This window comes from Diaminobutyricibacter sp. McL0608 (genome assembly GCF_039613825.1).
In the GTDB taxonomy this organism is placed as follows: Bacteria; Actinomycetota; Actinomycetes; order Actinomycetales; family Microbacteriaceae; genus Diaminobutyricibacter.
Genome location: NZ_CP154826.1, coordinates 1369889 through 1480434 on the forward strand (window position 1 = coordinate 1369889; position 110546 = coordinate 1480434).

General features: G+C 66.2%; 118 protein-coding genes, 3 tRNA genes, 1 other RNA gene and 1 pseudogene (2 of these 123 running past the window's edge). 75 read left to right on the top strand and 48 right to left on the bottom strand.

The features are described from left to right. Positions 1 to 62 carry the end of a tyrosine-protein phosphatase gene (locus AAYO93_RS06345; RefSeq protein ID WP_345764155.1) on the top strand. 676 nt of this gene lie to the left of the window's left edge, so 62 of the gene's 738 nt are visible here — the last part of the coding sequence; its start codon lies off the left edge, out of view; its stop codon occupies positions 60 to 62. Between the two features lie 18 nt (positions 63 to 80). Here the strand turns inward: AAYO93_RS06345 and AAYO93_RS06350 are convergent, their stop codons facing one another. Next, on the bottom strand, positions 81 to 746 hold the full coding sequence (locus AAYO93_RS06350) for an SIMPL domain-containing protein (protein ID WP_345764156.1): 666 nt from the start codon (positions 744 to 746) through the stop codon (positions 81 to 83). 124 nt (positions 747 to 870) lie between these two features. Between AAYO93_RS06350 and ssrA the strand changes: the two genes are divergently transcribed. Both ssrA and AAYO93_RS06360 read left to right on the top strand, forming a co-directional pair. Continuing rightward, positions 871 to 1266, top strand: a transfer-messenger RNA (tmRNA) gene (ssrA, locus tag AAYO93_RS06355). Positions 1267 to 1518: 252 nt separating this feature from the next. Next, a complete protein-coding gene (locus tag AAYO93_RS06360) occupies positions 1519 to 2130 on the top strand; it encodes a GDSL-type esterase/lipase family protein (RefSeq protein ID WP_345764830.1) in 612 nt (203 codons plus the stop codon). A 52-nt stretch (positions 2131 to 2182) separates the two neighbouring features. On the opposite strand, the gene AAYO93_RS06365 is transcribed toward AAYO93_RS06360, so the two are convergent. Next, entirely contained in the window at positions 2183 to 3052 is an 870-nt protein-coding gene (locus AAYO93_RS06365) for an alpha/beta fold hydrolase (protein WP_345764157.1), read from the bottom strand. A gap of 105 nt (positions 3053 to 3157) precedes the next feature. Between AAYO93_RS06365 and AAYO93_RS06370 the strand changes: the two genes are divergently transcribed. Then, positions 3158 to 3601 carry a MarR family winged helix-turn-helix transcriptional regulator gene (locus tag AAYO93_RS06370; protein WP_345764158.1) on the top strand — a complete coding sequence of 148 codons (444 nt, stop codon included), beginning with the start codon at positions 3158 to 3160 and terminating at the stop codon, positions 3599 to 3601. Between the two features lie 57 nt (positions 3602 to 3658). Further along, a complete protein-coding gene (locus AAYO93_RS06375) occupies positions 3659 to 4456 on the top strand; it encodes an MBL fold metallo-hydrolase (RefSeq protein ID WP_345764159.1) in 798 nt (265 codons plus the stop codon). 95 nt (positions 4457 to 4551) lie between these two features. Here AAYO93_RS06375 and AAYO93_RS06380 read toward each other — a convergent pair whose 3' ends face one another. Beyond that, positions 4552 to 5112, bottom strand: coding sequence for a TetR/AcrR family transcriptional regulator (locus AAYO93_RS06380; protein WP_345764160.1), 561 nt, complete (start codon positions 5110 to 5112; stop codon positions 4552 to 4554). Positions 5113 to 5198: 86 nt separating this feature from the next. Here AAYO93_RS06380 and AAYO93_RS06385 point away from each other — a divergent pair, with 86 nt between their 5' ends. Next, complete coding sequence (locus tag AAYO93_RS06385; protein WP_345764161.1) at positions 5199 to 6086, top strand: SDR family oxidoreductase; 888 nt, start codon at positions 5199 to 5201, stop codon at positions 6084 to 6086. Positions 6087 to 6092: 6 nt separating this feature from the next. Here the strand turns inward: AAYO93_RS06385 and rimK are convergent, their stop codons facing one another. Next, complete coding sequence (gene rimK / locus AAYO93_RS06390; protein WP_345764162.1) at positions 6093 to 7292, bottom strand: 30S ribosomal protein S6--L-glutamate ligase; 1200 nt, start codon at positions 7290 to 7292, stop codon at positions 6093 to 6095. A gap of 25 nt (positions 7293 to 7317) precedes the next feature. Between rimK and AAYO93_RS06395 the strand changes: the two genes are divergently transcribed. After that, a complete protein-coding gene (locus tag AAYO93_RS06395; RefSeq protein ID WP_345764163.1) occupies positions 7318 to 7797 on the top strand; it encodes an ATP-dependent zinc protease family protein in 480 nt (159 codons plus the stop codon). 24 nt (positions 7798 to 7821) lie between these two features. Here the strand turns inward: AAYO93_RS06395 and AAYO93_RS06400 are convergent, their stop codons facing one another. Further along, positions 7822 to 8412 carry a hypothetical protein gene (locus AAYO93_RS06400; protein ID WP_345764164.1) on the bottom strand — a complete coding sequence of 197 codons (591 nt, stop codon included), beginning with the start codon at positions 8410 to 8412 and terminating at the stop codon, positions 7822 to 7824. Here AAYO93_RS06400 and AAYO93_RS06405 point away from each other — a divergent pair. Next, the gene (locus tag AAYO93_RS06405; protein ID WP_345764165.1) at positions 8405 to 8797 is read left to right on the top strand and encodes a MarR family winged helix-turn-helix transcriptional regulator; all 393 of its coding nucleotides are present in this window, start codon (positions 8405 to 8407) and stop codon (positions 8795 to 8797) included. The genes AAYO93_RS06400 and AAYO93_RS06405 overlap by 8 nt on opposite strands. 24 nt (positions 8798 to 8821) lie before the next feature. On the opposite strand, the gene AAYO93_RS06410 is transcribed toward AAYO93_RS06405, so the two are convergent. From AAYO93_RS06410 to hisN, 5 genes are all read right to left on the bottom strand, one after another. After that, positions 8822 to 9799 (bottom strand): NAD(P)H-quinone oxidoreductase, encoded by a 978-nt coding sequence (locus AAYO93_RS06410; RefSeq protein WP_345764166.1) that lies wholly within the window; start codon positions 9797 to 9799, stop codon positions 8822 to 8824. A 4-nt stretch (positions 9800 to 9803) separates the two neighbouring features. Next, the gene (locus tag AAYO93_RS06415) at positions 9804 to 11048 is read right to left on the bottom strand and encodes an ABC transporter permease (protein ID WP_345764167.1); all 1245 of its coding nucleotides are present in this window, start codon (positions 11046 to 11048) and stop codon (positions 9804 to 9806) included. Then, positions 11048 to 11926 (bottom strand): ABC transporter ATP-binding protein, encoded by an 879-nt coding sequence (locus AAYO93_RS06420; RefSeq protein WP_345764168.1) that lies wholly within the window; start codon positions 11924 to 11926, stop codon positions 11048 to 11050. The genes AAYO93_RS06415 and AAYO93_RS06420 overlap by 1 nt, the downstream gene beginning before the upstream one ends. A gap of 92 nt (positions 11927 to 12018) precedes the next feature. Further along, positions 12019 to 12597 carry a septum formation family protein gene (locus AAYO93_RS06425; protein WP_345764169.1) on the bottom strand — a complete coding sequence of 193 codons (579 nt, stop codon included), beginning with the start codon at positions 12595 to 12597 and terminating at the stop codon, positions 12019 to 12021. After that, positions 12594 to 13388: a histidinol-phosphatase gene (hisN, locus tag AAYO93_RS06430; RefSeq protein ID WP_345764170.1), complete on the bottom strand. Its 795-nt coding sequence runs from the start codon at positions 13386 to 13388 to the stop codon at positions 12594 to 12596. The genes AAYO93_RS06425 and hisN overlap by 4 nt, the downstream gene beginning before the upstream one ends. A gap of 159 nt (positions 13389 to 13547) precedes the next feature. On the opposite strand from hisN, the gene AAYO93_RS06435 reads away from it, so the two are divergent. After that, positions 13548 to 13623: transfer RNA gene (locus AAYO93_RS06435), tRNA-Lys, on the top strand. Between the two features lie 87 nt (positions 13624 to 13710). Here the strand turns inward: AAYO93_RS06435 and AAYO93_RS06440 are convergent. After that, complete coding sequence (locus AAYO93_RS06440) at positions 13711 to 14160, bottom strand: hypothetical protein (protein WP_345764171.1); 450 nt, start codon at positions 14158 to 14160, stop codon at positions 13711 to 13713. A gap of 82 nt (positions 14161 to 14242) precedes the next feature. Further along, positions 14243 to 14581 carry a metalloregulator ArsR/SmtB family transcription factor gene (locus AAYO93_RS06445; protein WP_345764172.1) on the bottom strand — a complete coding sequence of 113 codons (339 nt, stop codon included), beginning with the start codon at positions 14579 to 14581 and terminating at the stop codon, positions 14243 to 14245. A gap of 67 nt (positions 14582 to 14648) precedes the next feature. On the opposite strand from AAYO93_RS06445, the gene AAYO93_RS06450 reads away from it, so the two are divergent. The 3 genes from AAYO93_RS06450 (at position 14649) to AAYO93_RS06460 (ending at position 16813) form a co-directional block, all read left to right on the top strand. Continuing rightward, positions 14649 to 15563: an NAD(P)H-binding protein gene (locus AAYO93_RS06450; protein WP_345764173.1), complete on the top strand. Its 915-nt coding sequence runs from the start codon at positions 14649 to 14651 to the stop codon at positions 15561 to 15563. A 102-nt stretch (positions 15564 to 15665) separates the two neighbouring features. Beyond that, positions 15666 to 16133, top strand: a complete 468-nt coding sequence (locus tag AAYO93_RS06455; protein ID WP_345764174.1) for an SRPBCC family protein — start codon at positions 15666 to 15668, stop codon at positions 16131 to 16133. Then, entirely contained in the window at positions 16130 to 16813 is a 684-nt protein-coding gene (locus AAYO93_RS06460; protein WP_345764175.1) for a class I SAM-dependent methyltransferase, read from the top strand. Before AAYO93_RS06455 ends, AAYO93_RS06460 begins: the two co-directional genes overlap by 4 nt. 18 nt (positions 16814 to 16831) lie before the next feature. On the opposite strand, the gene AAYO93_RS06465 is transcribed toward AAYO93_RS06460, so the two are convergent. The 4 genes from AAYO93_RS06465 to AAYO93_RS06480 all read right to left on the bottom strand — a co-directional run bounded on the left by AAYO93_RS06465 (position 16832) and on the right by AAYO93_RS06480 (position 20106). Next, on the bottom strand, positions 16832 to 17521 hold the full coding sequence (locus AAYO93_RS06465) for a YoaK family protein (protein WP_345764176.1): 690 nt from the start codon (positions 17519 to 17521) through the stop codon (positions 16832 to 16834). A gap of 51 nt (positions 17522 to 17572) precedes the next feature. After that, entirely contained in the window at positions 17573 to 18829 is a 1257-nt protein-coding gene (locus AAYO93_RS06470; protein WP_345764177.1) for an RNA polymerase sigma factor, read from the bottom strand. A 26-nt stretch (positions 18830 to 18855) separates the two neighbouring features. Next, on the bottom strand, positions 18856 to 19203 hold the full coding sequence (locus AAYO93_RS06475) for a YciI family protein (RefSeq protein WP_345764178.1): 348 nt from the start codon (positions 19201 to 19203) through the stop codon (positions 18856 to 18858). Between the two features lie 108 nt (positions 19204 to 19311). Next, positions 19312 to 20106: an oxidoreductase gene (locus AAYO93_RS06480; RefSeq protein ID WP_345764179.1), complete on the bottom strand. Its 795-nt coding sequence runs from the start codon at positions 20104 to 20106 to the stop codon at positions 19312 to 19314. 215 nt (positions 20107 to 20321) lie between these two features. On the opposite strand from AAYO93_RS06480, the gene AAYO93_RS06485 reads away from it, so the two are divergent. Together AAYO93_RS06485 and AAYO93_RS06490 are read left to right on the top strand one after the other, a co-directional pair. Beyond that, positions 20322 to 22226 carry a DUF222 domain-containing protein gene (locus tag AAYO93_RS06485; protein ID WP_345764180.1) on the top strand — a complete coding sequence of 635 codons (1905 nt, stop codon included), beginning with the start codon at positions 20322 to 20324 and terminating at the stop codon, positions 22224 to 22226. Between the two features lie 212 nt (positions 22227 to 22438). Then, positions 22439 to 23566 carry a hypothetical protein gene (locus AAYO93_RS06490; RefSeq protein ID WP_345764181.1) on the top strand — a complete coding sequence of 376 codons (1128 nt, stop codon included), beginning with the start codon at positions 22439 to 22441 and terminating at the stop codon, positions 23564 to 23566. Positions 23567 to 23659: 93 nt separating this feature from the next. On the opposite strand, the gene AAYO93_RS06495 is transcribed toward AAYO93_RS06490, so the two are convergent. From AAYO93_RS06495 to AAYO93_RS06510, 4 genes are read right to left on the bottom strand one after another with little or no spacing between them, the layout of a single operon-like run. Continuing rightward, positions 23660 to 24820 (bottom strand): cation:proton antiporter, encoded by a 1161-nt coding sequence (locus AAYO93_RS06495; RefSeq protein ID WP_345764182.1) that lies wholly within the window; start codon positions 24818 to 24820, stop codon positions 23660 to 23662. Next, on the bottom strand, positions 24817 to 25329 hold the full coding sequence (locus AAYO93_RS06500; RefSeq protein WP_345764183.1) for a DUF2017 domain-containing protein: 513 nt from the start codon (positions 25327 to 25329) through the stop codon (positions 24817 to 24819). The genes AAYO93_RS06495 and AAYO93_RS06500 overlap by 4 nt, the downstream gene beginning before the upstream one ends. Beyond that, entirely contained in the window at positions 25326 to 25637 is a 312-nt protein-coding gene (gene clpS, locus AAYO93_RS06505) for an ATP-dependent Clp protease adapter ClpS (protein WP_345764184.1), read from the bottom strand. Before clpS ends, AAYO93_RS06500 begins: the two co-directional genes overlap by 4 nt. A 17-nt stretch (positions 25638 to 25654) precedes the next feature. Beyond that, entirely contained in the window at positions 25655 to 27433 is a 1779-nt protein-coding gene (locus AAYO93_RS06510) for a glycoside hydrolase family 15 protein (RefSeq protein ID WP_345764185.1), read from the bottom strand. Between the two features lie 29 nt (positions 27434 to 27462). On the opposite strand from AAYO93_RS06510, the gene AAYO93_RS06515 reads away from it, so the two are divergent. Then, the gene (locus AAYO93_RS06515) at positions 27463 to 28839 is read left to right on the top strand and encodes a glucose-6-phosphate dehydrogenase (RefSeq protein WP_345764186.1); all 1377 of its coding nucleotides are present in this window, start codon (positions 27463 to 27465) and stop codon (positions 28837 to 28839) included. Between the two features lie 45 nt (positions 28840 to 28884). On the opposite strand, the gene AAYO93_RS06520 is transcribed toward AAYO93_RS06515, so the two are convergent. Both AAYO93_RS06520 and AAYO93_RS06525 read right to left on the bottom strand, forming a co-directional pair. Beyond that, the gene (locus AAYO93_RS06520) at positions 28885 to 29307 is read right to left on the bottom strand and encodes a hypothetical protein (protein WP_345764187.1); all 423 of its coding nucleotides are present in this window, start codon (positions 29305 to 29307) and stop codon (positions 28885 to 28887) included. Positions 29308 to 29450: 143 nt separating this feature from the next. Further along, the gene (locus tag AAYO93_RS06525; protein WP_345764188.1) at positions 29451 to 29642 is read right to left on the bottom strand and encodes a hypothetical protein; all 192 of its coding nucleotides are present in this window, start codon (positions 29640 to 29642) and stop codon (positions 29451 to 29453) included. 100 nt (positions 29643 to 29742) lie between these two features. Here AAYO93_RS06525 and AAYO93_RS06530 point away from each other — a divergent pair, with 100 nt between their 5' ends. Next, on the top strand, positions 29743 to 30897 hold the full coding sequence (locus AAYO93_RS06530) for an SLC13 family permease (protein ID WP_345764189.1): 1155 nt from the start codon (positions 29743 to 29745) through the stop codon (positions 30895 to 30897). Between the two features lie 28 nt (positions 30898 to 30925). Here AAYO93_RS06530 and AAYO93_RS06535 read toward each other — a convergent pair whose 3' ends face one another. Beyond that, entirely contained in the window at positions 30926 to 32791 is a 1866-nt protein-coding gene (locus AAYO93_RS06535) for a YhgE/Pip domain-containing protein (RefSeq protein WP_345764190.1), read from the bottom strand. A 2-nt stretch (positions 32792 to 32793) separates the two neighbouring features. Continuing rightward, positions 32794 to 35718 carry an efflux RND transporter permease subunit gene (locus AAYO93_RS06540; protein ID WP_345764191.1) on the bottom strand — a complete coding sequence of 975 codons (2925 nt, stop codon included), beginning with the start codon at positions 35716 to 35718 and terminating at the stop codon, positions 32794 to 32796. 109 nt (positions 35719 to 35827) lie between these two features. Between AAYO93_RS06540 and AAYO93_RS06545 the strand changes: the two genes are divergently transcribed. Continuing rightward, entirely contained in the window at positions 35828 to 36496 is a 669-nt protein-coding gene (locus AAYO93_RS06545; RefSeq protein WP_345764192.1) for a TetR/AcrR family transcriptional regulator, read from the top strand. Positions 36497 to 36542: 46 nt separating this feature from the next. Next, positions 36543 to 37436 carry an SGNH/GDSL hydrolase family protein gene (locus tag AAYO93_RS06550; protein ID WP_345764193.1) on the top strand — a complete coding sequence of 298 codons (894 nt, stop codon included), beginning with the start codon at positions 36543 to 36545 and terminating at the stop codon, positions 37434 to 37436. A 57-nt stretch (positions 37437 to 37493) separates the two neighbouring features. On the opposite strand, the gene AAYO93_RS06555 is transcribed toward AAYO93_RS06550, so the two are convergent. Further along, complete coding sequence (locus tag AAYO93_RS06555) at positions 37494 to 38348, bottom strand: sugar phosphate isomerase/epimerase family protein (protein WP_345764194.1); 855 nt, start codon at positions 38346 to 38348, stop codon at positions 37494 to 37496. A 197-nt stretch (positions 38349 to 38545) separates the two neighbouring features. On the opposite strand from AAYO93_RS06555, the gene otsA reads away from it, so the two are divergent. Both otsA and otsB read left to right on the top strand, forming a co-directional pair. Further along, positions 38546 to 40027 carry an alpha,alpha-trehalose-phosphate synthase (UDP-forming) gene (gene otsA / locus AAYO93_RS06560; RefSeq protein WP_345764831.1) on the top strand — a complete coding sequence of 494 codons (1482 nt, stop codon included), beginning with the start codon at positions 38546 to 38548 and terminating at the stop codon, positions 40025 to 40027. Between the two features lie 10 nt (positions 40028 to 40037). Continuing rightward, the gene (otsB, locus tag AAYO93_RS06565) at positions 40038 to 40850 is read left to right on the top strand and encodes a trehalose-phosphatase (protein ID WP_345764195.1); all 813 of its coding nucleotides are present in this window, start codon (positions 40038 to 40040) and stop codon (positions 40848 to 40850) included. A gap of 18 nt (positions 40851 to 40868) precedes the next feature. Here the strand turns inward: otsB and AAYO93_RS06570 are convergent, their stop codons facing one another. Further along, positions 40869 to 41837 carry a magnesium transporter CorA family protein gene (locus AAYO93_RS06570; protein WP_345764196.1) on the bottom strand — a complete coding sequence of 323 codons (969 nt, stop codon included), beginning with the start codon at positions 41835 to 41837 and terminating at the stop codon, positions 40869 to 40871. A gap of 74 nt (positions 41838 to 41911) precedes the next feature. On the opposite strand from AAYO93_RS06570, the gene AAYO93_RS06575 reads away from it, so the two are divergent. From AAYO93_RS06575 to AAYO93_RS06620, 10 genes are all read left to right on the top strand, one after another. Further along, the gene (locus tag AAYO93_RS06575; RefSeq protein WP_345764197.1) at positions 41912 to 42880 is read left to right on the top strand and encodes an ABC transporter ATP-binding protein; all 969 of its coding nucleotides are present in this window, start codon (positions 41912 to 41914) and stop codon (positions 42878 to 42880) included. Continuing rightward, on the top strand, positions 42877 to 43965 hold the full coding sequence (locus AAYO93_RS06580; protein WP_345764198.1) for an ABC transporter permease: 1089 nt from the start codon (positions 42877 to 42879) through the stop codon (positions 43963 to 43965). The genes AAYO93_RS06575 and AAYO93_RS06580 overlap by 4 nt, the downstream gene beginning before the upstream one ends. Before the next feature lie 45 nt (positions 43966 to 44010). After that, positions 44011 to 45705 (top strand): dihydroxy-acid dehydratase, encoded by a 1695-nt coding sequence (gene ilvD, locus AAYO93_RS06585; RefSeq protein ID WP_345764199.1) that lies wholly within the window; start codon positions 44011 to 44013, stop codon positions 45703 to 45705. A gap of 45 nt (positions 45706 to 45750) precedes the next feature. Next, positions 45751 to 47553: an acetolactate synthase large subunit gene (locus tag AAYO93_RS06590; RefSeq protein WP_345764200.1), complete on the top strand. Its 1803-nt coding sequence runs from the start codon at positions 45751 to 45753 to the stop codon at positions 47551 to 47553. A gap of 3 nt (positions 47554 to 47556) precedes the next feature. Continuing rightward, a complete protein-coding gene (ilvN, locus tag AAYO93_RS06595) occupies positions 47557 to 48066 on the top strand; it encodes an acetolactate synthase small subunit (protein ID WP_163290139.1) in 510 nt (169 codons plus the stop codon). A 26-nt stretch (positions 48067 to 48092) separates the two neighbouring features. Then, positions 48093 to 49121, top strand: a complete 1029-nt coding sequence (gene ilvC, locus AAYO93_RS06600) for a ketol-acid reductoisomerase (RefSeq protein WP_345764201.1) — start codon at positions 48093 to 48095, stop codon at positions 49119 to 49121. Positions 49122 to 49217: 96 nt separating this feature from the next. Next, positions 49218 to 49967, top strand: coding sequence for a copper homeostasis protein CutC (locus tag AAYO93_RS06605; protein ID WP_345764202.1), 750 nt, complete (start codon positions 49218 to 49220; stop codon positions 49965 to 49967). 105 nt (positions 49968 to 50072) lie between these two features. Further along, the gene (serA, locus tag AAYO93_RS06610) at positions 50073 to 51665 is read left to right on the top strand and encodes a phosphoglycerate dehydrogenase (protein WP_345764203.1); all 1593 of its coding nucleotides are present in this window, start codon (positions 50073 to 50075) and stop codon (positions 51663 to 51665) included. Between the two features lie 163 nt (positions 51666 to 51828). Then, complete coding sequence (locus AAYO93_RS06615) at positions 51829 to 52194, top strand: YciI family protein (protein WP_345764204.1); 366 nt, start codon at positions 51829 to 51831, stop codon at positions 52192 to 52194. A 60-nt stretch (positions 52195 to 52254) separates the two neighbouring features. Then, positions 52255 to 53490: an RNA polymerase sigma factor gene (locus AAYO93_RS06620; protein ID WP_345764205.1), complete on the top strand. Its 1236-nt coding sequence runs from the start codon at positions 52255 to 52257 to the stop codon at positions 53488 to 53490. 1 nt (position 53491) lies between these two features. Here the strand turns inward: AAYO93_RS06620 and AAYO93_RS06625 are convergent, their stop codons facing one another. After that, positions 53492 to 54040, bottom strand: coding sequence for a TetR/AcrR family transcriptional regulator (locus AAYO93_RS06625; RefSeq protein ID WP_345764206.1), 549 nt, complete (start codon positions 54038 to 54040; stop codon positions 53492 to 53494). Positions 54041 to 54132: 92 nt separating this feature from the next. Here AAYO93_RS06625 and AAYO93_RS06630 point away from each other — a divergent pair, with 92 nt between their 5' ends. Then, positions 54133 to 55695 (top strand): MFS transporter, encoded by a 1563-nt coding sequence (locus AAYO93_RS06630; protein WP_345764207.1) that lies wholly within the window; start codon positions 54133 to 54135, stop codon positions 55693 to 55695. On the opposite strand, the gene AAYO93_RS06635 is transcribed toward AAYO93_RS06630, so the two are convergent. After that, on the bottom strand, positions 55692 to 55946 hold the full coding sequence (locus AAYO93_RS06635) for a DUF6458 family protein (RefSeq protein WP_345764208.1): 255 nt from the start codon (positions 55944 to 55946) through the stop codon (positions 55692 to 55694). The genes AAYO93_RS06630 and AAYO93_RS06635 overlap by 4 nt on opposite strands. Before the next feature lie 96 nt (positions 55947 to 56042). Here AAYO93_RS06635 and AAYO93_RS06640 point away from each other — a divergent pair, with 96 nt between their 5' ends. Further along, complete coding sequence (locus AAYO93_RS06640; protein WP_345764209.1) at positions 56043 to 57098, top strand: 3-isopropylmalate dehydrogenase; 1056 nt, start codon at positions 56043 to 56045, stop codon at positions 57096 to 57098. A gap of 24 nt (positions 57099 to 57122) precedes the next feature. Further along, a complete protein-coding gene (locus tag AAYO93_RS06645) occupies positions 57123 to 58241 on the top strand; it encodes a branched-chain amino acid aminotransferase (RefSeq protein ID WP_345764210.1) in 1119 nt (372 codons plus the stop codon). Positions 58242 to 58311: 70 nt separating this feature from the next. Here the strand turns inward: AAYO93_RS06645 and AAYO93_RS06650 are convergent, their stop codons facing one another. Beyond that, positions 58312 to 59379 (bottom strand): aminotransferase class V-fold PLP-dependent enzyme, encoded by a 1068-nt coding sequence (locus tag AAYO93_RS06650; RefSeq protein WP_345764211.1) that lies wholly within the window; start codon positions 59377 to 59379, stop codon positions 58312 to 58314. An 81-nt stretch (positions 59380 to 59460) separates the two neighbouring features. Here AAYO93_RS06650 and AAYO93_RS06655 point away from each other — a divergent pair, with 81 nt between their 5' ends. The 5 genes from AAYO93_RS06655 to AAYO93_RS06675 all read left to right on the top strand — a co-directional run bounded on the left by AAYO93_RS06655 (position 59461) and on the right by AAYO93_RS06675 (position 63865). Further along, positions 59461 to 60426 (top strand): LysR family transcriptional regulator, encoded by a 966-nt coding sequence (locus AAYO93_RS06655; RefSeq protein WP_345764212.1) that lies wholly within the window; start codon positions 59461 to 59463, stop codon positions 60424 to 60426. Between the two features lie 9 nt (positions 60427 to 60435). Next, positions 60436 to 61209: a fumarylacetoacetate hydrolase family protein gene (locus AAYO93_RS06660; RefSeq protein ID WP_345764213.1), complete on the top strand. Its 774-nt coding sequence runs from the start codon at positions 60436 to 60438 to the stop codon at positions 61207 to 61209. 42 nt (positions 61210 to 61251) lie between these two features. Next, positions 61252 to 62772, top strand: a complete 1521-nt coding sequence (gltX, locus tag AAYO93_RS06665) for a glutamate--tRNA ligase (protein WP_345764214.1) — start codon at positions 61252 to 61254, stop codon at positions 62770 to 62772. Between the two features lie 12 nt (positions 62773 to 62784). Beyond that, positions 62785 to 63753 (top strand): NAD(P)/FAD-dependent oxidoreductase, encoded by a 969-nt coding sequence (locus AAYO93_RS06670; RefSeq protein ID WP_345764215.1) that lies wholly within the window; start codon positions 62785 to 62787, stop codon positions 63751 to 63753. Between the two features lie 40 nt (positions 63754 to 63793). Continuing rightward, positions 63794 to 63865 (top strand) — tRNA-Gln (locus tag AAYO93_RS06675). Here the strand turns inward: AAYO93_RS06675 and AAYO93_RS06680 are convergent. Together AAYO93_RS06680 and AAYO93_RS06685 are read right to left on the bottom strand one after the other, a co-directional pair. Next, positions 63832 to 64140: a hypothetical protein gene (locus tag AAYO93_RS06680; RefSeq protein ID WP_345764216.1), complete on the bottom strand. Its 309-nt coding sequence runs from the start codon at positions 64138 to 64140 to the stop codon at positions 63832 to 63834. The genes AAYO93_RS06675 and AAYO93_RS06680 overlap by 34 nt on opposite strands. A gap of 162 nt (positions 64141 to 64302) precedes the next feature. Further along, entirely contained in the window at positions 64303 to 64437 is a 135-nt protein-coding gene (locus tag AAYO93_RS06685) for a hypothetical protein (RefSeq protein WP_345764217.1), read from the bottom strand. A 273-nt stretch (positions 64438 to 64710) separates the two neighbouring features. On the opposite strand from AAYO93_RS06685, the gene AAYO93_RS06690 reads away from it, so the two are divergent. Both AAYO93_RS06690 and AAYO93_RS06695 read left to right on the top strand, forming a co-directional pair. Next, positions 64711 to 65208: a hypothetical protein gene (locus AAYO93_RS06690; protein ID WP_345764218.1), complete on the top strand. Its 498-nt coding sequence runs from the start codon at positions 64711 to 64713 to the stop codon at positions 65206 to 65208. Positions 65209 to 65733: 525 nt separating this feature from the next. Further along, entirely contained in the window at positions 65734 to 67335 is a 1602-nt protein-coding gene (locus tag AAYO93_RS06695) for a hypothetical protein (protein ID WP_345764219.1), read from the top strand. 65 nt (positions 67336 to 67400) lie between these two features. Here the strand turns inward: AAYO93_RS06695 and AAYO93_RS06700 are convergent, their stop codons facing one another. The 4 genes from AAYO93_RS06700 to AAYO93_RS06715 form a co-directional block, all read right to left on the bottom strand. Continuing rightward, entirely contained in the window at positions 67401 to 67646 is a 246-nt protein-coding gene (locus AAYO93_RS06700; RefSeq protein ID WP_345764220.1) for a hypothetical protein, read from the bottom strand. 74 nt (positions 67647 to 67720) lie between these two features. After that, complete coding sequence (locus AAYO93_RS06705; protein WP_345764221.1) at positions 67721 to 67876, bottom strand: hypothetical protein; 156 nt, start codon at positions 67874 to 67876, stop codon at positions 67721 to 67723. 83 nt (positions 67877 to 67959) lie between these two features. After that, a complete protein-coding gene (locus AAYO93_RS06710; RefSeq protein ID WP_345764222.1) occupies positions 67960 to 68124 on the bottom strand; it encodes a hypothetical protein in 165 nt (54 codons plus the stop codon). Positions 68125 to 68190: 66 nt separating this feature from the next. Next, entirely contained in the window at positions 68191 to 68625 is a 435-nt protein-coding gene (locus AAYO93_RS06715) for a DUF5956 family protein (RefSeq protein WP_345764223.1), read from the bottom strand. Positions 68626 to 68788: 163 nt separating this feature from the next. Here AAYO93_RS06715 and AAYO93_RS06720 point away from each other — a divergent pair, with 163 nt between their 5' ends. Continuing rightward, the gene (locus AAYO93_RS06720) at positions 68789 to 69193 is read left to right on the top strand and encodes a hypothetical protein (protein WP_345764224.1); all 405 of its coding nucleotides are present in this window, start codon (positions 68789 to 68791) and stop codon (positions 69191 to 69193) included. Between the two features lie 21 nt (positions 69194 to 69214). After that, a complete protein-coding gene (locus AAYO93_RS06725; protein ID WP_345764225.1) occupies positions 69215 to 69445 on the top strand; it encodes a hypothetical protein in 231 nt (76 codons plus the stop codon). Here the strand turns inward: AAYO93_RS06725 and AAYO93_RS06730 are convergent. Continuing rightward, entirely contained in the window at positions 69426 to 70490 is a 1065-nt protein-coding gene (locus AAYO93_RS06730) for a DUF5684 domain-containing protein (RefSeq protein ID WP_345764226.1), read from the bottom strand. The genes AAYO93_RS06725 and AAYO93_RS06730 overlap by 20 nt on opposite strands. A 69-nt stretch (positions 70491 to 70559) precedes the next feature. On the opposite strand from AAYO93_RS06730, the gene AAYO93_RS06735 reads away from it, so the two are divergent. Then, entirely contained in the window at positions 70560 to 71162 is a 603-nt protein-coding gene (locus AAYO93_RS06735; protein ID WP_345764227.1) for a DUF1992 domain-containing protein, read from the top strand. Positions 71163 to 71169: 7 nt separating this feature from the next. On the opposite strand, the gene AAYO93_RS06740 is transcribed toward AAYO93_RS06735, so the two are convergent. Further along, a complete protein-coding gene (locus AAYO93_RS06740; protein WP_345764228.1) occupies positions 71170 to 71313 on the bottom strand; it encodes a hypothetical protein in 144 nt (47 codons plus the stop codon). 145 nt (positions 71314 to 71458) lie between these two features. On the opposite strand from AAYO93_RS06740, the gene AAYO93_RS06745 reads away from it, so the two are divergent. After that, positions 71459 to 71959: a DUF1269 domain-containing protein gene (locus tag AAYO93_RS06745; RefSeq protein ID WP_345764229.1), complete on the top strand. Its 501-nt coding sequence runs from the start codon at positions 71459 to 71461 to the stop codon at positions 71957 to 71959. 34 nt (positions 71960 to 71993) lie between these two features. Beyond that, positions 71994 to 72257, top strand: coding sequence for a hypothetical protein (locus AAYO93_RS06750; protein WP_345764230.1), 264 nt, complete (start codon positions 71994 to 71996; stop codon positions 72255 to 72257). A gap of 4 nt (positions 72258 to 72261) precedes the next feature. On the opposite strand, the gene AAYO93_RS06755 is transcribed toward AAYO93_RS06750, so the two are convergent. Next, the gene (locus tag AAYO93_RS06755) at positions 72262 to 72900 is read right to left on the bottom strand and encodes an MBL fold metallo-hydrolase (RefSeq protein WP_345764231.1); all 639 of its coding nucleotides are present in this window, start codon (positions 72898 to 72900) and stop codon (positions 72262 to 72264) included. 79 nt (positions 72901 to 72979) lie between these two features. Here AAYO93_RS06755 and AAYO93_RS06760 point away from each other — a divergent pair, with 79 nt between their 5' ends. The 3 genes from AAYO93_RS06760 (at position 72980) to AAYO93_RS06770 (ending at position 76217) form a co-directional block, all read left to right on the top strand. Continuing rightward, positions 72980 to 75091: a heavy metal translocating P-type ATPase gene (locus AAYO93_RS06760; RefSeq protein WP_345764832.1), complete on the top strand. Its 2112-nt coding sequence runs from the start codon at positions 72980 to 72982 to the stop codon at positions 75089 to 75091. A 73-nt stretch (positions 75092 to 75164) separates the two neighbouring features. Then, a complete protein-coding gene (locus AAYO93_RS06765) occupies positions 75165 to 76067 on the top strand; it encodes a diacylglycerol/lipid kinase family protein (RefSeq protein WP_345764232.1) in 903 nt (300 codons plus the stop codon). 77 nt (positions 76068 to 76144) lie between these two features. Then, positions 76145 to 76217: transfer RNA gene (locus AAYO93_RS06770), tRNA-Glu, on the top strand. A gap of 448 nt (positions 76218 to 76665) precedes the next feature. On the opposite strand, the gene AAYO93_RS06775 is transcribed toward AAYO93_RS06770, so the two are convergent. From AAYO93_RS06775 to AAYO93_RS20180, 3 genes are all read right to left on the bottom strand, one after another. Continuing rightward, positions 76666 to 77307, bottom strand: coding sequence for a class I SAM-dependent methyltransferase (locus tag AAYO93_RS06775; RefSeq protein ID WP_345764233.1), 642 nt, complete (start codon positions 77305 to 77307; stop codon positions 76666 to 76668). Positions 77308 to 77466: 159 nt separating this feature from the next. Continuing rightward, positions 77467 to 77811 (bottom strand): YybH family protein, encoded by a 345-nt coding sequence (locus AAYO93_RS06780; RefSeq protein WP_345764234.1) that lies wholly within the window; start codon positions 77809 to 77811, stop codon positions 77467 to 77469. A gap of 95 nt (positions 77812 to 77906) precedes the next feature. Further along, the gene (locus tag AAYO93_RS20180; RefSeq protein ID WP_434056673.1) at positions 77907 to 78422 is read right to left on the bottom strand and encodes a nitroreductase/quinone reductase family protein; all 516 of its coding nucleotides are present in this window, start codon (positions 78420 to 78422) and stop codon (positions 77907 to 77909) included. Positions 78423 to 78571: 149 nt separating this feature from the next. On the opposite strand from AAYO93_RS20180, the pseudogene AAYO93_RS06785 reads away from it, so the two are divergent. Then, positions 78572 to 78985 (top strand): annotated as a pseudogene (locus AAYO93_RS06785) (recombinase family protein); the annotation flags it as partial. A gap of 59 nt (positions 78986 to 79044) precedes the next feature. On the opposite strand, the gene AAYO93_RS06790 reads toward AAYO93_RS06785, so the two are convergent. Then, positions 79045 to 79365, bottom strand: coding sequence for a CPCC family cysteine-rich protein (locus AAYO93_RS06790; protein ID WP_345764235.1), 321 nt, complete (start codon positions 79363 to 79365; stop codon positions 79045 to 79047). Here AAYO93_RS06790 and AAYO93_RS06795 point away from each other — a divergent pair. Continuing rightward, the gene (locus AAYO93_RS06795; RefSeq protein WP_345764963.1) at positions 79314 to 79931 is read left to right on the top strand and encodes a WapI family immunity protein; all 618 of its coding nucleotides are present in this window, start codon (positions 79314 to 79316) and stop codon (positions 79929 to 79931) included. The two genes, AAYO93_RS06790 and AAYO93_RS06795, sit on opposite strands and share 52 nt — an antisense overlap. Positions 79932 to 80060: 129 nt before the next feature. Here the strand turns inward: AAYO93_RS06795 and AAYO93_RS06800 are convergent, their stop codons facing one another. Further along, positions 80061 to 80348 (bottom strand): hypothetical protein, encoded by a 288-nt coding sequence (locus AAYO93_RS06800; RefSeq protein ID WP_345764236.1) that lies wholly within the window; start codon positions 80346 to 80348, stop codon positions 80061 to 80063. A gap of 226 nt (positions 80349 to 80574) precedes the next feature. Between AAYO93_RS06800 and AAYO93_RS06805 the strand changes: the two genes are divergently transcribed. Further along, positions 80575 to 81165 carry a recombinase family protein gene (locus AAYO93_RS06805; RefSeq protein WP_345764833.1) on the top strand — a complete coding sequence of 197 codons (591 nt, stop codon included), beginning with the start codon at positions 80575 to 80577 and terminating at the stop codon, positions 81163 to 81165. Between the two features lie 29 nt (positions 81166 to 81194). Here AAYO93_RS06805 and AAYO93_RS06810 read toward each other — a convergent pair whose 3' ends face one another. Then, positions 81195 to 81572 (bottom strand): DUF4440 domain-containing protein, encoded by a 378-nt coding sequence (locus AAYO93_RS06810; RefSeq protein ID WP_345764237.1) that lies wholly within the window; start codon positions 81570 to 81572, stop codon positions 81195 to 81197. 198 nt (positions 81573 to 81770) lie between these two features. Between AAYO93_RS06810 and AAYO93_RS06815 the strand changes: the two genes are divergently transcribed. Continuing rightward, positions 81771 to 83594, top strand: a complete 1824-nt coding sequence (locus AAYO93_RS06815; RefSeq protein ID WP_345764238.1) for an ATP-dependent nuclease — start codon at positions 81771 to 81773, stop codon at positions 83592 to 83594. A 646-nt stretch (positions 83595 to 84240) separates the two neighbouring features. Here AAYO93_RS06815 and AAYO93_RS06820 read toward each other — a convergent pair. Then, positions 84241 to 84558, bottom strand: coding sequence for a hypothetical protein (locus tag AAYO93_RS06820; protein WP_345764239.1), 318 nt, complete (start codon positions 84556 to 84558; stop codon positions 84241 to 84243). A 324-nt stretch (positions 84559 to 84882) separates the two neighbouring features. Here AAYO93_RS06820 and AAYO93_RS06825 point away from each other — a divergent pair, with 324 nt between their 5' ends. The 9 genes from AAYO93_RS06825 (at position 84883) to AAYO93_RS06865 (ending at position 93710) form a co-directional block, all read left to right on the top strand. Then, positions 84883 to 85128, top strand: coding sequence for a hypothetical protein (locus AAYO93_RS06825; RefSeq protein WP_345764240.1), 246 nt, complete (start codon positions 84883 to 84885; stop codon positions 85126 to 85128). A 162-nt stretch (positions 85129 to 85290) separates the two neighbouring features. After that, complete coding sequence (locus AAYO93_RS06830) at positions 85291 to 86337, top strand: TerC family protein (protein WP_345764241.1); 1047 nt, start codon at positions 85291 to 85293, stop codon at positions 86335 to 86337. Beyond that, positions 86334 to 87071 (top strand): PP2C family protein-serine/threonine phosphatase, encoded by a 738-nt coding sequence (locus AAYO93_RS06835; protein ID WP_345764242.1) that lies wholly within the window; start codon positions 86334 to 86336, stop codon positions 87069 to 87071. Before AAYO93_RS06830 ends, AAYO93_RS06835 begins: the two co-directional genes overlap by 4 nt. Positions 87072 to 87211: 140 nt before the next feature. Next, positions 87212 to 88783 (top strand): 3-isopropylmalate dehydratase large subunit, encoded by a 1572-nt coding sequence (gene leuC / locus AAYO93_RS06840; protein WP_345764243.1) that lies wholly within the window; start codon positions 87212 to 87214, stop codon positions 88781 to 88783. Further along, the gene (gene leuD / locus AAYO93_RS06845) at positions 88783 to 89385 is read left to right on the top strand and encodes a 3-isopropylmalate dehydratase small subunit (protein ID WP_345764244.1); all 603 of its coding nucleotides are present in this window, start codon (positions 88783 to 88785) and stop codon (positions 89383 to 89385) included. The genes leuC and leuD overlap by 1 nt, the downstream gene beginning before the upstream one ends. Then, positions 89382 to 90752 carry a UDP-N-acetylglucosamine 1-carboxyvinyltransferase gene (gene murA / locus AAYO93_RS06850; protein ID WP_345764245.1) on the top strand — a complete coding sequence of 457 codons (1371 nt, stop codon included), beginning with the start codon at positions 89382 to 89384 and terminating at the stop codon, positions 90750 to 90752. The genes leuD and murA overlap by 4 nt, the downstream gene beginning before the upstream one ends. Before the next feature lie 82 nt (positions 90753 to 90834). Further along, the gene (locus tag AAYO93_RS06855) at positions 90835 to 91581 is read left to right on the top strand and encodes a lysophospholipid acyltransferase family protein (RefSeq protein ID WP_345764246.1); all 747 of its coding nucleotides are present in this window, start codon (positions 90835 to 90837) and stop codon (positions 91579 to 91581) included. Further along, positions 91571 to 92710 (top strand): NAD(P)H-dependent glycerol-3-phosphate dehydrogenase, encoded by a 1140-nt coding sequence (locus AAYO93_RS06860; protein WP_434056674.1) that lies wholly within the window; start codon positions 91571 to 91573, stop codon positions 92708 to 92710. The genes AAYO93_RS06855 and AAYO93_RS06860 overlap by 11 nt, the downstream gene beginning before the upstream one ends. Beyond that, entirely contained in the window at positions 92613 to 93710 is a 1098-nt protein-coding gene (locus AAYO93_RS06865; protein WP_345764247.1) for a D-alanine--D-alanine ligase family protein, read from the top strand. The genes AAYO93_RS06860 and AAYO93_RS06865 overlap by 98 nt, the downstream gene beginning before the upstream one ends. A gap of 4 nt (positions 93711 to 93714) precedes the next feature. On the opposite strand, the gene AAYO93_RS06870 is transcribed toward AAYO93_RS06865, so the two are convergent. After that, positions 93715 to 94263 (bottom strand): DUF3515 family protein, encoded by a 549-nt coding sequence (locus AAYO93_RS06870; RefSeq protein WP_345764248.1) that lies wholly within the window; start codon positions 94261 to 94263, stop codon positions 93715 to 93717. 24 nt (positions 94264 to 94287) lie between these two features. On the opposite strand from AAYO93_RS06870, the gene thiL reads away from it, so the two are divergent. Further along, on the top strand, positions 94288 to 95292 hold the full coding sequence (gene thiL, locus AAYO93_RS06875; RefSeq protein WP_345764249.1) for a thiamine-phosphate kinase: 1005 nt from the start codon (positions 94288 to 94290) through the stop codon (positions 95290 to 95292). Between the two features lie 18 nt (positions 95293 to 95310). Here thiL and rsmD read toward each other — a convergent pair whose 3' ends face one another. Continuing rightward, a complete protein-coding gene (gene rsmD / locus AAYO93_RS06880; RefSeq protein WP_345764250.1) occupies positions 95311 to 95877 on the bottom strand; it encodes a 16S rRNA (guanine(966)-N(2))-methyltransferase RsmD in 567 nt (188 codons plus the stop codon). A 48-nt stretch (positions 95878 to 95925) separates the two neighbouring features. Here rsmD and AAYO93_RS06885 point away from each other — a divergent pair, with 48 nt between their 5' ends. The 10 genes from AAYO93_RS06885 to mutM all read left to right on the top strand — a co-directional run bounded on the left by AAYO93_RS06885 (position 95926) and on the right by mutM (position 106505). After that, on the top strand, positions 95926 to 96669 hold the full coding sequence (locus AAYO93_RS06885; RefSeq protein WP_345764251.1) for a hypothetical protein: 744 nt from the start codon (positions 95926 to 95928) through the stop codon (positions 96667 to 96669). Next, positions 96666 to 98867, top strand: a complete 2202-nt coding sequence (locus AAYO93_RS06890) for an ATP-dependent DNA helicase RecG (RefSeq protein ID WP_345764252.1) — start codon at positions 96666 to 96668, stop codon at positions 98865 to 98867. Before AAYO93_RS06885 ends, AAYO93_RS06890 begins: the two co-directional genes overlap by 4 nt. Positions 98868 to 98939: 72 nt before the next feature. Next, positions 98940 to 99422: a pantetheine-phosphate adenylyltransferase gene (gene coaD / locus AAYO93_RS06895; protein ID WP_345764253.1), complete on the top strand. Its 483-nt coding sequence runs from the start codon at positions 98940 to 98942 to the stop codon at positions 99420 to 99422. Further along, positions 99419 to 100471 carry an AAA family ATPase gene (locus tag AAYO93_RS06900; protein WP_345764254.1) on the top strand — a complete coding sequence of 351 codons (1053 nt, stop codon included), beginning with the start codon at positions 99419 to 99421 and terminating at the stop codon, positions 100469 to 100471. Before coaD ends, AAYO93_RS06900 begins: the two co-directional genes overlap by 4 nt. Before the next feature lie 81 nt (positions 100472 to 100552). Beyond that, positions 100553 to 101821: a DUF58 domain-containing protein gene (locus AAYO93_RS06905; RefSeq protein ID WP_345764255.1), complete on the top strand. Its 1269-nt coding sequence runs from the start codon at positions 100553 to 100555 to the stop codon at positions 101819 to 101821. Continuing rightward, positions 101814 to 104075: a transglutaminase TgpA family protein gene (locus tag AAYO93_RS06910; RefSeq protein WP_345764256.1), complete on the top strand. Its 2262-nt coding sequence runs from the start codon at positions 101814 to 101816 to the stop codon at positions 104073 to 104075. Before AAYO93_RS06905 ends, AAYO93_RS06910 begins: the two co-directional genes overlap by 8 nt. Positions 104076 to 104134: 59 nt before the next feature. Then, positions 104135 to 104653 (top strand): YceD family protein, encoded by a 519-nt coding sequence (locus AAYO93_RS06915; RefSeq protein ID WP_345764835.1) that lies wholly within the window; start codon positions 104135 to 104137, stop codon positions 104651 to 104653. 2 nt (positions 104654 to 104655) lie between these two features. After that, complete coding sequence (rpmF, locus tag AAYO93_RS06920) at positions 104656 to 104859, top strand: 50S ribosomal protein L32 (RefSeq protein WP_077053432.1); 204 nt, start codon at positions 104656 to 104658, stop codon at positions 104857 to 104859. 40 nt (positions 104860 to 104899) lie between these two features. Beyond that, entirely contained in the window at positions 104900 to 105613 is a 714-nt protein-coding gene (rnc, locus tag AAYO93_RS06925) for a ribonuclease III (RefSeq protein WP_345764836.1), read from the top strand. Further along, a complete protein-coding gene (gene mutM / locus AAYO93_RS06930; RefSeq protein ID WP_345764257.1) occupies positions 105591 to 106505 on the top strand; it encodes a bifunctional DNA-formamidopyrimidine glycosylase/DNA-(apurinic or apyrimidinic site) lyase in 915 nt (304 codons plus the stop codon). The genes rnc and mutM overlap by 23 nt, the downstream gene beginning before the upstream one ends. On the opposite strand, the gene AAYO93_RS06935 is transcribed toward mutM, so the two are convergent. Beyond that, on the bottom strand, positions 106506 to 107600 hold the full coding sequence (locus tag AAYO93_RS06935; protein WP_345764258.1) for a GNAT family N-acetyltransferase: 1095 nt from the start codon (positions 107598 to 107600) through the stop codon (positions 106506 to 106508). A 222-nt stretch (positions 107601 to 107822) separates the two neighbouring features. On the opposite strand from AAYO93_RS06935, the gene AAYO93_RS06940 reads away from it, so the two are divergent. The 3 genes from AAYO93_RS06940 to AAYO93_RS06950 all read left to right on the top strand — a co-directional run. Continuing rightward, positions 107823 to 109043 carry a branched-chain amino acid ABC transporter substrate-binding protein gene (locus AAYO93_RS06940; RefSeq protein WP_345764259.1) on the top strand — a complete coding sequence of 407 codons (1221 nt, stop codon included), beginning with the start codon at positions 107823 to 107825 and terminating at the stop codon, positions 109041 to 109043. Positions 109044 to 109162: 119 nt separating this feature from the next. Further along, positions 109163 to 110170 carry a branched-chain amino acid ABC transporter permease gene (locus AAYO93_RS06945; protein ID WP_345764260.1) on the top strand — a complete coding sequence of 336 codons (1008 nt, stop codon included), beginning with the start codon at positions 109163 to 109165 and terminating at the stop codon, positions 110168 to 110170. Beyond that, positions 110167 to 110546 carry the start of a branched-chain amino acid ABC transporter permease gene (locus AAYO93_RS06950; protein WP_345764261.1) on the top strand. 820 nt of this gene lie beyond the right edge of the window, so the window shows 380 of its 1200 coding nt (coding positions 1-380); its start codon is at positions 110167 to 110169; its stop codon lies off the right edge, out of view. Before AAYO93_RS06945 ends, AAYO93_RS06950 begins: the two co-directional genes overlap by 4 nt.

The window sequence follows — 110546 nt, forward strand, 5'->3', positions numbered from 1 at the left end:
ACGCGGGGCTCGGTGAACTCGACATGGCGTCCCTGCGTTCGGTCCTCGTCGAACCGAGCTGACACAGCGCTTCGTCCGGCTCAGGATGCGGCGAAGCGCGCGTGCACCTGCACGGTGATGACGATCTCCTCAGGCTTGAGAGTGAGGGATTCGCCTGCCGAATCCAATGCGGCGCGTGCGAACATGGGCTGCGCCGGCTGGACTGGTGCCGACCCGTCTCCGAGCATCCCGGGGTCGGCCAGCGCGACCGGACGAACGGTGCTCAGGCCGAGGCTGGTCGCGTACACCGTCGCCTTGGCCACCGCGTTCTCGACCGCGCGCCGCCGCGCCTCCTGCACCAGGCTCTGGCGACGCGCATCCGTGAGGCTCCATGTGATGCCCGCCACAGTCACTCCGCTCAGGAGGGACACGGCGCCGACCCAGTCAGAAAGGGCGGCAAGGTCGCTGAACGTCACCCCGAGGCCGAGCTCGGCGTGATAGACGATCGGGAGTTGCTCACCGGTCTGGCTCCACGGCCGGTCGCCCGCGACGCGGAGGTTGTCAGAGGTCCACGAAGTCACCGGTCCCGTCTGGGCGTTGTGCATGTCGCGGAGTTCGCTCGTCAGGGAGGCCTGCCGCTCGGTGGTGCGGGCGAGCACGTCGTTCCTGTCCGGCCCGTCGAACCCGACCGTCAGGACCACGGAGCCGCGCTCGGCCGCATGCCGCAGCTCGTACTCGCCCTGCACCGTGATGATCGTCTCAGTCATGAAGTGATCGTGGCATAGAACGGGCCCGCGGATTGTTGTAAGCTGATGTGCTCGCCTTCAGGCGATCGTAGATGGACAACTCAACAGCGCGTGACAGTGACCCGGCTTGGACAAGCCGTCGCATGGGGATGATCGGTTTCGACATTGCCTGCGCAATTGTGAGAAGCGGGTCGAGGATGCAGGGTTATCTCGTTAACGACCTCTGCAAAAAACAAGTGCCAATTCAAACAGCACTGTCTCTGCCAAGGCAGACTTCGCCCTCGCGGCGTAAGTTTCCTTCCGGCAACTTATAGAGACCGTCAGACCGGGAATGCTCTCTACCCGGATCCTGGCGTCAATTAGAGAGATTGCTTCTGTGATTCGTCTGAGGGCACAGAGGGACTTCAACTGAGACTGGGCTCGTTGGTTTGGCTGCCAATGGCAAATTCCAGAGCCGAGTAGAACGCCTCCATTGGATACGCCCGTAGAAGGCACATGACCACAGCAGTGGACGGGGGTTCAATTCCCCCCATCTCCACCATCAGGTCGCTGTCACGCGTTGTTGAAACATGAGGCATTGTCGGCATTGTCACGTCGTGATGCGGGGCGTAGGCTCCGGCCATGCGCATCAGCAGAGGTCGCTCACCTTTAATCACGGTTGCTCTCGCCACCCTCGCTGCGGTGGGGCTGACTATGGGGGGCGGCCCCCGCGTCCGCCAGTACATGGTTTGATCCGCATGGCCGGCAGCTGCAATACGTCGCGCTCGGTGACTCCTACGCCGCGGGGCAGGCCATCGACTGCACGCACACCGCCTCCAGCTACCCCCTCCTGCTTGACCGGCTGCCGAGCGTACACCTGGTCAGTGACGTCAGTTGCTCCGGAGCGACGACGACCGACGTCGTCACCAGCCAAATCGGCGCGCTCAACCGGAGCATCAGCCTCGTCACTGTCACCGCTGGCGCCAACGACCTGGATGTCGCCGGACTGCAGGCCGTCTGCGCCGCCAACCCGGCGTCCGCGACCTGTGCAGCGGCAATCCAGGCGCGCCAGGCCCAGCTGCCCGCCCTGTTCGCGAACCTCGTCTCGACGTACTCCCTCATAGCGGCTGCGTCGCCCAATGCGCTCATCCTCGTCATCGGCTACGCGCCGCTGGTCTCCACTGGGCCGCTCAATACCGCGGAGCAGGCTCTCAACTCGACCATCCAGGGCGCCGCGAGCACTGCCGCTGCACAAGGCGCTCACATCCGCTACGTCGCTGTGAGCTTTACCGGCCACACGGTGGACAGCCCGCATCCGTGGTTCGTTCTCGCGGGCCCGAACATCTTCCACCCCACCTGGCAGGGGAACCTGGCATACGCGGCCTCGATCGCCGGTTCGCTTCTGGCCGTCATCAACCACCGCTGACTGTCGGCCCCGCGGCCCCAGTGGCCATCACTCGTTGTTGAGCTCCGTTGAATCACACGGCGAATGCGTCGATGAGTGCGTCCGCCAGTGATTCTGGAGCCTCTTGCGCGACGTAGTGGCCCACGCCCTCCAACTGGATGGCTGTGGGATCCTGCGCAGTCACGCTGCCGAATGCTGCGTGGGTGAATCCTCCGCCGCGCGAGCCGATGGTTGTCACCGGGACCCGCAGCGGCGCATCCTGAACGAGGGTGCGGAGCTCCTGGCCTTCGGTGAGCATGCCGCGGTAGAGGCCCGCGGCACCGGCGAATCCGCCGGGCCTGCTGTAGGTGCGGGCGAACTCGGCGACGTCCTCGGGGCCGACCGCCGAGGAGGAGACGCCATAGAAGGGGTACAGGTAGTCCCCGATGAATGCGCGGGCTTCCTTCTCGAACAGGAGGCCGGCGACGCCGGAGGACGCCAGGGCGCCGAGGTACCAGACGCCGCCGTGCGTGACATCCGCAAGCCGTTCGGCGCCGAAGCCCGCCAGGCCTGACTCGATCGCCGTGAGGCTGATGACGTCCTCAGGATGGGTGGCGGCGAGCCGGTAGACCACAGCGCCGCTGATGTCCTGCCCCACCACGTGCGTCGGTCCCAGCGACAGGTGTTCGATCAGCAAGTGGAGATCCTCTGCGGCAACGGCGCTCGAGAACGTCTCCTCGGCGACGTCTGAGTCACCGAAACCGCGGAGGTCCACGGCGTACACCTGGTGGTGGACGGCGAGCAGCGGGATGAGTTTGCGGAAGGCCCACCAGGTCTCTGGGAATCCGTGGACGAGGAGCACAGGCGTGCCTCGGTCTCCGGCGGTGACGTAATGCAGTCGGGTGCCGTTCACTTCTTCGATTTCGTGCCGGACGCCGGCGATGGTTGCGTGGTCGATCTTCATCTGCGCCTCCTTGGGGGCTCGAGGACTAAGACAACTAGGTTGTCAGAGATTGATAGAATAAACAACTTGGTTGTCGATAGCATTCCGGGTCGCTACGATTGACCCATGTCTCGAGGGGGTGCCGACCTGGCGTTGCTGCTGCTGGGAGGGTTCCGGTTCATGGCGGACGAGGCGACGCTCCGGCTCGATGCTCGCGGCTACCCCGGGGTCCGCCCCGCGCATGATTTCGCTTTGCGTGCTGTCGCGGCCGGAGCGACCTCCCTCTCTGAGGTGGGGCGGCGCACGTCCGTCTCCAAGCAAGCGGCGGCGAAGACGGTCACGTTTCTGGAGGAGAGCGGCTACGTTCTTCGCACTGCTGATTCGGGCGACCGGCGAAGCGCGCACCTGACGGTGACCGATCGCGGGCACTCGCTGATGCGTGAGGGCGAAGCCGTGTTCGATGAGCTCCGGGCTGAGTGGGAATCCCTCGTAGGTGCTGAGCGCATCGCTGAAGTGCAGGATGCTCTGCTGGGCCTTGTCGGCACGGATCACACGGTCTTCGGCGGCTAAGTGCAGGATCCCTGCTGATCGTTGTCGGGCGGGGACGGGCGGGATACTGTGTGAGCTGTGCTGAGGCAGGTAGCGGATGGTGTGCTGGTACACGAGAGTGAGTTCTGCCAGAGCAACGCGGTGGTCGTGCAGGGGCCGACCGGCGTGCTGCTCATCGATGCAGGTGTGCTCGAGGCCGAGATGGCGTGCCTCGCACAGGACCTGTCCGATTCGGGTCTGACGGTTGAGGCGGGATTCTCGACGCATCCGCATTGGGATCATCTGCTCTGGCATCCCGCTCTCGGCACTGCCGCGCGTTGGGGCACCGCGCTCTGCGCGGCGACGGCTGGTGAGCGACTGTCGCACGGTATCGACCGACAGCGGTTCGGCATCCCCGACGAAGTACCGTTCGATCTGATCGGACTCATCACCGGGCTGCCTGCCGGAACCGAGCTGATTCCCTGGGACGGCCCTCCCGTGCGGATCGTCGAGCATCGGGCACATGCCCCAGGACACGCAGCGCTGGTGATCCAGGAACGCGGGGTTCTCGTCGCCGGGGACATGCTCTCCGACGTTCTGATTCCCATGCTCGACCTGAACAACACTGCTGACCCGATCGGGGACTACCTCGCCGCTCTGGAGCTGCTCGAGAGGGCGGCCGGCGACGTCGATGTCGTCATCCCGGGGCACGGGTCCGTCGGTGGCGCCGGCCAGGTCCGTGCGCGAATCGAGCAGGACCGCGTCTACGTGAACGCCTTGCAGAACGGCGTTGAATCGAGCGACCCGCGCGTCGGCCCTTCGGCCGAAGAAGGCTGGGAATGGGTCAGCGACGTGCACGCGGGGCAGCTCGCGCGTCTTGCCGCTCTTCGCGGGTGAGCGGCCGATTTCGGAGGGGCGCATTTGGAACACGCGAAGGTCTTGGCGTCGTAGCGTGACGGTGGCACGCGAGACGCGATCGTCGACGACGCCGGTCAGGAAGCGACGGCCTTCAGCGCCGCGAGGGCGGTCGTTATGATCTCGGCGAATGTGCGCGTGTTGTCCTCATCGATCCACTCCGCGAAGCCGACGTGGAACACAGAGATTCCTGACTGTGCGGCGAGGCTCGCTGACGGCTCACTCACTCCGCGTTCGCGCAGCGAGGTCGCGATAGCGGTCGACATCCGGGCGAGTTTGATGAGCTCGCGCTCCTGAAGGGCTGGATTCGCCTGGATGACGTGTCCGCGACGCTGCGCGAATTCGCGCCGCGGTTGGAAGTCGGCGGCGACCACCTTGAGCGCTGCGGCCACGGCTTCGAGGGGGGAGGCATTGGCCGGAGCGTTCGTCACCGACGAGACGAAGAGGTCGACAAGCTCCTCCTGGCCGAGGAAGAGAACCTCTCGCTTGTCTGCGAAGTGCCGGAAGAACGTGCGTTCGGTGAGTCCTGCGTGTTCCGCGATGTCTGCGACGGTCGTCTGCTCGAAGCCGCGCTCGAGGAAGAGGTCCATGGCGGCGAGCACGAGTCGTCCGCGGGCGTCGGGCTGCCATCTGCTCATGCGACGATCGTACCGGATGACAGTGACTGACATTAGGTGTACCCTTTGATGACAGCAACTGACATCACTGACTCTCGGAGGTCTTCATGCGTGTTTTCGTCACCGGTGCATCCGGCTGGATCGGCTCAGCGGTCACGGCCGAGCTCATCGCCGCAGGCCATCAGGTCGTCGGCCTGGCACGTTCGGAGGCGTCCGCAGAGAAGGTCGCGGCTGCCGGTGCGGAGGTGCAGCGAGGCGACATCACCGACCTCGACAGTCTGCGCGCGGGTGCGGACGGCGCCGACGGCATCATCCACACCGCGTTCATTCACGACTTCACCGCAATGGCGAATTCCGCTGCTGTCGACTTCGCGGCTGTCCAGCTCTTCGGTGACCTGTTCGACGGCAGCGGCCGTCCCCTCGTCATCGCTTCGGGCATCCTCGGCGCCGTGTCGGTCGAAACCGACCGCCCCGACCCGGCGACCGCCGTATCTCCGCGGATCCTTACCGAACACACGCTGTTCCGATTCGCCGACAGGGGCATCCGTTCCTCGGCGGTCAGGCTTCCTCCAACGGTGCACGGCGACGGCGATCACGGCTTCATGGCAGCTCTGATCGGCGCCGACCGGCAGAAGCAGAGCTCCGGGTACGTCGGCGACGGCAGTAACCGCTGGCCGGCGGTCCACCGCCTCGACGCGGCGCACCTGTTCTGTCTCGCGCTCGAGAAAGCGCCGGCGGGCTCAGCGCTCCACGCCGTCGACGACGAGGGCGTGCGCCTGCGCGACATCGCCGAGGTGATCGGGCGACACCTCGACGTTCCCCTCGTCAGCGTGGCGCCGGAAGAAGCGATGGACCACTTCGGCTGGCTCGGTCCGCTGCTGGCGATCGACAGCCCCGCCTCCAGCGCGATCACCCGCGAACTACTCGGCTGGGCCCCGACGCACCCGAACCTGCTCGAAGACCTCGAGCAGGGGCACTACTTCGGGACGGCCTGATCCGAGTTACGGAGCCACAACCTCCGGGATCGGCTCCTTCGGAAGCTTCCGCACCTTCGCCCGGCGACGACGGCGCTCCGGAATCATCGAACGCATCTCTTCGAGCTTGCCGAAACAGAGCAGACGGTCGCCGGACTCGAGCTCGACACCACCCCGCGGATTCGGGATGACCGCGGCACCGCGGTGCAGGGTCAGAACGGTGATGTCGCGGTCGCCGAGACCCGAGTCCCGGATCGTCTTGCCGACCAGGTCGGCGTTGCCGTGCACGAGCAATTCCGCGACTCCGTAGCCGGTGGAGACGCTGAGCCTCTGGCGGACATCGATCTCGGGGAACGCGACCTGGTTGGCGATGAAATCGATGATGGCACCGGCCACATCGAGGCTGGTCGCCCGCTCGATGCCTTCGAGACCCGGAGACGAGTTCACCTCCATGACGAGTGGACCGTCGTTGCCTTCGAGCATGTCGACGCCGGCCACGCGCAGTCCCATGATCTGTGCTGAACGCACGGCCGCCTGCTCGTACGCCGGAGTCAGTTCAACGGGTTCGACCGTGCCACCCCGGTGCACATTGGACCGGAACTCGTCGCCGCTCGCCACGCGTCGCATCGCGGCGACGACGCGGTCTCCGACGACGAGTGCACGGATGTCGCGGCCGCGGCTCTCCGAGATGAAGCTCTGGATCAGCACGTTCTGCTTCGTCGAATGCAGCGTCTCGATGATCGCCTCAGCGATCTTCACCTCGGGGGCGAGGATGACGCCGATGCCCTGGGTTCCCTCGAGAAGCTTGATGACCACAGGGGCGCCGCCGACGCGCTCGATGGCGAGCCGCACATCCGCCCGGCTGTGCACGAACGCCGTGGCCGGCATCCCGATGTTGTGCCGCGACAGGATCTGCGTTGCCCGCAACTTGTCCCGGGAGTTCGTGATGCCGTTCGCCGTGTTGGGCGTGTAGACGTCCATCTGCTCGAACTGGCGCACGACAGCCGTGCCGAAGTAGGTGATCGAGTTGCCGATGCGGGGGAGCACCGCGTCATAGTCGGAGAGCAGTCGACCGCGGTACTGAAGGTCGGGCTCGTTGCCGGACAGGTCGATCGCGAAGCGCAACGTGTCGAGTACTTTGACCTGATGGCCGCGTTGCTGCGCGGCCGCGCGGAGTCGCTGAGTGGAATACGCCTGCGGGGCGCGCGAGAGGATCGCCAGTTTCATCGTGTGCCCCTGCAAAGATGGTGGAGTGCAAACAGACTTCCATTCAAGCACCATCGCAGGCTGGCGCGAATGGGTGAGCCTCCCCGGCATCGGAGTTCCATGGATCAAGGCGAAACTCGACACCGGTGCGCGCAGCTCAGCCCTGCACGCGTTCGACGTCGAGGAGCTTGCGGGCGAAGACGGTGATCGTGTGCGTTTTCATGTTCGGCCGTGGCAGAAGTCGGACCGCGACTTCGTCGAGGTCGAGTGCCCGGTGTACGACCGCCGACTGGTGCGGAGCTCGTCCGGTCACAGCGAGGAACGCATCGTTGTGCTTCTGGAGGTCGAACTCTTCGGACGCACCGTGATGGCCGAGACGACGCTGAGCAACCGGGACCAGATGGGATTCCGCATGCTCATCGGTCGTGAGGCCCTGCGGCAGGGCTTCATCGTCGACCCGGGCGAGTCGTTCCTCGGCGGTCGTGCCCCCCGGCTCATCCGCCGCCGCAACCGCGGAAGGGAGTAGCCGGGAGGCGCCCGTGGGGTCCGGTCAGGCCGCGATGACCTCGTCTTCCTCGGTGACGCTGATCGTGTCGTCGGCGAGCCGGCGCTTGCGCACGCTCCACAGGTGGGTCACCACGACGAGGACGATTCCCGTTGCGGCCCACAGAGCCAGGCGCAACCCGTCGAAGCCGAATGCGCGGCCAGGAAAGTAGAGGAGTGACTGCACGGCGTCGAGCCAGGCCGCGCCGTTCCAGAACGTGTTGAGCCCCGCGAACAGCGGCGGGAGCAGGGATGCGGGGAAGACGCCACCGGAACTCGTCACGTTGAGCATGACGAACAGCGCGGTCAGGGTGGGTGTCGTCCACTTGCCGAGAACGGAGTGGAGTCCGACGCCGATCGAGACGATGCCGAACGAGTACAGCCAGGCCAGCAGCCAGACACCCCACTGGTTTCCATCGACGACCTGGTAGATCGGACCCGCCACGACGACCCCGATCGCCGCGATCACAGCGGCCACTGCGGCGCCGATGCCGAGGCGCCACCCGACGGCGATCCTGGCCGTGACAGCTGCGACGGCTATCGCGCTGGCGTATGAGCCGACGGTCAGTGCGACGAGCAGGCAGGACGGGTTGACCACGATCAGCCGGCGCGGCGCAGCCCGGGCCCGACGCGGCTATGCGTCGCTGTCGCTCGTCGACCAGTCGCTCGTCACGTACATCGGAGCACACCCGGGCTGTCGTAACGTCGAAATCGCGGCGCACTTCCAGCTCAACAAGTCCACCGTCTCCCGCCAGGTCGCGAACCTCGTCGATCTCGGCCTCGTCGAAGTGCGCGACTCCGGTTCCGATGTGCGCGGGCAAGGGCTCGCGCTGACGGATGCGGGGGATCAGTCGCGACGTCGGCTCGCCGACGAAGTGCTCACGGCCCTCAACGAGCGGCTCGCCTCCTGGTCGGAAAGCGATCTGCAGACGTTCGCCGACCTGATGGAGCGTTTCAACGCGGGCGACTGGCCGGAACCCTGACGGTCAGGTGGTCACGCAAGCCGCTCAGCGCACCTGGAGCAGGATCTTGCCGATGTGCCTGGACGACTCCATGCGGATGTGGGCCTGTGCCGCATCCTCGATCGGGAAAACAGAATCGATGATCGGGCGAACGCGACCTGATTCGAGGAGCGGCCACACGTGTTCCCGCACTTCCGCGATGATTGCGACCTTCTCAGCGAGCGGTCTGGCTCGCAAGGTCGTCGCCCAGATCAGCCCGCGCTTCATCATCAGGTGATTGATGTCGAAGGTGGACGGACCTCGGCGGCTCGCGATCTCCATGATCCGGCCCTCGCGGGCGAGCGCGCGGATGTTGCGTTCGAGGTAGTCGCCACCCACGATGTCGAGTACGACATCCGCTCCGGTTCCGTGAGTTGCGTCGGCGACCACCTCGACGAAGTCCTGTTGCGTGTAGTCAATGGCGACGTCAGCGCCGAGGTTGCGGCAGAAGGCGGCCTTCTCGGCTGAACCCGCAGTCGTGATCACGTGCGCACCGGTTGCCACGCCGAGCTGGATCGCCATCGATCCGATTCCGCTCGACCCGCCGTGGACCAGCAGGGTCTCGCCGGGGCGGAGCTGAGCGTGCCCGTAGACGTTCGACCATACGGTGGCCGCGACCTCGGGGAGGCCGGCGGCTTCGACCAGGTCGACACCGGGCGGCACCGGGAGCACGAGGCCGGCGTCGACGGCGACGAACTCGGCGTATCCGCCGCCCGCGAGAAGTGCGCAGACCTGATCGCCCGGTGCCCACTCGAACACGGCAGAGCCGACGGCGGCGATCTCGCCGGAGACCTCCAGTCCCAGCCATTCCGGCGCGCCTGGTGGCGGGTTGTAATGGCCCCGACGCTGGGACAGGTCAGCACCGTTCACGCCTGCCGCCGTGATCCTGATCAGGACATCGCGGTCACCGACTGTCGGCTCGGCCACGTCGGCTAGGAGCATGGCCTCAGGGCCGCCGGGGGTCGGAACCGTTATCGCCCGCATCTGCTCACCGGCTCGGTTCTGCCTCGGTGACGGGCCGTCGGGCGAGCACATCGCGGATCGACACCTTGCGTGTGTATTCGATCGATCCGTAACGGAACAGCCGAACGGCGAGTCGCAGGACGATGGCCGAAAGCACGAACAGTTCGACGATCACGAAGATCGCTTGCCACAGCGGGAGAGTGCCGAATGCGTTGCGCAGCAGGGCCGTCACTGGCGCCGAGTACGGGAAGAACGTGAAGACCTGGACGATGAATGCGTTCGGGTCGCTCACGACCAGGGTCACTGTATAGAAGGGGATGAAGATCAGGATCATCAGGGCGCCGAAGATCGGTCCCGCATCCTTCGCCGTGGGCATCACCGCACCGAGCGCCACGAGGGTGCCCGTGAAGAGAGAGAATCCGCCGAGCAGGATCAACACGCCGATGATCATCGTCTGGGGGTCGAACACGAACTGCGAGAGATCGAGCTCGGGGATGCTGAGCTGTTGTCGGAAGAACAGATACGCCAACACAGTCGGCACGGCGAAGACAAGCATCTGCACGAGACCGATCATGAACAGCGAGACCACCTTGCCGATGATCAGACTGGTCGGGTTGATGGTCGTCAGGATCATCTCGGTGACTCTGTTCTCCTTCTCTTCGAGTGTGGAGTTCAGCATCTGGTTGCCGAGCAGCAGGATGACGATGTAGAAGATCACAAGGAAGAACAGCGCCGGCACCACTGCATTGAACCCGCCCGACACCGACCCGTTCTTGAACGTCGTCGTATTCGTGTTCACAGACCCTTGGAGGATCGCTGTCGTCTGGGGCGAATTCACTTTCTGTTCGACGCTGGCCTGCAGGATCGACTCCGCCACGGACGAGTACTTGCCGTTCGCGAACAGCCCGTTGTCCTGCCCGAACACCTGGATCGTCTCCTTGGCGGGATCGGCGGGATACGCGAAGTAGGCGTCGACGTCGCCTGCCTTCACGGCTTCGACCCCGGCTTCGTGGCTCGACGCGAGCGTTCCGCCGAGGCTGTCGACGATCGCCGGGCTCACCAGGCCCGACGCATCCGTGTACTGGAACGAGAAGTGCGCGTTCTTCTGCGCCTCGGCCGAGGTCTGTGTCGAACTGTTCGACACGAAGACGAGCACGAACACGATGATGAGGAGGACCGGCACGAACAGTGTCGCCACCCAGAATCGGCGTTTGGCGATCGTGCGGATGAATTCGAACCGCACGACAGTGCCGAGATTGTGTCTGGCCATCAGTCGATCTCTCCCGCGTTCTCGGCGCCGTAGACCTCGACGAAGATGTCGTCGAGGGATTTCCTCGTCGGTGCGAAACGTCGCACGGTGAGGCCGGAATCGACGATCGTCCGAAGGATCTCACCCGGGTCCGCATCGCCGGTCACCTCGAGTTCAGCGTGGCCGTCCGCATCCGAGATGACGGTGTAGGCAGCCGACCGGGGGATCACGCCGTCGTGATCGACATGGACCACTGTTCCGCCGAACTGCTCCTGCACCTCCTCGACCGTGCCGTACGCGCGCGAGACCCCGTCTTTCAGCAGGATGACGCGGTCGCAGAGACGCTCGACCTCCTCCATCTGGTGGGTCACCATCATCACCGTGGAGCCCGCCTTCTTCTGGTCGTCGATGATGTCCATCAGAAGGCGCCGGTTGACCGGGTCGAACCCTTTCGTGGGTTCGTCGAGGATCAGAAGGTCGGGATCGTTCATGATGGTCACCCCCAGCTGCACTTTCTGCTGCTGGCCACCGGACAGTTTGTCGAGCCGCACCTTCTCTTTGTCGGGGATGCCGACCCGTTCGAGATAGTTCTGCGACCACCGGCGGGCCTCGTCACGGGCCAGCCCCTTGAGCTTGCCGAAATAGACCATCACGTCGATGACGGACTCTTTCTTGTAGAGCCCTCGCTCCTCGGGAAGGTAGCCCAGACGTTCGCCGGTCTCGGGGCTGAACGGACGACCGTCGATGTGGAGTACGCCGGCCGTCGGCTGGTAGATGCCGAGAAGGGCGCGGATCGTCGTCGTCTTGCCCGAGCCGTTGCTGCCGAGGAACCCGAACGTCTCGCCGCGCTGGATGTCGAACGACAGGTCGCGGATGACCGTCGTCTTGCCGAAATCCATCCGGAAATGATCGATGTGTACGAGCGGCGGCCCTGAAGTTGTACTCACTGAACCTAACTTATCGGCGTCCTGCGACATCCGCTCGGTATTCGTTATGACGAAGTGACGCTCGTCTCAGCTGTACCCTTCACGCTGCCCGTCGTCTGGGCATCGTCGTGGAACACGACGCAGGTCGCGGTGCGGTCGCCGTCGCTCGTCCAGCCGGACTCGGTGGGCGTGTAGTAGTCGTAGTCGAGATCAGAACTCTCGACCCCGATGCCGACGTAGGGCGCGAACGCCCCATGGCAGGCATCGTCGGCCAGCGCCTGGACGGCGTCGTCGCCAGGGTAGGCCGACGAACCGGACAGCTTTGGAAGCGCGTAGATCTCGCTGTCGTGCGCGGAGGCGCAATCCACCACGTTGAGTCCGAGGATGACCGTGTAATCGAGCGCCACGAGGTCGTTGACACAGTCGCCGACCCTCAGATCGGCGAAATCCGTGTTGCCGCGGTAGACCCGGTCCGTCGGAGTGGGTGTCGGTGTGGACTGGTCTTTGCTCAGAAAGTGCTGCGCGACCCGACGGAACTCGTCGACCACCGGAGGCGGCACGCAGGCAGTGAGTGCCGGCGTTGCGACCGCCAGGATCAGTGCGAAGACCATCGGCCTGAGGCGTCGGCGGGTTGCCGTCTTCACGCCAGCGCCTCGAGAAGCGCGTCGTGCAGGTGGCCGTTGCTCGCGAGCGAACTGCCCTCGTCGAGGTCGTGGCCGCCGGGGACCGTGGTGAACCGTCCGCCGGCTTCCTCGACGATCGGGATCAGCGCTGCCACATCGTACGATTTCACTCCGAACTCGCCGACCGCGTCGATGAGACCCTCGGCGAGGAGCATGTACGACCACATGTCGCCGTACGCCCGGTCACGCCAGACACGGCGCGTGAGCGCGATCAGGCGGTCGAGGTAACCGGCGCCATCCCATTGCGCGATGCTCTGGAAACTGATGGATGCGTCCGCCAGGTCACTCACACCCGACACCCGGATGCGTCGGGACGCGCCGCCGTCTTCGGCCAGCCATGCACCGGAGCCCCTGGCCGCCCACCAGCGTTTGCCGAGGGCGGGAGAGCTCACAACGCCGACCTGCGGAACATCGTCTACGACAAGCGCGATCAGGGTTCCCCAGACCGGGACGCCGCGAAGGAAGTTCGCTGTGCCGTCGATCGGGTCGATGATCCATCGCCGTGTCGAATCGCCTTCAGTCCCGTATTCCTCTCCGAGGATGCCGTCCGCTGGTCGCTCCGCGGCCACCAACCCGCGGATGGCGCGTTCGACGCTCTGGTCCGCATCCGTCACCGGTGTGCGGTCGGGCTTCGTCGTGACCTTCAGGTCGAGCGAACGGAAGCGATCGCTCGAAATGCGGTCCGCCGCGTCAGCGAGGCGGAGGGCGAGTGCGAGGTCGTCGTCGAGCGATGCATCCGGGGTGGTCGTCACGCTTTCAGAATAGTGATGGGATAGCCGGATGCGGTGCCCACGCTGCCATTTTCGGCTCGCGCATCCGCCCGCCAGAGGCCGAGTGATGCTCAACTGGCATCCGGCCCGCGACGGATGCTAGTGTTATCCCTCGGTTCGGGTTCTGATTCGACACCGACTGCACCTCTAGCTCAATCGGCAGAGCAACTGACTCTTAATCAGTGGGTTCAGGGTTCAAGTCCCTGGGGGTGCACCATAGAGACAGCCCTTGACCGGCAATTTACTGGTCAAGGGCTGTTGTCGTAATGTGCTGGGTGCGTCTCCCGCGGAAAACCCACTGCTTTCAGCCCTGACCCTGGTCCCAGAGCCGCCAGCCGGCCTTCGTCTGCCGGAAGCACAACGACCAGGGCTCGGTGCCTGCATCCATGGAACCGTCGCTGCTCGCGGTGATCGTGATCATGTAGGCCATGCATTCTCCGTCATCGCCAGTCCGGGACAGGAGTTTGTACGAGATCAGTCGCGGGTCGTCGCACCACGCCCAGGTGTTGGACGTCGTCAGCGCCCGGGTCATACCGCAGTCGTGATGCTTCGCGGCCTCGACGTACGTGCGGGCGACTGTCGACATTGGGGCGAACGAGGCGGGGACAGGACCCCGGGGCGTCACGGGCTGCGGGTTGAGCAGCACAAAGGCTAACGCGAGGCAGCCTGCGAAACCGACGACGATGGCCAGAGCCACTACCAGGATCCTGGGGCGGAACCGGCCTGTGGCCGCAGGCTTCGGCGCGGATGGCATGATGCGAACCTAGCGCCGCCACCCGGCGGCGGGTCGGACGCTGATGGTTCGTTTCTCGTGTCTCGGGGGTCCTAGCACCTGCTCATGCCTCGGCCGGGCGGCTGCTGGGACGGTCCGAGCCTCGCTTCCGAACCTCGCGGAGCACGATCTGTTCCGGGCACACGGTCGAGAGGAAGTCGCCGACGGACAGGGCGAGCCTGTCGCTCACGAGCGAGTAGAGGATGCGGTTGGCGTCACGGCGCTCCGAGACGAGGCCGGCCTGGCGCAGCACGCTGAGGTGCCGGGAGATGGTCGGACCGGTGGCCTTGAATCGCGCGGCGATCTCGCCGGCGGCGAGTTCACCATCCTTGAGGTCCTGCAAGATCTGTCGCCGGGTCGGATGCGCGAGAGCGGCGAAGACCTCACTCGCTGTATCTGCCATGTTTGCAATATAGCACCATTGCTATATAGAGTTTAGCTATATTGCTAATAAGCGAAGGAGCAAGGTCATGCGGGTTGCGATCACCGGTGGTACTGGATTCGTCGGGCGCCACCTCGCCGAGCGGCTGAACCCCGCAGACACTGTGATCGTCTCGCGCCGTACCGGCGTCTCGATCGACGATGTGGATGCACTGGCTGCGGCATTCGCAGGCTGCGACGTCGTCGCACATTGTGCCGGCATCAATCGCGAGCTTGGCGACCAGACGTTCGAACGCGTACACGTTGCGGGCACTCACGCGGTCGTTGAGGCCGCCCGTCGAGCGGGAATGAAGCGGATCGTCATGGTCAGCTTCCTGCGTGCGAGACCCGATTGCGGGTCGGCCTACCACGAGACGAAGTGGGCCGCCGAGGAGCTCGTGCGGCACTCCGGGATCGATCACACGATCCTCAAGGCTGGAATGATCTACGGTCCGGGTGACCACATGGTGAACCACGTGACCCGTGCAGTACGAACGGTGCCCATCTTCGCGACCGTCGGCTTTCGTGAGCGGACGGTCCGACCGATTCCTGTCGAGGACGCGATCGATGTGCTGGTCGCAGCCCTTGAGGGCCGCATCCCTGAACCCACGGTCGCGGTGATGGGAGCGGAGGAGTTCACGCTCGGAGAGGCCGTGCGCCGGATCGCCCGCGTGGCGGGGCGTCGGCCCGTCTTCTTCCCGGCCCCCGTCTGGACGATACGAGCGCTCGCACAATTGACCGAGTGGACGATGGTCGTACCACTCGTCGCCAAAGCCCAAGCCCGGATGCTCGATGAGGGTGTGAGCGAGCCGGCGCCATCTGCACCTGAGCTGCCTGAGGACATCCGCCCCTCACGCCCGTTCAGTGACGAGCGGATACGCGCCGCGCTTCCTGTCGGCCGATTTGGCCTCGACGATCTACGAATCATGCACTGGCGGTCCAAGCAGCGTCGGCGCGCTGTGTGAGGGCGATGTGAACCTTGTGGGCTTCCGGCTCGTGTAATTCACTGAGGAGGACGTGGGCAGCGAGGCCCAGCAACCGAAACTCGTCTGCCCAGAGCCGACACCATGACATTCAGAACCGAGAGCCGAATCTCAGTCGCCGGGAGCATCGATGACGTGTGGGCATATCTGTGCGATGTCGGACGCTGGTCGGAGTGGGCGCCGACAGTGCTGGAGTGCCGGATTCGCGACGGCGGTGCGCTGCGCCCGGACGCGTGGGTGGACCAGCGAGCGAAGGATCTGGGGTTCAACCACAAGCGGAGTGAGCAGGTGACAGCCGTCGACCCGCCCCACTCCATGTCATTCGTCGGCACGATGGGCACGTCCGTCGCGCGATGGGGAATGGAATTCGAGCCCGAGGGCGACCTGCACACCAACGCAATGATGTGGGTGGAGGTCGATCTCGCCAATGTCATGCGCGCCATCCCCGGCCCCTCGCTCCAAGGTCAAGTGCAGCGCGTGAGCGACATCGAGATGGCGGCGATCAAAGCCGCAGTCGAGGCCGATGTGCAGGCGGGCGCGGGGTCACCGTGAGCCGGGCCGACAGCACCCGAGAGCGGCTGATCGAGATCTACCGCAAAAAGGCCAGGCATTACGATTTCACCTCCCGGCTCTACCCGGCGCCCGGATACCCGCAGCGCGGGCAACGTCTGCGCGCTGTTGAGGCGCTCGGCCTTCGTGAAGGTGACTCGGTCGTCGACATCGCCTGCGGCACTGGCCTGAACTTCCCGCTGATCCAGGAGGCCATCGGACCCGGTGGCCGGATCGTCGGCGTCGATCTGACGGACGCGATGCTCGCCCGCGCCCGGGACCGGGTCGAGGCGAATGGCTGGAGCAATGTCAGCCTTGTTCAGTCCGACGCGGCCGAGTACGGTTTCCCGGCCGAGGTCGACGCGATCCTGTCCACGTACGCGATGACGCAGGTGCCCGAGTCCGGAAAGGTGATCGCGCACGGCGCAGCGGCGCTCTCCGGCGGTGGTCGCTGGGTCGTGCTGGATCTCAAGATCCCCGACAGCACACCTGAGTGGCTCTCTCGGCTCGGAATCGCGACGGTGCGGACGTCCGCATCGCTCGACGAGTGGATCGCGCGCCGCCCGTGGGAGACGATCCGCGCGGCGATGCAGGAACGGCTGGTTGAGCCCTCGTGGACTGAGCTGTGCTTCGGGACGGCGTTCCTCGCCGCCGGGTCAGGCCCCGGATCCTTCACCGACTGAAGTCGGTCTCGGGTCAGGTCAGGTCAGGTCGAGCGACGGCTTTCTCACGTGGCCGATCGTTGCGACCGTGATGACGATGAGCGCGGCGATGGCGAGGCCGAGGGCGATCTGGACGTGGAGTGCTGCTGCGCCGACGAGGGCTCCGAGGCCGATCAGCACGACCGCGCCGGCCCGGCGCTTCCAGGCTTGACCCGTTTTTGCGCCGAGGACGGAATCGGCCGCCAGGCCTGTGAGGGTCGAGGTGACGACGACCGTGGTGACGTCTTTGACGGCGATGTGGCGGGCTGCAGCGGCCTGCATTCCCATCGCGAGGCCGAGCGCTCCTGTGGCGACGTATTGAAGTGAGAGCGGAACTGCACCGCCGAACGGGGCGAGCACGATCGCCGCGGCGGCGAGAATGCCGCCCACGACGGCGAATAGGGTGGTGGACCTGTGTGTCCAGCCTGAGGGGATGGGTCGCAGAACGCGTCCGGCGATTGCGGCACCGCCCATGAAGAGGACGAGTGCGACAACGGGGCCGAGCACCGGAAGGTGGTCGGCCCCGAGGAGGCCCATGCCCAGGATCACGACGTTTCCGGTCATGTTCCCCGTGAAGACGCGGTCGAGTCCGAGATAGCCGACGGCGTCGATCATTCCTGTCGAGAACGTGAGCGCCAGCATGAGAGCCAGGTGAAGTCGCTCGTGGTCTGTGGGATTGGCGGCCGTCATGGTTCTCCTCGCTGTGCGGGTGTGCGATGTGCTGAACCCGACCGCGAAATCCTATCGGCTCGGTACGTCCGTACCGTTCTCGGAAGGCCCGGGCAGAGCGTCGCGGGCGCGCTCGAGATGGGCTCGCTCGCTGGTGTTTCCTGCGAGGCCGATCGCAACGGTGTAAGCCTCGGCGGCCTCACTGAAGCGGCCGGTTCTGCGGAGCAGGTCCGCCCTGACCGTGTGAAGGGCGACGACGTCGACGAGATCGAGGGACTCCACGAGACGCAGTGCAGCATCCGGACCCTCCACCTCCGACACGGCGACCGCCCTATTCAGAGCGACGAGGGGCGTCGGTGCGATCGCGAGGAGTTGGTCGTACAGCGCCAGTATCTGCCGCCAGTCTGTGTCAGCGGATGTGCGCGCATCCGTGTGCACCGCGTTGATGGCGGCCTGCACTTGGTAAGGTCCGGGGCGGTCGCGACGCAGGCACTGCCGGACGAGGTCGTGGCCCTCCTCGATGAGGGCTGCATCCCAGCGCGAGCGGTCCTGCTCTGCGAGGAGGACGAGGTCGCCGCCGGCCGTCACGCGCGCCGGTCGCCGTGCCTGAATGAGCAGCATGAGCGCGAGAAGGCCGAGGACTTCTGGCTCGTCTGGCATCAGTTGGGCGAGGAGACGACCGAGCCGGGTGGCTTCGTCGCACAGGTCGTCGCGGATCAGGTCGCCTCCTGCGTGGGCAGAGTACCCCTCGTTGAAGATCAGGTAGATCACCGCCAGGACAGACGTGAGCCGATCGGGGAGGTCTGCGTCGCGGGGGATGCGGAAAGGGATGCGCGCGTCGCGGATCTTGCCCTTCGCCCGCACGATGCGCTGTGCCATGGTCGTTTCGGAGACGAAGAAAGCCTGGGCGATCTCCGGGGTCGTCAATCCGCCGAGAAGGCGAAGGGTCAACGCGACCTGTGCCTGCCTCCCGAGCGCCGGGTGGCAGCAGGTGAAAATCAGGCGAAGTCGTTCGTCTTGCACCGGACCCTCCTCGAGCGGCGTGGACTGCGCGTGGATCAGGGCTGCTTCCGCATGGCGGTCGTGTCGTGTCGCGTCGCGTCTCAGCCGATCGATCGCGCGATTGCGGGCTGTGGTGATGATCCAGCCTGCTGGGCTCGGCGGTGTTCCCTCCGCGGGCCAGCGTTTCACCGCGATTTCGAATGCATCCTGTACAGCGTCTTCAGCGATGTCGATATCCCCGAAGACGCGGTACAGGATGGCGACGGCTCTTCCGTATTCGGCGCGGAAGACCGACGTGATGGCGGTTTCTGTCGTGGTCGTCGGCATCCGTGTCCTACTCGCTGGAGTGCGTTTCACTCGCTTTGGATGGGCCGGACCTCGATCGGCACGCCGATTGCTTCGGCCATGCGGCGGCCCCAGTCGAGTGCTGCATCCAACTCCGGAGCTTCGATGATCGAGAAGCCGCCGAGCACTTCCTTGCTCTCGACATACGGTCCGTCGGTCACGAGCACCTCCCCGGGCGCTGGGGTGAGAACCGTGGCGGTACTGGGTGGGTACAGGCCGCCCGCGAACACCCAGGCTCCGGCCTTGCGGAGATCGGCGTTCAGCGACTCGAGATTGGCGGTGATCTGTGCGAGCGTCTCCGGGTCGGGCATGCTCCCGCCTTCCGGGTAGTAGACGCTGAGCAGGTACTGGGTCATGATTCCTCCAGGTTCATGGTCGGCACGGTGCCGACTCTCACCCTCTACACGAATGGGGTGCGGCGAATTCGACAGTCTGATCGCGTCCGATCTGACTGCATCCGATCGCTACAGTCCTTTGACGAGACCTCCGTCGATCATGAAGTCCGATCCGTTGACGTTTCCCGCACGGTTGCTCGCCAGCAGAACCACCAGGTCGGCGACCTCTTCAGGCCTCGTGAAGCGGCCAGTGGTGAAGCCTCCCTGGGCCGCGACAGTGTTCGCTTTCGCGGTCTCGAAATCTGTGCCTGTTGCAGCAGCGATGGTTGCGGCCACTCCATGGTCGCCCAGCCAGAGCGGAGTCTCCACCGGACCCGGACTGACCGTGTTGAAGCGGAGTCCCTGCGGGCCATACTCCTTCGAGAGTGATTTGGACACGTTCCACAGAGCCGCCTTTGCTGCCGAGTAGTCGAGGACTCCGGGGTCGGGGAGGTAAGCATTGACGGATGCGATGGTCACCACGTTTCCGCCGCCGCGTTCCAGAAGCAGCGGGATCGCGGCGCGTGTGGTGCGGATTGCGGCGAGCAGGCTCAGGTTGAGGGTCGAGAGCCAGTCCTCGTCGCTGATCGACAGGAATCCATCGATTCGAGGGCTGAGGGCTCCGACGTTGTTGACCACGATGTCAAGACCACCGAAGTGAGCGCTGCGCGCGATGAGCTCGGACGGCCCGTTCGGCGTGGAGAGGTCGACGGGAACTGCTAAGACCTTCGAGGTCGCCTCCAAGTCGGCGAGTTCGCCTCCGATGTCGCGCGCTCCGGCGACCACCGAAGCGCCCTCGTCGACGAGCGCGCGTGTGATCGCCAGGCCGATACCCTTGCTCGCCCCCGTGACGACCGCGACTTTTCCTGTCAGGTTGAGATCCATGGGGCCGACGGTATGTGGCGGGCCGTAGCAGTGTCAAGGACCCGCGAGCCGGTTGAGGCAAGCAGTCTGTGTTGGTTGCCGAAAGCCCCGATCAGAGCGGGATCGTCCTCTCCTCCACAATTGCGGTCATGGTTCAGTTATCCACAGGTAAAAGCCAGGTCAGGGCCTGTTTATTAACAACTTCGAATGTCGGTGGCTGCTGGTTGGGTTGAGTCATGACCTTCCCACCGCACGCTGACCTCGACCGGCTCGCCGCTGCCGTCGAGGCGCTGCGCGCCCTCGAGGCCGGTATCGGCGCGGGCGCGGGTGGCGGCGTTGACGCGGGTGCCAGCGCGGTTGCCGGTGTAGGGCCGGATGCGGGTGCGGTCGCCGGCGCCAGGGCGGATGCGAGTGCGGTTGATTCGGCTTCCCTTGCTGGTCCGGTGCTGACCGGTGCACAGGAGATGGTGCGGTCGTTGGCTGTCCTGGGTGCGGTGCGGGCGGCGGTGGACGCTGTGGCCGTGCACAGGATCGCGGTCCTCGAACGGGAGCGTTCCCTGGATTGGGATGCCGATCCGGTGCAGGCGGCCGGGCACCCGAGTGTCGAGTCGTTGCTGGCCGAACTGTGGAAGACACCCCTGCCCGCTGCCCGGCAGTTATGTGGAGTAGCCCGGGCGACAGCACCCCGGCACACCCTGCAGGGTGAGGAACTGCCGGCGGAGTTCCCCGATCTCGCCCAGGCGCTGCTCGGCAATGGTGCTGGCTCGGAGCACGGAGACGACCCGGTCAGCGGTGACGCCGCGAACCTTGGCGATGACGCCAGGGACGTTGCCGATGGACTGCGTCCGCGGGTGTCGGTGGAGCAAGCGGGAGCGATCATCCGGGAACTGGTCAAGACCGGGCCCGGCTGCGGCCTGGACGATCGGGCGATGGGCGAACGGGTGCTGATCGAGCATGCGCCCGGGTTGACGGTGGAGCAGCTGGCCAAGCTGGCGGTGCAGGTGCGGGAGCGGCTCGATCAGGACGGCACCGAACCGCGCGAACAGATGCAGCGCCGCCGCCGGTCGTTGACGATCAGCGTCACTCGGGACGGGATGACCCACATCAACTGGTACCTCGACGCCGAGTCCGCCGGGCATGTGCTTCCACAGCTCACCGCATACGTCAGCCAGGACTACCGGGCCAGTCGCGATAAACCCGGGTCCGGTGTCAGCCGACCACCGTCAAACGCCGGTTCGGCCGGCGGGGTCCGGTTCCAGCTCGCGAGCCGGACCGAAGCAGCCGAAGGCCGATCAGCCGCGGGCGGAGCCGACGCTGGCGGACCAGCCGCGGGCGGACCAGCCGCGGGCGGAGCCGACGCTGGCGGACCAGCCGCGGGCGGAGCCGACGCGGGCGGATCTTCTGCGAGCAGAGCGGCCGAGGGCGGATCTGCCGGGTGCGGATCTGCTGCAGGCGGAGCAGCCGAGGGCGGAGCCCACGCGGACGGAGCCAACGCGGGCGGAGCAGACGCGGGCGGACCAGCCACCGACGGATCGGCCGACCCGTCGCCGATCATGCCCGAGTCGCGCACCCTGGCACAGCTCCGGTCGGATGGGGCGGTCGACGCCTTCCGGCACCTGGCCGGCTGCAGCAGCCCGGCGACCCGGCCGCCGGTGACGATGATCGTCCGGGTCGGGTTGGATGACCTGCGCAGCGGGGACGGCACCGCCCATATCGACGAAACCCTCACCCCGGTCAGCGCCGGCACCGCCCGTCGCCTCGCCGCCGACGCCCAACTGATCCCGATGGTCCTCGGCGGAAACAGTGAAGTCCTCGACCTGGGCCGCAGCAAACGGCTGTTCACCCCGGCACAGAAACTTGCTCTCGCCGAACGCGACGACGGCTGCGCCTGGACCGGCTGCCCCCACCCACCCTCCTACGCGCAAGCGCACCACATCCGCTGGTGGGACCGCGATACCGGCCCGACCGACCTGGACAACGGGATCCTGTTGTGTTCGCAGCATCATCATCGGGTGCACGACGACGGCTGGGACATTCACATCCGGGACAACACCCCCTGGTTCACCCCACCCGCCCACCACGACCCAACCCGGACACCGCGCCGAGGCGGACGACTCCGCCTCCCGGGCTCAGCACCATAGTGAGCCCACTCACGACCGGACCGGAGAACCCAGCAGCAGCAGCAGCATGCGTCGCACCTGACAGAAACGATAATGAACGGACCCGAAATCCCACCGCGCCCTTTCGCCCACGGGTGCCCGCTTCTAGACTGGCGACCAGTGCAGGCCCGACGTCGCGGTTGTCCGCGACTACCCGGCTCGAACCGGCGCTCGACCTAGAGGGGGACGCTCGCATGGAGTACAAAGACATCCCGACCAGAGCCGACATCGAAAGAATTGCGGCGATCCGAGAACCCGGAAGCGTGTCGATCTACCTTCGCTCGGGGCCCCTTCCTGCCGACGCGGACGTCGCCCGAATCGAACTGAAAAACCATCTTGCACAAGCGATCCGCGACCTGGAAGCCCTCAAGATACCCAAGGCGCAGATCGGCGCGATCGCCGCTGAAGGTGAGGTGATCGTCGAGAACCGGGATTTCTGGCGCTACCAGTCCCGCAGCCTGGCGGTGTTCCTTAACGGAGACTTGAGCGAGACCTTCCGCCTTCCCAACCGGCTCTCGTCGTCGTGCGATGTCTCCGACCGGTTCTACATCAAACCGCTCCTTCGAACGGTGACGTTCCCGCAATCGGCATACATCCTCGCACTCGCACAGAACTCGGTCCGCCTTGTGAAGATCTCGCCGGAAGCACCCGCGGAGGTCGTCGAGGTTGCCGGGCTGCCGCACGACCTGACGAGCTTCGTGGGACGGACCACGATCGACGACCGCAGCTCTGCAGGCCGTGTACGTGGGTCCGAGGGGCAGAAAGTGCGGATGCTCGAATACTCCCAGGCGATCGATCGCGCTCTGCGCCCGATGTTCGCGAACTCGACCGAACCGCTCATCGTTGCAGCGGCAGAACCGCTCCTCGGCATCTATCGCGGAGTCTGCGACTACCCGCGCCTGGTCGAGACGGCGATCACGGGAAACCCGGAAGAGCGAAGTGAAGAAGAACTGGCTGCCTCCGCGAGGGGAATCCTCGACGAGGTGTACGCGGCGAAGACGGCAGAGCTCAAAGACGACTTCGAGGCGCGAATGGCCGCAGGCACGGCGACCGGCGACCTGAGCGACATCGCGCGAGCAGCCACCTACGGTGCAATCGAGACTCTGGTCTTCGACATCGACCGCCGTGTCCCTGGAACGATCGACGACGAGACGGGTGTGATCACGTTCGCTGATGACGACGAAGACGAGACGTCGAACTACGGCGTGATCGACGAGATCCTGCGACGGTCACTGACGTCGAAGGCGAAAGTGTTCGCGGTGCGCGCAGAAGATGTGCCAGGCGGGGGTGCATCGGCGGCTGCGGTCAGGTTCCCGATCTGACGCCGGCTGCGCAACCCCGACCCGCGTGCGCAACCCTGACCCGGCTGCACAACCCGACCGGCTTCGCGTGCCCGACACGGGCAGCGCATCCGCTCACGCCTTCTCGACGCGGTCCGCACTCTTCGTGGTGAATCCGCGCCGTGAAGCCGACCCACCACTGACCGTCGCAACCACGACAGTGACCAGCGCACCCACGATCACAGCGCCCGCCTCCGCAGAAGACAGCATTCCTGTTTGCGTACCGACCGTCACGGCCGCGACCGGCACCCCCAGCTGCGCTCCGGACAGAAGCCCGAGCGATACGGGCTGACCCACCAGCCGCGTCGCCAGGTGAGCGATCAGTGCGCCGCCACCGAGCACGAAACCGAGCAGCATGAAACGCGGCTCCGCCCACAGCCCCGTCAGATCGAGCGAGGCACCGAGCCAGACGAAGAAGAGCGGCCCGAGGAACCCTTCGGTGATGGCGAAGACCTGACGCGCGAGCCTGCGCGGCACTCCGACCCCGGCAATGACCAGACCGAGGGCGAAACCGGCGAGCATCACCGAGATGCCGGCAAACACGGCAAGAGCGGCGAGGGCGAACAGGATGATCAGGTCGATCCGCAGCTCGAGCGCGAACTCGCGCTGCTCGGAGACCTTGTGCATGCGGTGACGCAGTCCGGACTGTTCCGCAGCGTTCAAGACGAAGAAGAGCGCGACGGAACACACGATCACAACCAGCGAACCGACAGCGGCCCGTCCGGCATGTGCGGGATCCACCACGAGCGGAACGGCGACGATACAGGCGACATCTGCGATGGCGACCTGCGCGGTCATCTGAAGCACGCGACGTCCGCCGAGACCGAGTCCTCCGATGATCGGCAGGATCAGAGCCGCCGACGACGAAGCCATGAGGACGGCATAGAGCGGCGCATGAGAGTTCCCGAATGCTGTCGCGACGAGAACGCCGATAGCTGTCGAGATTCCGGCCACGACGACGAGACGGATGAGACCTGCGCCGACGGCGGAGCGCACAGCAGCATCCCGCACCGGAACCCGAGAACCGGCCACGAACATGACCAGCGCGAAACCGAGTTCGGCAAGGAACGAGAGGATCGGGTCGTGTGCATCCACGATATGCAGACCGGTGGCACCGAGAAGGATGCCCACGAACAGTTCGCCGACGACGATGGGAATGTGCCAGCTCTTCTTCAGCGCCAGAAGGGGTCCGGCGAGCGCGGCGACCGAGACGATCGCGAGCGTGACGAAGGTCATCGCTCGAGCGACGCGTCGAGCACGTCGATCAGTGTTTCCTGCAGGAACGCCAACCAGTCGAAGAGAGCCCGCAGCAGCGCGGTCTCGTCATCGTGGATATCGCCCTCGTCGCCATCCTGGACGATGCCGAGTCTGGCTCCGAGCACGAGACGGATGTCGGTGATGGTGCGCAGCCAGGCCAGAGATGCGGCCTCGTCGAGACGGACGACGATCGGATCGCTCCCGTCAGAACCGGCGAGCATCTCGACGACGATGCGAGCGTTCAGGATTTTGCGCTGAGCGAGTCCGTCGGTGGTGAACCGGCGGAATTCGGCGGATGCGGCAGGGTCGTCCGGATACGCGTCAGGCAGCAACCGGATGACCGCGGGATCGGTGGGCGCAACGTCGCTGTGGCGTGCACGGTCGACCAGTTCGGCACTCTCCCCGGCCAGCTGAACCAGGAGGGCGGCTTCTTCCGGCGCGAAGGATGCGACCGCGCATCCGCCGGCGTCCGCATGGAATCCGTTCATAGATCCGCCTTCGTCAACGTCGCCCACAGTCCGTAATCGTGCATGGCTTCGACGTGGCGTTCCATCTCCTCGCGGGGGCCGGTCGAGACGACAGCCCGACCTTCGTTGTGCACGAGAAGCATGAGCCTTTCGGCTTCCGCACGCGCGAACCCGAAATAGGTCTGGAAGACGTAGGTGACATACGACATCAGGTTGACGGGGTCGTTCCAGACGATGGTGACCCAGGGGGAACCGAGTTCGGTCACGCTGTCCGTGACGATGTCCTCCCGGGTTCCCGGGGCGATCGTCGCGGCCGAAGCAGAGGTCATCCCTGCATCATCCCATTTCAGGACCGTTCGGCGGTCGATATCGCATCCGCGGCGCGCACGAGTGCGAGGTGGGTCAGCGCCTGCGGCGTGTTGCCCGCCTGGGATCGGCCTTCGACGTCGTATTCCTCGCTGAGCATGCCCACGTCGTTCGCGAACCCGAGCAGCCGGTCCATCAGCGCACGCGCGTCGACGACCCGACCCGAGTTCGCGTACTGCTCGACCAGCCAGAAGGAGCATGCGAGGAACGGATGCTCACCCGGGGTGAGCCCGTCGACACCGCTCTCGGTGCGGTAGCGAAGGGGGAGACCGCTGCGCAGGAGATCCCTTTCGATCGCGGCGACTGTGCCGAGCATCCGCGGGTCGTCGTAGTCGCAGTAGCCCACCTGGGCGAGTTGCAGAAGCGATGCGTCGACGTCGCGCGAACCGAAGAACTGGACGTAGGTGTGACGCAGCCTGTCGTATCCGTTCGCTTCGATATCGGCTCTCACCTCGTCCCGTAGTTTGCGCCACCGCTTGACCGGACCGTCGAGTCCGTATTCGTCGACGGCTGAGATTGCGCGATCGAACGCTGCCCAGACCATGACGCGCGAATGCGTGAAGTGACGCGGTTCCCCACGGATCTCCCAGATCCCGTGATCCGGCCGCCGCCAGTGCTCTTCGAGGTAGCCGAGCAGAGCTCGCTGCAACGCCCAGGAGAACCGGGTCTCCTCGACGCCGCTGCGGCGTCCTTTGTCGAGGGCGAGCATGACTTCGCCGATCACGTCCGCCTGGAACTGGGAGGAGGCGGCGTTCCCGATCCGAACGGGAGACGCGCCCTGGTAGCCGGGCAGGGAGGTCAGGATGCGTTCGTCGAGGTTGCGTTCGCCGGAGAGCCCGTACATGATCTGCACGTCGGCCGGGTCTCCCGCGACGGCGCGCAGGAGCCAGTCCCGCCAGTGATCGATGAAGTCGCTGTAACCGTGCGCGAGCAGTACGGAGATGGTGAGGGACGCATCCCTCAGCCAGACGTAGCGGTAGTCCCAGTTGCGGTCGCCGCCGAAGCTCTCCGGCAGCGAGGTGGTCACCGCAGCGACGATGCCGCCGGTGCGCAGGTGGGTGAGCGCACGAAGAATGAGAAGTGAGCGCACGACTTCTTTGCGGTACGGACCGTCGTGACTGCATCCCGCAGCCCAGTCCATCCACCAGGTGCGAGCCTGCTCGAGTGCGCCTTCGACGTCCGGGGGAGGCGGGGTCGATTTGTACGACTTGAACCAGGTCAGGCTGAGGTCGACGACGTGCCCGGCTTTGACATCGAACTGGCCGATGTGGCTGCGACCGGATGCTTTGAGTGTGGCGCCGCGGACGACGAGTGCGTCCGGACCGGAAACGGCGATCAGGGCACTCGGATGCTCGGAGGTCTCCTGGCGGACCCAGGGCACGGCTGTGGCGTAGCCGAGCCGGATTCGGAGATCCTGGCGCATCCTGACGGTTCCGCTGACGCCACGCACACGCCGCAGCAGATCGGCCCGATGGTCGCCGTACGGCATGAAGTCCGTGACCTCGACTTCGCCATCAGCGGTGCGCCAGCGGGTGATCAGGATCATCGTGTCGCCCTCGTAATGCCGGGTCGATCGGGCGGTCGCGTCGACAGGCGCGACAAGCCAGCGCCCGTGCTCCTCCGAGCCGAGAAGTGCCCCGAACATCGAGGGCGAGTCGAAGCGTGGGAGGCACAGCCAGTCGATGCTGCCGTCGCGCCCGACCAGTGCTCCGGTATAGCAATCGCTGATCAGGGCGTAATCCTCGATGGGGAGGGACATATCTTCAGTATGGCCGTACTGTGAAAGGCATGACCCAGTCTGTGACGACTCTTCTGATTCTGGGGGCGAGCGGAGACCTTACGTCCAGACTCCTCCTTCCGGCACTGGGGCAGCTGCTCACGAACGAGCCCGACCGGCGCCTGAAGCTGGTGGGCGCGGGGAGCGAGGACTGGACGGATGTGCATTGGCGGCACGTGGTGCGCATGTCGTTCTCGACGATGAAGGCGAAGGGTGCCGCAGTCGACGACCTGCTCGAGAACACGCGATACCTGAGCGCGGATGTGACGGAGGCGGACGATCTGGCTCGCCTTCTCGACGCTTGCGAGGGGACCCCGGCGATCTATTTCGCCCTGCCCCCGGCGATCGCAGCTGCCGCCTGCCGTGCGCTCGAGAAGGTCGAGCTGCCTCCGAAGACGGCACTTGCGCTGGAGAAGCCGTTCGGCACAGATCGTCGTTCAGCGATCGCTCTGAACACTGAACTCGCAAAACTCGTTCCCGAGGACCAGGTGCATCGGGTCGACCACTTCCTGGGCAATTCGACGGTCTACAACCTGCTCGGGCTGCGCTTCGCGAACCGGATCTTCGAACCGTTGTGGAACTCGGATCACATCGCGCGAGTGGATGTGATCTACGACGAGACGCTGGCACTCGAGGGCCGCGCCCGCTACTACGACAAGGCGGGCGCACTGACCGACATGATCCAGAGCCACCTGTTGCAGGTGCTCGCCGTTCTCGCGATGGAACCGCCGTCGACGCTCGAGCCACTGGATCTGAGGGATGCGAAGGGCGCTGTACTCCGGGCGACCCGCGTTTGGAACGACAGCCCGCTCGAGTCGAGCCGGCGAGCCAGGTACATGGCGGGGACGGTCGGGTCTGAGAAGGTTCCGGCCTACGTCGACGAGCAGGGGGTGGATCCCACCCGAAACATCGAGACACTCGCGGAGGCGACGTTCCAGATCGACACGTGGCGCTGGGCCGGCGTGCCTTTCACCTTGCGATCAGGAAAAGCCCTGGGGGAACGCAGACGCGAGATCGTGGTGACGTTCCGTCCGGCGCCGCACGTGCCGAAGGGTCTCCGCGGAACGCACGAGCCGACGAAGCTGCGCATCATGCTCGCACCGGACGGAATGACCCTCGAGCTGAACGTCAACGGCCCGGGGGATCCGCACGAGATCGACCGCGCTTCGCTGACCGCTGAGTTCGGTCCGGGCCAGCTTCTGGCGTACGGAGAGGTGCTCGCGGGTGTGCTCGACGGCGATCCGTCGCTGTCGGTCCGCGGCGACACTGCGGTCGAGTGCTGGCGGATCGTCGCACCCGTGCTGAAGGAATGGGCCGAGGACAAGGTTCCGCTGGACGGTTACCGCGCAGGTTCGAAGGGCCCGTCGGGCTGGCCGCCGATCGGGTGAGCGCGCCGGCCCGCTGCGAGCGGCGGGCGACTGTATGCGCCGGGGTTAAGCCGCAGTGCGCTCGATGATGGCCGGGATCTCCCCGGTCACAGGCCTGCGCAGGTCTGTCCACACCGTGATCGGTGCGGGCTCCCAGCCGAACGCTGCGGGCTCGTCATGCTGAAGGTCTGAGACGGGCTCCTCGGCGACGTGAAGTCCGGGCTCGACAGCCTCGACCGTTTCACCGGTCTCGAGCTTGCGCTTCGCATCCATGATCGCCGCGGTGATGCCGACGGCGACGGAGCGCGCGAGGATGTTGTGGAAGATGGCATCGGTGTCGGCGTCGGCGCGACGGCTCACCGTCCATTCGCCGTGCTCGCCGACGAAGTCCGCCAGTTTCTGGTGCACGAGCTCGAGGATCTGCTCCTCACTCAACTGCGGAATCGGGGCAGCCGAGACTGCAGCGACATGACGTCTGCGACCGAACATCGCGGAACCCCTTCCAGGAGAGCAAACCAACTGGTATAAGTGTCCCCGAATCCCCTCGCGACCTCCGGCGGACACGCCGCGTGTCTCGTCACGGATTCTGGTTGATCTGCGCTACTTTGCAGACCCCGCGGATGCGTGCGCGTCTACTCGGCTTCGTCGTCGAGTTCGCGCGATTCCTCGATGACCGTTCCGATTGCGATCGCGAGCGAGATCGCGGAACTGATCCAGAGGAGGATGACCTTCCAGTCGCGCGCTCCCTCTTTCGTGCGGCGCACGGTCGTCCAGATGCCGAGCGCCGCGCTGAGCACGGCCCCGTTGAAGATGTACTTGCGCATTCGGCCCTCTCCGTTCGCACCAACGCTAGTCGCAGTGGACCGCGGGGTACAGTGTCCGACATCCGCTCCTTTCTGCTGGAGCGCGCGTGCGGGAGGCCCGGTGGCAACAGCGATCGTCGGTGGAGTCCTGCTCTTCCTCGGGATCGACGCGATCGTGTTCGGTATCGTCCCCGTGAGCGAGGTCGCGGTGCTCTGGGCTCGGGTGTGGCCCATCCTGCTGTTCGTCATCGCGATCACCGTCGTCACCGAGCTGGCAGCGCGTGCCGGCCTCTTTCGTGCTCTCGCGGAGCAGGCTGCGCGATGGGGGCGCGGGCGGGCCTGGCTCCTCTGGCTTCTAGCCGTCGCCTTCGCGACCGCGAGCACGATCTTTCTGTCGCTGGACACGACGGCTGTGCTGCTCACCCCGGTCGTGGTGGTTCTTGCGCGCCACGTCGGCCTGAGTCCGCTCCCGTTCGCGCTGACGACGGTGTGGCTGGCGAACACCGCGTCGCTTCTGCTGCCCGTGTCGAACCTGACGAATCTGCTTGCGCAGCACGCGATGGGCAACCCGTCACCGATCGAGTTCGCTGCCCTGACCGCCGCGCCCGCGATCGTCGCGATACTGGTGCCGACCGTCGTCGTGTTCGTGGTGACCCGTCGCTTCCTGTTCCAGACCTATCAACCGGATGCGCGGGAACCGATCGAGGACGCGGTGTTGTTCTGGGTCTCCGCGGCGGTGGTCGCCGCGCTCATCCCCGCGCTGGTGTCGGGTATCCCCGTCTGGATTCCGGCGTCGGCGGGGGCGGTGATCCTGCTGGCGGTCTTCCTGGTCCGTCGACGGTCGGCGATCCGGTTCTCGATCCTGCCGTGGCAGCTGGTCACGCTCGCGTCAGGATTGTTCCTGTTCATCGGAGTGCTGCAGTCCGTCGGCCTGAGCGCTGCACTGACCACGGTGTCCGGCAGCGGTGAGTCCCCCCTCGAGCTGCTCCGGGTCTCGGTCACGGGGATGCTCGCGGCGAACGTCCTCGACAATCTTCCCGCGTACCTCGTACTCGAGCCGGTGGCCGGGTCGCCGGTCCGTCTGGTCGCGTTACTGATCGGCGTCAACGCCGGGCCGCTGATCACGCCGTGGGCGTCGCTGGCCACCCTGCTGTGGCATCAGCGGCTCTCCACACTCGATGTTCAGATCCGCTGGGGTCGTTACATTGTGCTCGGCCTGGTGGTGGCGCCGCTGACGGTCGTGCTGGCGACCCTCGCCCTCGCCCTGACCGTCTAGGTCGACCGCGGGCTCGGGCCGGCCGCGTCTAGACCTGGTCGAGTGCGGCGAGCTGGGTCACCCGCACGGTCCGTCTGCGCGCGACCGCGGCCACGGCCATCCCGAGACCGAGCACCCCCCAGAGGACGAGCGCTCCGACACCGCGCCAGGCTCCCGAGGTGCCGTCGATGACGCCCTGCATGGCAGTGATCGCGGCGGACGTGGGAAGCCACGTGACCGAGGCGTCGAAGAAGCCGGGCACGGTCGAGATGATCCCGGAGGCGAGCGTGATGACGACGACGAGCATCGAGATGAAACGGCCGATCCCGCCGAGCAGGGCGGTGAGGCCCTGGTTGATCGCGGCGAAGGCGATCCCGGTGAGGGCGGCGACACCAGCGAAGGCGAACCACTGACCGACATCGAGCTGGAGCGCGATCTGCATGATCCCGGCGACCAGGAGTCCCTGGACGATTCCGATCCCGGCAGCCGGCAGAAAACCGCCCAGCGCGATCCGCGTGGAGGACCGCGTCGTCAGCAGGGCGCGAGCCGACACCGCCTGGAGGACGAGGAAGGTCGCAAGGGCTCCCAGCCACAGGGCGACGACTGCGAAGAGGGGGATGCTCGAGGTGCCGAACAGGTCACCGGTCCCGGACTTCGACGCCACGGGTTGCGCGACGACGGTCGCGAGATTGGTCCGGTCGCTCGACGAGTAGGTCGGCATCTTCGACGCCGCGGTGGTGAGACCGGTGGCGAGGGATGCGGCCCCCGCACTGGTCTTGTCGGCACCGCCCGCGAGCGCTGTGACGCCGTCGCTGAGCTTGACGGCGCCGCTCGCGAGCGAGTCGGCTCCGGATGCCGTCTGCGAGACACCACTGGCGAGCTGCGACGCACCGGATGCGCTCTGCGCGATTCCGGAGCTGAGCGCGGGCATCCCGCCGGCGAACGCGTGAGCGCCGTCAGCGACCTTCTGGGCCGACGGAGCCAGGCCGGGTGTGCCGGCCGATCCCGTGTTGACCGAAGCGGCTACGCTGTCGAGGCTGCCGCACAAGAGAGCGTCTCCGCCGTGCGCGGCGCACATCTGCGCAAGGTCGGTGAGCGAGGCCCCGAGCTTCTTCGTGCCGTCGGCGATGCCCTGCGTACTGGTGGCGAGCTGCGACGCCTGCGCAGGGAGCCGGGAGGTGTTCGCCTGGAGTTGCACCAGCCCGCCGGCGAGCCCGGAAGTCGCACCGGACAGGTTCTGGAGGCCCGCGCTCATGGTCGAGACACCGCCGGCGAGCGAGGCGGATGCGGATGCGAGCGAATGTGTACCGCTCGCGAGGGTCGAGACACCGGATGCGAGCGAGCCCGCACCATCCGCCGCCTTGGACAGCTGGTCGTGGACCGTGTTGAACCCGACGTACACGTTCTCGAGATAGGTCGCGGTGAGCTGCTTGTTGAGCACGGACGTGGCGGTGGTGGTCACGGCCTGGCTGATCGCGGAGTCCACCAGTTTCGATTTCGTGCTGGTCTGCACGTCGATCGTCGCCTGGCGGGCGTCGCCTGCCGCGCGCGCGTACGAGGTCGCGGCCTTCGAGAAGCCTTTCGGGATGGTGACGACGGTGACGTAACTTCCGTTCGCGAGCCCTGCCGCCGCATCCTTCTGGTCGGTGAGGACCCAGCTGTAGTTCTCCGTGTTCGTGCTGTCGACGAGTCCTGCGGAGAGCTCGCGGCCGAGCGGAACGAGCTGGCCGCTCATCTTCACCGGCTGGTCGAGGTTGACGACAGCCGCCTTCACGTCGCCGAGACGCTCGGTGGGGTTCCACAGCGCCCAGACGAGCAGACCGCCGATCGCCAGGGGGACGAGCAGGATGCCGACCACGGTGAGCCAGGTGACCCGCTTGCTGCTGCGGGCGCGTTCGATGGTGAAGAACGACATGGTCAGGCGTTCGCTTTCTGTGGGATGCGGTCGGCGGTATGGCGGGGCGCATCGGTCCGGCCTGCACCGTGGCCCGCGCTGTGCGCCCCGTCCAGGTCGCCGCTGGAACGATCGAGCGTGATGGACTCGGTGTCCGAGTCGGTCGGCAGGACGTCGTCGACGGCGCTGAGATCGGCTGCGCTGACGACGAGGGCGAACGGCCGGCCCTCGATGCGGGCGCGCGAGAATGCATCGCTCAGCTCGAAGCGGAGGCCTCGACGGTCGGCCGGGTCGTCCACGCGGTCGATGTCATCGATGGCGAGGAGTTGCGGGGCGCCCTGGAGTGCCTGGCGGACATCGTCAACCGGGGTCGTGCTGACGGCGAGCCGTGCGACCGCGACGCGCGAACGCACTGCGGAGCGTCTCGTCGGAAGGGCGAAACCGGCGACTTTGAGCTTGCCGCTGTCGGAGGCCATGCGACCCGCGATGGTGAGGAGCAGAGCCGACTTGCCGGAGTGGTGACCTCCGCCTACGACCAGGACGTCGCCGTCGTCCACGCGGAACGAGACACCCGAATAGACGGGCTCGTCGCGGCGGGAGAGACGGAGCCCTTCGGCTGCGGCGAGTGCGGTCGAACCGGGTTCGGGCCAGTCGGCGAGTTCGATCTCTTTCTGCAGGCCGTCTCCCTCGATGTCGAACGAGGGGAGCACTCTGTCGAGCCAGCGCGGCATCCACCACGCTTTGTCTCCGAGGAGCTTGAGCACGGCGGGCACCAGCGTCATCCGAACGATGAAGGCGTCGACGAAGACACCGACCGCCAGGCCCAGCGCGATGGGTTTGATCGAGGTGTCGCCTTCGGGTACGAACGCGGCGAAGACCGAGATCATGATGATCGCGGCGGCCGTGACGACCTTCGCGGACCCGACGAAGCCGCTCTCGACCGCGCGGCGCGCGTCGCCGCCGTGGACGTAGTCTTCGCGGATCCTGCTGACCAGGAAGACCTCGTAGTCCATCGCGAGGCCGAACAGGACACCCATCAGGATGATCGGCATGAAGCTGATGACAGGGCCTTCTTTGGCGACGTTGAGTACGTTGCCGAACCATCCCCATCCGAACACGGCGGCGACCGCGCCGAAGGCCGCGCCCACGGAGAGCAGGTAGCCGAGCGCAGCCTTGATCGGTACCGCGATCGACCGGAACACCATCGTCAGGAGCACGAGCGACAGGCCGACGACGAGGATTCCGAACGGGAGGAGCGCACCGCCGAGGCGGTCGGACACGTCGATCTGCACGGCCGTCGCACCGGTCACGGCGAGGTCGACGTGATAAGTGTCGAGGAAATGCTGGTGTTTCGCCCGGATATCCGCGACAAGCTGGGCAGTCGCCGGCGAGTCGGGTGCGGTCGTCGGGATGACCTGGATGATGCCGGTGTCCGCCGTTTGGTTCGGGGTGGCGACAGGCACGGCCGCGACACCGGGCATGGCGGCGATCTCGTCGCCGATCTTCGTCATCAGGCCCACCGGGTCGGTGCTCGACACGATCGAGCCGGTGACGATGAGGGGGCCGTTGTAGCCGGGTCCGAAGTGCTCGGAGACGAGATCGTAGGTCACGCGGGCGGGGTCGCCTGCGGCGTGCGAGCCTGCGTCGGGCAGGGCGAGTCGCAGCTGGGCCGCAGGGATGGCGGCGATTCCGAGTGCGACGACGACGGCCACTATCGTCACGATCGGGTACCGCGTGACCGCTCGAACCCAGCCGCGGAAGAATCCGGGTGGGATGTCGGCCTTGGCGGCGTGCGCGAGCGAGGTGCCCTGCGCGGATGCTGCGGGTGCCGCGGGTGCCGCATCCACCGTCGCGGGCGCTGCAGTGTCGGGCGAAGCCGTGGCAGCGCGAGCAGCTGCACGCTCGCGTCGCCGGGTGGCCCGGTATCCGGGCGTGATCCGTTTGCCGGCGAAGCCGACGAGCGCCGGCGTGAGGGTGAGCGAGATCAGCACGGCGATCGCCACGGCGACCGAAGCGGCGATACCCATTGTCGTCAGGAAGGGGATGCCCGCGACAGACAGTCCGACCAGCGCGATGATGACGGTGATGCCGGCGAAGAGCACCGCCGATCCTGCCGTCGCAACGGCCCTGGCGGTCGATTCCTCGGGGTCGACGCCCATCTTCAGCTGGCTCTGATGTCGCGAAATGATGAACAGCGAATAGTCGATCCCGACCGCAAGGCCCAGCATCAGGGCGAGCAGGGGAGTCGTCGACGAGATCGGCCCGAAGAGGGTCGCGATGAAGATCAGCGAGACGGACAGCAGGACGCCGAGGAGAGCGGTGAGCAGGGGCATTCCGGCGGCGATGAACGAGCCGAAGGTGAGGATCAGCACCACGAGTGCGACACCGACGCCGATGAGTTCCGTCGCGCTGATGGTGGGCAGGCTCTGGGAGAAGACCTGCCCGCCGACGGCGACCTGGGCGCCCGCGGGAAGCGCCGACTGGAGGTCGGCTCCGGCGGCTTTGACCGCGCTCTTCGTGTCGGCGCTGACGGTGCTCTGCTGGCCGGTGAGCTGAACGGTGATGACGGCCGCGGAGCCGTCGGAGGAGATCGTGTTCTTCACCTGTTCGCTGTACGGCGAGGTGACGCCGGCGACACCGTCGATCTCGCCGATCGACTTCACGGCGTCGGTGACGGGAGCCGTGATGTCGTCGGCTCGGACTGTGCTGCCCTCGGGTGCGACGACGACCACCTGGGCCGACGTGCCGCTGACCTGCGGGAAGTTGTGGCTGAGCGTGTCGAGCGCCCGCTGCGATTCTGTGCCGGGAATGCTGAACGAGTTGTCGGTGCCCTGGTTGAGCAGTATCGCGCCGCCGCCGAGGGCGACGAGAAGGACGAGCCAGAGGGAGACCACGAGCTTTCGGCTGCGGAACGCCCAGCGGCCGATCGAATAAAGCAGAGAGGACACGCGTTCTCCTACGCAGGAAGTAGTGTGAATTTCGATACAGCGACGTATCCGATACTCGAATGTATCGAATACACTGATGTATTCAAAACCGATTCAGGAAGGTTTCAGCTTGGACTCCTCAGCACTGATCGACGATGCACCGACCGAGTCGGCCCGACGCCAGAAGACGCGTGCGAGGCTGCTCGACGCCGCTTTCGAGATCTTCGCCGAGAACGGCGTGCACGCGTCGTCCGTCGAGATGATCACCGAGGCGGCGGGCTTCACGCGCGGCGCGTTCTACTCCAACTTCTCGACCAAGGAGGAGCTGTTCTTCGCGCTGATGGAACGTGAGAACGCACTCAGGATCGAGCAGCTCCAGGTGGGCGTGAGCGAATACCTCGGTCCGTTCGCGGAGCAGGGAGACGGCATTCGGGATGAGCTGGTCGGGAGCGTCATCGCGAAAGTGCTCGAACTTCAGTCCGACGATCGACGCTGGTGCCTGGTCCAGGGGGAGTTCATGCTGCTGGCGTTGCGCGATCCGGAGGTCGCGCGCTCGTACCTCGACTTCCAGAACCGCTTCTTCGTCGAACTGACGGCCATCGTGGTCGGTGCGCTCGGCTCGGTCTCGCGACGTTTCGTGATCGACCCCCTCGAAGCAGTCCGGATCATCGCAGAGCTCTGCGCGAGCGCTGAGCAGAACGCCATTCTCGCCGGTGACCAGCGGCCGTTGTCTGAGCGGGTGTCGGAGAGCATGCCCGCCGTCGTGCTGGCACTGACCGAGAAGATTCCCGCGAAATAGCTGAGGAGTTTTGCCGACGCTCTCTCCGGCGGGTAGCGTCGATCGGATGCGTCGACGTACTCTCCTGATCACCACGGCAGCCGTGGTGGGCGTGCTCGCGCTCGCCGCAGGCGCGTGGGCGGTAGGGGCTTCGACAGCACCGGTGACCCCACCCGGCGACGGACGCGCGATCGCAGTGAAGAGCCCGGTTGCGACGCCGATTCCGAAGGCGGAGAACATGCCGCCCCTGCAACTGACAGGCGACACGCGGTATGTCGCGCTCGGAGACTCGTTCGCCGCAGGCATGGGAGCCGGGGATGAGCACGGCGGCTGCGCGCGAAGTGTGTTGTCGAGCTATCCCGCGGTCTTCGCGGGCGACACAGGGGTTCGCCTGCTGCACAATGCTTCGTGCAGCGGAGCCACCACGGACGACCTGGTGAACAAGCAGTTGTGGGCGTTGAACGGCGATGTGGACCTGGTCAGCGTCAGCATCGGGGGAAACGATCTCGGAGTCGCTGCGCTGGCGACGGCGTGCGATTCGGGTGCGACCGCCGACTGCAAGAGCGACTTCGCCGCAGCGGTCGACGCGATCGGGCAGCTGACCGACCGGCTCGCGACGACCTACCAGGCGATCGCCGAGGCCGCACCGAACGCCCGCATCGTCGTGACCGGCTATCCGCTGCTGTTCGAGCTGCCGGCGACCAGCAATCCGGAGTTCGCGACGACGGCCGCCGTGAACACGGCGACGGCGGCACTCAACGCCGACGCCGAGTCCGCCGTCACCCGCCAGCAGGAGCGGGGCGTGAAGATCTGGTACGTGCCGGTGAGCTTCACGGGTCACGGCGTGGGTAGTGCGAAGCCGTGGGTCAACACGAAGGGTTTCGCGGCTTACCACCCGACGGCGGCCGGTTACCGTGAGTACGCGCGCACCTTCGAGACAGCCCTGACCGGACGGCATTGACCAGCCGTCACCGACCAGCCTCACTGACGCGCCGACTGCCCCTCCGACTGACGCGGTTCAGCGCGAACCGGGCATGCGTGCCGCAAGTGCGCGTCGCGACGGAGAGAAACGGGGCCGTCGGGGCACTGTCGCATGCAGACGGGCGAAATCGAGGGTCTCGACGAGCATCTCGAGGCGCTCCTGCTCGGTCCGTGCCTTGCGCGTGTTGACCTCCGCGACGACGTTGCCCGTCCAGCCCTCGGTCCCGAGGAGTTCGAGGACCTCCGCGACCGGCTGGCTCCCGTAGCCGGGCAGCAGGTGCTCGTCGAAGACGCGTCCATCGTCGAGCGACCCCGAGCCGTCGCACAAGTGGACATGACGCAGGCGCTCACCGAAGTCGCGTGCGAGCTCGAACCCGTCCTGTCCGCTGAGTGCCGCATGCGAGAAGTCGAGCGTCACCGCGTCGCAGTCCATCTTGCGCGGATCCCAGCCCGGCGAGTACGCCTTGAGGCTCCGGCCCGCGACCTTCCACGGGAACATGTTCTCGACCGCGATCTCGACCCCGTAGTGCTGCTGCGTCTCGCGCACGATCTGGAGGAAGTTGTCCGCGTATCCAGCCTGCCAGCGGAAGGGCGGATGCACTACCACGGTGGAGGCGCCGACGGATCGCGCCAGGTCGGCCGAGCGTTCGAGCTTCACCATGGGGTCGCGACCCCAGACGAAGTGGGTGAGAAGCAGCACCGGTGCGTGGATCGACATGATGGGCATGTCGTATTTGGCGGACAGTGCGAGGAGGGAACTGGGATACTGCGTGGTCTCGTCGTTCGTGACCATCACTTCGACACCGTCGTAACCGGCGAGACGCGCGAAGCGGAATCCGTGCTCCGTCGATAACGGATACACGCAGGACGTGCTCATGCCGATTCGTAGCATCACGGCGAGTGTAGCCAGCGCACCTGAACGGCGGATGACCGTCGCCGGAACCGCAGGGGAACCGCGGAGGGCCGTCATCCCGGCCACGCTGGTAGCCTGAAAGGAGTGCGTAACCCGGCGGACGACGACGGACAGGACTCACCATCTCAGCTCACAACGGCCACGACGACGACAGCCGCGCAGACCCGACGTACGACCTGGTCATCGTCTCGAACCGACTTCCCGTCGACCGTGTGACCGGTGACGACGGGTCGGCCTCGTGGCGGCCTTCGCCCGGCGGGCTCGTCGCAGCCCTCGAGCCGGTGATGCGGCAGGAGGACGGTGTCTGGATCGGCTGGGCCGGTGTCGCCGACGAGCAGATCGACCCGTTCGAGGCCGACGGGATCAGCATCCTGCCCGTTCCGCTGAGCGAGCAGGAGATCGAGGAGTATTACGAGGGCTTCTCCAACGACACCCTGTGGCCGCTCTACCACGACGTCATCGCGCCCCCGAGCTTCCATCGTGAGTGGTGGGATGCGTACCTGCGCGTGAACCGGCGGTTCGCGGATGCGGCGGCCCGCGCATCCGCACCCGGTGCTGTCGTGTGGGTCCACGACTACCAGCTCCAGCTGGTGCCCGCGATGCTGCGCGAGGCACGACCCGACCTGGTGATCGGATTCTTCAACCACATCCCCTTTCCTCCGTACGGCATCTATTCGCAGCTGCCGTGGCGCCGCCAGATCATCGACGGACTGCTCGGCGCGGACGTGATCGGGTTCCAGCGCCTGGCGGATGCGGGCAACTTCTCTCGCGCGGTGCGCCGGCTCAAGGGTTTCGAGACGCGCGGACCGATCATCGAGGTGCCGATCGTGTCGGACGATCCGTCCTCCGGGTCGCACCGCCACGTGACCACGAACCGGCACGGTGGGCTCGTGCGAACGGTGCTCGCCCGGCAGTTCCCGATCTCGATCGACACCCAGAAGTACCAGGACCTGGCGAATCGTCCCGAGATCCAGGAGCGCGCCCGCCAGATCCGCGAAGACCTCGGCAACCCGACCACGATCATGCTCGGTGTCGACCGTCTCGACTACACGAAGGGCATCGGTCACCGCCTGAAGGCGTTCGGCGAATTGCTGGCCGAAGGCCAGATCGCGGTCGACGACGTCACGCTGGTGCAGGTGGCGAGCCCCAGCCGCGAACGGGTGGAGACGTACCGGTTGCTGCGCGACGAGATCGAGCTCACGGTCGGCCGCATCAACGGCGACTACAGCAGCATCAGCCACACGGCGATCTCCTACCTGCACCACGGGTATCCCCGCGAAGAGATGGTGGCGCTGTACCTCGCGGCCGACGTGATGCTCGTCACCGCGCTCCGCGACGGCATGAACCTGGTCGCCAAGGAGTACGTCGCCAGCCGTGTCGACGAAGACGGCGTGCTCGTGCTCAGCGAGTTCGCCGGCGCAAGTGATGAGCTTCGCCAGGCGCTGCTGATCAATCCGCACGACATCGAAGGCCTCAAAGAGACGATGATGTCGGCGATCGCGATGCCGAGGCGCGAGCGTGCCCGTCGCATGCGCGCGCTGCGCAAACGAGTGATCACGAATGATGTCGCGCGCTGGTCCGCGTCGTTCCTCGATGCACTGACCCGCAGCGCGCACGGAGACCACCCGCTGCAGAATCCGCCGACCAACCGAGGATGAACTGAAGACGATGACGAACACCGCTCCACCCAGCCGCGCAGAGTCGGCACTGGCGCTCGCCGAAGCGCTGAAGCTGGCTGCCGGCGCAGACCGGCTCCTCCTCGCCCTCGATTTCGACGGAACACTCGCGCCATTCGTCGACAAGCCGCGAAGCGCCAGGGCGCTCCCGCAGGCGAAGGCCGCTCTCGACCGGCTCGAACGCCTGCCTGCGACGTGGGTCGCCTTCGTCTCCGGCCGACCCCTCGCAAGCCTCGAAGAGGTCACCGAGGCGGATGCGGATGCACTGCTCATCGGCTCGCACGGCGTCGAGTTGCGGTTCGGTCGCGACGGCGCCTCGCTGGATCTCACCGACGACGAGAATGCGACGCTCGCGCGGCTCGGCGAGCTGCTCGGCGCCATTGTCGACGCGACTCCCGGTACGCGTCTCGAGGTGAAGCCTGTCGGGTTCGGCGTCCACACACGCAACCTCGACGAGGAGGTCGCCGCCCGCACCAACGCCGCGGCCTACGACGCCGCCGCACGGGTCGGCGGTGACCTGACCGTCCGCGACGGCAAGGACATCCTCGAGTTCTCCGTCCGCGGTGCGAACAAGGGAGACGGCATCGCGCGGCTTCGTGACCACGTGGATGCGACAGCGGTGCTCTTCGCCGGCGACGACGTGACAGATGAAGACGGGTTCGCCGTTCTGAAGCCGGGCGACGTCGGCATCAAGGTCGGCGAGGGCGACACCGCCGCGCGGTTCCGCGTCGCCGACCCGGAGACGATCGCAACCCTCCTGGGGATGCTCGCGGACGCTCGTGAGGCCTGGGCGGCACGCCGCTAGCTTCCCGGGTCGGAACGGTCAGAGCCAGTCGTTGCGCTTGAAGGCGAAGTAGAGAGCGACCGAGCCGACGACGATCAGCGCGCTCGAGAAGATGAAACCCCACTGGGTTGCGAACCCGGGATATGGCAGGTTCTGGCCGTAGAAGCCGGTGATGGCCGTCGGCACGGCGATGATCGCAGCCCAGCTCGTCACCTTCTTCATGATGAGGTTCATCCGGTTGCCCTGCAGGCTGATGTTGGTCTCGAGCACGGTGTTCACCAGGTCGCGCAGGGACTCCGTCCACTCCGTCGCCCGCAGGACGTGGTCGTAGACGTCCTGGAAGTACGGCCCCATGCTCGTGTCGATCGCTTCGAGGTCCCGGCGCATCAGGGTGTTGACCACCTCGCGCATCGGCAGGATGACGCGCCGGAGCAGCACGAGGCTCTTGCGGAGCTCGAACGAGCGGCGCTGCAGTTCCGTCGACTTCGGTTTCGGGTCGAACAACGAATCCTCGAGCCCTTCGATCTGCGCGTCGAGTTCCTGCACGGTGTCGAAGTGCCCGTCGACGACGGTGTCGAGCAGGCCCCACAGCAGGAAGGTGACGCCGTGCACTGCGAGGTCGGGCTCTTTGTCCCAGCGTTCGACGACCGCGGCGATGTCGAACGACTTCTTGTGCACGGTCACCAGCGCACGTGGCGTGATGAACGCCTTGATCGACTGGTTCGTGAGGATCCCGGTCTTCTCGTCGAGATGGACGGCATAGGCGGCGAGGAAGAGGTGCGTGTCGTAACGGTCGAGTTTCGGGCGCTCGAAGTCGTTGATGGCGTCCTCTACGGCGAGCCGGTGCAGGCCGAGCTCCTCCTCGAGCGCTGCCAGGTCCTTCCTGGTCGGGTTCGTGAAATCGACCCAGACGGTCGCTGTCTCGTCCTCGATGTGGTCGGAGACATCGGCGAGCGGGAAGTCCTCGAGCTCGACGACGCCGTTGCGATACAGGCGCGTGTGAATCATGCGCTCATGTTAGGCCTGAGCGTTGCAGCCGACTGCTACAGTCGCTCGTGTCGACTTCGGGAGGGGGAGCGCACGTGAGCGAACACGCGTCCACAGCGGGGGATACGCCGCATCGGGGCATCATCGTGAACGGTCTGTCGAGAGCGTTCGACGGGGTACCGGTGGTGCGGGATGCGACCTTCGAGGTGCCCCCGGGGTCCGTCACCGCGCTGGTCGGGCCGAACGGTGCGGGCAAGACGACGGTCATGCTCATCCTGGCCAGCCTGCTGCAGCCGACCACCGGTTTCGTGCGCGTGGGCGGGTTCGATCCGGTGACCGACCCGGCCGCCGTGCGCGCGGTCATGGGTTGGATGCCGGACACCCTCGGTTCGTGGCCGACCCTCACCGTGCTGTCGACCATCCGCACCACCGCACGTATGTACGGGATCGACGCGGAAACGGCGACCCGTCGCGCCAACGACCTGGTCGAACTCGTGGGCCTGGGTGCGCTCGCCGATTCGCCGACCCGCGTCCTCTCCCGTGGCCAGAAGCAGCGGCTCAGCCTCGCACGCTCTCTGGTGCACTGGCCGTCGGTGCTCATCCTCGACGAACCGGCGTCGGGTCTGGACCCGGCGGCGCGGGCCGACCTCAGGGAGCTGATCCGGAGGCTCGCGGGCGACGGTGTGGCGATCCTCGTCTCGAGTCATGTGCTCGCCGAGCTGGAGGAGATGGCCGACAGCGCGGTGTACCTGACGGCAGGGCAGACGGCGTCGGCCGAGACGGTGGCACGCGCGACCGCGGCCCAGCGCCAGTGGCGCATCCGTGGACTCGACCGGGATTCCGTGCCCACCGCGCTCGCAGCACTCGGCGTCACGGGCGATCGCGTTCAGGTCGACAACCTCGGCACGCTCGTGACCGTCGCGGGCGAAGCGGATGCTGCCGCTCTGCTCCGCGCGCTCGTCTCGTCGGGAGTCGAGGTCAGCAGCTTCTCGCCTGCGGTCGGCGAGCTGGAGCACACGTTCCTCGATCTCAACCGCCCGAATCTCGAAGGGGAGCTGCGATGAGAAGGTTCCTTCCCGGACTGTGGCTGATCGTCGGCCTCGAACTCCGCCAGCGCGTGCGAGGGGCCGCCTGGTATGTGCTCATCGGCATCTTCGCGGTCGTGCTTCTCGCCGTGACCGGGCTCTTCACGTGGTTCACGGTGAGCACCCCCGGCGCGGATTCTGGTGGCCCGCTCTACTCCGTGATCATGTACATCGTCCTGCTGCTCAGCACACTGATGACGCCCGCACTGAGCGGGAGCGCGATCAACGGCGACCGCGACACCGGCACGCTGGCGACGACACAGGTCACGCTCATCACGACGGGTCAGCTGGTGGTGGGCAAGTTCCTCGCCGCCTGGGTGAGCGCGCTGGCGTTCCTGGTGGTGAGCCTGCCGTTCATCATCGTGGCCGTGACCCTTGGCGGGCTGAGCCCGGTCACCATCGTCACGTCGGCGCTGATCCTGGTCGCCGAACTCGGCGTCTTCGCGGCGATCGGCGTCGGCCTGTCCGGGCTGCTTTCCCGGCCGCTGTTCTCGGTCGTGGTCAGCTACCTCACGATCGCGGCGCTCTGCGCGGGGTCGCTGATCTCCTTCGGACTCCTGACGTTGGTCACGCGCAGCGACGTCACCGTCACGCAGACCAACGTCTCGGCCTCGTCCGGCGATCCGTCGACCACGGACCCGTCGCAGATCCAATGCGATCCGCCGACGACCTACACGTACCCGGTGCCGCGCTACGACTACTACTGGTGGATGCTCGCCTCGAACCCGTATGTCGTGGTCGCCGACGCGACACCCGGGTCGTTCACGAGCGCCGGCTCCCCGGCCGACCTCTTCAGCATCATCGCCACGGGGGTGCGCTCCGCACAGCACGCTCCGCCGCTCACCGTGGTCGATGACTACTGTGCGCAGGTGAAGGCCGAGGCCAACGGCAACCACGACACCACCAGCGGACCGACGTCGAAGGAGGTCTACGACTCTTCTGTTCCGTCGTGGTTCGTCGGTCTCGGCATCCACATCCTGCTCGCTGCGGGTCTGCTGGCCGGCGCCTGGGCTCGCACCCGCACCCCCGCGCGGCGGCTCTCGAAAGGCAGCCGCATCGCCTGACGCCGCGTGAAAAATCCGGGGCCGTGGTCGTTCTAGACTCGTCACATGCCTGAAATCGACTGGAAACCGCGTTCGCGGGTTGTCACTGACGGGATCGAAGCCACCACCAGCCGCGGAATGCTCCGCGCGGTCGGTATGGGCGACGCCGACTGGGAGAAGCCCCAGATCGGTATTGCGAGCTCATGGAACGAGATCACGCCGTGCAACCTCTCCCTCGACAGGCTCGCCCAGGGTGCGAAAGAGGGCGTGCACTCGGGCGGCGGCTACCCCCTTCAATTCGGCACGATCTCCGTCTCCGACGGCATCTCGATGGGCCACGAGGGGATGCACTTCTCGCTCGTCTCCCGTGAGGTGATCGCCGACTCCGTCGAAACGGTCATGATGGCCGAGCGTCTCGACGGCACCATCCTTCTCGCCGGGTGCGACAAGTCGCTCCCCGGCATGCTGATGGCCGCCGCGCGACTCGACCTCGCCGCCGTGTTCCTCTACGCGGGCTCCATCGCACCCGGCTGGGTCAAGCTCTCCGACGGCACGGAGAAGGACGTCACGATCATCGACTCGTTCGAGGCGGTCGGCGCGTGCAAGGCCGGCAAGATGAGCGAAGAGGACCTCAAGCGTATCGAGTGCGCCATCGCTCCCGGCGAGGGTGCCTGCGGCGGAATGTACACAGCGAACACGATGGCGTCCGTCGCGGAGGCGCTCGGGATGAGCCTTCCCGGCTCGGCCGCGCCGCCCTCGGCGGACCGTCGCCGTGACTACTTCGCGCACCGTAGCGGTGAGGCCGTCGTCAACCTGCTCAAGCTCGGCATCACCGCACGGGACATCCTCACGAAGAAGGCTTTCGAGAACGCGATCGCCGTCGCGATGGCCTTCGGCGGCTCGACCAACGTCGTGCTCCACCTCCTGGCCATCGCCCGCGAGGCGGAGGTCGATCTCACCATCGACGATTTCAACCGCATCGGCGACACGATCCCGCACATCGGCGACCTGAAGCCGTTCGGCAAGTACGTGATGAACGACGTCGACCGCCACGGCGGAGTGCCTGTCGTGATGAAGGCTCTCCTCGACGCCGGCCTGCTGCACGGCGACTGCCTGACCGTCACCGGCAAGACGGTCGCCGAGAACCTGGCCGAGATCAACCCTCCCGCCCCGGACGGCGAGGTGATGCGCACGCTCGACAACCCGATCCACAAGACGGGTGGCATCACCATCCTCAAGGGTTCCTTTGCACCCGAGGGCGCCGTCGTCAAGACGGCCGGCTTCGACGCCGACGTGTTCGAGGGGCCGGCTCGCGTTTTCGAGCGCGAGCGGGCGGCGATGGATGCGCTCACGGAGGGCTCGATCAGCGCGGGCGACGTCGTCATCATCCGCTACGAGGGCCCGAAGGGCGGTCCGGGGATGCGCGAGATGCTCGCGATCACCGCGGCCATCAAGGGCGCCGGCCTCGGCAAGGATGTACTACTATTGACAGACGGTCGATTCTCAGGCGGCACAACCGGACTGTGTATCGGCCACATAGCACCCGAAGCGGTGGACGCAGGTCCGATCGCATTCGTGCGCGATGGTGATCTGATACGGGTCGATATCGCAGCTCGCTCCCTCGACCTACTTGTCGACGATTCCGAGCTTGCCGCCCGCCGTGAAGGCTGGGCACCGCTTCCACCGCGCTATACCCGTGGCGTTCTCGCAAAGTATTCGAAGCTCGTGCATTCCGCCGCGGAAGGCGCGATAACCGGGTAGCTTGCGCTCTCATCATCCGTTTCGTACGTAGGGATTCGCTCACTCATGTCCACGGAACCACCAACGACAGTGTTACCAACTCCGCAGCCCGGCAGGGCCGCGCCCGAGCAGCTCACCGGAGCCGAATCGGTCGTACGCACGCTCGAGCTGCTCGGAATCGACGTCGTCTTCGGGCTGCCCGGAGGCGCGATCCTTCCCATCTATGACCCGCTCATGGATTCGAAGAAGATCCGCCACATCCTGGTCCGCCACGAACAGGGCGGGGGACACGCAGCGGAAGGCTATGCGGCGGCCACCGGCAAGGTCGGCGTCGCCATGGCGACGAGCGGCCCGGGCGCGACGAACCTGGTCACGGCCATCATGGACGCGCACATGGACTCGGTTCCGACGCTGTTCATCACCGGCCAGGTGTTCTCGACCCTGATGGGCACCGACGCATTCCAGGAGGCCGACATCGTCGGCATCACCATGCCGATCACGAAGCACTCGTTCCTCGTGAAGAGTGCTGCAGAGATCCCGGCCACGATCGCGGCCGCCTATCACATCGCAGGTACGGGCCGTCCCGGTCCCGTGCTCGTCGACATCACGAAGGACGCCCAGCAGGAGACGGTTCCGTTCGTCTGGCCGCCGAAGATCGACCTGCCGGGGTATCGTCCGGTGACGAAGGCGCACGGCAAGCAGATCCTCGCTGCCGCCCAGCTCCTCGCCGATGCGAAGAAGCCGATCCTCTACGTGGGCGGCGGCGTGATCCGCGCCCGCGCATCCGAGGAGCTGCTGGCTCTCGCCGAGGCGACAGGCGCACCGGTGACCACGACGCTGATGGCGCGTGGCGCTTTCCCGGACTCCCACGCCCAGCACCTCGGCATGCCCGGGATGCACGGCACGGTGCCGGCGGTGCTCGGGCTGCAGGAGGCCGACCTGATCGTGTCTCTCGGTGCGCGGTTCGACGACCGCGTCACCGGCAAGACCGCGCTCTTCGCACCGAACGCGAAGATCGTCCATGTCGATGTCGACCCCGCGGAGATCTCCAAGATCCGCACGGCCGACGTCCCGATCGTCGGCGATGCCAAGGACGTCATCGTCGATCTCACCACCGCGTTCCGTCAGGCGACCAAGGACGGGGCTCCCGATCTCGTCGAATGGTGGACGTACCTCAACGGACTCCGCGAGGAGTTCCCTCTCGGGTACGCGCCGACGACGGACGGCCTGATGGCCCCGCAGTACGTCATCAAGCGCATCGGGGAGCTGACCGGGCCCGAGGGCATCTTCACCGCGGGTGTCGGCCAGCACCAGATGTGGGCTGCCCAGTTCATCAAGTACCAGCGCCCGAACTCCTGGCTGAACTCCGGGGGAGCGGGCACGATGGGCTACTCGGTGCCTGCGGCGATGGGTGCGAAGGTCGCACAGCCGGAGCGCGTCGTGTGGGCGATCGACGGTGACGGCTGCTTCCAGATGACGAACCAGGAGCTCGCCACCTGCACCATCAACAACATCCCGATCAAAGTGGCGATCATCAACAACTCGTCGCTCGGAATGGTGCGGCAGTGGCAGACGCTCTTCTACAACGGCCGCTACTCGAACACCGATCTGAACACCGGGCATGACACCATGCGCGTCCCGGACTTCGTGAAGCTGGCCGAGGCGTACGGCGCGCTCGGCATCCGCGTGACGAAGGAAGAGGACGTGGATGCGGCCATCAAGCTGGCACTCGAGACCAACGACCGTCCGGTCGTGATCGATTTCGTCGTGAGCGCGGATGCGATGGTCTGGCCGATGGTGCCGCAGGGCGTCAGCAACAGCTACGTGCAGTACGCGAAAGAACACAGCCCCGCATTCGAGGAGGAGTAAGCCATGAGCACCCACGTCCTGTCCCTCCTCGTCGAGGACAAACCCGGACTGCTGACCCGTGTCGCCGGTCTCTTCGCCCGTCGCGGGTTCAACATCGAGAGCCTCGCGGTCGGTACGAGCGAGGTCGACGGCCTGTCTCGCATCACCGTGGTGGTCGATGTCGAGGACCTTCCGCTGGAGCAGGTCACCAAGCAGCTCAACAAGCTGATCAACGTGATCAAGATCGTCGAGCTCGACCCGGCCCAGTCGGTGCAGCGCGAACACCTGCTGATCAAGGTGCGCGTCGACAACTCGACGCGGTCGCAGGTGCTGGAGGCGGTCAACCTGTTCCGTGCACGCGTCGTCGATGTCGCGACGGATGCGCTGGTGATCGAGGTCACCGGCGACAGCGGGAAGACCCAGGCACTGCTCAAAGTGCTCGAACCGTACGGAATCAAGGAGATGGCGCAGTCCGGGCTTCTCGCGATCGGACGCGGCTCGAAGTCCATCACCGAACGCGTATTCAAAAACTGAACCACATCACTAAGGAGAAACAACAAGTGGCTGAGATCTATTACGACAACGACGCCGATCTGTCGATCATCCAGGGCAAGAAGGTCGCCGTCATCGGCTACGGCTCGCAGGGGCACGCGCACGCGCAGAACCTCCGCGACTCGGGCGTCGAGGTCGTCGTCGGCCTGAAGGAGGGCTCGAAGTCGAAGCCCAAGGCCGAAGAGGCCGGGTTCCAGGTCCTGAGCGCGGCCGAAGCCGCCAAGTGGGCGGATGTGATCGTGATCCTCGCTCCCGACCAGGTGCAGCGCCACCTGTACGCCGACGACATCCAGCCGAACCTGTCCGAGGGCGACGCGCTCGTCTTCGGCCACGGCTTCAACATCCGCTTCGGCTACATCGAGGCACCCGAGGGCGTCGACGTCATCATGGTCGCCCCGAAGGGCCCGGGCCACACGGTTCGCCGTGAGTACGAAGCCGGCCGCGGCGTCCCGGTGATCGTCGCCGTCGAGAAGGATGCGACCGGCAACGCCTGGCCTCTGGTCCTCAGCTATGCCAAGGGCATCGGCGGGCTTCGTGCCGGCGGCATCAAGACCACCTTCACCGAGGAGACCGAGACCGACCTGTTCGGTGAGCAGGCGGTGCTCTGCGGCGGTGTCTCGCAGCTGGTCCAGTACGGTTTCGAGACGCTCACCGAGGCCGGCTACCAGCCGCAGGTCGCCTACTTCGAGGTGCTGCACGAGCTGAAGCTCATCGTCGACCTGATGTGGGAGGGCGGCATCGCCAAGCAGCGCTGGAGCGTCTCCGACACGGCCGAGTACGGTGACTACGTCTCCGGCCCGCGTGTGATCGACCCGCACGTCAAGGAGAACATGCAGGCCGTGCTCGCCGATATCCAGGACGGCACCTTCGCTGCGCGCTTCATCGCCGACCAGGACGCGGGAGCACCCGAGTTCTTCGCACTCCGTGCCAAGGGCGAGGCTCACCCGATCGAGGCGACCGGCCGCGAACTCCGCAAGCTGTTCGCGTGGAACGCTTCGAACGACGACGACTACGTCGACGGCGAAGTCGCACGCTGACGCAGCTGATTGATCGCCCGAGTCGTCACCAACTCCCCATATCCTCTGCGGGTTCGGGTAGTTGGTGACGACTCGCTGATTCCGGGGAGGACGACTGTGGCCGCTGGGCTTGCTGTCGAGATCGCGGTCCAGGACCCCGCCGGCGTACGCGTCGCGCTCGAGGCCGGAGCCGATCGAATCGAGCTCTGCTCGGCGCTCGGGGTGGGCGGTCTGACGCCGTCGGCCGGGATGATCGCGACCGCCGTCGCCGCGGCCAGGCGGTCGGATCGCGACAGGTTCGTGCACGTCCTCGTCAGGCCCCGCCCCGGCGGCTTCGTCTACACCGACGACGAGCTCGGATTGTGCGTCGCCGACATCATCGCCGCCCGCGAAGCCGGCGCCTCGGGTGTCGTCGTCGGTGCGCTGACAGCGGACGGCGGGATCGACCGGGGAGCGGTCGAGGCCTTCGTCGCCGTCGCCGGTCCGCTCGAGGTCACCTTCCACCGTGCGATGGATGCCGCCGAGGACCCTCTCGCCACCGTCGATGCCCTGGTCGACCTGGGTGTCGCGCGCATCCTCACGTCGGGTGCGGCGCCGCGCAGCATCGAGGGCGCGGATGCGCTGGCCGCGATCGTCGCGCAAGCGGCAGGCCGCATCCAGGTCATGGCCGGCGGGGGCGTGACCGTTCCGGACATCGCCGGTCTCGCCGGTACGGGTGTGGATGCTGTGCACCTGTCTGCACGCGCCACCGTCAGCGGGCCGCCGAGCGGGCCCGGCGGGGGCGACGCGAGCTACGACGTGACCGATCCCCAGGTCGCAACGGCGGCGGTCGCCGCGGCTCGTTCGCTCGGCCGACCTCCGGCGTAACGGTGCGAAACCGGGCCTGCGCCTGCCGGTAAAGTGTGTGGTGACCGCGCCCCGATGACAGTGGCGCCAGCATCCCAAGCCTGCTCCAATCGAAGGAACTGCCACGTGACAAAGCCGGTCGTCCTGATCGCCGAAGAACTTTCGCCCGCCACCGTCGATGCCCTCGGGCCAGACTTCGAGATCCGGTCGGTCGACGGCACCGACCGGCCCGCCCTACTGGCCGCGCTCGCGGATGCGGAGGCGGTCCTCGTGCGGTCCGCGACGAAGGTCGATGCTGAAGCGATCGCCGCCGCTCCGAAGCTGCGCGTCATCGCGCGCGCGGGAGTCGGTCTCGACAACGTGGATATCAAGGCGGCGACCACAGCCGGTGTCATGGTGGTCAACGCGCCGACCTCGAACATCATCTCGGCCGCTGAGCTGACCGTCGGCCACATCCTGAGCCTCGCCCGCCACATTCCCGCCGCCCACAGCTCGCTCGCGCAGGGCCAGTGGAAGCGTTCGACGTACACGGGCGTGGAGCTCTACGAGAAGATCGTCGGAATCATCGGCCTCGGCCGCATCGGTGCGCTCATCACCGCCCGCCTCCAGGCGTTCGGCACCAAGGTGATCGCCTACGACCCGTACGTGACCTCTGCGCGTGCACAGCAGCTGGGTGTTCAGCTGGTGACCCTCGACGAGCTGCTGGCCGAGTCGGACTTCATCACCATCCACATGCCCAAGACCCCCGAGACGACCGGCATGATCAGCGACGACCAGTTCGCCCTGATGAAGCCGACCGCGTTCATCGTGAACGTCGCCCGCGGCGGCCTCATCGACGAAGAGGCTCTCTATCGCGCCCTCAGCGCGAAAGCGATCGCCGGCGCAGGCCTCGACGTGTTCGTGACCGAGCCGCCCGCCGAGTCGCCGCTCCTCGCTCTGCCCAACGTCGTCGTCACTCCGCACCTCGGTGCGTCCACCGACGAAGCACAGGAGAAGGCGGGTGTCTCCGTCGCCAGGTCGGTGCGGCTGGCGCTCTCCGGTGAACTGGTGCCGGATGCGGTGAACGTCGCCGGGGGAGTCATCGACCCGTATGTGCGTCCGGGAATCCCGCTGCTCGAGAAGCTGGGCCAGGTCTTCTCCGGTCTCGCCCACAGCCCGCTCACCAGTGTGGACGTCGAGGTCCGCGGCGAGATCGTGGAGTTCGACGTGAGCGTGCTGAAGCTCGCCGCGCTCAAGGGCATCTTCACCAACGTCGTCAGCGAGAACGTCTCCTACGTGAACGCGCCGATCCTCGCAGAGCAGCGCGGCATCGAGGTGCGCCTGATCACCGACTCGGTCAGCGAGGAGTACCGCAACCTGCTCACCCTCCGCGGAGCTCTCAGCGACGGTTCGCAGATCTCAGTGTCCGGCACCCTGACCGGGACCAAGCAGATCGAGAAGCTCACCGAGATCAACGGCTACGATGTCGAGGTCCCGCTCGCGGAGCACCTGATCGTCATGATCTACGACGACCGTCCCGGAATCGTCGCGATCTACGGGCACGAGTTCGGCCAGGCGAACATCAACATCGCCGGCATGCAGATCGCGCGCACGTCCGCGGGCGGCAAGGCGCTCAGCGTGCTGACCGTCGACTCCCGCGTGCCGGAAGGTCTGCTCGAGACGGTGCGGATCGCCATCGACGCCGACCTCATGCACGAGATCGACATCACCGAGCAGTAAAGCTCGCCGCACACCGGTCCTGGTCGGGTCGTAGCCGCGGCGGTCGCACCGCGGTAGCGTACGAGATGCGCACTCTGGACAGAGAATCTTCGGGTTCCTGTCGATTTCGCGGGGTCTCGCACGTCGTACGGATGTCAACCGACCACAAGACCAAGGAGTGATGATGGCCGAAGAGTACATTGTCCTGATCCGTGAACCGGAATGGGACCCGTCGAAGGTGTCAGAAGAGGACTGGAAAGCCGAAACGGCTGCCCACGCGGCATTCGCGCAGGCGGTGCAGGAGGCAGGGGCGCAGATCCTCGGCGGCGATGCCCTGATGCCGACGGCGACCGCCGTGAAGATCACACCCGGGCGTGACGGGGGTCCCGCCGTCTTCACCGACGGCCCGTTCACAGAGACGCGCGAGTATGTGACCGGGTACTACAAGATCGGTGTCCGCGACGCGGCACAGGCCCGTGAACTCGCGGCCCTGGTACCGACCGGCGGCTGGGTGGAGCTCTTCCCGGTCATGGACACCAACTCGATGTAGCGAAGCCCCGCGCGAGGTGGTCGCACCGCACGCATCCTGCGTTTCGCGGTTGAATGAGGTGTGACCACCGAGCTCGAGAGCGCCTTCCGCCAGGACTGGCCGATCATCCTCGGTGCCGTCGTCCGTTACACCGGCGATCTTCAGCTCGCAGAGGACTCCGTGCAGGAGGCGTTCGTGCGCGCGCTGGCTGCGGCCGCCGACGGTGCGGTGATGAGCAACCCGTCGGCGTGGATCACCGCGGTGGCGCGTCGTATCGCGATCGACACCATCCGCAAAGGGCAGACGCTGACCCGCTCGCTGCCCGCCCTCGCGACGGAAGCTCTCCGCTCGAACGAGACGGCCATGCCCGACGAACCTTTCACCTTCACCGGCGACGAGCGCCTGGAACTGATCCTGCTCGTCTGCCATCCCGATCTCGCCGAGGAGGCGCGCGTCGCGATGGCACTCCGGTTCGTCTGCGGGGTCGGCACCCGCGACATCGCGGCGGCTTTCCTGGTGTCGGAGCCCACCATGGCCGCCCGGATCACGCGCGCGAAGAAGCGCATCCACGACTCCGAGACGCGCTTCGCGTTCGACGATGAGACTGCCGTCGCCGCTCGCGTCCCCGACGCGCTCACGACGCTGTACCTGCTCTATACGGTCGGCCACGCTGCGCCTGCGGGGAGCCCCCTGTCGACGATCGAGTTCCGACGGGATGCGATCGCGCTGGCCCGGGACCTCGTGCGCCTCGCCCCCTCGGATCCGGAGGCCTCCGGACTGCTCGCCCTTCTCCTCCTCACGGAGGCGCGACAGGGAACGCGGTTCGACGCGGATGGTGAACTGCGGTCGCTGGAGGAGGCCGACCGCACGCTGTGGGACAGGGGCTCGATCGACGAAGGGGTGGAACTGGCGACGCGTTCGCTCGCAGGTCGTGGCCGCTTCGCGCTGCAGGCGGGGATCGCAGGGCTCCACGCGCTCGCGCCGACCTGGCGGGCCACCGACTGGACGATGGTCGCGCGACTGTACGACCGGCTCGTCGAGGTGTGGCCTTCGCCATCGGCGCAGCTCAGCAGAATCGTCGCCCGCGGCTACAGCGACGACATCGGTCCCGAGGTGGCGCTGGCCGAACTCGACGCGCTCGGTGACGATCTCGGTCCGCAGCTGCGCGGTCAGGCCGCAGCGGTCCGGGGCGACCTCCTCCGGCGCCTGGGTGACCGCGAGCCGGCCGTCGCCGCATACCGCGAGGCGATCGCGGCGGAGCCGAACGACCGGGTACGCCGATTCCTCGAACGCAGGGTCGCGGAGCTGGGCGGCTGAGTCAGGAACGGCGTTCGATGAGATCGGCCACGACCTCCAGCAGCCGGTCCATGTCTTCGTCCGATGCGACCACGGCACCGGCGCTGGGGAGGAGCGCCGAGTTGTAGTACATGCCGTCGCCGAGCAGCATGACGGCGCGCGCGACGGCCGGGTCGTGCACGGCTTCTTCGATGATCGCCAGCCAGTCGGCCTGCATGCGCTGGAGCGACTCGCGTGCGCGGGGGTTCGCACCCTGGGCGAGGCGTGCGACGGCGATGATCGTGCGGTCGAGCGGACTCTGTGAGGACACGGAGGTTCGGATGAAGTACTCGACCGGTCCGGCAGGCGCGGCTCGCATGCGCTCGAGGTCGAGTTGGACCTGCGCTGCGAGCCTGTCGAGCACACCCTCGACGAGGGCGTCTTTCGACGCGAAGTGGTAGAGGAGACCGCCTTTGGAGACCCCGGCGCCGCGTGCGACGGCATCGAGCGTCGACGCGCGTTCGCCGTGCTCGATCAGCAGTTCCTCGAACGCGTCGAGGATGCGATCGCGGGCGGACGGGGTTGCGGCCATGGGGCCATCGTAGCGGTCGCCGACTGGATACTGTACCGGCTGGACGGTATAGTAGTAATATCCAGTCAGTCCCGACCGAAAGCAGCAGCATCATGACCGGCCCGATCGTCGCATCCACGCCTGTCGACGCAGGACGCGGCCCGGGCGAGACCCGGCCGGCTCTGCGAAGAGCCGGTGTGCGCCAGTGGGCGGCTCTCGTCGTGCTGATGCTTCCCGTTCTCCTCGTGTCGGTGGACAACACGGTGCTGAGCTTCGCGCTTCCGTCGATCTCGAAAGCCCTCGAACCGAGCGGCACAGGCATGCTCTGGATCATCGACGCATACCCGCTCGTGCTCGCCGGACTCCTCGTCGCCATGGGCAGCCTCGGCGACCGGATCGGGCGGCGACGCCTGCTCCTGATCGGTTCGATCGGGTTCGCCGCGGTATCGGTGGGTGCCGCCTTCGCGCCCTCGACCGAATGGCTGATCGCCTCGCGTGCGGCGCTCGGATTCTTCGGTGCGATGCTGATGCCGTCGACCCTGTCCCTCCTGCGCAGCGTATTCGTCGACCGCGACCAGCGTCGCCTGGCGATCGCTGTGTGGGCGTCCGGCTTCGCGGCGGGCGCCGCTCTCGGGCCGATCGTCGGGGGAGTGCTGATCGAGCACTACTGGTGGGGAGCCGTCTTCCTGCTCGCGGTGCCGGTGCTCATCCCGCTCCTGGTATTCGCCCCGATCCTCATTCCGGAGTCGCGCGACCCGAATCCGGGACCCGTCGACGTGGTCAGCATCCTGCTGTCTCTCGCGACCATGGCGCCCATCGTCTACGGCATCAAGTCACTCGCAGCCGACGGGGTGAACGCGGTCGCGGTCGCGGCCATCGTGGTGGGAGTGGTCGCGGGGCTGCTGTTCGTGCGCAGGCAGCTGCGTCGACCCATCCCGATGCTCGACATGCGGCTGTTCCGGAACCGCGCGTTCAGCGGTGCGGTGGTCGTGAACCTGCTGAGTGTGATCTCGCTGGTCGGCTTCCTGTTCTTCGTCTCGCAGCACCTGCAGCTCGTGCTCGGTCTCAATCCGATCGACGCCGCCCTGGTCCTCCTGCCGGGGCTGGTGACGATGATCGTCGCGGGGCTCGTGGTCGTTCCGATCGCCCGGCGGGTGCGTCCCGGTATCCTCGTGCCGATCGGGGTGCTGGTGTCAGGCGCAGGCTACGGGATCATCGCCCTCCTCGGCGGCGCGGCTCCGGCATCCACTCTGATGCTCGCGTTCATCGCGCTCGGGGCGGGTATCGGCGCTGCCGAGACCGTCTCGAACGAACTCATCATCGCGAGTGCTCCGGCGGACAAGTCCGGCGCTGCATCCGCGGTCTCGGAGACGGCCTACGAGCTGGGCGCGGTGCTCGGTACCGCGACCCTCGGGACGATCCTCACCGCGTCATATCGCGCGGCCGTGGTCGTTCCCGACGGACTGGACGTCGCACAGCGTGCCGCAGCGCACGAGACGCTCGGTGGTGCCACTTCTGTCGCGGAAGCGCTGCCGGACGGACTGGCTGCGCAGCTGCTCGAGTCGGCGCGTCACGCGTTCGACAGCGGAGTCGCCCTGACCGCCGGCATCGGCGTGCTGCTCATGGTGTCGGCCGCCGTGGTGGCGTTCGTGGCGCTCCGGAGGATCCGGGCCTAGATGTCGGCGTCGTCCCGGCGCTCGGTGGTGTTGTACTTCAGCCCCGTCGCGGGGTCGATGCCCTCGCGGACCGTGATCGTCGACCGGCGCTTCCTGACCAGCAGGATGATGCCGATGATGATCACGAGCACACCCGCGCCCATGAGGATGTAGCCCAGCACCTGCAGGTCGATCCACGAAGGGCTGACTGTGATCGCGAATGCGAAGATCGCGCCGATCACGAAGAGGAAGATACCGCCGCCGAGGCTCATGCCCTCACCATAAACCTGTCGGGGCGGTCAGGGCCAGAGTCGGCCCGGCGCACCGGTAATCTGGCTGTACCGAACGCAGATCAACGCAGGAGTGTCATGCCGCAGTCGTACAAGCTCGCCGTCATCCCAGGGGATGGCATCGGACCCGAAGTCGTCGCCGAGGCCGTCAAGGTCCTGGATGCGGTCGCAGCCTCCTCGGATCTCTCGTTCGAGAAGACCCACTTCTCGCTCGGTGCGCAGCGTTTCCTCGATACGGGCGACGTGCTGACCGACGACGATCTCGCGGCGATTGCGCAGCACCATGCGATCCTGCTCGGAGCCGTCGGCGGGGTTCCCGGCGACCCGCGACTCGCGAACGCGAACATCGAGCGCGGCCTTCTGCTGAAGCTCCGGTTCTCGCTCGACCACTACGTGAACCTGCGGCCCACCCGACTGTTCCCCGGCATCGCGAGCCCGCTCACCGAACCGGGCGAGGTCGATTTCGTCGTCGTGCGCGAGGGCACGGAGGGGCCGTACGTCGGAAACGGCGGGGCGATTCGAGTCGGAACGCCGCACGAGGTCGCGAACGAGGTGTCCGTCAACACGGCATTCGGCGTCGAACGGGTCGTGCGCTTCGCATTCGAGCAGGCGGAGGCCCGCCGCGGCAAGCTGACGCTCGTGCACAAGACCAACGTCCTCACGTTCTCCGGGAGCCTCTGGAAACGCACGGTGGATGCGGTGGCGGCCGAGCATCCGTCGGTCGCCGTTGACTACCTCCACGTCGATGCCGCCACCATATTTCTCGTGACGAATCCTGCTAGATTCGATGTCATCGTCACGGACAACCTCTTCGGCGACATTCTCACCGATCTCGCGGCCGCAATCAGCGGTGGCATCGGACTGGCGGCCTCGGGCAACATCAACCCGACTGGCGCCTTCCCCAGCATGTTCGAGCCGGTTCACGGGTCGGCTCCCGACATCGCGGGCCAGCAGAAGGCCGATCCCACTGCGGCGATCCTCTCTGTCGCACTGCTGCTCCGGCACCTCGGAGCAGCAGACGATGCAGACCGGGTGGATCGCGCTGTGACGGCCGATCTGGCAGCCAGAGGTTCGTCGCCACGGTCGACCGCCGAAATCGGCGACGCAATCGTGGCACTGCTGACGCAGAATTAGATCACCAGCTCTCAAAGGAATGTCATGACCGCTCCTACCGCAACAGAAACCGCACCGGCCGCACTCGACTTCGCCGTGACCCGCAACCTCGCCGCACGCGGGCGACCGGAGCGCGACGAGATCCTGGCCAACCCGGGCTTCGGAAACTACTTCACCGACCACATGGTCGACATCTGCTGGTCTGCCAAGGGCGGGTGGCACCGTCCGCGCGTGTCGCCCTACGGCCCCATCCAGCTGGAGCCGTCGGCGGCGGTCCTGCATTATGCGCAGGAGGTCTTCGAAGGGCTCAAGGCGTACCGCCACGAAGACGGCTCGATCTGGACCTTCCGGCCTGAAGCGAACGCGGCGCGCATGCAGCGGTCGGCGCACCGGCTCGCACTTCCGGAACTGCCTGTCGAGTACTTCCTCCAGTCGCTGAAGCAGCTCGTCGCCGTCGACGGCGACTGGGTGCCGAACGGCGGGGAGACCAGTCTCTACCTGCGGCCCTTCATGTTCGCCAAGGAGGCGTTCCTCGGCGTGCGTCCGGCGAACAAGGTGGCGTACTACGTCATCGCCAGCCCGGCCGGCGCCTACTTCCCGGGAGGTGTCAGCCCGGTCTCCATCTGGCTGTCCGACCACTATTCGCGTGCAGGCAAGGGCGGCACGGGAGCGGCGAAGACGGGCGGCAACTACGCATCGAGCCTGCTTCCGCAGTCCGAGGCGTACGAGCACGGGTGCGCACAGGTGCTCTTCCTCGACTCGACCGAGGGCAAGTACCTCGAGGAGCTCGGCGGGATGAACGTGGTGCTGGTCTACAAGGACGGCACGCTCGTGACCCCGCAGTCGGAGAGCATCCTCGAAGGGATCACGCTGAACTCGGTGCTCCAGCTCGCGCGTGATCGAGGCCACAAGGTCGAGGAGCGGCGCGTGACGATCGACGAGTGGCGCGTGGGCTACGAGTCGGGCGATATCGTCGAGGTCTTCGCCTGCGGGACCGCGGCCGTCATCACGCCGATCGGTGAACTCAAGGCCGAGGGCTTCACGCTCGGCGACATCACCGCCCCCGCGGGTGAGCTCACGATGTCCCTTCGGCAGGAGCTGACCGACATCCAGTACGGCCGTCGTCCCGACCGCCACGGCTGGATGATGCGCCTCGACGCCTGATCGCATCCCAATCTGACGAGAGCGGCCCCTCGATTCGGTTCGAAGGGCCGCTCTCGTCAGATTGGGGCCGCTAACGGCCGATCGTGCGCGCTACGGCGTCCACGTCGTCGGTCGTGTTCCAGAGATGGAATGCGACTCGGGCGCGACCGGCGCGCCCCGATGCGCGGATGCCCGCAGCGGTGAGCGACGCAAGATCGTTGCCGTCGCCGTCGGGCCACGTGACGATGGCCTGGCCGTTCGCCTCGAGTCCCAGTCGCTCGCAGAGCGCGTCGCCGAGCCCGGAGGCGTGTGCGTGCACGGCGTTGATGTCGAGTCGCCGGAAGAAGTCGAGCGATGCGGCGGTGCCCGGCCACACGGGCCACGCGGGGGAGACGTCGAAGCGTCGCGCATCCGTCGCCAGCGCCATGTCGGGACCGTAGCAGGACGCCCACGGGTTGTCGCCCGCGTACCAGCCGGCGTGGATGGGACGCAGTACAGGGTCGATCTCCTCGCCGACGAACAGGAACGCGGACCCGCGCGGCGCGCAGAGCCACTTGTAGGCGCTGCAGGCCAGAACGTCGAACCGCGCCGCGTCGACCGGGTGCCATCCGGCGGCCTGGGTCGCGTCGCAGAAGGTGAATGCCTGGTTGTCACGCGCTGCTGTCACCACCGCGTCGACATCCGCGATCTCACCGGTCGCGGACTGGACCAGCGAGAACGCGACCAGCCAGGTGCTCGGCCCGATCGAATCGGCCAGCGAAGCGAGCGGGACGTGCCGCACCGTGACGCCACGATGGGCCTGGACGACGAACGGGAAGACGATCGAACTGAAGTCGCCTTCGACGCAGACGATCTCGGCACCGTCGGGTGCCGCCGCCGCGACGATGCTCGCCAGCACGGACACCTGTGAGCCGATCGCCACCCGGCTCGGTTCGACGTGGACGAGCTCGGCGAAGGATGCTCGACCGGACGCGACCGGGATGTCGTAGCGGTCGGCGCGGGTCTCGCCGCGTTCCCAGGTGTCGAGGTCGGCGCGCGTCGCGGCCATCGTCTCGTGCAGCGGAAGGCCCTGGGTGCATGCCGCGAGGTAGCGCGGGCCGGCGGTGAAGTGGGCGCGCGCCTCGTCGATGGTGATGCGCTCGAGGGTCTGGCTGGGCATAGATCCAGCGTGAGGCAAACTCATTCATTCGACCAGAGCCAGTGTGTGATTGAAAACATAGCTTTGCATTATGATTCAGAAATGACCCTCGAAGCCGACGCCATCCACCTCGACCTCGACTCGCACGCGCTTCGCGTGGTGAGGGCCGTCGGCGACCACGGAAGCATCACCGGCGCCGCCCGGGCGCTCGGCTACAGCCAGCCCGCGATCAGCCAGCATCTCAAGCGACTCGAAGCCCGCATCGGCATGCCGGTCGTCTCCCGCGTCGGTCGCGGGGTCGCCCTCACCGAGGCCGGACGCGTGCTCGCACGGCACGCCTCGACCGTCACGACGGCACTCGACGCCGCCGCCGGAGAACTCGCCGACCTGTCCGGTCTCCGTTCGGGGCGGGTGCGAATCGCGGCGTTCCCTTCGGCGTCATCGACGATCATTCCCCGGCTGCTCCGCACGATGGCGGGCACGCATCCCGGCGTCCGGATCACCTACACGGAGGCCGAACCGCCGGAGGCGGTGCAGTCGGTGCGCACCCAGGCCGCAGACCTCGCGATCACGTTCAGCTACCCCGGCGACCGCGTCGACCCCCACCGGGAGAGCGCGCGCGGGCTCGCCGTCGTGCCCGTCTGGTTCGATGAGATGGTGGTCGCGCTCCCGGTCGACCATCCACTCGCCGCCGAGCCGACCGTCGACCTCGCGGCTCTCGCCGGGGAGGCGTGGATCGCCGGATGCCCGCGCTGCCGCGGCCACCTGCTCGAGCTCACCGACCAGTGCGACTACAGCCCCCGCATCGCCTACGAGACCGACAACTTCATCGCCGTGCTGAGCATGGTCGCCGAACGTGTGGGGGTCGCGCTCCTGCCGTCGCTGGCCGTCGCATCCGCAGGGCTGCACCCAGGCGTCGTCGTGCGCCCCACCTCCAACCGGGATCGACGCACCGTGAACCTCGTCGGCTCGGTCGGCGCGGACCAGGTTCCGGCGATAGCCGCTACCGCCGACGTGCTCCTCAACCTCGACGCAAGCGAGTGGATGCTCAGCTCCGCCGATCGCTAGGCTCGAAGCGTGAAGATCGCACGTTTCAGCCATGAAGGCGCACTGTCCTACGGAATCGTCGACGAGAACGAGCTGGTGGTGCTCGCGGCCGACCCGATGTTCGCCGGATTCGACACCACCGGCGAGCGCGTTCCGCTCAGCAAGGTGAGTTCCCTGCTCGCACCGGTGATCCCGCGCTCGAAGGTGGTCGCGGTTGGCAAGAACTACCGAGAGCACGCCGCAGAGATGGGCGGAGAAGCTCCGGAGGCGCCGTTGCTCTTCCTCAAGCCGAACACCGCCGTGATCGGTCCGGGGGACACGATCGTGCTTCCGCCTCAGTCGCAGCAGGTCGACTTCGAGGGCGAGCTGGCGATCGTGATCGGACGCATTGCGAAGAACGTGCCGGCGGCGAATTTCGCGGACTACGTCTTCGGGTACACCGTCGCGAACGATGTCACCGCTCGCGACCTGCAGAAGACCGACGGGCAGTGGGCGCGGGCCAAAGGATTCGACACGTTCTGCCCGCTCGGCCCCGTGATCGAGACGGAATTCGACCCGTCGGTCGCGACGCTGCGCACCCGGGTCAACGGCGAACTGAAGCAGGACGGCGTTCTCAGCGACATGGTGCACGGCATCGCGGAGATCGTCGAATACGCCTCCAGCGTGTGGACTCTGCTGCCCGCCGACGTGATCCTGACCGGTACGCCGGCCGGCGTCGGACCCATCGTCGACGGCGACATCGTCGAGATCGAGATCTCGGGGATCGGCTCGCTCAGCAACCCGGTGCGGGCTCGCGCCCGATAGCCGCTCCAGTAGGCTGTAGCCCGCCAGTAGGATGGGCAGCGTATGTCTGACTCCACTGCGCACCCTTTCTCAACGGCGACCGGCGCTGACGTTCGCGTCCGCTTCTGCCCGTCGCCGACCGGCACCCCGCACGTCGGCCTGATCCGCACCGCCCTGTTCAACTGGGCGTATGCGCGGCACACCGGCGGCAAGCTGATCTTCCGCATCGAAGACACTGATGCTGCCAGGGACAGCGAAGAGAGCTACGCGATGATCATCGACGCGCTCACCTGGCTCAACCTGAACTGGGATGAGGGTGTCGACGTCGGCGGGCCCAACGAGCCATACCGCCAGTCGCAGCGCTACGACATCTACCGTGGCGTGATCGAGCAGCTCAAGGCATCCGGGCACATCTATGAGAGCTTCGCCACCGGCGAGGAGATCGAGGCCCGCAACGTCTCGCTCGGGCGCGACCCGAAGCTCGGGTACGACAACTTCGAGCGCGACCTGACCGAGGACCAGCGCGCGGCGTTCCGCGCCGAGGGTCGCGAGCCTGCGCTGCGGCTGCGGGTCCCCGACACCGACCTCAGCTTCCACGACCTCGTGCGCGGCGAGATCACCTTCCCGGCCGGCTCGTTCAGCGACTTCGTCGTGGTGCGCCCGAACGGGCATCCGCTCTACACGTTCGTCAACCCCGTGGACGACGCGCTGATGGGCGTCACCGACGTGCTCCGCGGCGAAGACCTGCTGTCGTCGACTCCTCGTCAGATCGCGCTATATCACGCGCTCATCGACATCGGCATCACCACGTTCATCCCGCGTTTCGGCCACCTCCCGTACGTGATGGGCGAGGGCAACAAGAAGCTCTCGAAGCGCGACCCCGAATCGAACCTCTTCCACCACCGCGACCGCGGATTCATCCCCGAGGGGCTGGTCAACTACCTCGCCCTGCTCGGCTGGTCGCTGACCCACGACCGCGACGTCTTCTCCACCGACGAGATGGTCGCTGCGTTCGATGTGGTGAACGTGAATCCCAACCCGGCCCGCTTCGACGTGAAGAAGGCCGAGTCGATCAACGGAGACCACATCCGCCTGCTCGACGTCGACGACTTCGCTGCGCGCACCGTGCCCTACCTCGTCGCCGCCGGCGTGCTCTCCGAGCCGATCAGCGACGACGATGCGGCGATCCTCTCCGCGGCCGCTCCGCTCGTCCAGGAGCGTGTGCAGCTGCTCGGGGAGACTCCGGGGATGCTCGGTTTCCTGTTCACGGAGGCTTCCGCGCTCATCGTGGAGGATGACGCGCGCGCATCCCTCCCCGCCAACGCCGGTGAGATCCTCGCCGCGTCGCTCGGCGCACTGGAGTTGGTGCGCGAGGCGGAGTGGACTCACGACGTGATCGAGTCCGCCCTGCGCGACGCACTCATCGACGGTCTCGCGCTCAAGCCGCGCGTCGCGTTCGGGCCGCTGCGTGTCGCCGTCTCCGGCCGCCGGATCTCGCCACCACTCTTCGAGTCCATGCAGATCCTGGGCAAACCCGAGACCCTTGCGCGACTCGACCGGCTCTCCGCCTCGCTGCTCGGCTGAGCGGAGCAGGAGATGTCGACGCCGGATGAGCGACTGGACGTCATCGTCATCGGCGGCGGCCCGGGTGGGCTGTCCGCAGCCTTGAACCTGGTGCGCGCCCGCCGGCGCACCCTGGTGGTCGACAGCAACCGCCCGCGCAACGCGGCGACTCTGCTGGCCCGCGGTTTCCTCTCGCGCGACGGCATCTCGCCGCTCGAGCTCCGCAAGCTCGGCCGTGACGAGATCGAACGCTACGACGAAGGCGAAGTCGTCTTCGCCGTCGTCGACGAGGTTCGTGCCCTCGAGGGCGGTGGCTTCGGAGTTCACGCGCGAGGCGTGCGCGGTTCTGCGGACATCGATGCGACGGCGTCAGTCATCCTGATCGCCAGCGGACTCTCCGAGACGCTGCCGGACATCCCGAGCATCCGCGCCTACTACGGCACCCAGCTGCACAGCTGCGTGGAATGCGACGGTTACGAGAAATCGGATGCGGCACTGGCGCTCATCGGCGAGACCGACGACCTCGCCGAGCGGGCGTTGTTGCTCAGCCAGTGGTCGAGCGACCTCATCGTCTTCACCAATGGCGTCGGAACGGTCACCGATGACGAGGAGCGGCTTCTGGCTGCTCGCGGTGTATCCGTGAATCGCCGTCCGATCGACGACATCGAGGGGGAGCGCGGAGTGATGACGGGCATCCGCCTCAAAGACGGAAGTGTCGTCGAACGTATCGGTGGATTCGTCCGTCCCCTCTGGTCGCCCACACTCGACTACGTGGACGGCCTGGGGCTGGAACGCGATGAATCGGGGCTCATCGTTGTCGACGCGAGAGGGCGCACATCCGTGCCCGGTGTGTACGCGGCGGGGGACTCGACACCGCCCGGCCCGCAGCAACTGATCGTCGCCGCCGGGGCCGGAGCAGTCGTCGCCGCGGCCGTGAATCGTGACCTGATCGGGCAGTCCGTTGCTGAGGCTACGTCGGTTTTGGCTGGGCCCTCTCAGTAGGCTAAAGTTGACACTCGGCCCGGACTTCGGTGTGGGCCAGTGGGGTATGGTGTAATTGGCAACACGGCTGATTCTGGTTCAGTTGTTCTTGGTTCGAGTCCAGGTACCCCAGCTTTCGAAAGCGAAACCAGCGAATGAGACCCCCGAGAAATCGGGGTTTTCTGCGTTGTACGCCGCAATAACACTGGGATCTTCGCCGTCGTGGCGGGTTCGAAGACTGCGGATGAAAGCCCAGCCTTTGTCATTGGATGTCACCCGAAATCCTTCAAGCACCTGGGAGTTTATGTCGAGTAAATGACATTGCTCTGCTGCGACCGGCTCCGCGTCGATGTCATCAATCTGGACATGATTACCCAAGGCGCGATCCATTTCAATGTCGCGGAGCACGAATAGCCCAGCCGAAGCTCGTAGTCGCTCGACCGCGATTCAAGCCTCGTAAGGAAGCCGAGAAGCTCGACTGGGGGCGAGCTTCGGCTGGCCGTTCTCGTCGAGGACTCGCTTGCCATCGGCCCACTCGAGCAGCCAGGGCGCGATCATGCCGTGGTCGCGTTACAGCTGCTCCGCGCTGTTCGGGTCGTCGACGGGGTACTGTCCGCGGAAGGCGTCTGCGTTGGATGTCTGTCTGCCGGCGATGGACAACCAGTCGACGGTCGTCGTCCGGTCTCCAATCGTCCACCGCATCATCCGCGAAGACCACGGAGTAGACCGCACATGACGTTGGACCCCGGCGACTGGACCCTCGAGATGATCAAACGCGCCAGCACGAACGCCGCAAACGGGCAGTGACGGATTGGACCGTCGGGGACTGCTACCCGCGGGAATGGCGCTCGAAACGGCCGGCGGGCGACCCATCTCTATGTCCCCAGGACGAGAACGAGGATGAGTACAAGGTCGTCTGATCCCCTCGACCCGAATTGGGGAGGGTTCCCGGCCCGGGGTGTCGCTAACCTTCAGCTCATGGGGGTAAAGATCGAACGCGCCGCCGGCTGGTCCTATTTCGGCTGGTCGGCGGTACTGCTGCTGACTTGGCTGTTCCTCACTTTCGCTCCGATCTGGCACCGCTCTGAACTCTCCGACATTCAGTACGAGCGTGTCCCCCTCCAATGGACTGAGTATGTCCAGATCTTCACCGGATCACTGCTTGTCGCAGCTATCTACGGATGCTTCACGCTGCTTTTCCTGCTGAACCGGAACCGCATGGGACGCATGTCGATCGCGTTCGCGGGCTGCGCTGTCCTGCTCGGGTTCCTGTCGTGGTTCCTTGCCGTGGTGTCGCTCACTCTCGCTCACGCGGATTGCGCGAACGATTGCGTCTCCTACATCCCTGACCTAGCAGCGTCCGCAACGATAGAGGCTCTGCTGCTGCCGTTCGCATTGATTCCGCCGGCCGTCTTCCTCATCGCTGTCATCGTCGGGCGAATACTTCAACGCAGGCGTATCACCGCCAACACTTGAAGCAGCCTGGGTTCTGAGACGGGTGCCGCAGAACCAGTCCGGGTCGCGGCTGCTCGAAGTACTCGAACACCTTCACCACAGCAGGGTCCGCATTTTCGCCCCGGGACCGAACCCTCACGTACACGGGCTCCGCCTGCTCATCGAACCAGACCGCGATCTCATCGGTGGCGGCGGCGGTGGTCATGGTGCTGCGGTCTACTCTTTGCGCCTGTGCATTGTTTTGAGAGCGCTGTGCGAACTGTGTGGTTTTCCTTGACGTTTAACGTGAGCAAGTGTCAGCATTGTGGAAGCGCGAGACACCACTGTCAGGTGGTCAAGCTGGGCGGGATGCCTCACCAAAGCAGATGACCCACGAGGGGATCACTCATGCCCATCCCAACCTTTGCGCGCGTTGCTGCGATCGTAGCGGCGCTTCTTGCCGTACCGGTTGTCACTGCGGCGGCGCCGACGCCGTGCATCTCTGTCGGGTCTACGTGTTTCGCGACCGTGCAAGCCGCGATCGCCGGTGCACCGGCGGGAGCAGTCGTGGCGGTACCAGCCGGCACCTTCCGAGGAGGGATCCTCATTGCCAAGTCGCTCACCCTGCGCGGCGCCGGTGCATCCAAGACGACCCTCTCGGGCGGAGAGCACGTCATCACGGTCGGCACGTTGAATGCCCCGGCCGGTAGCGAACCGACCGTCACGATCAGCGGAATCACGATCACCGGGGGAGGCGCGCATGATGTGCCGGATTCGGATATTCCAGGCATCTTTGCCGCCGGGGCCGGCATCCTCTCTCTCAACGATGTCGCAGGCGGCGGATCATCCCTGACTATCACCGGCTCCGTCATCACAGGCAACGTAGCGTCGCCCGTCTCCACCACCGGGCCGACGACGCCGGAGGCCGCTCAAAATTGGCCACTGTGTCCCGACGGTTACTGCCCTGCCGCCGCTGCCGTGGGCGGGGGGATCTATGCCTTCGGATCCGTCACGATCGTGCGATCCTCCATCGTCGACAACGTCGCTGACGGAAGCCTCGCGTCTGACTCCGATGGAGCCGGCATTTGGATCTACGGTCAGCTGGCCGTCACCGATTCAGTGGTCGCACGAAACAAGGCTCACGTCGTGGCACCGAATGGCCGCTACGCCGAAGGCGGCGGCATTTTCGCCGACAGTGGCTCGACGGTGAGCATCACCCGGAGCTCGATCAACGACAACGAATCGACCCTGCAGGCCACGTGGCCTCGGGCGACCTCCGATGGCACCCTCATCGACACGCTCGCGAACAGCGGCGGCATCCATGTCGGCGACTTCGCAGCCGTCAACATCACCGGCTCTCACATCGACGGCAACCGGACGAGCTACGACAACCCGAACGGCGACTGGGGCGCCATCAATGCTGGCCTGCAGATGGGTTACCGTTCGAGGCTGACCATGACCGACTCCACCCTCAGCAACAACGCTCTGTCGGCTCGGATACTCACCGACACCTCAGGCCCGATCGGCGGCGTTATGGAGTGGGATTCGGATGCCACAATCACCCGCAGCCGTTTCATCGGCAACACCGTCACCGTCGACGCCGTCAACGGGGATGCGTCCGCCGCCGCCGCCATCAGTGGTCTCAGCCTTCTCACTGATCAAAACGATGCGAAGACCGTCGTGTCTGATTCGATCATCGCGGGCAACACAGCGACGGCTCGTACGACGACCGGCAGGGCCGATGTCCTCGGTGCGGGCCTGCTGTCACAGACCGACCTCACCCTCACGCGAGTGGCGATCACCGGAAACAAGGGGATCGCCAAGGGATCGGGCGGAACCCTCCTCGGCGGCGGCATCGCAACAGGTGCCCTGCTCCCCGGCACCCGCACCGACGTATTGAGCGCTCTGAGCCTCACCGACACCGTCGTCAGCGCAAACGCGTTACTCGGGCCGACATCCGCGGTGCGCAGCGGAGGCGGCATCTACTCCGAGGTGCCGGTCCAGCTCAAGCGCACGATAGTGGCGGGCAACATTCCCGACCAGTGCGTCGGATGCGGCGCCACGCCTCCCACACGGCCGGTGCTGCCGCACTGGCACGGCGGGGGGTTCTTCTCAGGGCGCGGTGACCACTCGTCGCTCCTGGATCGCTGGGGACTCGGTAAGCGCTGAGAAGCGCGCAACACGGCCTGACGAAAACTCGAAGGGCGAACAAACTGACGGTACCTCGTGGAGCTCTAGTTCACCGCGCCTGTCAGGGTCTGAACGAGGATGCCGATCGCGACGACTGCGACGCAGATTCCGACCACCACAGCGACGACGATCAGTCCGCGTCGCGAGCGCCTCCCGCTGACGCTCGACCCGTCGAACGACACCGACGAGATCTTGTCGAGATTCGGTGAAACGATCTGGAAATAGGGTTCCTGCGTCTCCTCAGGCAGACCGTATGGCAGCGGTTCCTCCGGGTCACGTGGTTCGGGCACGGCCTCATCTTGCCACTGACCGCGCTTGTGGGTGGCAGACTTCGCTGTATTCCGGACAACGCATCGAACGGTCGTCAGAGCTCGTCCTTGAACTTCGGCGCCCCATAGTCATGACTCGGGTTCAGTCTGAGCCATCGCATCCCGACCATGATGAATACGATCGTTGCCCATGCGAACAGCACGAACAGCGCGGCGTAGACGACAACGAGGAGGACTCCGAGCACGTTCATCCGTGTTCCTTTCGACGATTCGGAAGACCGATTGACCTTGAGGAGACGGTCGAGCCGAGCGTAACGACCTCGGGGTCAGCCCGTCAGCCCCAAACCGGGTCGCTCGCCGGTGAGGGATAGTTCTCGCCGTCCAGTCCCGGCACCACGACCGACCGGGGGTCGCCGTCCACCCGCATGAGCTGCTCGGCGATGAAGGTGGCGATCGCCTCGACGATGACCTGAGCGACCTCGGCTGGATGGGTTTGCATGGCCAGATGAGGCGAGGGAAGTTCAAGGATCGATCGAGCGTTGTGCAGATCGGCCCAGACACAGATCTACCGCAGATAGAGCGCATCCATGATCGGTTTCAGGTGGCCAAGCACGTCGGCGGGTCTCGGTGCGCCTGAAAGCCGCGGATTCAGCATCCCATCGATCTGATCCACGAAGTCGACCGACCAGCCATCCGGAAGACGCAGATACCACCGGTATCCGTGAGGAAGCGGAAGTATCCCGGCATCCTCCAGGTAGGCGTCGACTCCCGACTCGAAGATCTGCAGGTCATCAGCGTTGAAGGGCGTGATCGACAGGCTCTGCCTGTCAGCCGATTCGCGACTTACTCGCACCACTCGATCGCCGTCGTCACGAGGAGCGCGGGCCCGATTGTCCGGACCCGCGTACCACAGCTTGAGCGCATCCCACCCGGTTTCGTCGACCGCAACCCATCCCGGCTCGGGAACAATGAATTCGCGCGAATCCCAGTCGTCTCCCATGCGCGAGTCGATTCCTTTCAACGATGAGGCAGCCGGTTTGACCTTGCGAAGAAGGTTGGCCCGAGCGTACCGGCCCAGGGGACGGCGCGTCAGCCCCGAACTGGGCTGGTTGCCGACGAGCCGTTTGGTCCGGTTTCACGGGTGCGTCATGGACAATGAGAGCGTGAAATTCAAGGAGAGGTTCAGGCCGACCACGCCATTGTGGCTGCGGCTTGCCTTCCTCGCCGGCACCACGATCGTCATCGTGGGTGTGATCGTCGCCGTCTCGGACTACAAGCCCCACCCGGCGATCGCCGGCGTGCTCGCTGTGCTGGGTCTGGGCATCTACGCCTTCACCATTTACGGTCTGGTCGTCGAGAACCGGGGGACCGTCGGTGACCGGCCGACAGCGATGCGTGACGGACTGCCGGACTCGCAGTTCATCACCTGGCAGTCCCGGGACGGCGAGTCTCATGTCGCCACCCAGGTGATGATCGACGGCGAAGCCATGTGGCGCCATGACGGGGAGACTCTCACGGCGGCCCAGATCCTCGAGCTGACGGCGGGCGCACCCGTGAGGCAGTTGTGATAACGGGGGTATCGTCGACGTATGGTCACTCGACCCGACGATGACCGGGCGACCCACGCCGCCCGGATCGCTCTGTGGGTGTGCGTCCCCGTGCTCATCGTGGTGAGCCCCGTCGCCATCTACGGTGGGGAGATCCTGGCGGTCTCCGGCGCTACGGCGGCCGGGCAGGCACTCACGATCATCGGCTACGTGCTGTTGGCGATGGCTCTCATCGGCATGATCGTGCTCATCGTCACGCGGAAGCGGACGTGATCGAGCCGTAACCTTCCAGCGGCGGTGGATAGCCGTGCCACGCCAGCGCCTCGGGCCGGTACACCTCGTTCGTGCGCCCGAGCGTGAAAGCCCAGACGAAGGGCAGGAAGATGCCGAGCACGAGCGTCCCGGAGTCCTTACCGAACGCGATACCGATCCGGTGCATCCCGATGTACATGAAGACCGACGTGACGATGCCACCGTATGGCACGAACATCAGCCACAACCAGTTGCCGTTCTGACCGCCGAGCCGCAGCAGAGTCCACGTCTGCACGTACGGGACCCACGCCTTCCAGACCGGGATGCCGACCTTTCGGAAAAGGCTGGTGAGAGCGAGCGACCACACCATGTAGAACGCGAGCACGAACAGAGCCCCGAGGGCAAGCGCCGGGAGCAGGCCCACCGCGAATCCGAACGCCAGGTCGCGCAGGTAGGTCGTGCTCGGCGGGGCGGGTGCAGCGGGCGCAGCGGGTGCCGCGCCCCCTTCGAGCTGGCTCAACGGCTCAGTGAGCGCGTGGTTTGCGCTATCGACCGCGAGACACAGCCCGAACCGAGTGCCGGTCGCCCATTCGGCAGTGGTGGGCCCGACCCAGATCGGAGTGATCGACGCCGGAAGCGGATCGGTGTACGCGCCGCAGACGTCCTCGGCGACGGCCTGGAGCGAGCCCGGCTTGGGAGTGGTCACATCGGGAAAGTTGATGGTCATGAACACCTCGCTGGCGTGCGGGCTCGCACAGTCGAGGATCTGCACGGTCTCGCTGACCTTGGAGTGCGCCGAGACGTCTGTGCAGTCGCCGATGGCGAGCTGCTTGTACGGCACTGTTCTCAGCACGCTCGACCCGGTGAGGTCGGGAGCACCGGGAGCCGGCGTCGCCACGGATGCCGCGGGAGCAGCCGAGAAGCGTGCCGGCGCCACGCATCCGGACAGCGCGAGCACGACGACGGCGCCGACGAATGCGCTGATGCCCGCGCGACGCGCGAGGCCAGAAGAAGTGGAGCGTGTGGAGCGCAGCCGCTCTCGTTCGTACGGCAGCTGAGTTCTCATCGGCTCGATCCTAGGGGCTGGAGCGATCGTCGAGGTCTGTCGACGCGATGCGAGTCGTAGGCTGGATGGGTGGCCGGCAAGAAGAACCGGGGCGACCCGCGATTGGATGTCGCCCGCTACCAGGTCGATCAGCTCGCGGGCGTCCAGGGCGAGACCGCTGATGACGACGACACGAACACGGCGGGGCAGGCGTCGATGGACCAGCGCACCCAGTTCGTCGAGATCTCGATCGTCCAGGCGATGCGCCGCGGGGACTTCGACGACCTGCCCGGTTCAGGCAAGCCGCTTCGCAACCTTCACGAGATCCATGACCCGAACTGGTGGATCCGCAAGAAGATCGAACGCGAGAGCCTCACCGGTCTCGGACCTCCCGCGCTCACGCTCCGGACGGAGGATGCCGCCCTCGGCGACCGGATGGATGCGGCGCCCTCCGAGGGTGCGGTGAGGGAGCTTCTCAAGGATTTCAACGCCCGAGTGGTCGAGGCGCGGCGGCAGTTGCAGGGCGGGCCGCCCGTCGTCACCCAGCTCCGCGATGTCGAGGCCGAGGTGGCGGCGTGGCGCGACAGGCGGGATGCGCGTTACCGGGCCGCAGTCGAGGCGCGCGAGCGCGAGCGTGCGGAACGCGCGGCCATGACCTGGCGACAGCGTCGCCGCGCGAAACGCGGCCGCTGAACGCGCGTCAGGCCGTCTGCTGGAATTCGGCGTAGTAGGTGATGTGGCAGCCGTCGCCTCCGCACTCCACGCAGGCTCGCACCTCGGTGCCGTCCTGGTCGGGGTCGGCGCCCGTGCCGTCACACCGTTCGCAGATGATCAACGTCTTCATGGCACCGATTGTGCGCTCGCTGCGGCGCGCTCGTCGGAGGCGGCGCGGAGTGTCGGAGGTCGCCCGTCAAGCCCCTTGCCGCACGGCTGCAGAGCGCGTACGGTCACTCTCCAGCACCTTCACAAACGAACGAATGGACCCGGCGATGTCGACCCTCATGATCTTCGGCTTCGACAGAGAAGCCGACGCCTCCGCTGCTTTCGACAAGATCCTCGAGCTGCATCGTATTGCGCTGCTCCGCCTGGCCGATGCGGCGTGGATCGCGGTCGGCAGGGATGGGCACATCGAGCTGCGGAGCGCACCTCACGACCCCACGGCGCCGCTCGACCTCACCGAGGCGGCGGCCTTCGGGCAGATCCTGGGGGCATTGGTCACCGCGCCTGTCGCAGGCTTCGCCGTCGGCGGCACGATCGGAGCGCTGTTCGAGTCGATGGAGACAACCGACGACAGTGTGGATGACGACATCCGGAAGCAGATCACCAAGGCGCTGCGTCCGGGACACTGGGCGGTCGCGGCGTATGCCACGGAGGTCGCCCTCGGCGAGGTGCGCAAGCAGTTCAGCGAGGCGGGTGGCTCGCTGGTCGCGGTCGAGATCGACGAGCAGTCGCAGGCAGATCTCGCCCGCGAGAGCGGCGTCGGGGCCTGACGTCGCCGGCGGTCCCGGGGTTAGACTGCGCGTCATGAGCCAGGTCGAAGCAGGAATCGTCTCCTACACGCTCTCGAGCGACTACTACGCCCAGGTCGGCGCCGATTTCAACACCGAAGCGGTCGACGATGCGATCCTTGCGGAGCTGAATCGGATGCTGCCGGCCGGAATCGTCGTCGAACGCAACGGGCTCGTCCTCGCCGACGAGGACAAGGAAGCTGAGGCGAGGTCGATCGACTGGGCTGCGTTGCTCAAGCGCATCGACGTCGACCAGATCCTGGCCGAGCACGCGCGTTGACGGATCAGAGATCGAGTGAGTCGCCCGGCTCGAGTGGGAAGAACTCGCCGCCGTTCTGCTCCGTCGCCCATCCGATGCGCCCGTTCGCCATGTCTTTGCCCGCACGGGCGAGCACCATCTCATGCGTGGGGAAACTGCGTTTCGGCTTCACGGCGAGCACGTAGTCGATGGTTTCGCCGATCTTGAGCCAAGGTGCTCCGGCGGGGACGGCGAGCGTGTCGACCGCGATGCCTTCGGGAACCGTGAACGAGTCGCCCCCGTAGTAGAGCTCATCGTTGACGAGGACGCCCAGGTTGTCCACGACGGGGATGCTCGAGTGGATGACGGCGTGCTTGCCGCCGAAGAAGCGGAGCGTGAACGGCCCGGCAGTGACGACATCTCCCGCGTTCACGACAGTGATCTCGATGCCGGTGGCTGCTTTGGCAACGCCTGAGGGCCCGTAGATCGGGATGCCCGGGTTCATGTCGAGGATGCGCGCCAGCTGCTCCGGGGTCCAGTGGTCGGCGTGCTCGTGCGTGATGACGACGGCCACGGCGCCAGCGGTGTCGGTGAGTGGAGTCGTGAACGATCCCGGGTCGATGAAGAGCTTCTTTCCGGCTTCTTCGAGGATCAGGGCGGCGTGCTCGAGTTTCGTCAGCTTCATGGTTTGAGCAAACACCTTTCACCCCCGTGCTGCAACTCTTGAGGAATATACCCCCTAGGGGTACCGTTGAGAGGTGGATATGAACGAGATGACCCATGCGACCGACACAACGGCAAACGCTTCGGCGCATGACCACGGCGACCACGCGTCGCACAGTGACCACGGTTCGCATGCCGACCACTCGGCGCACAGTGACCACGGTTCGCATGCCGACCACTCGGCGCACGACCCCGCCGTCTTCCGTCGCAAGTTCTGGATCTCGCTTGCCCTGACCATCCCGACGCTCGTCTTCTCCCGCGGGCTCCAGGGGATCCTCGGCCTCGACGGCCCGCGATTCCCCGGCAGCCAGTGGATCCCGGCCGTGTTCGGTGTTGCGATCTTCCTCTACGGGGGCATGGTCTTCCTCCGGGGCGCCGTCGCAGAACTCCGCGACCGGCAGCCGGGGATGATGACGCTCATCTCGCTCGCGATCGTCGTGGCCTTCGGCTACAGCCTGGCGGTGACGTTCGGCCTCTCCGGAATGGACTTCTGGTGGGAGCTGGCGACCCTCATCACGATCATGCTGCTCGGTCACTGGATCGAGATGTCGGCGGTGATGGGTGCTCAGGATGCGCTGGGCCAGCTGGCGAAACTCCTGCCCGACCAGGCCGAGCGGGTGCTTGGCGCCCCGGGAGCCGAACGCACCGAGACCGTTGCCGTCAGTGCACTCTCGGTCGGTGACCTGGTGCGGGTCCGTCCCGGCTCCAGCGTGCCCGTCGACGGCGAGATCGTCGACGGTTCGTCGGACCTCGACGAATCCCTGCTGACCGGCGAATCGAAGCCGGTGACCCGCGGGGCGGGCGAGAACGTGGTCGCCGGGAGCATCTCCGGCAGCGGTTCACTGGTCGTGCGGGTCACGAAACTCGGCGGAGATACCGCTCTCGCCGGCATCATGCGCCTGGTCTCCGACGCGCAGGCGAGCAAGTCGAGCACGCAGGTCCTCGCCGACCGCGCGGCCGCGTGGCTCTTCTATGTGGCGATCGCCGCAGCATTCATCACCCTCGTCGTGTGGGTAATCCTGGCGCCCGGCGATCCGTCTTTCATCCTCGAGCGTGTCGTGACCGTCCTCGTCATCGCGTGCCCGCACGCGCTCGGACTCGCGATTCCTCTGGTCGCTCAGATCTCGACCGTGCTGGGTGCCAGGAACGGCCTGCTCATCCGCGACCGCCACGCGATGGAGGATGCGCGCCTCATCGACGTCGTCCTCTTCGACAAGACGGGAACCCTGACCGAAGGCAGGCAGGGTGTGGTCGCGGTCGTGCCGGCGGACGGGGTGACGGTGGATGCTGTGCTCGCCCTCGCGGCGGCCGTCGAGGGGCCGGCCGAGCATCCGATCGGCCGTGCCATCGTCGCCGAAGCACGCGATCGTCGTCTCGCTGTCGTTCGTGCCACGGAATTCGAAGCGCTGGCCGGCCGCGGCGCATCCGCGATCGTCGACGGCGCCGCGACGCTGGTGGCCGCGCCGCGAGTCCTCACCGAGCGCGGACTCACACCGACCGCCGAGCTGGTCAATGCGGCACGCGACGCGGCGCGAGACGGTCAGACCGTGGTCTTCGTCGTTCGCGGAGACGAGGTCGCAGGCCTCATCGCGCTGGCCGACGTGGTGCGCCCCGAATCGGCCGAGGCGGTCCGGACCCTGCGACAGCGCGGAGTGCGCGTCGCCATGCTCACCGGCGACTCGTGGGACGTCGGCAATGCGGTCGCACGCCAGCTCGGAATCGAGGAGGTCTTCGCCGAAGTACTGCCGGGTGACAAGTCCGGCGTGGTAGCGAAACTGCAGGCCGACGGGTCGCGCGTCGCCATGGTCGGAGATGGTGTGAACGATGCGCCCGCCCTCGCGCAGGCCGACGTGGGCATCGCGATTGGAGCCGGCACCGACGTCGCGATCGAGTCCGCAGGGATCGTGCTCGCATCGAGCGACCCGCGCGGGGTGGCGAAGGTGATCAGGCTCTCGCGCGCCACCTACCGCAAGATGCTGCAGAACCTCGCGTGGGCGACCGGCTACAACGTGATCGCGATCCCGCTGGCGGCAGGTGTGACCATCGGGCTCGGTTTCGTCGTTTCACCGGCCCTCGGCGCCGTGCTGATGTCGGTCTCGACGATCGTCGTCGCTCTGAACGCACAGCTGCTTCGCCGCACCAGACTCGACTGAGCGCGGCGCGCCGAACGGATGGTCTACCGAGCGGGCGCGGCATGGGCCGCGACGTCCGACATAATCGTGGACTATGGCCGAAGCACCGCTCACCGTCGTCGTGGCGATCAACCCGCAGGCGTCGTTCGGCAAACGCCGCGAGGTCGGTCCGCACGTTGTCGAACGTCTGCGCCGGGCCGGGCACAGGGTCGTCGACGTCGCCGAACCGAACGTGGAACTGCTGCGGCGCGAGACCATCCGGGCTGTCGAAGCGGGCGCTGATGCTCTCGTGGTCGTCGGCGGCGACGGGATGGTCAGCCTCGGCACCAACATCGTGGCCCAGACCGACATCCCGCTCGGAATCGTTCCCAGCGGGACCGGCAACGATCTCGCTGCCGGCCTCGGCATCCGCATCGACGACACCGAAGCAGCCACAGACCAGTTGCTGGCCGCCCTCGGCAAGCCTCCGCGCATCATCGACGCCGGCCTTATCAAGCACGGCGAGCTGACGACCTGGTTCGCGTGCGTGGTCTCGGCGGGGTTCGACGCGACCGTCAATGAGCGTGCGAACATGATGACCCGCCCGCGCGGGCGTTCGCGCTATGTGTTCGCGATGCTGCGCGAGCTCGCGACACTGAAGCCGATCGAATACGAGGTCGAGGCGGACGGGGTGGTCTCGCGCCGTAGGGCACTGCTGATCTCGGTCGCCAACAACGTCTCGCTCGGCGGCGGGATGCGGATCGTGCCGCATGCGGAACTCGACGACGGCTATCTGGACCTCTTCGTGGTCGAACCCATGTCCCGGCTGGGCTTTCTCCGGGTGTTCCCGAAAGTATTCCAGGGGACGCATACGACGCTCCCCGAGGTCTCGTTCCAGAGGGTGCGGTCGGTGAAGCTCAGCGCGGACCGTGTGGTCGCCTACGCGGACGGCGAACGTGTGGGCGCGCTGCCCGTCGAGATCAGTCTGGTTCCCGCATCCCTTCGCGTGCTCTCCTGAGCCGCGCCGCGCCCGACGCGTGCCCGCCGGTTTGGTCGGGGCCCACGGGGTATGGCATACTCGATGAGTTGCAAAGCGGCCCCATCGTTTAGCGGCCTAGGACGTCGCCCTCTCACGGCGGTAACGCGGGTTCAAATCCCGCTGGGGTCACAATCGCCCGGATACCAGTCATTTACTGGTGTCCGGGCTTTTTCGTTTCGTCGGCGCTGAAGCCGCGAAATCGACTCCGTGGCAACACTTTGGAAACCGTTGATTTCATTGCTGCGTTATCGAGAGCAGATCTTCGTCCGGCTGCCGTAGAAGTCCGGATCGTCTCCGCCATGCTCTCTCGTTGGATCGCGCAACGCGTCGACGAGGAAGCCTGAGATGGGGATGGAGCGGCGCTCGTAGTCTTTCGGTGGCTCCACCTGCTGGTAGCACCTGTCTGCGAGGACCGTCTGCTGAACCGTCAGGCGCCTTCTTGCGAGGTCGAGAGCCGCCAACCAGGAAACCGGGCCGCCAAGTGGCGCTTACTCGACCTCCGCGAGGCGTGGCATACCTGATTCACCGACGCAATTGCGCGTAACGGGATCGTTCAGCGTGCGTCGATTTAGCGCCTCTACATCGGTTTGTGTGCGAGGACTACGAGCGATGGGGCTGTCGACCGAGGATCTAGTGTCGCCTGGAGGTCGATCACGAAGTCGTTCTCCTCGAGTGTTTCAGCGACGTCTTCCAGCGGTCGTTTGGCCATGTGCACGTTCATCGGGTGCCCTCCGTAGCCTTCGGTCTTGGTGTGCGTCGACGAACCGAGGTGGCCGCCGAGAAGCAGAACACCACCCGGCTGAAGCTTCTCGAAGAACTGCCCAATAACCGCGCCGATGGAGTCGTCCGGAACGTGGTGCAGCACCCACCAGCAGATGATGCCGGCCAGGTGTGCTGCATCGACCGGAAGCTGAGTGATCGACCCGACGGTGAAGTCAATGTCTGGGCGATGTGTTCGGGCGATCTCGATGAGACGTGGGGACAGATCGATGCCGCTGATGTCGAGACCCTTGTCTTTCAGGTGGGCCGTGACGCGTCCCGGGCCACACCCAGCGTCGAGAACCGGGCCCTTCGCCTTGCTCAGGGCCGCAAAGGCGTCCAGAAACGCCCACACGAAAGGGTCCCAGTGGCCGATTGCGGCATCGACAAAGTCTGTGTAGCTATCAGCCACTGTGTCATACGAGCTCCGCGTGCTCTCGATCCAGTCGATGTCTGTCACCCAGTCACACTATGGACACTGCCACTCTGCAAGCCCGCAACACGCTCGAAGCGAGCGCCTGATTCACCAAGTCCGGCGCCATCGCTCACGTCCGTAAGCCGGTCGCTCTCCGTGCGCGTTTGGCCATGGGCTAAAGGGCACGGCGCGAATCGTCCGCGGCTACTCGCCGAGGACGTTGGGCTGGTCGAGGATCCATCGCCAAGTACCGTCCGGCTGCCGGTGAGCTACTTCTGCTGTGGCGCCGCCCGGAAATTTTGTCGATGTGAGTGCCCAGTCTCCGTTGCACAACGCGGGTCGCTGCGGTGCTGCCGTGAACGTCGGTCGATCGGCGAGAAGTCGAGTGTAGAACTCGTGAATTTCGGCCTTCCCAATTGCTGTTGTACCGTCCGCGAGTGCCAGCACGGCGTCTTCCTCATAGAGGTCCGTGAGCGCGTCGGCGTCACCGGCGTTCGCTTGCTCGATAAATAGTCGGCCGAGGTCTTCAGGCTGCGCTGGACGCTCCATCCACTCCATAATCGCACCGCAAGCCGCCCGGTGGCGGATCCCCGACTGCAACTGCCCATCCAAAAACGCTTCGCTTGCGCGGCCGACTGGCTTCTTTAGACGGGTCGGAGCTCGAAGAGCGGATGGCGTCCGGCTTCGGCGAGGTAATCCTCGGGGGTGTCGTCGACGCGTATTCGGCATCGGCGCAGTACGCCGACAGGTGGCCTCATGTTCGGGCCAAGCAATTTACGTAGCAGGCGCGGCGAGCGGAACGGCTCAAGCACTCGACGAAGAATCGCGGCTGCATCATCGAGCGGAACTTCGTAGGCACGAACCGGACTGCGACGGCCGCCAGGATGGATCACAATCGCCTCGCCGGCTACACGAAGGTTTCGAGCCCAGCCGTCTGCACCGTAAGTAGCGTGGACGTACCAGCCTCCATCGAGGTTCAGCAAGGTGACGGGCACCGTTCGCTCGATCCCCGACCGGCGACCCCGAACGATCAGAAGAACGTTTGGTGCACCCGTTGGCACCCCGGCGGAGATCATCCGTCGGGCGAGTGGATCGACCAGCCGGAACATTCGGAGCGCGAACCGTACTCGCGGGTCGGGCTGCGACTGCCGAGAACTCATCGACGATCACCTTCTCGCTGAAACGACTCAGAGCACACGACATTCTACGTCCATGACCTCCCGAACGACTGCGCGATTACCGGTCCCTCATCGGACATCTCGTCAACACTCCCTCTGTCTGGCGGAGACTTCGGGGCGACGCTTTCTGCATGAATGAATTACTGATCGGATACGCACGCGTGTCCACATACGAGCAAGACCTCACCGCACAACGCGTCGCCCTCGAGCGACTCGGCGTCGACCCTGCATACGTCTTCACCGACCACGGGCTGACAGGGACCAATCGCGCCCGCCCCGGACTGCGTGAAGCTCTCGCCGCGTGCCGGACCGGCGACACCCTCGTGGTGGCGAAACTCGACCGGCTGGCACGCTCGCTACGCGACGCGAAGGACATCGTCGACGAGCTCACCGCCGAACACGTCAAGCTCAGCAACGGCGGCTCAGTCCATGACCCGCTTGACCCCGTCGGACGGCTGCTGTTCAACGTGCTCGCGATGGTTGCGGAGTTCGAATCCGACCTGATCCGCGCTCGAACTCGAGAAGGCATACAGGTAGCGAAGTCAGACAACGTCAGAGAGCAAGAGGTAGCCGAAGCGGATCGCTCTGAGGACACTTTGACGGCCTAGTGACTACTCACCGGAATTTCGTCCGGGCGAGCAGGGCGAACGTGGGGAATTAGCCGCTCCTCGACGGCGCCGAACCGCCGAAAGTTCGCCCGTGCATATATCACGCTTGGTTCGTTTGCCCCACCGGCGAAGGACGGGTCATCATTCTGAACTGCGTCGTTTTCCCAGAAGCAGACTGGACAAATCTCATAGCTGCCGTTCTCGGGGTCCTCGAGGGTTAGGTAACCACAGCACGGACATGGGAACTTCATTTGCCCAGACTGCCGTGGACGACGCCCGAGCACAATCCGTTGCGGGCGGGAGCATCCGCGCACCATTGAGCATCCGCTGTCGTGCGGTTGGCCAGCTATCGGACCGGAAACTCTTCCGTCTGGGTGGCCTGGTCGTCCAACCAACCGTGCGGCTTGCGCAGAATGCGTTTGCGGTGCTCGATGATGGGCTCATGGATGAGATCGCTCTAGGTGGAGCTCACAACGAAATCACCATCCGCATCGCCGGACGCGAGCGTCCCGATGACCTGAGCTGGGAAGACGGAAACTGGCTCGTTGGAGCAATCAAAGTTGACGTAGATGGCATGACCGCGAATCTAGACCGTGTCGCACTGCGCGCCGACGAGTTACGTGTGTTTAGCGATGAAATGGCGGAGGTGTACCAGAACCTCACTGGCACTGCTCGTCTTATCTCCACGGAGGCATGGATCTCCCTTGCCATAAAGGCGAACCCAAACGGCACTGTTGAGGCAGGCGGGATCGTGCGCGACAAGCGACGACCCGGTAACGAGCTCCAGTTCGCCCTTCGGGACCTGGACCAGACGCATCTCGCTCCAATGATCGACAGCCTCCAGCAGACGAGCGAGCGCTACCCCGTCGTTGGTGGAAGGTAGCGAGCGCCTATCCCGGTAGCGGGTCGTCATGCGCACAGCCGAGCGCAAGCGATCTGCTCACAGAAGCGCCTAGCCCAATCGGCACACGGGAGACGATCACACGGTTCTCGAGGTCGAGCGCAGCGCTCTCTACATCGCGACCACTTCGCCCACCTCGACGCTGCCCCCGTAGGAGAGGCCGGGGCATCCTTCGGCTAGGGCGGTCGCCGCGGCCAGGTCGGTTGCATCTATAAGGGTGTAGCCGGACAACGCGTTGGCTCCGGCGGACGTTCCCAGCAGGTTGGTCGCCCCGACGCGGCTGCCCATGTCGGTCACGGCCGCGCCGAGCTTCTGGAACCAGGCGCCCCACGCAGCGACCTCTTCCTCGGTGGCATTCACGGCGGGATCGTTGCGGAAAGCAAGAACGAAAGCAGACATGGTGTGCTCCTTCAGATTCTGGTCGACGTTAAATGTCGACTCAGCAGTACGACGTGAGAGCGCATCCGAAATCGACAGGTGACAGAAAATGATTCTGCGACATGGATAGGTGACATTTGAGGTGGGTGTGGAAGGCGACCGACGGCGCACGCTAGCCGGTCCCTCCTTGGGACATCTCGTCAACACTCCCTCTGTCTGGCGGAGACTTCGGGGCGACGCTTTCTGCATGAATGAATTACTGATCGGATACGCACGCGTGTCCACATACGAGCAAGACCTCACCGCACAACGCGTCGCCCTCGAGCGACTCGGCGTCGACCCTGCATACGTCTTCACCGACCACGGGTTGACGGGGACTAATCGCGCCCGCCCCGGACTGCGTGAAGCTCTCGCCGCGTGCCGGACCGGCGACACCCTCGTGGTGGCGAAACTCGACCGGCTGGCACGCTCGCTACGCGACGCGAAGGACATTGTCGACGAGCTCACCGCCAAACACGTCAAGCTCAGCATCGGCGGTTCAGTCCATGACCCACTCGACCCCGTCGGACGGCTGCTGTTCAACGTGCTCGCGATGGTTGCGGAGTTCGAATCCGACCTGATCCGCGCTCGAACTCGAGAAGGCATGCAGGTAGCGAAGGCGAAAGGTCGCCTCCGCGGCAAGCAGCCAAAACTCTCTCTCCCGCAGCAGCGTCACCTAATGGAGGTCCACAACGCAGGTACTCACACCACGGCGGAACTCGCCGAACTCTTCAACGTCGCGCGATCTACCGTCTACAGAACCATTCAGCGTCAGACAACGTCAGAGAGCAAAAGGTAACGGTAGCGGATGGCTGAGCGGGCAGTTGCTCAGTTAGCCGGAATGATCGTTCCCTGGTGATAGACAGCCCGCCACCCCGACTCATATCGACGCCACAGGGTGCAGCGACGCGAGAGTCGACCGGCGAAGGAAAGCTGGTACGTGACGAGGTACAAATCCACTGCCACCGACGATGCCGAGAACTCCTCGATACTCCAGGCGTCATCGTCGGGATCGACCCCCTCGGCATAGCGGCGTTCGACCTCGTCTAGAACGAAGGAACGTTGATAGACCGATCCAGACGCGCCCACCTCGAAGAAGTCGGGTTCCAGCAGGGACTCGATCAACGAGCGGTCCGCCCCAACTGGCAGGCGGTGAAGGAGCGGTTCCAGGGCGGCAAGCTCGCTGTCTTTCGCCTCATTCGTCATGGCTTCATTCTCATTGAGCGTTCGACCAATGAGGGGTGTGCCCCGCCCGCAAGCCGATCGGTCAGCGCATCATTTTGCTACTTGAGTCCAAGTCTCCTGGATTCAAACCATGCGGGCAATGGTTACCCCCAGTTCTCGGCCGCAGAACCGGCCGAGCGCAGTCAATGGATTTCCTGGCATTCATGCCAGTCTTGCAGGATGGGTGTCCTGAACCGTGACGACTTTGAAGCCGCCTTTATTACGACCAACCCGGATTGGGCATCGGGTTCTGCGGACCAGTTCTCATTCGGAATCGAAGAGATTCGCCTCAAGAGCGGTGATGTGATCCGACCGCAGGCGGCCGGCGTCACGGCCATCGTAGGGGCGAACAACGCCGGCAAGTCGACCATTCTTCGCGAAGTGGTCGAGACCCTCCAGAATCACCCGAGCAACCCCACGCCACCCAAGCTCTCTGTCGAGTCGATTGGTTTGGCCGCGACGGGGCAACCCCGTGACCTTTTCGCGTGGTTGCTTGGGAATTCGACTTTCGCCGTGCAAGGCCAATCGATGGGCTTCACTCGTCCGATGGCGGGATTCGAGCAGCCGAACATGCTCGCCCACTTCTGGACGCAACGGTCTAACGGCCTTGCAGGCCTCGCTGCTTACCTTTGCTTCTACGGAAATGCTGCGGGTCGCTTTTCTGTCGGTGGTTCAGCGGAGATGCGTGATGCGGTTGATGATCCGCCCAGCCACCCAGTCCATTCACTCCAAGACTCGCGAAACCTTCGTGATCGAGTGAGCGCATTATCCGAGTCAGTCTTTCAGCGCCCGCTGACACTCGACACTTTGGCACGCACGATACGACTTCGCGTAGGGAAGGTGGACGCGGAAGCTCCCACTGTCGACAACATCCCTCGCGCCTACCGTGAAGCAATGGCCACCTTGCGTCCGCTCGATGAGCAAGGCGACGGGATGCGTGGGTTCTTCGGGCAAGTACTGCCGGTCGTCGCTGCAACGTACCCCGTGATCATCCTCGACGAGCCTGAAGCCTTCCTGCACCCTCCGCAGGCACACGCGCTTGGCGTTGAGCTTGGAAAACTCGCCGTAGAGAGGGGCGTACAGATACTCATCGCGACACACGACCGTCACATCCTCACTGGGCTGCTGGACTCTCAGGTCGATGTGTCCGTCGTGCGCGCCACTCGGGGTTCGGGAAGCGCTCGCGCGTTTCAGCTGGACGCGTCAGAATTGCGCGGGCTCTGGAACGATCCAGTTCTGCACTATTCAAACGTGCTTGATGGACTGTTCCACCGCGTCGTTGTGTTGGCTGAAGCCGAAGGGGACTGCGCGTATCTAGGGGCAGCCTTGGACTGCGCCAGTCGCGAGCCCTCGAGTATTCCAGCCGGAGAGGTCCTATTCGTCGCAACGGGTGGCAAAGCGGGGATGGCGAAAGTGGCCTCAGCTCTGAAGGCGATCGAGGTCCCCGTAATCGCAGCGCCGGATCTCGACATGATTTCAAACGAAGCTGAGCTTTCCAGCCTTGTTCGCTCGCTAGGCGGAGACTGGAACGATGCCGGCAAGCAGCTTTGGACAAGGGCCACGGCTGCTCAACGGGCTCCGCGCGACCCTGTGAAGGTGTCGCACGTCCTCGATGCCGTTCAGGCCGCGCTGCAGCCGCGGATCGACGAGAACTACACGGCGGAGGTCCGAGACGTTCTGCTCGCAAACGCGCGAGCCCGGGAGTCGGCTTGGGCGGATGTGAAGGATTACGGTGTCGATGCGTTCCGTGGGACCGCTCGAACCGACCTCGATCTGTTGCTCGAGCTGTTGGAATCCTGGGGAATCGTCATGGTTCGATACGGCGAGTTGGAGCGTCTTGCCCCAGAGGTGTCTGTCCGGAAAGGCCCGGGGTGGCTCCAAGCGGCGCTTGCTCAAGGAGCCCAATGCAATGAGCGGAGCCAGACTCACATCGACCGGATTATCCGCGTTGGAATTGGTCGACTCGAGGCGAGGACCACTACTTCGAGTCGACCAGACGAATAAATCTTCCACGACTTGCGTCCCGCTGCTCCACTGACATTTGGCTTACAGGCGCCGTTCGACCGCCGTTACCTCGATGAAAGGGGTGCCCGTAAGCCGGTCGATCTGCGGCACACCAGAGGTCGCCTGGGCCCAATCCGACCGATCGCAATTTATTGCGCGAGCGCGATTCCCGTAAGACCGGCCCGCAAATATGCCCGGTGACGGTGCCCCAAACGCTACAGCCCGAATCATGCTCATCGGTCGCGCCCGCGAACTAACGGATTGGTGTCGCCCTCACCCTCGGCGGCAGTCCCTACGCGCCTAGTGAACTTGGACCGCCAAGGGTGGTCACCTCAAGCCGATCGCCGCGCTCTCGTTGGTTGGTGCATGGCTGAGTAGGACCGTGGCAATCGGTCCTGGAGCCATTCCTTCGGCTGCCCGCACACAGCATCCTCGCGCCTTGAGCATCCGCGTCAAGGGTCCAGCTTCGCTGCATCGCGAAGCGACGCGGAGCGCCCTTGATTCGGTGGCTCACGGCGCCAAGATCAACGGTCGCGCGGCCGGTGAATTGAGAATCGTGGTGTTCGCGCCATGGCTACGCCATAAAGGGCGCAGGTGTGGAGCGGCAACAAAATGGCAACGACTGAACAAGTTCTGACGGCGCGTTTTACGGGACGACCGGGCCGTCGGGTGCTTCCCACGAGTGCAGCTGCGGCCAGTCGGATGGGATCTTCCCCGTTGTCCGGCGATGCAGACGGCCGGCTTCGTCCACCCAGACATGCATCCGGCGGTAGACGGTCGGGTAGGTCGGACCCAGAAACCACGCCACCGGGTTGACCAGCTCTACCGCGAGGCGCCAAACGGGCGGCACAACGAGGTGGCGCATCCACATCTCAGCGGTGCGGAGGTCGCCGTCGAGGTGCCAGTCGTCGTTCATGCGGCGCATCATCTCCTTGCGGAGCTTTTGTACGGCCGTCGTGTGCATGCTGACAATGATGCCCGCCTCACGTTCTGCTCGGTTTCCCCAGTTCGAGGTGCTTCCTGTTTTGAGAACCCGGCGGCGCGGTCGGATTGAACGCGCCAGAGACGTGAACGAATTCAGGAACTCATGTGAGGGATGCGCCCCCCACGCCAATGAACCGAACAGAACCCCTGGTCGGAACCACGGCGAGCCCCCATCCTCGTCAGACTTCCTGAATAACTGACCCCCGCACCCGCGGTGCCTAACCCAGGGCACGATCGGGCGCCTTTGGTCGAACCCGCGTCGTGTTTCGCGACACATGCTGTCCGATCGGGCAAGGTTGGGTCCGTGGATGTCAAAAAGGCGCGCGTCTTCGTCATTGTTGGCGCTGCCATCCTGGCGCTGGCGGTCATCGCGGCCGCCGTGGCATTTGGTGCCGGGTATCCGCCTTTGGGTTGGCTGCTGATTGCACTGGCCATTTCATATTTCATCCCCGTGGCGCTCCTGATGGAGCAGAGTCGACGCCGGAAAAGGATCGGTCAGAGCGACCGCGACACCACGAGGCACGGACCGGACGGCAACGCCATCCGATAGGATCGGAGTCGCGAAGGGGAGTATCCCGAAGGGCCCGATGAGGGTCCGCGCCGTGAACGTCATCACGGATCGTCCATACGGTCCCGGGCACGGCGGCATCCGCAAGCTGCGGATGCGGGAGAGACTTTCGGGCCGTTTTCGGCACCCTTCGAAAGGTTTTCTGTGGAGCTCGCTCTTCCCGCCTGGTTCGAGATCACCTCGGCGATCGTCCTGGTCCTGATCCTGCTCGCCGACCTGCTCATCGTCGTCAAGCGCCCGCACATCCCGAGCCCGAAGGAGTCGACGCTCTGGGTCGTCTTCTATGTCGCCCTCGCGCTGATCTTCGCGCTGCTGATGTACCTGATCGGCGACGCCGAGCACGCCGGGCAGTTCCTCGCCGGCTGGCTCACGGAATACAGCCTCAGCATCGACAATCTTTTCGTATTCGTGCTGATCATGACTAGGTTCGCCGTGCCCAGGAAGAACCAGCAGGAAGTGCTGATGGTGGGCATCATCATCGCTCTGGTCTTCCGTGGGGTGTTCATCGTCCTCGGAGCCTCGCTGATCGAGAGCTTCAGCTGGATCTTCTACTTCTTCGGGGCGTTCCTCCTCTACACCGCCGTCCACCAGGCGTTCAGCTCGCACGACGCTGACGAGGATCAGGACAACGCCTTCGTGCGCTTCATGCGCAAGCGACTGAAGGTGTCGAACCAGTACGAGGGTTTCAAACTGCGGACGACGGTGAGCGGAACACGCATGTTCACGCCGCTGATCATCGTCTTCCTCGCGCTCGGCACGACCGACCTGCTCTTCGCGCTCGACTCGATCCCGGCGATCTTCGGCATCACGACGAGTCCGTTCATCGTCTTCGCGGCCAACGTCTTCGCGCTGATGGGTCTCCGGCAGCTCTACTTCCTGCTCGGGCACCTGCTCGACCGCCTCGAATACCTCAAATACGGCATCGCATTCATCCTCGCCTTCATCGGTGTGAAGCTCGTGTTCCACGCTCTCCACACGAACGAAGTGTCGTTCGTCAACGGCGGCCATCCGGTGGAATGGGCGCCCGAGATCAGCACCTGGACTTCACTGGCGGTGATCCTCATCTCGATGGCGGTCGCTACGATTGCAAGCCTGGTGAAGCTTCGCATCACCGGTGTCAGCGTCGCCGAAGCGATTCACGGCAGCGACACGACCGATCAGTCGGCGAACGAGGAGAACACGGGTCGATGACCTCCATCTCGGATGTGTGGGCGTGGACGGACGTTGGCCGGGTGCGCTCGCTCAACGAGGACAGCTACATCGCGCGGAGGCCGCTGTTCCTGGTGGCGGACGGCCTCGGCGGCCACGCGCGGGGCGACGCCGCGAGCCAGGCCGCCATCCGCGTCTTCGACGAGGCGTTCCCCGACGACGCTCCCGCGAATCCGGATGCGGTGGTCGCGGCGATCTCCGCTGCGAACACCGCGGTGCGCGCCCTCTCACTCCCGGACGACATCGGTCCGGCCGTCTCCGGAACCACACTTGTCGGGCTGGTCGAGGTGGCGACTGAGGACGACACAGAGTGGCTTGCACTGAACGTCGGCGATTCGCGTCTCTACCGCTTGGCCGGCACCGGCCTCGAGCAGCTCAGCGTCGACCATTCGGCGGTGCAGGAGCTCTATGAGGCCGGACTGATCACGGCCGCGCAGATGGACTCCCACCCCGAGCGAAACATCATCACTCGTGCCCTCGGTGCGGAGGACGACGTCGACCCCGACACGTGGACCATTCAGGCAACGGGGGAGCAGGTGTTCCTGGTCTGTTCCGACGGGCTGACGCGGGAGCTCCACGACGACGAGATCGCCGCGATCATGACCCACGCCCTTGCGGATCCGTCGGCCGACCCCGCCAGAGACCTGGTCGACGCCGCCGTAGCCGCGGGCGGACGTGACAATGTCACAGTCGTCGTCGTGCGGTCGCAGACCTGATCCCGCCCCGGTGATAAACTGCCGACGTGCTGTACGGTCTGCTTCTCCTTAGCTGCCGCGACGAGTCCTGATCTGAGGCCTCACTCGTCGCGGAGTTTGTCGTTGGCTGACCACCAAGCAAGCAAGGAGTAATCGCAGTCATGAGCAACGTCGAGACAAACGCGACCGAAACCGCGCACACCCCCCTCACGCTGGCCGAGAAGGTGTGGCGCGATCACCTCGTCGTCAAGGGCGAGGACGGTTCGCCCGACCTGATCTACATCGACCTGCACCTGGTACACGAAGTGACCAGCCCGCAGGCGTTCGACGGCCTTCGGATGGCCGGCCGTCCCGTTCGCCGTCCCGATCTCACGATCGCCACGGAAGACCACAACACGCCGACCATCGGCATCGACCGGCCCATCGCCGACCTGACGAGCCGCACGCAGATCGAGACGCTCCGTCGCAACGCCGAAGAGTTCGGCATCCGCCTGCACTCGCTGGGCGACATCGAGCAGGGCATCGTGCACGTCGTCGGCCCGCAACTGGGCCTCACGATGCCGGGCATCACCGTCGTCTGCGGTGATTCCCACACGTCGACGCACGGCGCGTTCGGAGCCATGGCGTTCGGAATCGGCACCAGCGAGGTCGAGCATGTCATGGCGACCCAGACCCTGCCGCTGAAGGCGTTCAAGACGATGGCCATCACGGTGGAGGGCGAACTGCGCCCGGGCGTGACGGCCAAAGACATCATCCTCGCTGTGATCGCGAAGATCGGCACCGGCGGCGGCCAGGGCTACGTGCTCGAGTACCGCGGCAGCGCCATCCGTTCCCTCTCGATGGAGGGGCGGATGACGATCTGCAACATGTCGATCGAGGCCGGCGCACGCGCGGGAATGGTCGCGCCCGACCAGACGACCTTCGACTATCTCGAGGGCCGCCCGCACGCGCCGCACGGACAGGACTGGGTCGACGCCGTCGAATACTGGAAGACCCTGCCGACCGACGAGGACGCGGTCTTCGACGCCGAGGTCTATCTCGACGCGAACGAGCTCGAACCGTTCGTCACCTGGGGCACCAACCCCGGCCAGGGCGTCTCGCTGAGCGGATCCATTCCGGATCCCGCCGCGATCGCCGACGCGAACGAGCGTGCGGCCGCCGAGCGCGCACTCGAGTACATGGACCTCGAGGCGGGCACGCCGATGAAGGCGATCCCGGTGGATGCGGTCTTCATGGGCTCCTGCACGAACAGCCGCATCGAAGACCTCCGCGCCTTTGCCTCCGTGATCAAAGGTCACAAGAAGGCCGACGGCGTGCGGGTCATGGTCGTCCCCGGCAGTGCTCGCGTGCGCATCGAGGCCGAGGCCGAGGGCATCGACAAGATCGTCGAGGAGTTCGGCGCGGAATGGCGTTTCGCGGGGTGCTCGATGTGCCTCGGGATGAACCCCGATCAGCTGGCGCCCGGCGAGCGCTGCGCATCCACGTCGAACCGCAATTTCGAGGGCAGGCAGGGCAAGGGCGGACGCACCCACCTCGTCTCTCCGGTGGTCGCCGCGGCCACCGCGATCCGCGGGACGCTCTCCAGCCCGTGGGACCTCGATGGCGACGGTTCTGGGGGCTCGCTGCGCGCTGGAGCTGAGGGGATTGCGTGGCGATCCCGCGACGCCAGCGCCGACGGAGCTATGCTGCGTCGGACAGAAACCGACGGTACGGGCGGAAAGGTGAACGCCTGATGGACAAGATCTCGACCCTGAGCGGTGTTGCGGTGCCCCTGCGACGTTCGAACGTGGACACCGACCAGATCATCCCTGCCGTCTTCCTGAAGCGGGTCACGAAGACCGGCTTCGACGACGCGCTCTTTTACGCGTGGCGTCAGGACCCGGACTTCGTGCTCAACCAGGAGCCGTATCGCGCGGGCAAGATCCTCATCGCCGGCCAGGATTTCGGCACCGGTTCATCGCGCGAGCATGCCGTCTGGGCACTCCGCGACTACGGGTTCACCGCCGTTCTCAGCCCGCGCTTCGGCGACATCTTCCGCGGCAACTCAGGCAAGATGGGCCTCCTCGCCGGCCAGATCACCGAAGAGGATGCTGAGCGCCTCTGGGCGGCGATCGAAGCGAACCCGGGAATAGATGCCACCGTCGATCTGGTTGCCAAGACTGCGAGCATCAGTGACCTCACGGTTTCATTTGAGATCGATGATTACACTAGATGGCGATTGCTCGAAGGCCTGGACGACATCGGGCTGACCCTGCGTGACGAAGCGCACATCACAGAATTCGAAGCCCGCCGCGAGAGCTGGCGGCCCAAAACGTTACCGGTGAAAACGCAGTGAACTCACTTCTTCAGGACGCACAAGCCGCAGGCGCACATGTCGGTCTCAAAGGCGATCGGATCACGATCAACGGTGGGATCCCGCTCCGTGGTCGAATCGAACTGAAGGGTGCGAAGAACCTCGTCACCAAGGCGATGGTCGCGGCACTCCTGGGCGAAGGCCCGAGTGTGCTCCGCGATGTGCCTGACATCAGTGACGTGCGCGTCGTGCGAGGGCTGCTGGAGATCCACGGCGTCAAGGTGACCGATGGCGCAGACGAGGGCGAGCTGCTGCTCGACCCGAGCGCTGTCGAGAGCGCCCACATGGCCGACATCGACGCACACGCGGGTTCGAGCCGCATCCCGATCCTGTTCTGCGGGCCGTTGCTGCACCGCCTCGGCGAGGCGTTCATCCCCGACCTCGGCGGCTGCCGTATCGGCGACCGCCCGATCGACTACCACCTCGAGGTACTGCGCAAGTTCGGCGCGATCGTCGACAAGCTCCCGAGCGGCATCCGCATGACCGCCCCGAACGGGCTGCACGGTGCGAAGGTCGAACTCCCGTACCCGAGCGTCGGCGCGACGGAACAGGTCCTCCTGACGGCTGTGCGCGCCGAGGGCATCACGGAGCTCAAGGGCGCCGCGATCGAGCCCGAGATCATGGATCTCATCAACATCCTGCAGAAGATGGGTGCGATCATCACGGTCGACACCGACCGCGTGATCCGCATCGAAGGCGTCGACCGCCTCGAAGGGTTCGCCCACACGGCGCTCTTCGACCGCAACGAGGCCGCCAGCTGGGCTGCTGCAGCCCTCGCCACGAGCGGCGACATCTTCGTCGGCGGCGCACGACAGCCCGAAATGCTGACGTTCCTCAACGTCTTCCGCAAGGTCGGCGGTGCCTTCGAGATCCACGACGACGGCATCCGCTTCTACCACCCCGGAGGCGAGCTCAAGCCGGTCGTGATCGAGACCGATGTGCATCCCGGGTTCATGACGGACTGGCAGCAGCCGCTCGTCGTCGCACTGACGAAGGCGAACGGCGTGTCGATCGTGCACGAGACGGTCTATGAGCAGCGGTTCGGCTTCGTCGACGCCCTCGTCGAGATGGGTGCGACCATCCAGATCCACAAGGAATGCCTCGGCGGGCACCCGTGCCGGTTCGGGCAGCGCAACTTCAACCACTCCGCGGTGATCACCGGTCCGACGCGCCTGCACGGCGCGGACGTCGAGGTCCCCGACCTGCGCGGCGGCTTCAGCCACCTGGTCGCAGCGCTCAGCGCCGAAGGAACGTCGACCGTGAGCAACGTCGGCATCATCAGCCGCGGGTACGAGAACTTCATCACCAAGCTGGAGCTGCTGGGAGCCGACTTCGTTCTCGAAGGATAATGGGTTCGTGCCCGAACCGTCTTCAGAGCAGAAGCCTGCCGCCCAACCGTCGTCCAGTGATCCTTCCGCCACAGCAAAGCCCGTGAAACGTCCGCGGTCGGAACGGGCCACGCCGTCGATTTTCTGGGTGCTCGCGGGGCTGATCCTTCCGATCATCGGACTCATGGCGCGCTTCACGATCACGGACCGCCAGAAGTTCCCGCGCACCGGCGCCTACGTCGTGGCGCCGAACCACTACACCGAGATCGATCCGGTGATGGTCGGCGCTGTTGTGTGGAAGCTCGGCCGCGTGCCGCGGTTCCTCGCGAAGGGCAGCCTGTTCCGGGTCCCGGTCGTGGGCTGGATCCTTCGCAGGTCGGGCCAGATCCCGGTCGAACGGAGCAACGCGCGCGGCAACGCCTCCCTCATGGCCGCGGAGAAGCTCGTGGATTCCGGCGGGGTCGTGATCATCTATCCCGAAGGCTCGCTCACACGCGATCCGGACCTGTGGCCGATGCGTGGCAAGACAGGCGCCGCCCGCATGGCGCTCGAACACGACATCCCGGTGATCCCGGTCGCCCACTGGGGCACGCAGCAGGTGATGGCGCGGTATTCGAAGAAGATCAGCTTCTTCCCGCCCAAGAAGATCGCCGTCAAGATCGGCGACCCGGTCGACCTGTCGGCGTTCCGGGGGCGTAATCTCGACGCCGCCACGCTGAACGAGGCGACGACGGTGATCATGGACAGCATCACCGCACTCCTCGCCGACCTGCGGGACGAGAAGCCACCGGCCCAGCGCTGGAATCCTGCCGAACACGACCAGAAGGAGACCGGCCGCTTTGAAGGCTAGCGAGAAGAAGGTCGTCGTTCCGCCCCGTCGCGTGGCGGTGCTGGGAGCGGGCAGCTGGGGCACCACGTTCGCCAAGATCCTGGCGGACGGCGGCGCAGAGGTCGTGCTCTGGGCGCGGCGTCCCGAACTGGCGCGCGAGATCACCGAAGGGCGGCGCAACAGCGACTACCTTCCCGGCATCAACCTGCCACGCAACCTGCGGGCGACCGCCCAGCTCAGTGAGGCGCTGGCCGGTGCCGAGCAGGTGTACGTGTCGATCCCCAGCCAGTCCCTGCGCGACAACCTCGCAGCGATCGCTCCCCACCTCGGCCCGACGACGGTCGTCGTCAGCCTGATGAAGGGTGTCGAGAAGGGCACGGGGCTGCGCATGAGCGAGGTCATCGCCCAGGGGCTCCCGATCGATGAGGAACGGATCGCCGTCGCCTCAGGGCCGAACCTCGCGCTCGAGATCGCCAAAGAGCAGCCGACGGCCGCCGTGGTCTCGTCGGCGAGCCTCGAAACGGCACAGGCCGTTGCCATGGCCGCGACGAACCGCTACTTCCGCAGCTTCGTCAACACCGACGTGATCGGTACGGAGTTCGGCGGTGTGCTCAAGAATCTGATCGCCGTCGCGATCGGCATCGTGGATGGTGTCGGCTACGGAGAGAACACGAAGGCGTCGATCATCACGCGCGGGCTCGTCGAGATGACCGATTTCGCCGTCGCGTACGGCGCCAAGGCCGAGACACTCTCGGGGCTCGCCGGCCTCGGCGACCTCATCGCGACCTGCGAGTCGTCGCTCTCCCGCAACAACACCGCGGGAAGGCTGCTCGGCCAGGGCTACAGCTTCACCGAGGTAGTGAAGCAGATGAACCAGACCGCGGAGGGTCTCGCCTCCGTCGCGCCCATCCTCACGCTCGCCGAGGCGCGCGGCGTCGAGATGCCCATCGTGCGGCAGGTGAGCCAGGTGCTCGCCGGTACGCTCGAACCGAAAGACATCGCACCGCATCTCACCACGGATTCGGACGAACCGCAGGGTGAAAGGACCACGGATGACGGACAGACTCGTAGTCGCTCTTCTGTTTGGGGGTCGTTCAAGCGAGCATTCGATCAGCTGCGCGACGGCGGCGGGAGTGCTGGCCGCGATTGATCGCGAGCGATACGACGTCATCCCGGTCGGCATCACCAGGTCCGGCGTGTTCACCCTTCAGCCGGACGACGCGGCCTTCTTCGCGCTGAATCCCGAGTCGATGCCGGTCGTGCCTGACAACGGCACCCGCATCCACTGGCCGGAGAGCGCGGAGACCCGCGAGCTCACCGTGACCGAGCCCGACGGATCCCGTCGATCGCTCGGCGATGTGGACCTGGTCTTCCCAATCCTGCACGGTCCGTGGGGGGAAGACGGCACGATCCAGGGGATGCTCGAACTCGTCGACCTGCCGTACGTCGGCAGCGGCGTTCTCGCGAGCGCCCTCGGCATGGACAAGCACTTCACCAAGACCGTCCTGCAGCACGCCGGGATTCCGGTCGCGCCGTGGCAGACGGTGTCCGCTTACGAATGGGCCACGGAGCCGGATGCGGTCCGCGCCCGGGTCGCCGGGCTCGGCCTGCCGGTGTTCGTCAAGCCGGCGCGTGCAGGCTCGAGCGTCGGAGTCAGCAAGGTCACCGACCTCTCGACCTTCGACGAGGCGGTGGCGACCGCGTTCGCGGAGGACGACAAGGTGCTCGTCGAGTCGAGTCTGGTTGGGCGTGAGGTCGAGGTCGCGGTGCTCGGGGGTCGCCCGGGGGAGCCGACACGCGCATCCGTCGCCGGTGAGATCGTGATGACCGGCCGCGAGTTCTACGATTTCGCAGCCAAATACCTCGACGCCCCCGGAATCGATCTGGTGTGCCCGGCCGATCTGACGTCGGGCGAGCTCGCGACGATGCAGGAGCTCGCGATCCGCGCGTTCGACGCGATCGGCGGCGAAGGGCTGGCGCGAGTGGACTTCTTCCTCACCGCAGACGGGTTCGTGATCAACGAGATCAACACGATGCCCGGATTCACTCCGATTTCGATGTTCCCGCGGTGCTGGCAGGAGTCGGGGCTCAGCTACCCGGCCCTCATCGACGAACTGATCGAGGTGGCGCTGGCTCGCGCTGCGGCCTGACGCCCTACTTCGACGGGCTCGGCCCCGGTGTCGCGGTCGGTGCCGATGTCGGGCTCGGCGTCGGCGTAGCGCCCGAGGTCTCGGTGTCGAGCGTGTCCAGGCACTTCTGCTTCTGCTCGACGTTCGCGATCGCGCTCGCGAACTCGGGCAGCACTGCCGAATCGGAGACGCCGTGCACGTGGTCGATGATGACCTCGGTCGCAGGTGTCCGGCCGAAGGTCTGGTAGACGATGGACTTCGCGGCGGGATCCGTCATCAGCACCCAGTCGATGCCGTTCACGTTCACGCACGGCTTGGTCGTAGGCCCGATGGGCGGTACGCCGCACCGGAGGAGGACGACGGCCGGGTCGCCCCACGCACCCGTGGCCTGCGCATCCGTCTCCCGCTTCGCCTCGCCGGCGATCGAGTCGGGGAGGCGAACGGAGATCTCCGCGCAGCCCGGATTGTTGGCGTCGGCGGCCGGGTCGAGTGAGACGGTCGGGGTGCATCCCGTGAGCGCCAGCCCTGCGCCGGCGAGGATGACCGCGAGCAGGGCGGCAGGACGAAGTGGCATCCCTTTCAGGCTACCGTTTCATTCATGACGATGGCTGGGAGCACGGACCCCGACGACGGCACCCTCGGGTCGGTGCACGAACGCGAGACCCTCCGCAGGATCTTTCCCCGGCTGCCGAAGGCGTCCGTCACGGTGGTCGGCCCCGGAGACGATGCCGCCGTGCTCGCGGCGCCGGACGGTCGCTATGTGGTGACCACCGACATGATGGTGCACGGCCCGGACTTCCGCTGGGGATGGTCGGAGCCGTACGACCTGGGATGGAAGGCCGCCGCGACGAATCTGTCCGACGTCGCCGCGATGGGCGCCGTCCCGACAGCGCTCGTGGTCGCGATCGCAGCTCCAGCCGAGACTCGCGTGTCGGAGCTCGAGGCGATCGCGGACGGTCTGCGTGAAGCCTGTGAGACGCTCGCTCCCGGCTGCGGCGTTGTCGGCGGCGACCTGTCCGTGTCCGGTACGTTCACGATCGCCGTCACCGCCTTCGGCGACCTGGAGGGACGCGACCCTGTGCTCCGCAGCGGAGCACGTGTGGGCGACGTCGTCGCGGTGTCCGGCCCGCTGGGTGCTGCCGGCGAGGGACTCCGGATGCTCTTCGGTTCGGGCGTCGACGCCGACGGGCGACCCAGCCGGGAGCGGGCAGAAGACCTTCGACGCGACCATCCCGAGGCGATCCTGGCGCAGCTGCGACCGCATCCGCCGATCGCCGACGGCCCGCTCGCAGCCCGCGCCGGCGCCACGGCGATGCTCGATCTCAGCGACGGTCTCGCCCTCGACGCCCACCGGGTGGCGGACGCGAGCGGCGTGGCGATCGCCATCGACTCGTCGGCTCTCGGCGCCGACCCGCGCTCCGCGCTTTCGAGCGGCGAAGACCACAGCCTGCTTGCCGCGTTCGCGCCCGGTACCGAGCTCCCCGCCGGCTTCCGGCGCATCGGTGAGGTCGTGGAGGGAGCCGGTGTGCTCGTGGACGGACGGCCGTATGCCGAACTCGGCGGATGGGACCCCTACGTCGGCTGGGACGGGCACTCCGGCTGACCGGCTGCGCGTATCCGGTCAGTCGGCCGAGAGCCACCACACGGCGGTCTCGCCGTAATCCTTGCGCCGGTCGAGCGTAAGGCCGGCCGGCCAGTCGGGCTCGCCGGTGCGCGTGCTGCGCTCGACGCACACGATGGCCTCGGGGGAGAGCCGCGGCACGAGCGTCTTCAGGGTGTGTTCCAGCTCGCTGTCGGAGAGCTCGTACGGCGGGTCCACGAAGACCAGGTCGAATTCGGCGCCGGATGCGGTGAGGTACGACTGCACGGTCGTCACGGCGACATCGATGGTCGGGCCGGCCGTCGCCGGCGCAGCCTTGAGCACGGCGGCGGCGTTGCGCCGGCAGATCTGGGCTGCGGCGCTGCTGCGCTCGACCAGGGTCACCGCTGCGGCTCCCCGGCTCGCTGCTTCGAGGCCGAGCGCGCCGGAGCCCGCGAACAGGTCGAGTACCCGCGAATGGCGGATCGCATCGCGCGACTCGAGCGCCGAGAAGATCGCTTCGCGCACACGGTCGCTGGTCGGCCGTGTACCGGTTCTCGGGACCTGAAGTGCGAGCGACCCGGCGAATCCGGCGACAATGCGTGTCATGGTGTGTAGAGCCTATCGGCGGGCGCCCGCCGGGGTGATGATGGTGATGTGACGGATGTACGCCTCGGCCAGGCCGAGCTCGACGAACTCTGGGATCACGGCGATGCTGCCGAGTCCGAGCGCCGATTCCGTACGGCGGAAGACGACGAGATGCGTGGCGACGCCGTTCGGGCGGAACTCGAAACGCAGCGTGCGCGTGCGCTGGGGCTCCAGGGCCGTTACGACGAGGCGGACGCCGTTCTCGACGCCATCCCGCCTCTCGGAGCCGTCGTTGCGGCCCGTGTCGCGCTCGAGCGCGGGCGCGTCCGACTGTCGTCCAGGGACGCGGCCGCGGCCACCCCGCGCTTCCTCGATGCGCTCGAGTCCGCCCGGGAGGCGGCGTCGACATTCCTGGTGGTCGACGCGATGCACATGCTGGCGCTGTCCGACCCCGGCAAGGAGGACCACTGGACGCGTCTCGCCCTTGTCGAGCTGCATTCCACCGACGACCAGCGCACGCAGCGCTGGCAGATCGCGCTCCACAACAACCTGGGCTGGCATCATTTCGACGCCGGCCACGCCGCAGCAGCTCTGGAGGAGTTCGCCGCGGCGCTCGTCGCCGCACGCGACTTCGGCACGAGCGATCAGCGTTTCATGGGGGAGTGGACCGTTGCCCGGTGCCTGCGTGAGCTGGGCCGCGACGCCGAAGCGCTCGCCATCCAGTCGCGCCTCGCGGCCCAGCGACCGGACGACCCCGACGTCGCTGCGGAGATCGCCGCTTTGACGGATGTGCCCCCTACGATCGAAGAATGAGCGGAACACCGGTCGCGGCCGTCGACGGCGCCATCGCGCTCGACACCCGGCTCGCCGGAGTGCTCGGCGGGCGCACGTCGAACGCGTTCGCGAAGGCCTTCGGCGTCGTGACGGTCGGCGACCTGCTGAGCCACTACCCGCGGCGCTATGCGAGGCGCGGTGAGCTGACCGCGCTGACGCAGCTCCCGGTCGACGAGAACGTGACGATCGTCGCGGAGGTCCTGGAGGTGCGCGAGCGGCCGATGCGTGCACGGCGCGGGTCCATCCTCGAAGTGCGCATCTCCGACGGCAAGGGCATCCTCACCCTCACGTTCTTCAACCAGGCGTGGCGCGCACGCGACCTCCGTCCCGGCGTGCGAGGGATCTTCGCGGGCAAGGTGTCCGACTACAAGGGCGCACTGCAGCTCGCGCACCCCGACTACGAACTGTTCGAGGCCGACGAGGGCGGGGCGGATGCGGAGACGGCGCGTTCCTGGGCGCAGACACCGATTCCGATCTACCCGGCGACGGGCACTGTCGCCAGCTGGCAGGTGCAGAAGGCGATAGCACTCGTCCTCGACGGGCTCGGCGACGTGCCGGACCCGGTGCCGGATGCGCTGGTCGTGGAACGCGGTCTCCTCCCGTTCCGGGAAGCGCTCGAGCTCATCCACCGTCCGGAGAAGGATGCGCACTGGCAGCGCGCCAGGGACGCCCTCCGGTTCCAGGAGGCCTTCGTGCTGCAGGCCGCCCTGCTGCAGCAGCGTGCGACGGCGCGGAAACAGCATGCCGAGCCCAGGCTGCCCGTGCCGGGTGGATTCCTCGAGCGATTCGATGAAGCGCTGCCGTTCACGCTGACGGGCGACCAGGACACCGTTGGTGTCGCCATCGCCGCCGACCTCGCGGAAGACGCGCCGATGAACCGGCTCGTCCAGGGCGAGGTCGGCAGTGGCAAGACCCTGGTCGCGCTGCGGGCGATGCTCGCCGTCGCGGACTCAGGCGGACAGTCCGCCCTTCTCGCGCCCACCGAGGTGCTCGCCGTGCAGCACCTGCGCTCGATCGTGAAGGTGCTCGGGCCCGACCTCGCCGCCGAGCTGATGCCCACCCTGCTGACCGGTCAGCTTCCGACGGCGGACCGTAAGAGGGCGCTGCTGCGGACCGTCTCCGGCCAGTCGCGCATCGTCGTGGGCACCCACGCCCTGATGGGCGACGCCGTGACGTTCTTCGACCTCGGGCTCGTCGTCGTCGACGAACAGCACCGCTTCGGGGTCGACCAGCGCGAGGCCCTCCGGCTCAAGGCGGGCACTCCGCCGCACGTGCTCGTGCTGACGGCGACGCCCATTCCGCGGACGGTCGCGATGACCGTGTTCGGCGACCTCGATGTCTCGACCATCGCGGAGCTGCCGGCCGGGCGCCAGGGCATCGAGAGCTTCGTCGTGCCGCTGACCGACCGGCCCGGCTGGGAGCGGCGCATCTGGGAACGCGCCGCCGAAGAGATCGCGAAGGGACGCCAGGTGTTCGTGGTGTGCCCGGCGATCTCGGGGAAAGAGGCGGAGGACGACGGCGAAGGGCTGGAAGACGAGGATGCGGGCTCCGGTCCCGTCGTGCCCACCGCATCCGTCGAGTCCGTCGCCGCGCAGGTCCGCGCGGATCCGCTCTTCGCCGAGGCGCGGATCGGAGTACTGCACGGGCGGCTTGCGAGCGACGCCAAAGACGACGTCATGCGCGCCTTCGCCGACGGCAGCCTCGACCTGGTCGTGGCGACGACGGTCATCGAGGTCGGGGTCGACGTTCCCAACGCGTCGGCCATGGTGATCCTCGATGCGGACCGGTTCGGCGTCTCGCAGCTGCACCAGCTGCGCGGCAGGGTCGGTCGGGGCGGAATACCCGGCCTCTGCCTTTTCGTGACACGCGCGGAGGAGGGGAGCCTTGCGCGCGAACGCGTCGATGCCGTCGCCTCGACACTGGACGGCTTCGAGCTGGCGACCATCGACCTCGAACTGCGACAGGAAGGCGACGTGCTCGGCAGCAGGCAGTCCGGCGGACGATCCTCGCTTCGACTGTTGCGGGTGGCGAAGGACGGAGCGCTGATCGCGGAGGCGCGGGCTGCGGCGCAGGGTGTGCTCGAATCGCGGGGCGGCCTGGCAGGGCATCCGGCGCTCGGCGAGGCACTGGCCCGCCGGCTCGACGCCCAGGAGCGGGAGTTTCTCGGGAAGGGGTGATCCTCTTAGCTCCAGCGCGGAAGTAACAGATTCACAACGAATGCCCCGGTTCCACAGCTATTCTGGAAATCTATGAACAGGATCGCCGTTGTCCCTGGCTCGTTTGACCCGGTCACACTGGGGCACCTCGATGTGATCGAGCGCTCTGCCGGTCTGTTCGACGAGGTCCATGTCCTTGTGGTGCACAATCCCGACAAGGCCGCGCTGCTTCCCATCGCCCAACGAGTCGCTCTCATCGAGCGTTCGATCGAAGACGCGGGCATCGAAGGCAACATCGTCGTCGCGTCCTGGAGCGTCGGCCTCCTGGTCGACTACTGCACCGACGTCGGCGCGCACGTCCTGGTCAAAGGCATCCGCTCCCAGATCGACGTCGCCTATGAGACACCCATGGCCATCGTCAACCGCAATCTCGCCGACGTCGAGACGATCTTCCTCCTACCCGACCCCGCCAATGCCCACGTGTCGAGTTCGCTCGTCCGACAGGTCTCAGCCCTGGGCGGGGATGTCAGCCCGTACGTTCCCGCCGCCGTCTACGACTATCTGCAGGAGACATGAACAGCTACCCGACGCGCCAGCCGACGGACTCGTCCGTCGCGCCGAGCGATATCACTGAGCTCGGCGAATCCGACGAGATGGGCCTCGACGAGCTGCGACACGCTGCCGAGCAGATCACCGCGAACGTCGAGTCCGTCATCGACGGCAAGCACGACGCGGTCCGTACGGCCTTGACGGTGCTGCTGGCCGAGGGACACCTCCTCATCGAGGACGTCCCCGGTGTGGGCAAGACGATGCTCGCCAAGTCGCTGGCGAAATCCGTCGACTGCACTGTGAGCCGCATCCAGTTCACTCCCGACCTGCTTCCGAGCGACGTGACCGGCGTCTCCGTGTACAACCAGGCCGAGCGACGCTTCGAATTCAAGCCGGGCGCCGTTTTCGCGAACATCGTCATCGGCGACGAGATCAACCGGGCGAGCCCGAAGACGCAGTCCGCGCTGCTCGAATGTATGGAGGAGCGACAGGTCACCGTCGACGGGACGACCTACCGGCTGACGTCGCCGTTCATCGTCGTCGCCACCCAGAACCCGATCGAGATGGAGGGCACGTACGCCCTCCCCGAGGCCCAGCGCGACCGGTTCATGGCGCGGATCGCGATGGGCTACCCCGATGACGAGTCGGAGCTGGCGATGCTGAACACCCGCGACACCTCCAGTCCGCTGTCGCGCATCGGGCCGGTCGTGACGAGCGCGCAGCTGAAGGCGATGATGGCGACAGCACGCAGCGTGTTCGCCTCGGCGCCGGTGAAGCAGTACGCAGTCGACCTCGTTCGCGCGACCCGGGATGACAAGGATCTGCGGCTGGGAGCCAGCCCTCGCGCCACCCTGCAGCTCGTGCGTGCCGCCAAGGCGAAGGCGGCGCTCGACGGCCGGGACTTCGTGCTCCCCGACGACATCGACATGCTGGCGGTCGCGGTGCTCGGGCATCGCCTGCTGCCGACGAGCAGGGCGCTCGGGCACCACCACGAAAGCGCGCCCGTCATCGCGGAGATCGTGCGGCGGATCGTCGCCGCGACTCCCGTTCCGGTCGGATCAGGCTCGGCGAGCTAGCCGGCCATGTCGGGGCGCCAGCGTTCGTCTTCGCCGGTACGCAGACCGCGTCCGACTGCACGCGGCTGGACGCTGTTCGGGGTGGGAGTCGCGGCACTCATCGCGGCGATCAGCTTCGGACGCTCCGACGTGCTGTTCCTTGGTCTGTTCCTGGTGACGCTGCCGCTCGCCGCGATGATCTCGGTCACGGTCGACCGTCCCCGGATGAGCGTCTCCCGCACGTTCCATCCGGATGTCGTGGCAGTCGGCGAGGCAGCGACCGTCTCGACGACCGTGCGTAACGAATCGCCGAGACCCAGCCCTCCGGCCCGCTGGCGCGAGTTCGCCCCGAGCGGGCTCGAAGTGCAGGCACCCGCACCCTTCCCGCGCCTCGACGCGCACCAGCCCGCCATCCACCGGGCCAGGGACACGGTCACCCTGCGTCAGGACGTCCGCGCGAACCATCGCGGCTCGCACGGCATCGGCCCGCTGATCGTCAGCCGTACGGACCCCTTCGGCCTGGCGTACGCCGAGTACGCGCTCGGGCAGTCTCGACAGCTCATCGTGACTCCGCGCGTGCGCACCCTCTCGCGCGGCGAGCTCGACATCGCGCGAAGCGAGGGCACGGAGCACGAACTGCTCAGGCACAGCATCCCGAGCGCGGACGAGCTGATCGCGCGGGAGTACCGCCCGGGCGACCCGCTGCGCCGGGTGCACTGGCGGGCGACGGCGCGCCACGACAAGCTCATGGTGCGCCAGGAGGAGCAGCGCAGCAATCCGGAGGCCTGGATCCTCCTCGACACCCACACGCAGCAGCACGATCGTTTCGTGGTCCCTGGTGCCGCCGAGCGTGCGGATGCCGAGTTCGAGGAGCTGGTGGAACTGGTCGCATCGGTCGGTGTTCATCTGCTCGACGAGGAGTTCGTGGTCAGCATCGTCGAGACGGCACCCCGCCAGCTCGGCGGCCGGACCGGCGCCGGGCGCTCGGGGACGATGGGCAGCACGACGCCGACCTACGATCTCGGGGGAGCGGACAGGCTCCTTCTCGCGGATCTCGCCAGCATCGAGCAGACCACCGAGTTCCGTGACGATGCGGTCGCCGAGCTTTCGGCGGGGCTGCGCCGCAGCGGCCGGGCGGTTCCGGTCTTCGCGATGCTCCTCGCCGGGTCCACGGAGGAGATCGGCGCGCTCGCCGGGCTCCGGCAGATGTGCGATCCTGCCGTCGCCTTCGTGGGTGCGAGCGCTGACTCTGCTGTTGCGGAGACGCTCACGGACGCGGGCTGGATCTGCGTGCCCTTCAGCAGCGCAGAGGGCACGGTCGCCGCCTGGCAGAAGGCTCTCGGGCGGCACCGGGCGGTGCAGCATGGTTAGCGTCGTCGCCGCCCCCGCGCGGGTGCGGGTCGCGCGCAGGACTGGCCACTGGCGCCTCACCTCGGCGCTGCTGCTGATGGTGCTCGCCGTGAGTTTCGCGCTGATCGGGCTGATCGACGGCTTCGGCTGGTGGTTCCTGATGCTCTTCACAGCATCCCTGGTGCTCGTCGGCGGTGCCGGGCTCCGGATGCTGGGGGTCCCGCCGAAAGCGGTGCCGCTGCTGCTCCTGGTCGAGTACGGGATCATCATGACGATCGGCTTCGGAGGCGGGACCGGTCTGCTCGGAGTCGTCCCGACCCCGGCGACCTTCAGTAAGTTCGGGGAGCTCTTCGACCAGGCGATGCTGTCGATCTACCAGCAGGGGACGCCGGCGCCGCCTCTTCCCGAGTTCATGTTCCTGATCGTCGCTGGTTCGGGTCTCATCGCGATCTTCCTCGACACGACCGCGATCGCCTTCCGCATCCCGGCGTTCTCGGCGATCGGCATCATCGCCATCCTGATCGTGCCCGCCGCTCTGCTCGGCGACGGTGTCGCTCCCATCGCGCTCGCCGAATCCGCTGCAGCGTTCCTCTACCTCCTGCGCTGCGACGTCCGGACGCGAAGGCCCGGTGCTCCGCGCCCGACCGCATCGCTGTCGATCGCGGCCGGGTCGATCGTCGTGGCGCTTATCCTCTCGGCGACGGCGCCGGGTCTCGATCGGGGCGGCGCGACCTCGTTCACAGCCGGCGGGATCTCGATCGGTGGCACGGTCACTCCGCTGATCGACCTGGGACGCGACCTGCGCAGGCCCGCGGCGGTGAAGGTCCTGACCTACACGACGACTTCGAGCACTGCGGAGTACCTGAAGCTGGCGTCGCTCGATCAGTTCACCGGCACGGTCTGGAAGCACCGTGAACGCGACACCAAACGGCTCCCGGTCGGCAACTCCATCGGGCCCGTCACCGGATTGTCGAATGGGGTGAAGACGACGAAGGTCAGCACGAGCGTCCAGATCGCCAACATGCAGAGCCGCTGGTTGCCGGTACCGTTCCCGGTCAAGGGCGTGCATGGCCTCAACGGCACCTGGTCGTGGGATCCTGACGACCTGACGATCGGTGGCGTCGGGACCTCCACCGAGGGCCAGCAGTACACCGTCACCAGCCTGCAGCTCCAGCCCACTGCCGACCAGCTGAAGGCGGCGGGCGGATTCGTCCCCGCGTCGATCACGAGGGACCTGTTCGTGCCGTCGACGCTTCCGCCGATCATCAAGACGACGGCCATCAAAGCCACGGTGGGTGCGACCAACGAGTACGAGATGGCGGTCGGCCTGCAGAACTACTTCCGCAACAACGGCTTCGTCTACTCGGTGCAGACACCGCTCAAGCAGGGGTATGACGGCGACGGCGGCGCCGTCATCGCGAAGTTCCTCGAAGTGAAGAGCGGCTACTGCGTGCATTTCGCGTCCGCCATGGCGCTCATGGCGCGAACGCTCGGCATCCCGTCCCGCGTCACCGAGGGCTACCTGCCCGGAACGTCGAACGGCGGGTCCGTGAACAACCCCGGTATCTACACCGTGACCAGCGACGATCTGCACGCGTGGCCCGAGCTGTACTTCGCAGGCGTCGGCTGGGTCCCGTTCGAGCCGACCGTCTCGCGCGGGTTCGTTCCGGCGTACACCGTGCCGCAGACGTCGAACAGCACCTCGAGCGCGAACCCCAGCGCCTCGGGCGCTGCCGGACACGCCTCCCTCGCCCCTGAGATCACCAACGGCCCGAACAGCGCGACCGGTGCCCCGACCAACGCGGTGCAGCCGATCGCCTCGGCGTTCGGCGTGACGCTGCTCGTGATCCTGCTGCTGCTCACCCCCGCTTTCCTCCGCAGGCTCCGGCGTCGCAGCCGTTTCAGGAAGCTCAGCGATGAGTGGGGCCTCGCGATCCTGGCGTGGGATGAGCTGCGCGACACCGCGCGCGACCTCGGCTGGTCGGTGCCCGATACCGAGACGCCCCGCGCTTTCGCGGAGAGGCTGAGAGGGGCGATCCGTGCGGATGACGGTTCCGCCGCCGTGGGAAGACTGCTGACCGCCGTCGAACGCGAATCGTTCGGGCCTCCCGGCCGATACATCGCCCATGGTGTGCCCGACGACCTGCAGGAGGCGCTCTCCGGACTCGAGGCGGGGGCCGGCCGGGCCGTGCGGGTGAAGGCGCTGCTCGCACCCGTGTCCATCATCCCGCCGTCCTGGTCGCCGGCCGCGGGAGTGCGCCCGACGAACGCGTAGAATCGGTCAACGTGACCAAGTTCAGAACCACCCCGTACACCGTTCATGTGTATGACCTCATGCACCGCCCAGGTGAGATGCGCGAGCAGGAGATCAGCTTCCCTGTCGGCGCGAAAATGGGGGAGGGGCTGGTCAGTGTTCCCGAGGGTTCTGCGATCGATGCGGACATCCGATTCGAGTCGATCCACGAGGGAATCCTGGTCAGCGCAGAGCTCTCCGCGACGGCCGTCGGGGTGTGCGGTCGATGCCTCACCGACATCGAGGTGCCGGTCCAAGTCGATTTCCAGGAAGTTTTCGCGTATTCTTCTGACGAAGCTTTTGATTTTGAGGTTCACGACGACCACGTGGATCTTGAACCTCTGATCAGGGACGCGGTAGTGCTTTCACTTCCGTTTCAGCCGGTATGCCGGCCAGATTGCCCCGGTCTCGACCCCGAGACAGGGGAACGGCTGGCGGATAGACCGGACCACAAGCCACGAGAAATCGCAGATCCGCGATGGTCTGCGCTTGCAGGTTTCCAGGCTTCCGAAGACACCAGTGCTGGCCATGCCAGCCCTGCAGACAGAGAAGAGAGATAGTCATGGCTGTTCCGAAGCGGAAGAAGTCACGCGCCAACACGCACGCTCGTCGTTCGCAGTGGAAGGCCGAGGTCCCCACGCTCGTCAAGACCGTGGAGAACGGCAAGGTCACCTACAGCCTCCCGCACCGCGCGAAGGTCGTCGAGGACTCTGCCGGCACCGCCCTGTTCCTCGAGTACAAGGGTCGCAAGGTCGCCGACGTCTAGTCAGACTGCACGTGACGACAGCGCACGTGACATCAGTGCAATTGTGAGCGCGCACCCCGACCGGAGTGCCCTCCTCGAGAAGCTCGGAGTCGACATCGACTCGGAGCTTCTCGAACTTGCACTCACTCACCGCTCGTACGCGTACGAGCACGGTGGGATCCCGAACAACGAGCGCCTGGAGTTCCTCGGCGACTCGATTCTCGGGCAGGCCGTCACCGTCAAACTCTTCCGGGAGAACCCGGACCTCGACGAGGGTGACCTCGCGAAACGACGGGCCAGCCTGGTGAGTTCCGTGGCCCTCGCAGAAGTCGCTCGCGCTATCGGGCTCGGCGAATTCCTGCGGCTCGGCCGCGGCGAAGACCAGAGCGGCGGTCGCGACAAGGCGTCGATCCTCGCGGACACGGTCGAGGCGCTCATCGGCGCAGCGTACATCGACGTCGGCGGCGAGGCCGCGACAGCCCTCGTCCTCCGGCTCATCGAGCCGCTCCTCGACGACCCCGGACGTTTCGGGGCCGCAATGGATCCCAAGACGAGCCTGCAGGAGGCCGCGGCGCACCGCGGCGCGGGGTTGCCGCAGTACACGGTGACGAACACCGGCCCCGACCACAGCAAGGTCTTCCACGCGACAGTCGAGGTGTCCGGTCTCGTCGTCGCCACCGGCGAGGGCACCAGCAAGAAGCAGGCCGAGATGGCCGCGGCGCTCACCGCCTGGACCGAACTCACCAAACGGCGTGCCAGAGCTTCCCGAGGTTGAGGTCGTGCGCGCGGGTCTCGAACCCGCGGTAACGGATGCGACCATCACCGGTGTCGACGTCTTCGAGACGCGTTCCCTGCGCCGGCATGATGCCACCACCGGCGATTTCGCCGAACTCCTGACCGGTCGCGTGATGGGCGCCCCGGCGCGGCGCGGCAAGTTCCTGTGGATCCCGCTCCGCCCGCGTTTCGAGGGGGACCCAGACCGCGCGATCGTCGCACACCTGGGCATGAGCGGACAGATCCTCCTGCGGGAGCCGGGCACAGCCGAGGACGGTCTGCTGCGCATCCGGCTCCACCTCGACACTCCGGCACACGGCGAACTCTGGGTCAACTTCGTCGACCAGCGGATCTTCGGGTCCATGGCCGTGGACAGACTGGTGCCGACGGCCGACGGGCTCCCCGGCGGATTCGGGACCGACGCCGCGCTCGTGCCCGAGCAGGTCTCGCACATCGCCCGCGATCCGCTCGATCCCGGTTTCGACGACGATCGGTTCGCCACGACGCTCGCGCGCAAGAGCACGGGCATCAAGCGTGCGCTCCTCGATCAGACCGTCGTGAGCGGAATCGGCAACATCTACGCCGACGAGGCGCTCTGGGCGGCGAAGATGCACTATGCACAACCGACTGCGAGCCTGAGCCGGGCGCGCATCCGGGTGCTGCTTGCCGAGATCAGGCTCGTGCTCTCGCGTGCACTCGCCGAAGGCGGTACGAGCTTCGACGCGCAATACGTGAATGTGAACGGGGCTTCCGGCTATTTCTCGCACAGCCTGAACGTCTACGGCCGCGAAGGACAGCCGTGTCCGCGCTGCGGTCGACCCATTGTGCGCGAGCAGTTCATGAACCGCTCATCGCATCTCTGCCCGCACTGCCAGCGTCTCCGCATCCGCTGATCAGGCGAGCGCCTTCTGCCAGTTGCCCACCAGGCCGTGCAGGCGAAACCCGAAGGCGTTGTTGACGGCGAGCATGTACTCGTTCTCGTCCGCGTTCCAGGTGAGGATGCGCGTCGCGTCCGGTTGGAGTTCGGCCAGGCGACGGATGTTCTCGGCTTTCACCAGCATCCCTAGTCGGTGACCGCGATGCTCGCGGACGACCAGCGTGTCGTGCTGTTCCACCTTGCCGCCGCCCTCCGGCACCACGAGGTCGGTATATGCGACCAGACGTCCGGTGGGGATGTGCTGGGCGACCGAGCACAGGAACGGTTCACCGCGATCGATCATCAGCTGCTCGAGCTCGCGTACGCGTGACGGCGTCCACTCCTCGTCGTCGAGGGCGATGCCAGACTGCGGCACATCACGGGTCATCCGGGCGCGCAGGGCCGCGAACTCGGCCACATATTCCTCGGGGGCGTGCCGCCACCAGCCGAGCACGCGGTAGTCGGATCCCGCCCCACGCGCCGCCTCGGCCTGCAGCTCCGCAAACCGGCCGGGCGGCATGGGGAGCGGCAGTTCGCTCGACCTTTCGATTTGCCCGAGCCGGTAGCCATGGGCGAGTGCGAAGCGTGTGTCGGGCGAATCGGCGGGCACGCCGTTCGGTCCGACCTCGGGGCGGATGAGTGGTCCATCGGTGCGAAGGCGGGACGCCGGATACTCGGTGTACGTCGAGATGCTGGTGCGTCCGCCGTCGGCGACCAGCTCCTCGCCCTTCGCCAGGAGTGCCGTACCGACACCGCGGCCGCGTGCGGCGGGCACGACGTCGACCAGGAGTGTCGCGGTGACCGCATCCGGTTCGAGAGGGAACTCGGCGATGACACGGCCCACCATGATGCCGTCGAGGCGGGCGAAGAACGTGATGCGCTCCAGGAACTCCTGGGGCCGGAAGGCCGGCAGCTCGGCCTCGGCCGAATACACGAAGTCGTGGTTGCCCCACAATTCGACTGAAATGCCGTTGACCATCGCGACGAGCTCTTCGAACACGGCGGAGCCGGAGGCCCCGATGCGTTCGGGCACGATGAGTTCGGAGAGGGTCAGACCGGGTGCCCCTGCCACCTGCATCCTCCTCACGTGTCGGCCGGGTGAGCCGAGCCGACCAGCCTATCGCCTTGCATACGCGGACAAAAGACCTCTATCCGTTTGGTTTCGATCAGGTAAATCTGCGTGCCGAAACACGATGCAGAGGCATGCATTCCTTGTAGGCTCAGGGCACATATTCGTGGGACGAGGCCGCAAGTCGTGGCCTCGTGACGGATTCACGTCGAGAGGCAGAATCACATGTTACGAAAGAAAGCAATAGCGGGTGTGGCCGTCGCAGCGTCGGTCGCCCTGTTCCTTGCCGGCTGCGCCAACCAGGCATCGACCGGCGGATCGACGAGCAACAACTCGAAGGTCGACATTCCGGCGATCACCTCGATCGAAACCCCGAAGGGCGCCGTCCTTCCCGCGGGTGACGGCAAGGCGACCTGCCCGAGTGGCCTGACCATCGGCTACGTCGGCGCTGAGACCGGTGCGAACGCACAGCTCGGTGTGAACATCTACGACGGCGTTCAGCTCGCGATCACCCAGCACAACCAGGCGAACACGGGATGCCAGGTCGCGTTCAAGAAGTTCGACACGGAAGGCGACCCGAACAAGGCGACCGGACCGGTGACCCAGGCGGTCAACGAGAAGGACATCATCGGCGTCGTCGGGCTCCCGTTCTCGGGCGAGTCGAAGGCGACCGGCAACATCTTCGAGCAGCAGGGGCTGGTGCACATCACCCCGTCTGCGACAGCTGTCGAGCTGACCACGAACAACTGGAAGACCTTCTTCCGCGGACTTGGCAACGATGGCGTGCAGGGTCCGGCTGCGGCGAAGTTCATGACCGACAAGCTGAAGGCCAAGAAGGTCTACCTGGTACAGGATGACAGCGCCTACGGCATCGGCCTGGCGTCGTCGGTCTCGAAGGGCCTCGGAAGCGCTCTTGCCGGCACCGACAAGGTCACGACGGGCCAGAAGGACTTCTCAGCGGTGATCTCCAAGATCATCAACGCGAAGCCTGACGCGGTCTACTACTCGGGCTACTACGCCGAGGGTGCGCCGTTCGACCAGCAGCTGGTGAACAAGGGCTACACGGGCACGTTCGTCGGCCCCGACGGCGTGAAGGACGACCAGTTCATCAAGCTGGCCGGCGATGCCTCGAGCAACGCGTACTTCACCTGCCCCTGCATCCCCGGTGAGCTGATCCCGACGTTCGAGAGCGCGTACAAGACCGCGTTCAGCGCCGAGCCCGGTACCTACTCGATCGAGGGCTACGACGCAGCGACCGTGCTGCTGAGCGGCATCGACCAGGGTAAGACCACCCGTCCCGACCTGCTCAGCTTCGTCACGTCGTACGACAAGGACGGCCTGAGCAAGCACTACAAGTGGGACTCCACGGGTGAACTGCAGGCGCCGACCGTCTACGGCTACAAGGTGGACAACGGCAAGATCGTCCCGATCGGGACCATCGGATAGCCGACTGAGATGAGGATGCCGCGGGTCCGCCCGTCGCGGCCCGCGGCATCCCATCCACTCCCGGCCGCTATCCACTCGGATCAAAGTCGATCCGTGTTCGTCAAGATCTGGATGCCTGAATGCTCGAAGCACTGATTCTCCACCCGGTCCTCGATAATTCGTGGATCAACTTCGATGTCAACGCCCTGGTACAGAATTTCTGGAGTGCGACCTTCGACGGTCTCACTTTCGGGGCGATCTACGGCCTCATCGCCGTCGGTTACACGCTCGTCTACGGCGTGCTCAACCTCATCAACTTCGCCCACTCCGAGGTCTTCATCATCGGCGCCTATGGTGTCGTGATCACACTGACCACGCTGGGCTTCGGCCCGTCCGCCCCGACCCTCTCGGTCCCGGCCATCGTGGGCGACCTACTCCTCGCACTCATCGTCGGCATGCTGGCATCGGCGGCCGCTGCGTTCCTGCTCGAACGCGTGGCCTACCGTCCGCTCCGAAAACGCAACGCGCCACGGCTGGCGTTCCTGATCACGGCCATCGGCGCGTCGTTCGCGATCCAGTACACGATCTTCCTCGTGCGCGGCGCGAACGCCGAGCCGGCGGTGACGATGTTCAAAGCCATCCCCGTGTTCGACGTGTTCAACACCACGATCTACATCCAGTCGCTGATCATCGTCATCGCGGCCGTGCTGCTCATGGTGCTCACCGACATGTTCATCCGTCGCACCCGCACCGGCCGCGGCATCCGCGCGGTCGCGCAGGACCCGGACACGGCAACGCTGATGGGCGTGAACAAGGAGCGCATCATCGTGATCACGTTCGTGGTCGGCGGTCTCCTCGCCGGTGCTGCGGCGCTGTTCTACGTGATGCTCGTGCCGAGCGGCGTGATCTACAACGGCGGCTTCATCCTCGGTGTCAAGGCGTTCGCTGCGGCCGTCCTCGGCGGCATCGGCAATGTCCGGGGCGCGCTGCTCGGCGGTCTGCTCCTGGGCGTCATCGGCAACTACGGGCAGATCCTGCTCGGCGACTCGCAATGGACCGACGTCGTCGCGTTCGTCGTGCTGGTGCTCGTGCTGCTCATCAAACCCACCGGAATCCTCGGAACGTCACTGGGAAGGAGCAGAGCATGAGCACCAACGACGGACCTCGCGTCCTGCCCGACGCCCGCAGCGAGCAGGCCTTCGAAAATACCGAGGCAGCCCCGAAGAGGCGCGGCGGCTTCTTCCAGCCGCTGCGCGACCGCTGGAACGGACTGCCTCGTGCGGTCCAGTGGCTCTGGATGCTCATCGTCGTCGCGATCGCGTTCGCGCTGCCGTACCTCAACTTCTTCCCGCTCACGACGGAGCCCGGCAACGACTGGCCTCTGGCGTGCTTCGCGATGGCGGTGTATGCCCTCATCGCGGTGGGCCTGAACGTGGTGGTCGGCTATGCAGGCCTTCTCGACCTGGGATATGTCGCGTTCTTCGCGGTCGGTTCGTACACGGCGGCGATGCTGACGAGCCCGGA

What these genes read in the sequence shown, in the direction of transcription:
- AAYO93_RS06350 (WP_345764156.1), bottom strand. Translation starts at nt 746, where the DNA reads ATGACTGAGACGATCATCACGGTGCAGGGCGAGTACGAGCTGCGGCAT.
- AAYO93_RS06365 (WP_345764157.1), bottom strand. Translation starts at nt 3,052, where the DNA reads ATGAAGATCGACCACGCAACCATCGCCGGCGTCCGGCACGAAATCGAA.
- AAYO93_RS06370 (WP_345764158.1), top strand. Translation starts at nt 3,158, where the DNA reads ATGTCTCGAGGGGGTGCCGACCTGGCGTTGCTGCTGCTGGGAGGGTTC.
- AAYO93_RS06380 (WP_345764160.1), bottom strand. Translation starts at nt 5,112, where the DNA reads ATGAGCAGATGGCAGCCCGACGCCCGCGGACGACTCGTGCTCGCCGCC.
- AAYO93_RS06385 (WP_345764161.1), top strand. Translation starts at nt 5,199, where the DNA reads ATGCGTGTTTTCGTCACCGGTGCATCCGGCTGGATCGGCTCAGCGGTC.
- rimK (WP_345764162.1), bottom strand. Translation starts at nt 7,292, where the DNA reads ATGAAACTGGCGATCCTCTCGCGCGCCCCGCAGGCGTATTCCACTCAG.
- AAYO93_RS06410 (WP_345764166.1), bottom strand. Translation starts at nt 9,799, where the DNA reads ATGCGGGCGATAACGGTTCCGACCCCCGGCGGCCCTGAGGCCATGCTC.
- AAYO93_RS06415 (WP_345764167.1), bottom strand. Translation starts at nt 11,048, where the DNA reads ATGGCCAGACACAATCTCGGCACTGTCGTGCGGTTCGAATTCATCCGC.
- AAYO93_RS06420 (WP_345764168.1), bottom strand. Translation starts at nt 11,926, where the DNA reads ATGGATTTCGGCAAGACGACGGTCATCCGCGACCTGTCGTTCGACATC.
- AAYO93_RS06440 (WP_345764171.1), bottom strand. Translation starts at nt 14,160, where the DNA reads ATGCCATCCGCGCCGAAGCCTGCGGCCACAGGCCGGTTCCGCCCCAGG.
- AAYO93_RS06445 (WP_345764172.1), bottom strand. Translation starts at nt 14,581, where the DNA reads ATGGCAGATACAGCGAGTGAGGTCTTCGCCGCTCTCGCGCATCCGACC.
- AAYO93_RS06450 (WP_345764173.1), top strand. Translation starts at nt 14,649, where the DNA reads ATGCGGGTTGCGATCACCGGTGGTACTGGATTCGTCGGGCGCCACCTC.
- AAYO93_RS06455 (WP_345764174.1), top strand. Translation starts at nt 15,666, where the DNA reads ATGACATTCAGAACCGAGAGCCGAATCTCAGTCGCCGGGAGCATCGAT.
- AAYO93_RS06465 (WP_345764176.1), bottom strand. Translation starts at nt 17,521, where the DNA reads ATGACGGCCGCCAATCCCACAGACCACGAGCGACTTCACCTGGCTCTC.
- AAYO93_RS06470 (WP_345764177.1), bottom strand. Translation starts at nt 18,829, where the DNA reads ATGCCGACGACCACGACAGAAACCGCCATCACGTCGGTCTTCCGCGCC.
- AAYO93_RS06475 (WP_345764178.1), bottom strand. Translation starts at nt 19,203, where the DNA reads ATGACCCAGTACCTGCTCAGCGTCTACTACCCGGAAGGCGGGAGCATG.
- AAYO93_RS06480 (WP_345764179.1), bottom strand. Translation starts at nt 20,106, where the DNA reads ATGGATCTCAACCTGACAGGAAAAGTCGCGGTCGTCACGGGGGCGAGC.
- AAYO93_RS06485 (WP_345764180.1), top strand. Translation starts at nt 20,322, where the DNA reads ATGACCTTCCCACCGCACGCTGACCTCGACCGGCTCGCCGCTGCCGTC.
- AAYO93_RS06490 (WP_345764181.1), top strand. Translation starts at nt 22,439, where the DNA reads ATGGAGTACAAAGACATCCCGACCAGAGCCGACATCGAAAGAATTGCG.
- AAYO93_RS06495 (WP_345764182.1), bottom strand. Translation starts at nt 24,820, where the DNA reads ATGACCTTCGTCACGCTCGCGATCGTCTCGGTCGCCGCGCTCGCCGGA.
- AAYO93_RS06500 (WP_345764183.1), bottom strand. Translation starts at nt 25,329, where the DNA reads ATGAACGGATTCCATGCGGACGCCGGCGGATGCGCGGTCGCATCCTTC.
- clpS (WP_345764184.1), bottom strand. Translation starts at nt 25,637, where the DNA reads ATGACCTCTGCTTCGGCCGCGACGATCGCCCCGGGAACCCGGGAGGAC.
- AAYO93_RS06510 (WP_345764185.1), bottom strand. Translation starts at nt 27,433, where the DNA reads ATGTCCCTCCCCATCGAGGATTACGCCCTGATCAGCGATTGCTATACC.
- AAYO93_RS06515 (WP_345764186.1), top strand. Translation starts at nt 27,463, where the DNA reads ATGACCCAGTCTGTGACGACTCTTCTGATTCTGGGGGCGAGCGGAGAC.
- AAYO93_RS06520 (WP_345764187.1), bottom strand. Translation starts at nt 29,307, where the DNA reads ATGTTCGGTCGCAGACGTCATGTCGCTGCAGTCTCGGCTGCCCCGATT.
- AAYO93_RS06525 (WP_345764188.1), bottom strand. Translation starts at nt 29,642, where the DNA reads ATGCGCAAGTACATCTTCAACGGGGCCGTGCTCAGCGCGGCGCTCGGC.
- AAYO93_RS06535 (WP_345764190.1), bottom strand. Translation starts at nt 32,791, where the DNA reads ATGTCGTTCTTCACCATCGAACGCGCCCGCAGCAGCAAGCGGGTCACC.
- AAYO93_RS06550 (WP_345764193.1), top strand. Translation starts at nt 36,543, where the DNA reads ATGCGTCGACGTACTCTCCTGATCACCACGGCAGCCGTGGTGGGCGTG.
- AAYO93_RS06555 (WP_345764194.1), bottom strand. Translation starts at nt 38,348, where the DNA reads ATGCTACGAATCGGCATGAGCACGTCCTGCGTGTATCCGTTATCGACG.
- otsB (WP_345764195.1), top strand. Translation starts at nt 40,038, where the DNA reads ATGACGAACACCGCTCCACCCAGCCGCGCAGAGTCGGCACTGGCGCTC.
- AAYO93_RS06570 (WP_345764196.1), bottom strand. Translation starts at nt 41,837, where the DNA reads ATGATTCACACGCGCCTGTATCGCAACGGCGTCGTCGAGCTCGAGGAC.
- AAYO93_RS06580 (WP_345764198.1), top strand. Translation starts at nt 42,877, where the DNA reads ATGAGAAGGTTCCTTCCCGGACTGTGGCTGATCGTCGGCCTCGAACTC.
- ilvD (WP_345764199.1), top strand. Translation starts at nt 44,011, where the DNA reads ATGCCTGAAATCGACTGGAAACCGCGTTCGCGGGTTGTCACTGACGGG.
- AAYO93_RS06590 (WP_345764200.1), top strand. Translation starts at nt 45,751, where the DNA reads ATGTCCACGGAACCACCAACGACAGTGTTACCAACTCCGCAGCCCGGC.
- ilvN (WP_163290139.1), top strand. Translation starts at nt 47,557, where the DNA reads ATGAGCACCCACGTCCTGTCCCTCCTCGTCGAGGACAAACCCGGACTG.
- AAYO93_RS06615 (WP_345764204.1), top strand. Translation starts at nt 51,829, where the DNA reads ATGGCCGAAGAGTACATTGTCCTGATCCGTGAACCGGAATGGGACCCG.
- AAYO93_RS06625 (WP_345764206.1), bottom strand. Translation starts at nt 54,040, where the DNA reads ATGGCCGCAACCCCGTCCGCCCGCGATCGCATCCTCGACGCGTTCGAG.
- AAYO93_RS06630 (WP_345764207.1), top strand. Translation starts at nt 54,133, where the DNA reads ATGACCGGCCCGATCGTCGCATCCACGCCTGTCGACGCAGGACGCGGC.
- AAYO93_RS06635 (WP_345764208.1), bottom strand. Translation starts at nt 55,946, where the DNA reads ATGAGCCTCGGCGGCGGTATCTTCCTCTTCGTGATCGGCGCGATCTTC.
- AAYO93_RS06640 (WP_345764209.1), top strand. Translation starts at nt 56,043, where the DNA reads ATGCCGCAGTCGTACAAGCTCGCCGTCATCCCAGGGGATGGCATCGGA.
- AAYO93_RS06645 (WP_345764210.1), top strand. Translation starts at nt 57,123, where the DNA reads ATGACCGCTCCTACCGCAACAGAAACCGCACCGGCCGCACTCGACTTC.
- AAYO93_RS06650 (WP_345764211.1), bottom strand. Translation starts at nt 59,379, where the DNA reads ATGCCCAGCCAGACCCTCGAGCGCATCACCATCGACGAGGCGCGCGCC.
- AAYO93_RS06655 (WP_345764212.1), top strand. Translation starts at nt 59,461, where the DNA reads ATGACCCTCGAAGCCGACGCCATCCACCTCGACCTCGACTCGCACGCG.
- gltX (WP_345764214.1), top strand. Translation starts at nt 61,252, where the DNA reads ATGTCTGACTCCACTGCGCACCCTTTCTCAACGGCGACCGGCGCTGAC.
- AAYO93_RS06670 (WP_345764215.1), top strand. Translation starts at nt 62,785, where the DNA reads ATGTCGACGCCGGATGAGCGACTGGACGTCATCGTCATCGGCGGCGGC.
- AAYO93_RS06685 (WP_345764217.1), bottom strand. Translation starts at nt 64,437, where the DNA reads ATGATGCGGTGGACGATTGGAGACCGGACGACGACCGTCGACTGGTTG.
- AAYO93_RS06690 (WP_345764218.1), top strand. Translation starts at nt 64,711, where the DNA reads ATGGGGGTAAAGATCGAACGCGCCGCCGGCTGGTCCTATTTCGGCTGG.
- AAYO93_RS06705 (WP_345764221.1), bottom strand. Translation starts at nt 67,876, where the DNA reads ATGAACGTGCTCGGAGTCCTCCTCGTTGTCGTCTACGCCGCGCTGTTC.
- AAYO93_RS06710 (WP_345764222.1), bottom strand. Translation starts at nt 68,124, where the DNA reads ATGCAAACCCATCCAGCCGAGGTCGCTCAGGTCATCGTCGAGGCGATC.
- AAYO93_RS06715 (WP_345764223.1), bottom strand. Translation starts at nt 68,625, where the DNA reads ATGGGAGACGACTGGGATTCGCGCGAATTCATTGTTCCCGAGCCGGGA.
- AAYO93_RS06725 (WP_345764225.1), top strand. Translation starts at nt 69,215, where the DNA reads ATGGTCACTCGACCCGACGATGACCGGGCGACCCACGCCGCCCGGATC.
- AAYO93_RS06730 (WP_345764226.1), bottom strand. Translation starts at nt 70,490, where the DNA reads ATGAGAACTCAGCTGCCGTACGAACGAGAGCGGCTGCGCTCCACACGC.
- AAYO93_RS06740 (WP_345764228.1), bottom strand. Translation starts at nt 71,313, where the DNA reads ATGAAGACGTTGATCATCTGCGAACGGTGTGACGGCACGGGCGCCGAC.
- AAYO93_RS06745 (WP_345764229.1), top strand. Translation starts at nt 71,459, where the DNA reads ATGTCGACCCTCATGATCTTCGGCTTCGACAGAGAAGCCGACGCCTCC.
- AAYO93_RS06750 (WP_345764230.1), top strand. Translation starts at nt 71,994, where the DNA reads ATGAGCCAGGTCGAAGCAGGAATCGTCTCCTACACGCTCTCGAGCGAC.
- AAYO93_RS06755 (WP_345764231.1), bottom strand. Translation starts at nt 72,900, where the DNA reads ATGAAGCTGACGAAACTCGAGCACGCCGCCCTGATCCTCGAAGAAGCC.
- AAYO93_RS06760 (WP_345764832.1), top strand. Translation starts at nt 72,980, where the DNA reads ATGAACGAGATGACCCATGCGACCGACACAACGGCAAACGCTTCGGCG.
- AAYO93_RS06765 (WP_345764232.1), top strand. Translation starts at nt 75,165, where the DNA reads ATGGCCGAAGCACCGCTCACCGTCGTCGTGGCGATCAACCCGCAGGCG.
- AAYO93_RS06780 (WP_345764234.1), bottom strand. Translation starts at nt 77,811, where the DNA reads ATGGAGCGTCCAGCGCAGCCTGAAGACCTCGGCCGACTATTTATCGAG.
- AAYO93_RS20180 (WP_434056673.1), bottom strand. Translation starts at nt 78,422, where the DNA reads ATGAGTTCTCGGCAGTCGCAGCCCGACCCGCGAGTACGGTTCGCGCTC.
- AAYO93_RS06790 (WP_345764235.1), bottom strand. Translation starts at nt 79,365, where the DNA reads ATGGTGCGCGGATGCTCCCGCCCGCAACGGATTGTGCTCGGGCGTCGT.
- AAYO93_RS06800 (WP_345764236.1), bottom strand. Translation starts at nt 80,348, where the DNA reads ATGTCTGCTTTCGTTCTTGCTTTCCGCAACGATCCCGCCGTGAATGCC.
- AAYO93_RS06805 (WP_345764833.1), top strand. Translation starts at nt 80,575, where the DNA reads ATGAATGAATTACTGATCGGATACGCACGCGTGTCCACATACGAGCAA.
- AAYO93_RS06810 (WP_345764237.1), bottom strand. Translation starts at nt 81,572, where the DNA reads ATGACGAATGAGGCGAAAGACAGCGAGCTTGCCGCCCTGGAACCGCTC.
- AAYO93_RS06815 (WP_345764238.1), top strand. Translation starts at nt 81,771, where the DNA reads ATGGGTGTCCTGAACCGTGACGACTTTGAAGCCGCCTTTATTACGACC.
- AAYO93_RS06820 (WP_345764239.1), bottom strand. Translation starts at nt 84,558, where the DNA reads ATGCACACGACGGCCGTACAAAAGCTCCGCAAGGAGATGATGCGCCGC.
- AAYO93_RS06835 (WP_345764242.1), top strand. Translation starts at nt 86,334, where the DNA reads ATGACCTCCATCTCGGATGTGTGGGCGTGGACGGACGTTGGCCGGGTG.
- leuC (WP_345764243.1), top strand. Translation starts at nt 87,212, where the DNA reads ATGAGCAACGTCGAGACAAACGCGACCGAAACCGCGCACACCCCCCTC.
- leuD (WP_345764244.1), top strand. Translation starts at nt 88,783, where the DNA reads ATGGACAAGATCTCGACCCTGAGCGGTGTTGCGGTGCCCCTGCGACGT.
- AAYO93_RS06865 (WP_345764247.1), top strand. Translation starts at nt 92,613, where the DNA reads ATGACGGACAGACTCGTAGTCGCTCTTCTGTTTGGGGGTCGTTCAAGC.
- AAYO93_RS06870 (WP_345764248.1), bottom strand. Translation starts at nt 94,263, where the DNA reads ATGCCACTTCGTCCTGCCGCCCTGCTCGCGGTCATCCTCGCCGGCGCA.
- thiL (WP_345764249.1), top strand. Translation starts at nt 94,288, where the DNA reads ATGACGATGGCTGGGAGCACGGACCCCGACGACGGCACCCTCGGGTCG.
- rsmD (WP_345764250.1), bottom strand. Translation starts at nt 95,877, where the DNA reads ATGACACGCATTGTCGCCGGATTCGCCGGGTCGCTCGCACTTCAGGTC.
- AAYO93_RS06890 (WP_345764252.1), top strand. Translation starts at nt 96,666, where the DNA reads ATGAGCGGAACACCGGTCGCGGCCGTCGACGGCGCCATCGCGCTCGAC.
- coaD (WP_345764253.1), top strand. Translation starts at nt 98,940, where the DNA reads ATGAACAGGATCGCCGTTGTCCCTGGCTCGTTTGACCCGGTCACACTG.
- AAYO93_RS06900 (WP_345764254.1), top strand. Translation starts at nt 99,419, where the DNA reads ATGAACAGCTACCCGACGCGCCAGCCGACGGACTCGTCCGTCGCGCCG.
- AAYO93_RS06910 (WP_345764256.1), top strand. Translation starts at nt 101,814, where the DNA reads ATGGTTAGCGTCGTCGCCGCCCCCGCGCGGGTGCGGGTCGCGCGCAGG.
- AAYO93_RS06915 (WP_345764835.1), top strand. Translation starts at nt 104,135, where the DNA reads ATGCACCGCCCAGGTGAGATGCGCGAGCAGGAGATCAGCTTCCCTGTC.
- rpmF (WP_077053432.1), top strand. Translation starts at nt 104,656, where the DNA reads ATGGCTGTTCCGAAGCGGAAGAAGTCACGCGCCAACACGCACGCTCGT.
- AAYO93_RS06940 (WP_345764259.1), top strand. Translation starts at nt 107,823, where the DNA reads ATGTTACGAAAGAAAGCAATAGCGGGTGTGGCCGTCGCAGCGTCGGTC.
- AAYO93_RS06945 (WP_345764260.1), top strand. Translation starts at nt 109,163, where the DNA reads ATGCTCGAAGCACTGATTCTCCACCCGGTCCTCGATAATTCGTGGATC.